Genomic DNA, 115343 nt, shown 5'->3' on the forward strand with positions numbered 1-115343 from the left:
CATATATCAATAAGGGTTGGGATTTGTATAAATCAAAATCTACTTATAATGAAAGTCTAGAGGATAATAATCCTTATGAAGGTAAATTATACAATAGCAAAGCTCCTGTTTTTCCTTATGACTTGAAAGATATGTATGAGAAGAATGATGCAGGTGTTTTGCGTTCTACTCCTTATGGGAATGATTTGTTGGCAGAATTTGCTACAAAAGCTATAGAAAAAGAATCGCTAGGTAAAGATGATATTACTGATTTTTTGACGGTTAGTTTTTCTTCTACTGATTATGTTGGTCATTTATTAGGGCCAAGATCTATGGAGTTGCAAGATACTTATTTGCGACTTGATCAAACTATTGCTGACTTTTTGAAATACTTGGATAAAAACGTAGGTAAGGATAATTACTTATTATTTTTAACGGCAGACCATGCTGGTGCTGAAAATGTTAGTTATTTGAAAGATAATAAATATAACGTAGATGCAATTAGTCCTTCAACTATTAGAAAGAATCTAAAGGATTTTTCTCTTAAAACATTTGGAGCTGATTTGATTCTGAACTACTCTAGTTTTAATTTGTATTTTAACAAAGAAGTGGTTAAAGCTAAAAATTTGGATTTAGATGCTGTAAAAAGTGCCTTTAAATCTTATTTGATGACTCAGGATTATGTTAAAAGGGTGTACACTGAAGAGGAAATCTTACATGCTACTGGTAATGACTACTATCTTAATTTTATAGCAAAGGGATACGATGTGACACAAAATGGGGATTTGGTAATCTTGGATAAACCTGGTTATATCGAATACCAAGGAACGGGAACTTCTCATGGTACAACTTATACATATGATACTCATGTTCCAGCCATTTTTTACGGTTGGCATATAAAAAAGGGCGAATCTTACAGTAAAAAGGCAATAACACAGATTGCTCCAACTATTGCGCAAAAACTTAAAGTTTCTTTTCCGAACGGTACAGAAGCTCAAGTTCTAGAAGAAGTGTTTGAATAATACTTTGTCTTTATATAAAAAAAATAGGCTGTCTTAGAAAGACAGCCTATTTTTTTTTATACTAAACTTTAGCTTTAACAGGTAAAGGAATCTGATTTTTTAACAAATCTTCAAATGTTTCATGAGCACGTATTAAATGTCCTTGACCATTCATCCATAGTACTTCTGCTGGTTTGTATCTTGAGTTATAGTTTGAAGCCATAGAGTAGCAATAAGCTCCTGCATTTTTAAAACTTAGAATGTCTCCCTCTTTCAATTCGGCTATGCGTCTGTTATTTGCAAAAGTATCTGTTTCACAAATGTATCCTACTACAGAATAAAAACGTTCTTTTCCTTTTGGATTAGAAATGTTTTCTATTACATGTTGTGATCCGTAAAACATAGGGCGAATTAAATGATTAAACCCACTATCAATACCAGCAAAAACGGTTGATGTAGTTTGTTTAATTACATTCACTTTAGCTAAAAACTGTCCTGCTTCACTTACCAAGAATTTACCTGGTTCAAAAATTAAGGTTAAGTTTTTACCATATTCTGTACAAAACTCATTGAATCTTTTTGATAATTTTTTACCAAGTTCTTCAATATCTGTTTCGATATCATCTTTTTTGTAAGGAACTTTGAAACCACTTCCAAAATCTAAAAACTCTAGATTTTTGAAATTTCGAGCTGCATCAAATAATATTTCGGCAGCATATAAGAATACTTCAATATCTAATATATCAGATCCTGTATGCATGTGGATACCGATAATGTTCATCTTTGTATTTTCTACAATTCGAACTAAATGTGGTAATTGGTGAACAGATATTCCAAACTTACTATCAATATGTCCTACTGAAATATTTTCATTTCCTCCCGCCATTACATGTGGGTTGATACGAATGCATACTGGTACATTTGGATGCTTAGCACCAAATTGCTCCAAAATAGATAGATTATCAATGTTGATTTGAACACCAAGTGCATTTACCTCTTCTATTTCTTCTAATGAAACTCCATTTGGGGTGTAGAAAATACGTTCTGGAGCATATCCAGCATGAAGTCCTAGTTGTACTTCTTGGATAGAAACAGTGTCTAGTCCTGACCCCATTTCTTCTAATAACTGAAGAATTGCGATATTTGACAAAGCTTTCATCGCATAATTAATACGTAATTTTTCTACCTTAGAAAAAGCTTTGGTTAAACGATTGTATTGTGATTTTATTTTATCTGCGTCATAAACATAAATTGGAGATCCAAATTGTTCTGATAGTTGTAGTAAGTCTTTCGGTTGCATCTTAATATTTTTAAGCAAATTTATTATTCTTTATTGGTTTTACAATGAAAATAAGTTATTCTAACAAAATATAACAAAATGTTTGTTTTGTAAATCTTAGAAATTTTATTTATATTTATTGTGTTGGTAATATATTGTTTATGAGGTGTTTGTTTGATATGATGTTTCAGTGGTATTGCTGCAGAGAATGATCGTTGAAGTTGATTTAAACGATTTTTATATCATATTTGTCCAATAAACCTGTAATTCCTTGGGTAGCAAATCGTGCTTTTTTCATTGGATTAAACTCGGGATCGATATTATAATGGAATGCGGTTTTGAAATTTACTCCTTTTAATTGTGTTTCATTAAAGATTGCACCTGATAAGTCTGAGTTATCAAACGTTGCTTGGGTAAGATCACAACTCATAAAAGCAACTTCTTTTAGAGAACAATTTTTAAAAACTATTTTAGGCATTTTTTTATTCGTAAATGAACTGTAATCTAAAACGCAATCTGAAAACGAAACCTGAAATAAAAAATCATTACAGGTATGGAAAGTAATTCCCATCATTTTACAGTTGCTATAGTGTACGGTTTTTAAACTTGTTCCGATTAATTGCATCATTGATAAGTTACAATCAATAAATTCACAATCCATAAAACTGTTGTTGGAGAAATCACTATTTGAAAAATCGCAGTTCTTGAAAATGCAATCTTCAAATTGGCGGTTATTAACTTTTTTACCAGTAAAAATTACTTTTTCGAATGTTTTTTGTACGTGTAGTAATCCTTCCATTAGTCGTTAAATATACTTTTCATTACAAATTGAAGTCCTTTGAACATTAAAAACACGGACGAGATGCACGCAATGATACCAACAGCCAAAACTAAATAATGCCAATCATTTTTTTGATTCATAAAAGCATTGTAAATTACAGTTGGGCCTAAAAATAAAAGGGGTAAAGCACCTGAAAGGTATTTCAATCCACGAGAAAGTGTATTTTTATCTGTTGCCATAATTGTTATAATTTACTGTTTTTCCAGTTGTCTACTGCTTTTCGAACACTTCCATTTTCGGTAAGTAATTCAGCTCCTTTTTCGTATGTTACAGGTATTTCGCTCATGATCATTTTGATTCCTCGATCGACCAATTTACTATTACTAAGCTGCATATCTACCATTTTGTTTCCCTTTACTTTTCCGAGCTGAATCATCGTTGCTGTAGAAATCATGTTGAGAACGAGTTTTTGTGCTGTTCCAGCTTTCATTCGAGAGCTCCCTGTTACAAATTCAGGTCCTACAACTACGTCGATAGGAAATTTTGCAGTTAAAGAGATGGGACTTCCAGCGTTACAAGAAATACTTCCGGTGCTAATATTATTTTCGTTACACGTTTTTAGACCTCCAATAACATATGGAGTTGTACCTGAGGCAGCGATTCCAACAACTACATCATTTTGAGTGATGTTGAATTCTTGTAAATCTTTCCAAGCTTGTGTATCGTTATCTTCTGCATTTTCGACTGCTTTCCTGATAGCAGCATCACCACCAGCAATAATTCCTACTACCATATCAAAGGGTACACCAAATGTTGGAGGACATTCTGAGGCATCAACTACTCCTAAACGGCCAGATGTTCCAGCTCCGATATAAAATATGCGCCCTCCAAGTTTCATCTTGGATACAATCTCGGTTACTAGATCCTTAATTTGTGGCAAAGCTTTTTCAACTGCTACGGGTACTGTATGATCTTCTTGATTTATATTTGCCAATAATTCATTTACTGACATTTTTTCAAGATGCTCGTATTTTGACGTTTGTTCCGTTGTTTTTGTAAAGGTCATTTTCTATTTATTTTCAGGTAAGTGGTCAAACTTTGCCTATTTCAATGTACTACAAATTTAAGTATTTATAAAAAGAGAAACGATTACTTTATAGAAAATGTATTTTAGAATTTAAAAAAATATTCTATCCATAATAAAGAGCTGTATTGAAAGGATTTCTATTCGATAAATTGCCACCTTCTTTTTAGAATAAGAGAAAAATATAGAATAGCTCTTAATATATTTACTTTTGAAAATTAATCCACTTTAATTTTAGGTACAGCAGCGGAGTTTACTAAGTTGGTTATTTTGGAATTGTTGGCTTTTACGTATTCTAAAAACTTTACAATATCTTCTTTTTTAGTAAAATAATTGCGGTAGGAGTATGCATATAAAACTAGAAAAGTTCCTCTGTCATTTTTTTGTTGTTGGTAGCGGTATATATTCCACTCAAGGACATTGTGACCACCGCTCAACATGAACGAAATAACTTTTTCGTCTTGATTATTAGCTTTTTCAATGTTAGTTTGTACCAGCGGATTATCTTTTTTTAGTTTTTCAAGCTCATTCAGTTTCATGTTACTTGCCTGTTCTACTAATATATCAGACTGAACGGCCTCTACAATTAACATTTTTTGATAGGTTTCAAATTTATTATCAGATGTTCTAAGGTACTCTTGTTTGTAATAGGTAGTGTTTGGATGTGAACTCCAAGCGAGATGAAAATTGTGATCTTCAAATTTCAAAATTGTTCCCGTATGTAAGAAATCGACAATAGTGTCTTGCTGAAAAGAAAGCAGTGCAAAGCTGGACGTGAATAGTAAAAAAAGGGCTATTTTTTTCATTTTCGAAAGGGGGTGAATTACTAACTATATTTGAGCCAAATATACATATATCAACTAAATAACAATCTTTTTTCAGTAATTAAACCAAAACTAGTACTGACTGATATGAGAATTTGAACTGGCAATTTTTTTTTCGAAAATAATCACAGTCAAACGTACTTTATTAAAGTAAATAGGCTAAAATGATTCCGAGGACTATCATAGATACTTTAGCAATATTAAACTTGTGTCCTTCGCTACTTTCGAAAATTATTGTAGAAGAGATATGAAAGAGAATTCCAATAACTACCGCAGTAATTTCGGTATTGTAATCGCTTAGCATCGGCACATAAGCAGAAACAAAAGTTCCTAAAGGTGTCATTACAGCAAAAGTCATCATGAAAACAAAAATTGCTTTTTTATTTAAATGAGAATTTATAAAAAAAGTAGTTAGAATAATTGCGATTGGTAGGTGATGAATTGCAATTCCTATAGCAAGATTATCTTTGTGATGTCCTACAGGGAAACCTTCTAAAAACGCATGAATACAAAGACTGATAAAAAGTAACCACGGAATATGAGTCATATTCGGGTGACCGTGTACATGTCCATGTTCTGCGCCTTTGGAAAAAAATTCTAAAATAATTTGAAACAAAATCCCCATCATAATGAAGATTCCGATGCTTTGATTTTTAGTTTCATAAACATCTGGAAGCAAATGCATTACTGTCAATGCAAGTAAAAATGAGCCACTAAAAGCTAGTAAAAGTTTTAGGTTACTTTTGTTTTTTGGCTTAATAACCAAGGCAATACTATAGCCAAGCAGTACCGAAAGTAAAGGTAAGATGTAATTCATGGCGATTTGTAAATCGGAGAAAAATATTAAAATAGGCTAGCTCGTAAACAGAGTTACATTTTTACTATAACGAAGGTTTATTTTGTGGTTTAAACCATTCGAATCGAATAAAAATAATAAAACGGTTTCGTTACTATTTGAAAATCATGATTAAGCGCTCGCTTTCAGTTTTATGAAATTTTTTGAGTTTGTAGTCACCAAAAATGTCCAATAAATAAATTCCGGCTTCGTCCATCATGCTTTGAAAATCTTGTAGCGTTAAAGCTTTAACTTTTTCGGTATAATGATATTTTTGACCATTATCTTCAAAATCAATGTCTTTGTATATGTGCCCATCTGAAACGTAGCGCTTAAGGTGAAATTCAATTCCGTCAACGATTTTAACTTCTTCGGGAACTAGCGTGTTAACAACCTGGTTTACATTCATGAAATCAATTACTGCAAATCCATATTCAGATAAACTTTCTTTAATAGCTTTTAATGTGGTTAGATTGTCTTCGTCTTTTTCGAAATACCCAAAACTTGTAAATAAGTTAAAGATAGCATCGTATTTTTCTTCGAAAGATTCTCTCATGTCGTGCACTTTAAAGTGCAGGCTGTCGTTGCTATTTTTGGAAGCTTCGAGAATACTATTTTCGGAAAGATCGGCTCCAAGAACGTCAAATCCTAATTGATTTAAATAGATGGAATGACGACCTTTCCCGCACGCTAAGTCCAATACTTTGGCTTTTTCTGGCAGATTGAGGTAGTGCGTTATATTGTCCATGAAAAGTTGTGCTTCACGGTAATTGCGCTCTTTGTATAATATGTGATAGTATGGAGTATCGAACCAAGAGCTAAACCAAGTTGGTCTTGGTTGGTCTGGATTTGAGTTGGATGGTTGCTGTTCTTCGGACATTTATTCTTTTCTGTTTATTCTATCCCGCAAATTTAGTGTATTTTTGCTGAAAAATAACGCCTTTTGATCTTGAAATGGATTTGGGTTAATTGATAATTTGACGGCAGTTGGTGATTTCTTTTTGCTAAAGCTGTTTGATACAAAGAATGATGATAGAAAATAATTTTAAGATGATTGCCAAAACCTTTTTTGGTTTTGAAGAAATATTGGCCAAAGAGCTAACACAATTGGGTGCTCAAGAAGTAGAGCAAGGTGTACGAATGGTGAGTTTTGTGGGTGATAAAGGTTTTATGTACAAAGCGAATTTAGCATTGCGAACTGCCTTGAAAATTTTGAAACCTATTTATTCTTTTAGAGCAAATAATGATCAAGCATTATATAAAGGAGTGGCAAGTATTAATTGGTCACGTTATATCAATGCCAATCAAACTTTTGTGATTGATGCGACTGTGCACTCTCAAAACTTCAACCATACCGAGTTTGTTTCTCAAAAATGTAAAGATGCCATTGTGGATCAATTTAGAGAAAGAACAGGGCAACGACCAAGTATTGATAAAGCATTTCCTGATTTAAGGATTAATATTCACATTGATAGAGATCAAGTATCAGTTGCATTGGATACTTCAGGGAATTCGCTTCACCAACGTGGGTACAGAACGGCTACCAACTTAGCACCAATAAACGAAGTTTTAGCGGCAGGAGTGCTATTGCTTTCTGGATGGGATGGTCAAACAGATTTTCTAGATCCAATGTGTGGTTCGGGTACTTTTTTGGCAGAGGCAGCTATGATTGCATGTAATATTCCGGCAAACATCAACCGTAAAGAATTTGCTTTCGAAAAATGGAAAGATTGGGATAATGATTTATTTGATAAAATTACTGATAGTTTGTTGGGTAAAATTCGTGAATTTCACCATACTATAAAAGGTTATGACAAAGCTCCATCTGCAGTGAGTAAAGCCAAAGACAATATCAAAAATGCAAATCTAGAGGAATATATTACGATCAAAGAGGATAACTTTTTTGAAACAGAAAAAAACTCAGAAGGCAAGTTACACATTGTATTCAACCCGCCATATGATGAGCGTTTGGATATTCATATGGAAGAGTTTTATAAAAATATTGGCGATACGCTAAAAAAGAATTATCCTGGAACCAATGCCTGGTTTATCACGGGTAACCTTGAAGCATTGAAATATGTAGGTTTGAAACCTTCTCGTAAAATAAAATTATTTAACGCAAGCATTGAATCGCGTTTGGTAAAATACGAAATGTACGAAGGAAGTAAACGTACTAAGTTTCAAGAAGTACAGGAATAAAGATTTTTTTTAGAGATTTACTAAGTTTTAAATACAGTTTCATAGGAACCTAGAAGTCTAAATAACTAAAAAAAAAGATAATGTAAATTGGCTTGATTATCCAAGATACACAGTTTTTTTAAATAAATATTAAGCTTAGCAACTTAGTATATAAATCCCGAAGCTTTGGGATAATAACTTAAAATAAAACAATGACAAAATTACAAATAAGAGCTTTTTTATACCAATTAGGATGTTTTGCAATTCTTTTTATATCTGTGCGTTATTTGGTTGCCATGTACACGAATCTCACTGGCTTTTGGATTCCGATGGTAGCTTTCGTAGTTGGTACTTTGCTTTCACCAAAATTTAAAGCATTAAATACAAAAGATGGCGAAAAGCTATTTATGAAATGGATTTTCATGAAAGAAGTACGAGAAATAGAGTAGTTTCTTCTAGTCTCAGTTTTCAGTCTACAGTCTTCAGTCTACAGTCTTCAGTCTCAGTTTGCAGTCTTAGTCTAGAGTCTCAGTTTTAAATAATTGAGTGAAAAGAAATAGAGGGTCCTTTTATAAAATAAAAAAAAACGTTAGTAGAAAATTTTCTACTAACGTTTTTTTTATTGCTTGAAATTTTATGACTGAAGTTTATTGATCGTTTACAGTAATAAACTGATTACCGTAAACTGAAAACTACGTCTTCTTCACATATTGAGTGATAATCACAATGGTTTGACCATCTACTTTTCCTTCAATATACTCGGCATTTTCATGGTCTAGGCGTATGTTTCGAACTGCGGTTCCTTGTTTGGCTACCATGCTAGAACCTTTTACTTTTAAATCTTTGATAAGTACTACCGAGTCTCCGTGTTCTAGGATAACTCCATTGCTGTCTCTATGGATAATTTTATTTTCATCATCAGCACCTTCGCCTGTAGCTTGTGCCCATAGTAAAGTGTCTTCGTCAAGGTACATTTGCTCCAATAATTCTTGCGGCCATCCTGCAGCGCGCAAACGGCTCAACATTCTCCATGCCACAACTTGTACGGCAGTATGCTCACTCCACATACTATCGTTAAGGCATCTCCAATGATTTAAATCTTCGTTTCCTGGGTTTTCTATTTGATCAATACAAGTAGCACAAGCAAATATATTTTCATCCAAGCCCCCTCTTTGAGTTGGTAGAACGGTATATACTTTCAGGTTTTCGGTTGCGGTACAAAGTTCGCATTGTGACCCACTTCGTTTGTTTAATTCTCTTTCGATGCTCATTTTTTTGTTTTAAGAGGCTAAATTATTTTTAATTCGCCTTGTTTATTTTTGAATAGGATATTATTTTTTGGCTACAACAACCGCTTTTGGTACCAATTTTTGATATTCTCCTTTATTTCGAATAACATCACGTACGATACTTGAGCTTATGTAGGATGTACTTGCAGCAGTAAGTAGAAAAACAGTCTCGATTTTTGACAAATGTCTGTTGGTGTGTGCAATGGCTTTTTCGAATTCAAAATCTGCCGGATTACGCAAACCACGTAATATAAAATCAGCATTGAATTTTTGACAAAGTTCGATCGTTAAGCCTTCATAGGTAATAACAGAGATTTTTGGTTCATTTTTAAATGTTTCTTCTATAAAGCGTTTGCGCTCGTCTAGACTAAACATGTATTTTTTTTCTGCATTGACACCAATTGCGATGATTATTTCATCAAAAAGCGGAATAGCTCTTTTGATGATGTCTTCGTGACCAAGTGTAATTGGGTCAAAGGAACCGGGGAATATAGCTTTTCTCATTGTTTTCTTTTTAGTACTATTTATGATGGAAAAAATGCTCTTTTTAGGATCTTCTAATAGTTTTAATTGCGGGAACCCATTCTTTCTTGAGACAATTATCACAAGTTCCACCAGCAACGGTTAATTCTTGAATGTTACCGCAAAAGCTACAAGCATAAGTACCATTTTTTGGAATCACTTCTGATTTTTGACTGAAAATTTGTGGCAAAATAGGCAATCCATATTTTACATCCTCATCGGCATAATAAAAAGTGCTTATTTCGCCATTGGTCTCAATGTAAGCATTCTTAATCTGTCCTAAATGTTCAATAGATTTCAGGCGAAGTTCTAAAAAAAATTCGTCTTGTGCTAAGTTTTCCTTTTTAAAACGGTGAATTGAAAATTCTCCTTCATCAATAATGCATTGGGTTTTGCCTTCTACAAATTGTTCAAACTTTGGACTTTTGGCCGTAAGCCAAATAATTATCTTGTAATAGATTGTTATGACAATGATTACGGCAATTGCAGGTAATAGTCCAACATCATCATATAGCATAGGATCGCCTGCGGCAGAACCTAAGCTGATGATGATTACCATCTCAAATACAGACAGTTGTTTTACACCTCTTTTTCCTGTTAGCTTCAAGGCCAATAGTAAAATGGTAAACATTACTATGGTTCGAAATGAAACCTCAATTAAAAAATTGGGAGATAGATCATTTAATAATATTCTTTTCCATTCTATCATTTCTCTGAAGTCATTAATTACTGTAAAGCAATTTCAATCGCATTTCCGAACAAATCTTGTAATGAGATACCTGCTGCTGCAGCTTGCTGTGGCAGTAAACTTTCGTTGGTCATTCCCGGAATTGTGTTCATTTCGAGCATGAAGGGTTCGTCGTTTACGATGATAAATTCAGAACGAGAGAAACCTTTCATTTTTAAGACTTCGTAGGCGCGCTTGGCTATGGCTCCAACTTTTTCGGTCAATTCATCTGAAATTCTCGCAGGTGTAATTTCTTGTGATTTCCCTAAATATTTGGCTTCGTAATCAAAGAAATCATTTTCAGAAACGATTTCGGTCATTGGTAAAACAGTTACTTTTCCTTTATAGTTGATAACGCCCACAGAAACTTCGGTTCCGTCAAGGAAACTTTCGATAATGATTTCGTTATCTTCTTTGTATGCGGTTTCAATTGCAGTAGGCAAATCTTCAAGGGCATGTACTTTTGAAATTCCGAAGCTAGAACCTGCTTTGTTTGGTTTTACAAAACAAGGTAAACCCACTTTTGAGATAATTTCGTCAATATTGATTTCGTCACCCAAGTTCAGGTAGTAAGAAATCGCTGTTTGTATTCCGTAAGGTTTTAAAACAGATAATAAATCCCTTTTATTGAATGTCAGTGCTGCTTGGTAATAATCGCAAGCCGTTTGTGGCATGCCGATTAACTCAAAGTAGGCTTGCATCAATCCGTCTTCACCCGGCGTACCATGGATGGCATTGAATACGCAGTCAAAAGTGATTTTTTTTCCGTCTACAGTGCTCGAAAAATCGTTTTTGTCTATTGGGTATTCTCTATCATCTGCATCGACATAGACCCATTTGTCTTTAAATATATGAACGCAGAAAGGGTTGTATTTTTTATAATCTAAGTTTTGGTAGACTACGTTTCCGCTTATAAGTGAGATTTTGTATTCGCTAGAATAACCGCCCATGATGATGGCAATGTTTTTCATATATTGAAGTTTTTACTTTTGTAGAATGAAATTTGATTGTTCTCTATTAATAAAATGTTGATGAATGATATGTGTTTCTAACCCCGATAGCAGCAAAAATCCTTGTGAGGGAAGGCTTTATGCCCCATAAAATTGTAGCGTCCCGACGCTTCGGGAGGTGAATTAGCTCCTAAATAAAGCAATTACCTTTTTGATAAACAAAATTATCATTTTTTTTGGAACGAAATAGCTATATCTTTGCAGTATTATAAAAAATAATTTATGAGTTTACGTAAATACCTTGTTAGTCGTGTGTTTTTTGTTCAAGCTTTTTTGGCTGTTTTGACAATTGCAGTTTTGGGTTATCTGTTAATGCATTGGTTGACCTTTACTACGGATCACGGAAATGAAATTACAGTTCCGAATTTGAGCAAATTGACAGAGGAGCAAGTAGAAGAGAAGTTGGATGAGTTGGACTTGGCCTATGTGGTTTTGGACAGTGTAGATTTTAGAAGTGATTTTCCGAAATACAGTGTTGTACAACAAGATCCTTTGCCTGGAGCGAAAGTAAAGGTGGGGAGAAAGGTGTATATCAAGATTAATTCTTCAGGATTTTCATCGGTTAAAATTCCTGATTTAATTGAGAAAACATATCGTGAAGCTGTGCCTACACTAAGAGCTTTGGGTCTTGAGGAAGGAACCGTGACTTACATACCAAATTTAGGAAAAGATATGGTGCTGGAAATGCGTTGCAAAGGACGTAATATAAGCCCAGGAGATAAAGTTTTGAAGGGATCTAAAATTGATTTGGTTTTGGGCGACGGAAAAGCAAGTTACGAAGAAAGTATACCAACGGACACCATTGCGAGTCCAACAGATGAAATGCCAAATGAACAATAATACAGAGTCGGTTGACTTAGAAGAAGAATTATTCGAACACTTTAGATTTGAAGTGCCGAAGGGACAAACAATTTTGCGTGTCGATAAATATTTGATGGGATTGATCCAAAATGCAACTCGAAATAAAATTCAGAATGCAGCTACGGAAGGAAACATTTTTGCGAATGATATTCCGGTGAAATCAAATTATAAAGTAAAACCATTTGATGTGATAACTGTAATGTTAACGCATCCACCGTTTGAAAATCATGTTTTGCCAGAGAATATTCCGTTGAATATTGTCTATGAAGATGCAGCTTTGTTACTAGTAAACAAAGAACCAGGTTTGGTAGTGCATCCGGGTCATGGTAATTACACAGGTACGTTGGTGAACGCATTGGCGTATCATTTTGAGAATTTGCCAATGAATAGTAGCGAACGTCCAGGATTGGTACACCGTATTGATAAGGATACCTCAGGTTTGCTTGTAATTGCAAAAACAGAGGCGGCAATGACGCATTTGGCTAAGCAATTTGAGGCTAAAACAACCGAGAGAGAATATGTTGCCCTTGTTTGGGGGAATATTGACGAAGAAGGAGGTACTATCGAAGGGAATCTAGCTAGACATTTGAAAGACCGTATGCAAATGGCTGTTTTTGCAGATCCTGAAGTAGGAAAACCTGCGATTACGCACTACAAAGTGTTGGAGCGTTTTGGTTATGTTACTTTAGTGTCTTGTGTGTTAGAGACCGGACGTACGCACCAAATACGTGCTCATATGAAGCATATTGGTCATCCAATTTTTAATGATGAGCGTTATGGTGGTCACTTAATTTTAAAGGGAACTACATTTACTAAGTACAAACAGTTTATCGATAATTGTTTTAAAGTGTTACCAAGACAAGCATTACACGCTAAAACACTTGGCTTTGTGCATCCTACAACAAAGGAGAATATGCGATTTGATACTGAATTGCCACAAGATTTTCAAGATTGTATTGATAAATGGAGAGGATATTCTAAATCACATACTATAGAAGACGAGGAATAATTTTCGTTCTCTACCAATAAAAAAGGTTAATTGCTTATTTCAGTAAGCAGTTAACCTTTTTTTTTATCGTTTGAGACTGAAGTGACCTTTGGATATTCTGCCATCAGGGAGTTGCACAGTATACCAATAATCGGTAGCAGGTAGTGGTCGTTTAAGGTACAAGCCATCCCAACCTTGATCTAGTGGATTAAGTCTTTTTAAGTATTTACCATAGCGGTCGTATATTGTAATTTGTATGTTGGCATTGATGCTTGGATCGACGCCTTGAATGTTCCAGTAATCATTAAAACCGTCACCGTTGGGTGTGAAAAATTGTGGAGCGCCAAGAACATAAATGATTTGGCTATCAAAGCCACAATCATTACTGTCTTTTACAAAAACCTCATATTGCCCTGCTGGTACTGAACTAAAGGAACCAGAATCTTGAAACGGACCTTGACTACCATTGATACTAAATAGATTTTGTGGCGACTCATTTTGCAGCTTTATTGAGATCGAATTTGGCTCAGATAAATCTTTAATGATTATCGATTCGATTTTTATTTTAGGCGTTACAATTAGCGGAATCATACTTGTAACAAAGCAAGTTGGTGTAGCCGTGTTGGCTACTTTTACTGTTAGTGTTTGTGTGCTACTAGTAAAAGGATTTGGTAGCGAACTCGACAATGCATTTCCAGCAGCGTCTTGATAAGACACAGTGACATCAGTTTGACTGCCAATAAGTGTGCTCTCAAATGTACTAGTATCAAAAACAGCAGTTTCTTTTAATGTTGTAGCATCTGTTCCTGTAGCACACAAAGTCGTTAATTGAGCAGAAATAGGGTAGACCTTTGGTTCGATTTTTAAAATTTCATAGGGTAACGATAAGACTGTGCCGTTTAATAGTAGATCCAATCTGAATTTTTCTACACCCGACTTGGTCACTACGCTCAACTCTGCTTTGGTTTGCCCTGGCATACTCTCATAACTATTTGTTGCAGTATTTAATTGGTACCATTGCAGTCCACTTGTGGCAGCAAATTCAAAAATAGGGTACGAGTCTCTGTCGGTAGAACTGTTTGGAGCATCATTCCATTTTATACCTCGGTTTTGAAATTCAAACTGTCCGTAATCTTCATCGTTAATATAGCCGCCATCATCATATAATACATAGTTTGTACCTGCAAGCTGGTGGTAATCGTTAGGCTCATTGGTGCTCCAGTTGCTGTACGTAAGCGGTCGACCATCTATCCAGTACCAACCTTTTTGGTTTACTGAATCGTCAAAGTCACTAGCATCTTTATATTGTTTTAATCCCAACCAAAAAGCTATTCCATCATTTACAGTGCCGCTCGCTAGTCTGGTAGCAACTAGTCCATCATAGACTGTAGTTTCTTCTGTAGTACTATTGATCATGTACATCGAAGCTCCAGGAATGGCATTGATAAGGTTGTTTGCATCTTCCCAAGGCATTGTTTGCTGTTTTACATAATAGGTAGATTGATCATATTGAGCTACTTTGGTTAAGCCAAGACCTGCTCCATTGGTGTTTTCAACTTCAAATTGTTCGTTAGAGAGGATTCCAGTTGCGGTGATCTTTACTGTTTCGCCATTGCAAATATTGGTAGTTTTATCTGCGGTTAAAGTTGGATTGATTTCGTAGACAATCGTTTCAAGACGCTTACCGATGGCTGCTTTTGGTGATGTTTCAAGATAATAAATGGTACCACTCACTAATGGAGTGGTAGTTAGCAAAGCAGTACCTCCTGTGAGTGCATCAAACCAGGTATATGTAGCTCCCGTAGGAAGATCAATTACTCGTAAATCAGCAATGGTATAGGTTTTTAAAGTAGAATTTAAAAATGTAAACGTAGGTTCAACTTTTACATTCTGCGAATGAACACTTAGAAAAGTGAAAATTAATAGTGTAGTAAAAAGATTTATTTTCGAATAAAATAGAAACATTTGAATGATGTTATTGTCTGGAATAATTAGTTTAAAAGTAAGCAATAAAATGCCGTAATTATCTTAAAGTAAAAAACAAAGTTTTATTATGTTTGATCCACTTATTTTTTGATGATTAGATTGAATTTAACTTAAAACACCTTCGTAATGTGATGATTATGATTGTATTTGGTAAAATTAATCAATAAAAACTAAGTTGTAGAGTGAAATGGGAACTATTTTTTTGGGGTAAAATAGGCTTTAAAGTGACGATTGAAGTTTTTTTATTCCTTTTAACGACTTTAATTTTCTGAAAGTTCATTAAGTAGTAGTTTTGGCTGAAATTAATAGAAACTAATACTGCCACGGTATGGGAAATATATTTGACCCGGTTTACAGACAAGGTTATATGGAAGGTTATACAAAGGGATTCGACCCCTTGTCTCAAGAATACGTTCACGAGCAAAACTGTACTGCTTTTTATACGGGATTTGAATGCGGGAGATCTGATTACGAGCGTTTAAACGGAAAAATAAAGGATGGTATTCCGTGTCGCATTGTGACTAAGAAAATATTAGACGAATTTCAATTGGCAGGAATGCTAGGTATGAGTATTGACTCAGATGATTTTACCACGTATCAATTGAATGTTATCGAAGAATGGTATAAAAGCGGAATAGAAAACTACAATGTGCAAGAAAGTTTATCACTTCTGGCATTGTTGGAAGAAGAAGGAATTCAGATGATGTAACATTATATTGTTCCTATAAAAAATCCCCTTAATGATCTAGAAGATTGTTAAGGGGATTTTTAGTTTTATTTTTTAGCTGCCGCGGCAACTGGAGGTACTTTTAATTCTATTTTCTGATTAAAAAGAGCGATCTCGGGTTTAGATAATCGCTTTTGAAGCCAGCTAGTCAGTTGTGTAGCACTTTGAGTATCCAAAGGTTTTTTACTGTTGTAAACGAGTACTGGTACGGTTTTTAAGCTATCTGTTTGTTCATTAAAACTGTGATTGGCTACCGCAATGTTCTCAACGGTTGGAAAAAGTATTTTAATTTCAGACAAAAGTTCCTTGTTGTTGTAACGATCAGCTGCCAACTGCTTTTGTAAATTTAGAATCGTAACATCTTTTTGGCTTAAAACCATATTGTTAGAATTAATTTCATTCAAAATATCACTCTTTAGATCGGTGGTATCTTGCACTACAATTAGCTTTGTGTTATTAATGTCATAACTCTTAAGTTTAGCATTTAAATCTTTTATTTCGCTAACAGAAAATTTCTTGGTCAAAAAACCTAATTCTAGTTTTTTTGGACTGGTATTAAAAGCGGTTCTTTTGTATAGAATCGCAATTCCTTTGTTACTGAATTCATTTTCCATGAAGACATCAATAGCATGTTGGTATTTTTTTTGTTCAAAAAGCTGGTAAGCAAAATAGATACTCGGCAGAATCAAAATCGTAATCAAGGTGGTAATAATGTATTTTACCTTTGTTTGATTACGATCTGTCAATTGCTTTTTGGTGGGGTATTTTAAATACTTTACAATGAAGAAAGTAGAAATACAAATGAATACACAGTTGATAGCGTATAAGTAAATAGCTCCAAAGAAGAACATTAAATTACCTACAGCCAAACCATATCCAGCTGTACACAATGGTGGCATTAATGCTGTTGCAATAGCCACACCTGGAATAGGATTTCCTTTTTCGGCTCGTGTGATGGCAATAGCGCCTACAAGTCCACCTGAAAAGGCAATAATAATATCATAAAAGTTAGGAGCAGTTCGTGATAATAACTCTGGCTGCGTCTCTTTGAATGGACTGATATAAAAATAGAAAGTAGACACTAATAAACCTACGATGGTTGCCACCAATAAGTTCTTAAGTGACGTTTGTAGTAAATCAAAATCATAAATTCCAAGACCAAATCCGGCACCTACAATAGGTCCCATCAAGGGCGAGATAAGCATGGCGCCAATAATTACTGCTGTCGAGTTGACATTTAACCCTACAGAGGCCACCACAATAGCACATGCTAAAATCCATAAATTGGAGCCAGAAAAAGAGATGTTTGATTGTACGTTCTCTAATACTTTCGAACGTTCTTCTTCGCCTTGATTAAGGTTGATGAAATTTACAAAACGACTAACTAGCTTTTCCATTTGGGCTGCTTTTTAAAGTTTGTTTAAGCAAAAAGAAACCTATTACACCTGCAGTAAGCGAGGATAGTAAAATTACAAATTTGGCATTATTGATAATTTCATGATCATCAAAAGCAAGTAACGTGATAAAGATAGACATTGTAAACCCAATTCCGCCCAAGAATCCTACAGCAATAATCGTTTTCCAATTTAGATCATCTGGTAGTTTACAAAGACCAGCTGAAACAGCAAGAAAACTAAACAATGCAATACCAACCGGTTTACCAATTACAAGACCCATTGCGATCCCAAGGCTATAATGTTGCTCTAAGGTTTCACCAATGTTAGACCCTAAAACGATAGCAGTGTTTGCCAATGCGAATAATGGAAGGATAAAGAACCCTACTGGTTTATGCAAAAAGTGCTGTAACTTATATGAAATTGATTTTTTCTCTCCGTTTTCGAAAGGGATAACAAAGGCTAGTAAAACTCCCGTAATGGTAGCGTGAATACCTGAGTGAAGCATTAAGTACCACATGATTACACCACCAATTAGGTAAGGGAATAATTTGATTACTTTCATTCTGTTCATTACAAACATAGCCAATAGCACACCTAGTGCAGAAAATAAATACGTAAAAGATATTGTTTTGGTGTAGAATGCTGCAATTATTAAAATCGCACCCAAGTCATCAATAACAGCAAGCGCGGTTAAAAACACTTTGAGTGATAATGGAACACGGTTTCCTAACAAAGATAAAACTCCCAATGCAAACGCAATGTCTGTAGCCATAGGTATACCTGCTCCAGATTGGGTGGCTTCGCCAAAGTTATCCATTAAATATAGTCCTGCAGGAATTATCATTCCACCCAAAGCGGCGAAAATGGGTAATAAGGCATCTTTTATGTTTGAAAGTTCACCTAGATAAATTTCTCTCTCTAATTCTAAACCAATCAGTAAAAAGAAAATGGTCATCAAACCATCGTTAATCCAGTATTCTAAGGGTTGACCTCCTATGTTTGTAAGCCAAGTGTGATGGTATTGTGCTCCGAAAATAGAGTTTGCCAAAATTAAAGAGACAAGGGTACAGCCAATTAAAACTAGACCACTTGATTTTTCATTGTCAAAAAATTCTGTGAATAAGTCGGATTTATAAAGTTTCTTCAGTTGTTTTTTCATAAGAGTCTGCTTTCTTTTTGCTTTTTATAGCAGTTTGAACTGCTAATTAGTAATTTTTTTCAAAAATACCGATTTACTTATTAATTCCATAACAAAACTTGAGGTTATTACCATGCATAGCAATTGATTTTAAGTTTTGTTTACTGCATTATCGTATTTTATACAATTATTTTTTTCTAAACTCCCAAAATAGAAAAGCGACACTTTTTATTTTTATCGAAAGGGACACTGTTTTATTTCATTCTTAAGTGGTTTAGCTGATGGTATTTTTATAATTTATGGTGCTATTGTAGATTTCAATAGTCATGATGGAGTATTCTTATTTTCAAGTTGTATTTTTGACAGCATTAATTGATATCTTTTACTCTTAGCTGCTGGTTTTGAATGTGACTTTAAGTTGCAATGCAAGTAGCTAGAACCTTTATACTTTTATCCTATGAAAATTGTTATTTCTCCTGCGAAGTCTTTGAATTTTGATAAAGAATTACCAACAGAATTGTTTACCGAATCAAAATTTTTGAAAGAATCACGCGCTGTTCATAAAGTTTTAAAAACTAAAAACCCAGACGATTTGTCTAGTTTGATGAGTATTTCTCAAAAACTGTCTGATTTGAATTGGCAAAGAAACCAAGAATGGCATACGCCATTTACTACTGAAAATGCAAGACCAGCTGTTTATACTTTTGACGGTGATGTGTACACGGGATTGGATGCATTTACCATTCCGACCTCTAAACTGGATCAGTTGCAAGATAAATTGAGAATTCTATCTGGTTTGTATGGATTGCTAAAGCCGCTTGATTTAATGCAAGCCTATCGATTGGAAATGGGAACGAAAATGCCAATTGGTGAGCATAAAAATCTATATGAATTTTGGAAGCCAACTTTAACGAAAGCTTTAAACAACGAAATGGAAGCAGGGGGGTTGTTTGTTAATTTGGCGAGCAATGAATACTTTTCGGCAATAGATACAAAAAGTTTGAAAGTTCCGGTGATTACTCCCGATTTTAAAGAATATAAGGATGGGAAATTAAAAATCATTAGTTTTTTTGCCAAGAAGGCGAGGGGAATGATGGTGCGCTACATTATTGATACCAATGCAGAAACGATTGATGACTTAAAAGGATTTAATTATGATGGTTATCAATTTGATGCTAATCTGTCCAAGGGGAATCATTTGGTTTTTACTAGATAAAAAAAAAGCTGCATTTTTGAAAATGCAGCTTTTTTTTGTGGGTTTTGTTATTTGCGTGAAGGATCGTAGCGACATCCTTTTTTGGGGCTTTTTTTGCCCCAAAAAAGATATAGCGGAGAGCCTGGCCCGTAGTTTACGGAGGGACACGCCCAAAATATTCTATTAATGCATGGCATCAGCTGGGTTGATTTTTGATTTACCAGGTTTTACAAATAATATAATCGGGATGCATAATAAAAATAATATTCCCAGATACATAAATATATCCATGTACGCTAGGACGGTACTTTGCTTCATTACTGTATACTCCATCGCTTGGTAGGATTTCTTCAAAGCTTCGTTAACTGTGTAGCCTTTAGACATAAAACCTGCTTGCATTTGTTGAATGCGTTGTTGAATTTCGAATTTGCTTCCGTCAAGGTTGGCTACCAAATCAACGCGATGTTTTTGACTAAATCGAGTGATAAAAGTGGTGATAATTGCGATTCCGAATGACCCACCTAATTGTCTCATCATTCCGGTAAAAGCAGCTCCTTCACCAATACCTTTTCCAGATAGTGTAGAAAGCGACATGGTCGTGATAGGAACGAATAATAATCCTAGTCCAACTCCCCTTAAAATCAATGGCCAATATAGATGTTCGACACCTGTATCTGGCGTCATAACACCATGCATCATGTAGGTAAAGATGAAGAAAGTTAGAAATCCTACTGCAACCATATAGGTTTGCGGAATCCCATTTTGAATCATTCTCCCTACAATTGGCATCATAAACGCTGTTGTGATTGAACCTGGAATTAATAATAGTCCAGCGTCTAAGGCTGTCCATCCTAGAATAGATTGTGTGTAAATAGGTATAATTAAAGTAGAGCCATACAAACCAAAACCTAATATGAAACTCATCATTGTTCCGATACGTAAATTACCATCTTTTAAAACACTTAGGTTTACGATAGGGTACTTATAGGTCATTTCTCTCCAAATAAATAATACCAAACCAAATAGCGATACGACGCTTAAGGTAACAATCAATCTATTGTTGAACCAATCATCTTGTTGTCCATGCTCTAAAACAAATTGTAATGATCCGATGAAGGCAGCTAGAAGTATAATTCCGATCCAATCGACTTGATTAGATTTAAGTTTTTCGCCATATTTAGGACTACGTACAAAGCTTAGTGTTAATAGAGTAGCAATAATACCCAATGGAATATTAATGTAAAAAATGTAAGGCCATGAAAAATTATCAACCAGATAACCACCCAAAGGTGGCCCTAGTGTAGGCCCAACAATAACTCCCATACCGTAAATGGCTTGCGCCATACCACGTTTTGCTACAGGATAACTCTCTGTAATAATGGTTTGTGCGGTAACTAATAAAGCGCCTCCACCTAGTCCTTGTACAAACCTAAAGGCTACGAGCTCCCAAATATTGGTTGCGTTTCCGCATAAAAAAGAGGCCACAGTAAATACTACAATGGAAACCGCAAAATAGTTGCGGCGCCCAAATTGTTGTGACAACCAGCTCGTCATGGGAATAACGATTACGTTGGCAATGGCATAGGCAGTAATCACCCAAGCTACATCTGTTAAAGTAGCACCCAAACTCCCTCGCATGTTGGTTAATGCTACGTTTACAATGGTGGTATCTACAATCTCCAATAAGGCACAGAGTACTGCGGTTATCGTAATGATAACACGTCTGAATCCGTATTCTACTAAGTCATCTTGTCCTTGTTGTGTCATTTGTATTGATGATAAAATTTTATTTTATGTGTACATCTACATCCACATTCATTCCTGGACGTAGTTGTTTAATTTTTTCGGCATCATTATCTTTGTCGATGCTAATTTTTACGGGTAATCTCTGAATTGTTTTTACGAAATTTCCGGTAGCGTTGTCAGGAGGCAAGATTGAGAATCGAGATCCTGTTGCAGGAGAAAAAGAAGTAACAGTTGCTTTGAACTCATAATCTGGGTAAGCATCTACTTTTAAAGTCACCTTTTGTCCAGCAACCATTTTGTTTAATTGCGTTTCTTTGAAATTGGCAATTACCCAAGCTTCAGTGTTGTTGATGATATAGAAAAGAGATTGTCCTGGCTGAACCAATTGTCCTGGTTGAATATCAATTTTCGAAACCTGACCATCAATGGCAGCAGTAATTACAGTGTATGTTAAATTTAACTGAGCAGTCTCCAACATTGATTTAGCTCTTTTAATATTAGCAGCCGCTACCTCGGTTTGTTTACCAGAAACTTTAGATTTAGCTTGAGAAACCGATTTTTGAAAAGAAGAGGCTTTTTGCTGTTGTTCTAATATTTTGATTTGGTTCTCAGCTTCTTGTTTAGCTGCTAACGCTTGCTCATATTGTTGTTTTGTAATGGTGTGGCTTTTGTATAAGTTGCTATAACGATTAAAATCGTTGGTAGCTAGACCCAATTTAATTTTTGCAGATTGAATGTTTCCACCCGCAGATTGTACATTAGCATCTGATACAGATACACTTGCCATAACACTTCCGATATCTGCTTTTGAAACTTCAAAACTTCCTTCGGCACTTGCTAAATTTGCAGTAGCTTCATCAATTTTTAAACGGTACTCTTTGGAATCAATCGTGAATAATGTGTCTCCTTTTTTTACAAAATCATTGTCTTTGATGTACACTTTGTCAACATAACCAGAAACTCTTGGAATAATTGGGTTCATATTTTTCTCAATTTGAGCATCATCTGTTTCCTCATGAGCTAGAGAGTGCATATATTTGAATATTCCGTAAGCACCACCCAAAATCACAAGTGCAGAAACGATGATAATAAATTTAGTATTAGTTTTTTTCTTTTCCATTTTGATTATATTTTTGAAAGATTGAATGTTTGATTTAATTGTCCTGATGCCGATAATAAGGCATAGTATTTTTCAATACTATCTGCTTTAGACAGTGTTTTGTTTATTTTTGATGCCAATTGTTCTACATCTGCTTCGAGTAAATCGTTGGTGTCTGCTAATCCATTATCGTATTTATCTTTGATGATTCGATAATTTTCTGTTGCTTGCCCTACCGCTTCAGTATATACTTGCTCTTGTTTTAAGGACAACTCAAATGCTTCCGTGGCACGTTTTACTTCAATTTTTATGTAATCAGTCAGTACTGCTTCTTGATTTTTTACTTCTTCTGCTTTGCTTTTAGCCAATTTTACAGTAGTTCCATTTTTTAAAATACCACTTAAATCATAAGATAAACCTACCCCAAAGTTCATTGCATTTTGCACGTTGATCACATTTTTAAGGTCTAGGGTTGTGTAACCGCCCACAAGTGCAATCGAAGGATAGTAACCACTTTTTGCTATTGCAATATTATCAAGACTTGCTTTTTGTGCTAATTGAATAGCTTCTAAATCTTTTCTGTTTCCAAGAGCAGTTTCGTCACTAGTAGGGATTCCGCTCATATCAAAATTTGCAAAATCACTTTCAAGAACTTCTACAACTGTGCTTGGATCTAATTTTAAAAAGTTGGTTAATTCAAAGTTGAGTGTATTTAGGTCACTAGTCGATTTATCCAAAGACAACTGTAATTTTGACACTTGTAATTGTGCTTTAAGTAAATCATTGCGAGGTATTATTCCGTTTTTTTCTAACTGAATAAAATCATCTACACGTTGTTGAGCACTTTTTTTGTTTTCGGATAATAGGTCAATTGTTTTTTGCGCCTTGTATAATTGGGCATAATAATCAATTACTCGCATAGCAACTTCTTCTTTGGTTTGCAAAGCATTTGCAGTTTCGGCTTCGTACATATGGTCTGAAGCTTTAACGCTATTGCGAAGTTTAAAACCGCTAAATATAGGTAAGGAAGCGGTTACTTGACCCAATACTAATTGATTTACCACGGGGGTGCCACCTGTGCTAGACGAACTGCTGCCAGTTTGCAAATCTACTTTTGCATTAGTCAAACGTTGGTATTGACCTGAAATTTTCAAATCGGGATACATGCGATTTTTCACCGACTGTACTTCCAACGATTTGGATAAAACTTTGGAATCTGCTAGTGATACTTCACTGCTTTTTTGCCAAGCCAAATGAATAGCTTCTTCGAGTTTTAAACTCTCTTTGACCTGCGCCTGCAGGCTAGGCATTAGGAATAACGATACTCCTAATACTAGGTATGGATTAATTTTCATAGTTAAGAAGTCCTTTTATAGTTTGATGTATGTGTGCTGTAAGTGTGTTTTCTATATAATGCTCAAAATCGGATTCCTTTTCAAGCTGTAATAAATTTTGGAAATAAATTTTGTTCATATACACGTGAAAGAAGGTACCTAAGATTGTTGGAGTGATTAACTCAATAGTTACGTCTTTTTTAAATATTGATTTCGCCTGACCCTCTTCAATAATTCGTTTTAAAGCATTGAAGTTTTTTAGTCTAATATCATCAAGAATTTCAAGTTTGATATTTGACTTTCCACCAGCTAATTCAAAATGTAATATTCTGTAAATTCCTTTATTACAATTGAAGCGATTGATGTAAAGAGAAATCAAACGTTTCATTTTTTCTCTAGGATCTAAATCTTCAGTTGCTAAATTTTCAATTTCAAATCTTAAATCCTTTAAACGATAACTTGCTAAGGCTTGTAGTAGCTTCTCTTTCGATCCAAAATAGTATGACACCATAGCGATGTTTATTTTGGCCTCTTTTGCAATAGTCCTGATAGAAGTACCTTCAAACCCATTGTCTGCAAATAAAGATTCGGCTACTAATAGAATCTCAATTTGTTTTTCGTTAAAATCGGTATTCAAATTCATGATAGTTTCATTATTTGAGTACAAAGTTAAACAACCGTTTAGTTTAAACAGGTGTTTAGTTTTTATTTAACGAAATATTAACGGTAGCCAAAAAAAATGGACCTCTAAGTTAGAGGTAATAAAAAGTACCATATACAATTGGCTAGTCAGTGTAGTGATATGCGATTTTTCTCCAGGATAATTTGGCTCTTAGAAAAACATATTTAAAAGTTAGCTGATAATAACCATTTTTAAAACTATGAATGATACTGTGATGAACTCGTTTTTGTAGGGCTAAATCTTCTTCTATTTTGCTATTAAGTTGTAGTGTATTGGTTAGAATGGAATAGGTGGAGGCATACATTTGCCTTGCTAATCTATTATTCTTTTTCGAAAAATTTGAACTTAAAGAGGCTTGTACATTTCTTTTTTGCATGATAACGTCATCTAGAAAATCAAAACTATAGTTTCTTGAACATCGTATCCAAAAGTCCAAATCTTCATAAGCAAGTGATTCGTCGTAACCTTGCAATTGGTCAAACGCTGCTTTTTTTATCATAGCAGACACCGAGCATATGCTATCTCCACCAGTTAATACGGTAGTGTATATATCTCCTGTAACCCTTTTTTTTAATACTTTGTTGGAGGTGTTAACATCAAAATAATATGACTTAAAATCCCCATAATGGTCAACAAGTGCAGCATTACCATATACAATTCCGAGGTTGTTGTGTCTACTTTGATTGAATTTTTTGACTAATGACGAGGTAAAATGGGGTAGAAGTAGATCGTCTGCTGCTAAGTCAACTAAATACGTCCCAGTAGCATATCTTGCAGCATTATTAAATGATTTTGTAATACCTAAATTAGTCTCATTGGAGAGAAAACGAACAGTTAAATTTGATTTAATCCAATTTTCAATTACAAGTTTTGAGTCATCAGTGCTACAATCATCAACAATTATAATTTCAATATTAGAATAATCTTGCGATATAACAGAATCTAAACAAGCCGTAACGTATTCGTGTTGATTGTAGCAAGTACATATAATAGTTACAAGTGAATTGTGATGCATTATTTTTAAATGTTATATTTGGAACGAAAATAATAAATTGTTAATGACTGTTCCAAACAAAAAGTATAAAATTGCACTTATTGGCCATCGTTTGAGCGATGGAGGAGGAGAAAAAGTGATGGCAAATTTGTCTATTTTTTTTGATAAAGTAGGGATAGAAGTGCATAATATTATTGTTCTAGATGGTGTAACGTACAGCTATGGCGGTCAACTTGTTAATCTAGGATTGCTCAAAAACAAGAGAAATGATTGGTATAATAAGTTGTCTAGATTTATATTTTTAAAAAAATATTTGAAAAACCAAAAATTCGATTTTATAATAGATTTTCGTCCTAGAATGAAGCCTTTGCAGGAATTGATTTTAACTAAATTCATTTTCAAGACTAAAACCATTTTTACTGTTCATAGTTATTTGTTGCAGTATTACATGCCAAATAACAAGTGGTTTACAAGATTAATTTATATAGATGCTTTTGCCATGGTAACTTGTGTTGATGACATCAAAAATCTTGTGGCTGAAAAATATGCTCTAAAAAATCTTAAAACAATTTACAATCCAGTCAATTTTGATGAGATTAAAGATAAAATTGAGGAAAATGTTCTGGTTGATTTTACCTATATTGTTGCCGTGGGTCAATATAATGATGGTATCAAACAATTTGATAAATTAATTGCTTGTTATGCACAATCTATACTACCACAGAAGAATATTCATTTAATGATTTTGGGAAAAGGAAATTTCGATTTTTTAAATAGTGTTATAATTGCAAATGATGTACAAAACTTAGTACATTTGATGGGTTTTCAAGACAATCCATTCAAATACATTATTAAATCAAAATTTTTAGTGTTGTCAAGTCTAAATGAAGGTTTTGCAAATGTTATAGTCGAATCTCTTGCATGTGAGATTCCTGTAGTAGCTTTTGATTGTCTTTGTGGTCCTAGTACGATTTTAGAAGATAAATTTAATGGTCTTCTTATTGAAAATCAAAATTGCGAAAAGTTAACTGAAGCAATGAACTTATTTATTGAAGATGAAATACTTTACAATTACTGCAAAAAAAACACATTAAATAGTATTCAGCATTTTGCATTAGATAACATTGGTAAACAATGGTTGGATTTAATGAAAATTGATTTATAAACCTCGAATAAGTATGAAAGTTAAAATTATAGATATTCCTAAAGTAGAAAATGTATTAGGAAACATTGCCGTAATAGAAAATGATGTTATTCCGTTTGCTGTAAATAGAGTGTATTATTTATATGATATTCCAAGTACTTCAATTCGTGGTGGCCATTCGCACAAAAAATTGCAGCAAGTTTTAATCGCAATTTCAGGTAGTTTTGATGTTGTATTAAAAAACGGGAAATCAACAAAACGTATTACATTGAACAAACCCGACAAAGGATTGTTGATTAAGAATAATGTTTGGAGGGAGTTAGAAAACTTTTCTTCAGGAGCTGTTTGCTTGGTTTTAGCATCAGAAGTATATAGTGAAGAGGATTATATTCGTGATTTTGAAGAATTTTTATTAACTAGACAATAATTTGATTAGTATTAAATATTTTAAATTAAAAATAAAGCAGTTATAAACCACTTCTAAAACTTTTTGCATGAGAATACTCTACATCACTCCCGATAGTACAAATTCAGGTGGTATTGCTAGGGTTTTGTCGTTGAAATTGAATTATTTGACAGTTACACTCGGCTATCAAATTGAAGTAATTACTGTTTGCAAAACGGCTAAAAAACCTTTTTATCCCTTTAATAAGGCAATAAAATTTCATCACTTGGGTTCGGGAAAATCCATAATTACTTTCCCCTCGCATTTTCTAAATTATTGTAATAAAACCATAGCAGCATTTCAGCCTGATCTTGTGGTTGTGTGTGATGCAGCATTGTCTTCCATCATTCCCTATTTTATAAAAACAAGGGCTCCAATACTTTTCGAAACACATGTGTCTACTTCTTTAAAACAAGTTACGAAACAAAATCTCTTTGATAAGATTCGGTTTCGCGCAGTTTTTTTTACAAAAAAAATTGCCTTTGCAAAATATTCTAAAATTATTTTTGAGACCACAGCAGGTAGGGATGAGTGGCAGTTATCCAATGCGGTTGTAATACCAAATCCTTTAGCATTTATAAGTTCCAATTTAGCTCCCTTAAATCAAAAAAAAGTAATAGCAGTGAGTCGGCATAGTTACGAGAAAGGTATCGACCGTTTACTCTATATTTGGCAGAAGATCATTCAAACACATCCAGATTGGACATTAGAAATTTATGGAGAATGGGATAGTGATTTAAAGTATCAAAAGCTAGCAGCAGAATTGAAAATTGAGACTAATTGCAATTTTTTTGCTCCCAATTCGGCTATTCAAAAATGCTATGAAGAGGCCTCAATAATGCTTTTAACTTCACGGTCAGAAGCTTTTGGAATGGTACTTATTGAAGCAATGCAGTGCGGTTTGCCATGTGTTGCCTATGATTGTCCTTGTGGACCAAGAGATATAATCACTAATGGAACCAATGGGTTTTTAATCGAAAATGATAAGGAAAAAGAATTTGTTTCGAAAGTAAATCAACTTATTGATAACCAATCTCTGCGAAAAAAATTAGGAAAACAAGCAAAGGACGATTCGAAAAAATATGAAATAAGTACTATTATGAAACAATGGGTGCAATTGTTTGAAAATCAAATCAAAGGGTTGGAAGATTAATTCCTAAGGGTACATAAATAACTTATTCGATACATATCAAAAAATAACATAGAAGGATTTTGACTCGCCAAGTTCTTCATTAAAAAAGGTTTTGCGAACCTATGAAAAAGTTGTACAAGGGGAGTAAGTTGATATTTTTTTAGGGTGCTATACATTTGTCCCATTCGAATATAATCTGCAGCAATTAGATTTTTCTCAATCAAATATTTCAGGGCATACAAAGACTCATTTTCTTTTTTAATTGCCTTGTCAAAAGTATCCAAGCCAAAGTGAAATACAGGATTGTGGATATGTAGCACTGGGATTTTTTTTTCTTTTAGATTAAATGAAAATAATGTGTCTTCATGGCGTAGGTTAGGGATCGACTCGTTAAATTTAACCTGATTCAAGATGGATTTATGAACCAGAAAATTCAAAGACAAACAGGAGAGATAAGGATTTTGTTGCCTACTTTTAACGGATAGTGCTTCTCGGCTTCTTCCATAAATCCAGCGTAATATTTTTTCTTTTTCGGGTTTTTCGTCAGGATACAATATACCGCCATTTACAAGCTTAACTTCGTTGTCTATCTGACCAATATAACTGGATATAAAGTTTGTCTGTGTAGGCATCACATCTGAATCCAGAAAAAGTAACCAATTGTACTGTGCTTTCTTTGCAAGTAGATTTCGCACAGCGCTTCTTCCGCAATTATTTTCTAAAACAATAAACGAGCAATTGGGTACTGCGTTTATTTTGGTGTTTTCAGGAACAATATCAGTGGAATGATCATCAATAACGAGAACTTCAAACGGGATGTTAGCAGTTTGACATTGCGCACTCAATTCACACACAAGCGGATATACATTATAGTTGTATGTAGGAATGAGTATCGAAAGCATTAAACAGTCCTTTGCACCACTTCAAAAATGGTAGCATCTTCACATTTCAAAGTTTTTGCTGGGTATTTCATTAACAAGGCATAATCATGAGTTGCCATGATGATGGTTTTTCCGTTTTCGTTAATTTTTCTCAATACTTCTAGGACCTCTGTACTAGTTTGAGGGTCTAGGTTTCCTGTTGGTTCATCGGCAAGGATTAAGTCTGGATCGTTTAACAATGCTCTTGCAATCGCAACACGTTGTTGTTCACCACCTGAGATCTGATGTGGCATTTTATCTGCATAACTTTTCATTCCAACTTTATCCAACACCTCGTCAATTTTATGATCCATATCACCTTTTACGGTCCATCCTGTAGCTTTTAACACAAAAAGCATGTTTTCGCGAATGCTTCTATCGGGTAACAATTTAAAATCTTGGAAAACGATACCGATTTTTCTTCTCAAAAACGGAATATCATTATCCTTTAATCCGACCAAATTAAATTCTACAATTTGACCTTCACCTTGTTTTAAGGGTAGATCGGCGTAAAGCGTTTTCATCAAACTACTTTTCCCAGAACCCGTTTTTCCGATGACGTAGATAAACTCACCACGGTTTACCTCTAAGTTGATGTTGGATAAAATGATTTTATCTTCTTGCGAGATCGTAACGTTTTTAAGGGAAAGAATAGGTAGTGACATAATTAAATATTATTTATTGGGTAAAAGTAAGAAGTTAACGCTTGGATTCAAAATATATTTTGTCATTATATTAAGGACTATAAGGTGAAAAGCCAAAATCAACTTTTCTTTTCTTAATTTTAAGATAAAAAAGGCATCATTGTTGCTATAGCCAATCGCGGTAAATGACATAAATTATAGTACAATATGCAGAGACTTATCAAGTTTTTGTAATAAAAGTATAAATCAATTCGTTATAACCACAGAATATAATACTTTTGAATAGATAAAAAAAAACACACACAATGCGTAAATTTTCTAGGCTCTACATTTTGTTGGCTCTTGCAAATGCAATGGCACTTTCTGCACAAAAATCAGCTGTATATACTCACGAATTAAAGGATTTTGACAGAGCGGTTTTATTATACCGTGATGGTCAATTTGCTTCTGCTCAAACCCTTTTCGAAAAAGTTTACTTAGAAAACAAAAACCAAGAAGTACTTTCAGACTGTTCATATTACAACGCTAGTTGCGCTATACGTTTGAATAGAGGCAATGCAGAGGATTTGATAAACCGCTTTCTAACAGACTATCCAACTAGTGCAAAAAGCAATCTTGCAAACATCGAAATTGCTCACTATTATTTTGAACAAAAAAATTATGCTGACGCCTTGAAAGCTTTTGCTGAGGTGGATGAAAAACAGTTAAGTATCGAAGGAAGGGACAAATACAATTTCCAAAAAGGGTACTCTCTGTTTGAATCGAAGGATAAAAAAGAGGCAACTACTTATTTTAACAAAGTAGTACAATCGCCTGTGTATGGTTCACAAGCCAAGTATTACTTAGGTTTTATGGCGTATGAGGGGAACGATTATACGCAAGCCAATAAATATTTTGACGAAGTATCTGGTGACGAAAAATACAAAGAGAAACTGTCATATTATCAGGCTGACATGAATTTCAAACAAGGAAATTTTGAAAAAGCAATCGAACTAGGAGAGAAAGCGATGTCAAAATCTACGGCAATTGAAAAATCAGAATTGAATAAAATAATTGGTGAGAGTTATTTCAATCTAAAAAAATACGATAAAGCGATTCCGTACCTAACCTTATACAACGGAAAACGTGGAAAATGGAACAATACCGACTACTACCAATTGGGGTATGCGTATTACAAACAGAATGATTTTGAAAAAGCGATCACACAATTCAACAAGATTATAGATGGTAAAGATGCCGTATCTCAAAACGCATATTACCATTTGGGAGAAAGTTACTTGAATTTAAATAAGAAACAAGAAGCGCTTAATGCTTTCAAAAATGCTTCAGAGATGGCATTTGATTTGGCTATTCAAGAAGATGCTAGTCTTAATTATGCCAAATTGAGTTATGAAATCGGAAATTCATACCAAAGTACTCCTGAAGTGTTGTTGGGGTTTATCAACAAATATCCGAATAATAGTAATAGAGCAGTAGTTGAGAAATTATTGATTGATTCTTATATATCTTCAAAAAATTATACGGAAGCGCTAGTTTTATTAGAGAAAAATAAAAGAGCAGAGAATAAAGGTGCTTACCAGAAAGTAACCTTCTACAGAGGATTAGAGCTATATACCAATAGAGGTTATTTGGGTGCAGCTGGAATGTTCAAGAAATCATTAGAAAATCAAGTTGATCCTGAATTTACAGCTCGTGCTACTTTTTGGAAAGGAGAAACAGAAAATATTTTAGATGATTACAATAATGCCTTGCTTAGTTTCAAGCAATTTGCAGGTATGACCACAGCGGCAAAAACTCCGGAGTTCAAAAATATAAATTACAATATTGCTTACGGATATTTTAAGCTAAAAGAATATGACCAAGCGGCGGTTTATTTTCAAAATCAAATTGATAAAAACAAAACGGATACTGACCGTTTAAATGATTCGTACTTACGTTTAGGAGATTGTCGTTTTGTGAATTCCAAGTATTATCCAGCCATGGAAGCTTACAATAAAGTGATCGAGAAAAATGATGCAGATGCAGACTATGCCAATTATCAAAAAGCATTATGCTATGGTTTTGTAGGTAAGAATGACAAAAAAATAGAGGAGCTAAATTCGTTTATTAAGCTGTATACAAAATCAAATTATAGAGACGATGCAATGTATGAATTGGCCAACACTTATGTAGCCAACAACAAACAAGATTTGGCTCTTAAGAGTTATGAAACATTGATTCAAGAATACAAAAATAGTTCGTACATACCCAAAGCGATTTTGAAACAAGGATTGGTTTATTACAACTCAGACAGGGACGATTTGGCATTAACTAAATTGAAAAAAGTTGCCGCAGCTTTTCCAAAAACGCCAGAAGCACTTGAAGCAGTTTCTACCGCTAGATTAATTTATGTAGACAATGGTCGCGTAGATGAGTACGCTACATGGGTACGCACATTAGACTTTGTAGCAGTAACAGATGCCGAGTTGGATAACGATAGTTTTGAATCGGCTAACAAACAATACAGTCAAAAGAATTATAGTCAGGCAATCTCTGGATTCAATGCCTATATTGCTAGTTTTCCAAGAGGGTTACACAGTTTACAAGCGAATTTTTACCTAGCGCAAACCTATTTTTCTGAAGGGCAAGAAGCTAAATCTGTTGCTAATTACGAATATGTTGTAAGCCAAGCTCGTAGCGAATTCACAGAACAATCGTTAACACGATTAGGTCAGATTTATTTAAAAAGCACCGATAAGACTAAAGCTATCGCCATTTTGCAACGCTTGGAAAATGAGGCTGAGTTAGGCCAAAATAAGATATTTGCTCAGTCAAATTTAATGAAATGTTACTATGACAAAAAAGATTACGTCAACTCAGTAACGTATGCAGATAAGGTGTTGAATGCATCAAAAATAGATGATAACGTTAAAAGTGATGCGCAAATAATCATTGCTCGTTCTGCTATGCAAACCGGAGATGAGGCAAAAGCTAGAGCGGGATATGCGAAGCTTGCCACAATTGCAAAAGGAGAGTTGGCTGCTGAATCTTTATATTATGACGCTTATTTCAAAAACAAAGACGGAAAATTTGAAGCTTCGAATGTTACCGTTCAAAAAATCGCAAAAAGTTATTCAAGTTACCGTTACTATGGTGCAAAAGGCTTGGTTGTTATGGCCAAAAACTTTTACGGACTGAAAGACAGTTTTCAGGCCACTTATATTTTAGACAACGTGATTCAGAATTTTACAGATTATCCAGAGGTGGTTGCAGAGGCCAAAAAAGAATTGGCGATGATCAAATCGCAAGAGGCTAAAACTAATTCATCGATTCAAAACTAATTTTTAAAATTTCAAGAAAACATAAATTTAGGTTCGAAAGAAACTAGACTGATTTCAAAAAAATATAAAATATGAAATTCAATTTCCAAAATAATATAGCCTTAGCAATTGTAGTAATGACTGCGCAGGTAACATTGGCTCAAAAAAGAGATGCAAACATAGGGTCAGAAGAGGTTACGGTAACCAAATCGTACAGTCCAACCATATCAGATGCAAATAAAATTAAAGAGGTTCCGTCACTAGATGATGATGGAAATGCAAAGAAAGAAACCATTAAATATGCCATTTTTTCTTTTCCAGTAGCCTCTACTTTTGCACCTTTAAAAGGAAAAGCTGAAGGAGTCGATAAAACAGAACAAGCAAAACTATATGATAATTATGCAACATTAGGCTTGGGTAATTTTGGTACGCTTAATGCAGAACTGTTTGTCAATAAAGAATTGAATAGCAACGATTATATTGGAGGAATGTTCCGTCACTTGTCTTCTCAAGGCGGAATCAAAAATGCCGATTTAAATACTAGTTTTTACGATACTGCTATTGATTTAAATTACGGAGCTAATTATGACGAAATGACGATGAACTTTGATCTTGGATACAAAAACCAAAGTTACAATTGGTATGGTCTCCCAACGGATCTCGGAAACACCCTAACATCCAATGATCGTGCAAACTTGATCAATAGTATCGAGCCTCAACATTCGTTTAACACGATATCTTTGGGTGGTAGATTTGCATTTGATGACAGTTTATTGAACAAAGCTGATTTGAAATTCATTCACTTTTCGGATAGTTTCAGTTCAAACGAAAATAGATTTGTTGCAGAGCCTACTTTCCAGTTTGATGTAAAAGACGAGTTGGTCAAAACCAAAGTTGTGGTTGATTATGTTGGAGGATCTTTCGAAAATAATTATTTAAAAACAAATACAGAAACCATAAAATACGGATATACAAATATCGGAATCCAACCAAGTTTTGTGATGCTAAAAGATGATTGGACTTTAAATTTAGGAGCCGGACTTTTTTACAGCATGGATTCTCAAAACAATAAAGGAACAGTTTATGTATACCCACAAGTAACTGCATCTTTGAAAGTAGTTGGTGACTTGATGATCTTTTATGCGGGAGCAGAAGGGAGTTTAGATCAAAATTCGTATCAGCAATTCGTTGGCGGAAATCCATTTTTGTCTCCAACAATGGGTGATAAAACTAGTGCAGGCTACATCAAACCTACCGACAAGCAGTATGATATATCGGCAGGGTTAAAAGGTAAATTGGCAAACAATGTGAGCTACAATCTTAGAGCGTCTTATTTAAACGAAAAAAACAAGGCATTATACAAAAGCCAAGATTATAACGAAACCATTGCTAGTGAAGCTTACGCTCACGGAAACTCTTTTCAGGTAGTATATGATGATGTAAAAACACTTAGTTTCTCAGGAAACGTAAAGGCAAATTTTTCAGAAAACGTCACTTTCGGACTTACAGGAACTTTTAATAGTTTCGCTACTGACACACAGCAAGAAGCTTGGAATTTGCCAACCGTAAAAATCGAATCAAATTTAGATGTAGCAATTACACAAAAGTGGTTTGCAGGTACACAATTGTTTTACGTAGGCAAACGTATGGATATCCAGCAAAACACAGCCTTGTTCTTACCAAATCCAACGGTAGAATTAGGAAGTTATTTTGATTTAAATGCTCACGTAGGGTACAAACATAGCGATCGATTGACAGGATTCTTAAAAGGAAATAACATTACCAATAATGGGTACCAAAAATGGTTGAATTATCCTGTACAAGGATTTCAAATTGTATTAGGAGCCAATTATAAATTCGAATTCTAGTATTTTAAATTCAAAGTTTACAAGAAAGCACAAGGTTCACAAAGTTTTATTACGCTTTGTTCTTGTGCTTTTTTTACTTTATGGTTATGATTTCTTAGGGCGTGTCCCTTCGTAAAAACTACGGGTCAGGCTGTGCGCTATATCTTTTTTGGGGCAGAAAAAGCCCCAAAAAAGGATACCTCCCGACACTTCGGGACCATCCTTCACGCGAAAATAACGACAAATTTTAAAGTAGAATTAAATATAAAAGTAGTCGAGGAATTTTAAGTTTCAAAAAAAACTTAGAAACTTAGTATCTTAGCAACTTAGACACTTACATAAAAAAATGACTTTCAAACAAAAAATACATTCGCATTATTCCCTTCAAGTACAAGACCGAATCGATGTTTTTAGAGACATGATTTCTGGTTTGACAGAAGATGCCAAGAACGACGCCAAAGGTTCAGCAGGAGACAAGCATGAGACCGCTTTGTCTATGATGCATCTGGAGCAAGAAAAACTCAATACCAAATTGAGCGAAGTAATCACTCAAAAATCAGTGTTAGAAAAAATTAATCCCGAGATTGTTGCCGAAACGATTTCGTTAGGAAGCCTCGTCAAAGCAAATGGAATCTACCTTTATCTTTCTTTGGCTTTACCAAAAATCAATATCGACGGAATAAATGTAATAGCCCTTTCGCCACAAGCGCCACTAGGAAATAAGTTGATGGGAAATAGAGTAGGCTTCACTTTCGAAATAAATGGCACTAAATATATGATTGAGAGTGTGGAGTAGTTGCTTTCATTTGGAAAATAAAGTAAAATCGGTATTTTGTACGTCTAAAAATCAATAAGTTTGTACGTTTAAGTAATTAGCCATGAACACCAAACTCACTTTAAAGCTTGATCAGGAGATAATTGAAAAGGCCAAGCAATACGCTTCGGATAAGAAAGTAAGTTTATCTCGTCTGATAGAAAATTATCTTAATGCTTTAACTTCAGATAAACCCAATGATGATTTACAGATCTCTCCTTTTGTAAAAAGTCTGTCTTCCGGAATTTCTATTCCATTGGATTACGATTATAAAAAAAGTAAAGCAGATTATTTAAACCAAAAAAACAAATGATTAGGCTGCTTGTAGGCACCAATGTAATTTTGGATTTGTTGGCCGAAAGAATACCTTTTTATTATTCAATTGTCAAGCTGCCACTTTGCCTGATTAAAAGATAATTACTTTGGTTGCTTCGCCACTTTCTTTCACAACAGTAGATTATATTTTAAATAAATTTGAATCATCTGAGTCTGTTTTGAGTAAACTTCGAAAGTTTAAAATAATCTGCGAAGTTTGTGAAGTGGATGAACAAACGATTGAAAAAGGACTTAATTCGGGTTTTAAAGATTTTGAAGATGCTGTTCAATATTTTACAGCGTTGCATTCCAGTTGTTCGATTATCATCACTAGAAACGGAAAAGACTTTAATACTGCTACAATTCCAATTATGACTGCCGAGGAATATTTGAGTAGTGTTTTGTAAAACTTATTCCTCAAATTAGTTATTACTTTCGAAATAAAGGAAACTAGATACTAGATTGAAAATTTAGAATAGTGTTTTTTTCTGTAGTCTTTTATTTTTTTTGTGAAATAGTATATAAAAATTATTAAAGTCCTCTCTTTTTGATACTCTATTTGGCGTTTAAGTTGCCGAAATCATTAAAAAAAGGTGTATCCCAAACAAATCTTTCGTAATTTCGCGACCGTAAAAGTTTGACTTTAAAACTAAATTAAATTATGAGCAAAATAATGACAGTCGACGTCTTGTCGAGTATTAAAGGAGCACAGCCTTCAGAGAGTGTGAATAAATTGTTTGATGTAATCAAGAATGCAAATGCATCAAATAATAATGCTACCAATAATGTCAATTATAATTGCGTGTCTGTAAGTGATTTAAGAGATGATGTGGTAATTGAAAGCTCGGCGATTGAGAAAGAACTCATCATGGAAAATTTCCCAAACAAGAAAAATGGATTTTTAGTAGTTGCTAAAGTTATAGAAGGATAATGATGGAATCTCAAATAAGAAATATACACCAACAATTGGTGTCAAAAGAAATAACTTGTACTGCTTTGGTGCAAGAAAGACTCGATTTGCTAAAGCAAAACACCTATAATTCGGTAAATGCTTTGCTTGATACTATGGCGCTTGATTTGGCGGCAAAGGTAGATGCAAAAATTGCAAATGGAGAAACAATCGGTTTGTTGGAAGGTATTCCGTTTGGAATAAAAGATGTGTACATGGTGCAAGGAACCTACACAACAGCAAGTTCTGATTTGTTGAAAAACTATAAATCACCTTATACAGCAACTGCCATTCAAAAATTATTGGATGCTGGTGCAATTCCGTTGGTGAAAGAAAACTGTGATAGTTTTGGTCACGGTTCTTCTAGTGAAAACACCATTTTTGGAGCGGTAAAAAATGCCATTAAGCCAGAATTGGTTGCAGGTGGTTCAAGCGGAGGTTCTGCTGTGAATGTGGCCAAGGACTACACTGTTTTTTCTATCGGTGGAGACACAGGAGGTTCGATTCGTCAACCTGCAGGATACAATAATATCTACGGGTTGAAACCAACTTACGGACGTGTTTCTAGATTTGGTTTAATGGCGTATGCGTCTTCTACAGATTGCGTGGGCCCATTGGCAAAATCAATCGAAGACATTCGTATTGTGATGAATGTCATGAGCGGAAAAGATCCAAAAGACCAGACTTCGATTGCATCAAACGAAATTTCAGAAGAAGATATTGCTCATTCGACAGTGAAAACAATCGGTTATTTTAAAAATTTTATCGAAAGTGATGCTATTGATGCGCAAATAAAAGCAGATTTTTTAGCAGCTATCGAAAAAATAAAAGCCAAAGGAATTGCAGTTAAAGAACTAGATTTCTTTAAATCAGATATCTTAGTTTCGACTTATTATACTTTGGCAATGGCAGAGACGGCTTCCAATTTATCACGTTTAGACGGGACAAACTACGGAAACCGAATTGAGTCTGAAAACTTAATTGAAACTTACGCAGTAACGCGTTCTGAGAATTTTTCGGAAGAAACAAAACGCAGAATCGTAGGAGGGAACCAAGTATTGTCTCAAGGTTTCTCGGATGCGATTTATTTGAAAGGTTTGGCTTTAAGAGACCAAATTTCGGAAAACTTCCGTAAGGATTTTGAAGAAGTCGATATCATTTTATCTCCAGTAACCCCAAGTACACCTCCAAAAATCGGAGACAGTTTGAAAGACCCTTTGGCGATGTATTTGTCAGATGCTTATACAGTAGGTTTTAGTTTGGGACAATTACCAACAATGACAGCGCCACAAGGAACAAGTACAGGACTGCAAATTACGGCAGCAAAAAATAATGACGAATTAGTGATGCAATTTGCTAACTTCTTAAAAGATACACTATAATGGAATTGGAACAATTAAATGCGGCGATCATTGCCCACGATTTAGAATTGGTAATCGGAATTGAAACTCACGTTCGATTAAATACCAAAACCAAGTTGTTTTGTTCTTGTCCAAATCAAGAAATTGAAACACCTAATCAAAATATATGTTCGGTTTGTACGGGGCAAATGGGCGTTTTGCCTGCTCTAAATAAAGAAGCGATTACTAAAGCGATTTATTTTGGAAAAGCGGTAGAATCAACCTTTAGTAACGAAGTGATTTCTTGGGATAGAAAGCACTACGAATATCCAGACAACCCAAAGAACATTCAAATTACACAATATCATAATCCTGTAATTCCTGATGGTCACGTTTCTTGTTATAGAAATGATGGTTCTCAGTTTACAGTAAACTTGACTCAGGTTCATATCGAAGAGGACGCTGCAAAATTGATGCACGAAAAGAAAATTTCGTTAGTCGATTTCAACAAAGCAGGTGTGCCATTAATCGAAATTGTTACAGAGCCATGTCTTCGAAATATCGAAGATGCTTCAACTTATGCGCAGTACATTCAGCGTATCGTTCAAAATTTAGGAATCTCTGAAGCGAACCTTGAAAAAGGAGAATTCAAATCGGATGTTTCGGTTTCGTTACGTAAAAAAGACAGTGCCGAATTAAACCCAAGAACTGAAATCAAAAACTTGAACTCGTTTAAGTTTATGGTCGAAGCTTTGAAAGAAGAAGTAGAGAAGCAATTCAATTATTTTATCGAAAATAAAGCGTTTAGACCCGATCAAACCACGGTTTTATGGGATGCCGATTTGAAGCAAACCAAAGTGATGCGTAAAAAGGAATTCGAAGCAGATTACCGTTTTATTTCGGAGCCAGATTTACCTTTTGTAAACATCAAAAAAGAAATTGAAGCGATTTCTGTAGATACTGCATCTTTGCCTTTCGCAGTAGAATCAATTTTGATAAAAGGTAGCGTATTGCCGCAAGATGCTAAGTTTTTTACAGCAGATGCTTTGCGTTCTAGAACCTTTGTAACCTTAAATAATTCGATAAATGACCCTTCGTTTGTGGCTAAAACTTTAGCAAACAATGTGAAAGCAGAGGATTATGTCAAAATTAATAACATAGCGCATCTAATCACCATTTTTGTATTATTCAAAGCCGAAAAAATTACGGCAGTTTTAGTTCAAAATGCGATTGCAGGCTATTTGAAAGATCATAATTTTGATTATAACAAGTATTTCGAAGAAAACACCATTTCTGAAGAGAAAATCCAAGAAGTGATTACAACAGTACTTGCTGAAAACGAAGCAGTAGCCAATGACATCAAAGCCGGAAACCAAGGAAAAGCCGGTATTTTGGTTGGTAAAGTTTTAGGCGTAGTTGGAAAAGGTGCTGATGGAAAAGTAATTCGTCAAATTATCCTAGACCAATTGGGAGCTGCAGCCATTTTAGAAAAGAAAGAAGCCGCTCAAAATGATTCGAAAGAAATAGAAGTAGAGAGCAAAGGGCATCAAGAAGAAACACTTCCTGAAGTGCCAATCATAATTAAAGACAATTACAGAACACACAAAATCTCACAACTGTCTGAGGAAAATATCAATCAAGAAGTAGAATTATCTGGTTGGGTAGCGTCTGTGCGTGACCACGGTGAATTGATGTTTATCGATTTACGTGATTCTAGTTACGAGATTTTCCAGGTTCGAATTAGTAGAGAATCGTTCCCAAATATTGATGATTTGGTGAAATTAAAACCAGAATCGGTAATTTCTGTAAAAGGAATTGTTGTTGGGCGTAATGAAGATGATTTCAATGCAGGTTTGCGTACGGGTAAAATCGAAATGGAAACGTCTGTTTTAGAAATTTTGAATTTATCGAAGACCTTGCCTTTTGAAATAAAAAGAGCTGCCAAAACAAATGAAGCAACTCGTTTTCAATACAAATTCTTAGACCATAGAAATGATGAGGTTCGTAGAGCCATTGTCAACCGTCATAAAGTGATTAAATTATTGCGTGACATATTAGATGAAGAAGAGTTTTTAGAAATTGAAACTCCAATTCTAAGTGCCGGAACAGATGAAGGAGCACGCGAATTTATCGTTCCAACACGTAAAGGAGCAGGTATGTTTTATACGCTTCCACAAGCGCCACAGCAGTTCAAACAAATGTTGATGGTAAGTGGTTATGAGAAGTATTTCCAAATTGCACGTTGTTTTAGAGATGAGGATTCTCGTGGAGATCGTCAACCGGAATTCACACAGTTGGATATCGAAATGGCATACGCAAGCATGCAGCAAATTATCGATTTGAACACCAAAATGTTCAATAACATCGTTACTAAAATCTACGGTAAAAAATGGATTTTGCATCCGTTTGAAGTCATCACCTATAAAGATGCTATGGATTTCTACGGTTGTGATAGACCAGATTTGCGTTACGGATTAAAAATGCAAGACATTACCGAAATCGTAAAAGAAACTACTTTCCAAGTATTCAGCAAGCCAATTGATGAAGGCGGAATTGTAAAATGTATCAAAGTTTCGGCTCAAGAGCAAGGAAACAAACGTATGTCCAAAGGGCAAATTGAAACATTGACTGCCGTTGCACAACAACACGGTTTAGGTGGCTTGGCTTATATTATCGTAAATGAAACCGAATTGCAATCGCCAATTATTAAATTCTTAGGCGAAGAAATTGCAGCTGGAATTATCAAAGCAACTGATGCACAAGTGGGAGATATTGTATTCTTTTCGGCAGCAGATTATGCTACGGCAAACAAAGCTTTGGATGCTGTTCGTCAAGAAATGGGTCGAATGTTGAATTTGATTAACCCAAAGGAATTGCGTCCGGCTTGGGTAATTGATTTCCCAATGTTCGAAAAAACAGACGAAGGAAGATGGACGTTTACACACAACCCGTTCTCGATGCCAGCAATCTACGATCTGAAAAAGCACATGGATGGTAATGAAGACGAAATTGGAACGATCATCGCACAACAATACGACATTATCTTAAACGGTTACGAAATAGGAGGTGGTTCTGTACGTGCACACAAATCGGAAATTCTAGAAGCGACGTATAGAAATATGGGGTACAACAAAGAAGAGATGATGAAGAGCGTAGGAACAATGTACAAAGCCTTCCAATACGGTGCACCACCACACGGAGGAATCGCTTGGGGAATTGACCGACTAATGATGATTTTGGAGAAAAAAGCTTCGATTAGAGAAGTAATGGCTTTCCCAAAAACAGGATCTAGTGAAGATTTATTATTCGGAGCACCATCGCTTTTATCTGATAGAAAAGTAGAGGAGATGAATGTTAGGATTTTGAGGAAGTAGAGGTTTTAAAATTAATAGCATTTTAATGGTGTTGTTAATTTCATTGAGAAATTGAAAAAAATAAAATAATTAAAACTAGCAAATTCCCAAAACAGCATTTTAAAAATGTAAGTTTTGGGAATTTTGTTTTGAATTTTTGAAATTTTATAATTATTGTACTACTTTTATTAAGAAATAAAATGGTTGTAAATGAAGAAAATATTTAATAATCTAAAAATTGTATTCCTATTTTTTCTGAGTGTTAATTTATATGCAAATGTGCAAAACCGCAACACTACAGAATCTCCATTTTCCATTGAGAATAAAGATACAATAGTGATTAAAGGAAAGATTAATTATTTCTTTAATGGTGGGAAGGCTTCTGGAGCTCAAGTAGCTTTTATAACTTTAGATAAAGTATATTTTTCAAATAGGACCACTAAAAATGGTAGATATCAGATAAAAGTTCCTTCAGAAAAAGTATTTAAAAAGAATGTAATATTTATTAACTATTCCTCTAACTTTTATTTGTTTAAATTTGATTATCATATTATTGGATCACGCTTTTCCAAGACTAAAAGATTAGAAGTTGGTGTTGATAACGTATCCAAATTTTCACGAGTAAATCCTAACGAAGATGATCTTGTATATGTAGAAGGAAAACAAAAAAACATTAGTTCGCTATATCAATTTGATCTCGAAAATAAACATATGCAATACGTAATTGAGGATCGTGAAATTATAAAAAATCTTTGTGGAGAAACTTCAAAAAAAAGACTCATATTGTATTTTTTATGGGACAAATATGACTTATAACTGGTTTTCAGAACGATCTAGATTTATCTGTAGCAAAAGAGCAGAATTGTATGCTGTGCTAGCTCCAGTTGTCCTTATCTAGTTTATTTTTAATATAAAAGGGAATTCCTATCGACCGATTGATTGTGAAATTCAATTATGAACTGCAATAGGCATTCATTCGATTTGTTGTAACCCACGTTGATATGTTAAAATAAATGCAGACACAATTTAAGATCTAGAATTATGGAAATAGCTCATATAAAAACTGAAAACTATTACGATAAAGCACTAGAAAGATTGGAAGTGATTTTTGATGTAACTCCAAATTCTATATGGGGTAATGAAGCTTAAATTTTGTAAATTAATCGAAAATTACGAAAACCATTTTTTTCCTATTTAAACTCCTGATCCAATTTAAGCAATCAAGATAAGAATGGAAGAAATGATAATCCGGAAACATTAGTCATAACTAGATTCATTAACCTGTAGCTGCAATAAAAAATAAATCTTATTAAATGTATAAGTCAGTATTTATGAAGTTATTTTACATACTTGTTCTGTTCTTATTTGTCCGTGCCAATGCGCAAACTCAGGAACAGGTTTACGATATTTCAGTTAATGGTATTACAGTCGGAGAATTATCGGTTTCAAAAGTTATTGAAGGTTCCAAAACTGTTTATAAACTCAATAGTAAATCTGTAATTTCTCTTTTTACAAAAACTACTATAACGACCTCATTGATTTGTGAATTTAAAGATAATGTTTTAGAATGGAGCACTTATGTTTCAAAAAAGAATGGAAAACCCTATGACAATAGTACAATCACCAAAAGTGATGGTTTGTATACAGTAACTAGGAAGGAAAAAACAACAACGATTAGCAAGCCTATCAAATATCTTACTTGTATGTTGTATTTTGAAAAACCAATTACAAATGAATCTTATTTTGATGTTTTAGAAGGAGTTTTTAGTCCAGTGAAAATCGTAGATCAAAATAATTATCTATATGTTGATTCGAGTAATAATGAAAAAACAACATATAATTATTTGAATAGAACTTTGCAACAAGGTAGTACTAAACATGCGCTATATGATTTTACATTTACTTTGAGGAGATAGAAATGATTATCATCATCAGCTGCCGCGAACAGAAATTAGCTCAAAAGCTAGCGCGAGCATCTTGCTCGTGCCCACAAAGCAAATTAACAAAACTACAACCCTAAAAAAGTTGTAGTTTTTTTTTTTAGAAATAAATGATACTATCCAACTTTTTTAGTGATTGGCTTGATATTGTTATTAAACGCAATAAAGTTTTTTTGTATCTTTGATAAAAGCTACTTAAATCATAATCAGTATGGATGTTCAATATATATCAGACAAATTAGGCAATAAAACAGCTGTTGTAATTCCAATAGAGCAGTGGAAGAAAATACTCCAAAAATATAAAGGTGTTGAAGAAGAAGTAGAAGAGTCATTTGCAGAAATGTCGCAAGAAGAATTTGTACAGTGGATTGCCGATGCAGAAAATTCCTCAGTAATGTCTCTAGAAACTTTTAATGAAAAATGGGAGCAAGAAATACAGAACATAAAAAGTCTTATACGTTAGAGATAACAGATAATTATCATTTTACGTTAAGGCAAATTGTCTATTACATTGCATTTGAGCAAAAGCAACCATTAAATGCTTTAAAAGTTGGAGAAGGAATCAATAAAGCAATGATTAAAATTGTTAAGAATCCTTTGCTTTATGCGGAGTGCGAAAATATCCCTACCAAAACAAAAATGTATCGTGAAGCTGGGTATAAATCTTGGCTAAATATTTTTAAAGTTAAAAGTAATGAAGTAACCATTTTAGGAGTTATAAGCGGTAAACAAAAGCCAAATCGCTTTAAGAAGATGACAAAATAAAAATGTAAGTAGGTAGAAAATATTGCTTCAATAAGTTTAAAAAATATAATTTTAATAACAATCTAAGTTGATTGAATTACAAATTTTCAAAGTGGGCATTTCGGTGTTTGTTTTGAAAATTTGTGTTTTGTGATGGTTTAGTTTTACACTGATTTTTAAAATTTGCTATTGAAATTGACATTGATTTTTGATTAAGACCTCGGTTTACCAATTCCTCTATCATAAAGCACAATACTCCCAGCAACTGATACATTCAAACTTTTTTCGGATTTAAATTTTACTAAAAAATGACATTTCTCAATAGCTTGCTTGGTAAGACCATTGTCTTCTGCGCCTAACAAGTATACACAACGCCTTGGGTGTTCGAAAGTTTCTAAATCTTCGGCTCTTTCATCTAGTTCGACGCCGACTATGCGAGCGCCTTTGGGTAGATTTTTGAAGAAATCATCAAAATTATCGTAATGAAAATATGGCATTGATTTTACAGCATTGTGCGTGTCACTTGCTTGCTTTGCATATCGATTTCCGATAGTAAAAATATAGCTTGCTCCTAGGTTTTGCGCGGATCGCCACAGTACCCCAAGATTTTCGGGAGTTTTACCATTTAGTATTCCGATACCGAAGTATTCTGTTGTGAAATTATCGTTCATGCTGCAAAAGTACAAACTAGATGTAGGATTATCAATTTTTTATTGCACCTGAAAGTAAAATTCAATGTAATCGTCTTTGATTAAGAAATAGAACATTTTATCGATAGCAAAGTAGTAATTATCTAAGACAAGAAAAGGACCGTCAAAATAAAATTTTTGCTTTTTTACTAAGGTTGAATTGTCTAAAATTTGTCGATCGTTGAACATGGTTAATGACCTGTAATTTATAGTTGCTACGGTGATGTTTTTACTTTTTGCAATAGAGTCAATTTTACTGATAGTCAAGTTATTAGTGTTGGTAGTTTGCGCATAGCTAGTTAAGGTGATGATCATTAGTATAGAGAGCGATATAATTGTTGTTTTTAATGTCATTCTGAATTTTATTTAGTTAGGAAAATCTCATAATTTATTCAAAAATTAAGCCGAAAATTAACTTCTTAAACTTTCTTGCTGTGCTGGGTTTGCGTGAGGGATAGGAATAGGCTACCGAAGTAGCATGGATAGCCCGACAGTAGCAAGCAAAGGGGCTATTTACTCGCATGCTTGGGTAAGCCCCTTTGCTTGGTGGTGGCACGCCCAAAAGTGAATTGAAACGCATATGTTTTGACTGAATTTAGTATTGTGGAATGTTTATCGTTTTTGATGCTGAAGTAATCTTCAAAAGGATACTTATTGTTAATAACTTACCATGTAAAATGCGGATTTTGGCTGTGTTCTAATTTGAGTTTTTATATATTTGTTCGTTAGACAAAAAATAATACATTTTTAGAATAAAAAAACATGAGCGAAGAAATCAAGAAAGAAAATAATTATTCAGCAGATAGTATTCAGGCATTAGAAGGAATGGAGCACGTAAGGATGCGTCCTTCCATGTATATTGGAGATGTAGGTGTTCGAGGTCTTCATCATTTAGTTTATGAAGTTGTTGATAACTCGATTGATGAGGCAATGGGTGGCCATTGTGATACAATTAGAGTGGATATAAATGAAGATGGTTCTATCACTGTAGAAGATAATGGTCGTGGTATTCCGGTTGGAATGCACAAAAAAGAAGGTGTTTCGGCACTGGAGGTGGTTATGACCAAAATTGGAGCAGGGGGTAAATTTGATAAAGATTCGTATAAAGTTTCTGGAGGTCTGCACGGTGTGGGGGTTTCTTGTGTGAATGCTTTGTCTCAGCACTTGACTGCTACTGTACATAGTAGTGACGGAAAAGTGTACGAACAAGAATATGAAAAGGGGAAAGCAATGTACCCTGTGAAACAAATTGGTGAAACGACAAAAAGAGGTACAATTGTAACTTTTTATCCAGATCCAACGATTTTTACACAAACTACAGAGTATTCATATGATACTTTGTCTGCTCGTATGCGTGAGTTGGCGTACTTGAACAAAGGTATCACGATTACGTTTACAGATAAAAGAGAAAAAGATAAAGACGGAAACTTTATTGGAGAGGTTTTTCACTCTACTGAAGGTCTTAAAGAATATATTCGTTACCTAGACGGAAACCGTGAGCCAATTATTGCTCATGTAATCTCAATGGATCATGATAAAGGTGATATTCCGGTTGAGGTAGCTTTGATTTATAACACAAGTTATAGCGAAAATATTTTCTCGTATGTGAATAACATCAACACGCATGAGGGTGGAACGCACTTGCAAGGTTTTAGAACGGGTCTTACAAGATCATTGAAGAAATATGCAGATGCATCTGGAATGTTGGATAAATTGAAGTTTGATATCTCAGGGGATGACTTCCGTGAGGGATTGACAGCAATTATATCTGTAAAGGTAGCAGAACCACAATTTGAAGGGCAAACAAAAACCAAACTTGGTAACAGAGAGGTAGTTTCGCCAGTGAGTCAAGCGGTGGGGGATATGATTGAAGCGTATTTGGAAGAGAATCCAAACGATGCAAGAATCATTGTTCAGAAAGTGATTTTGGCAGCTCAGGCGCGTCATGCTGCTAAGAAGGCACGTGAGATGGTACAACGCAAAACCGTAATGGGTGGTGGTGGATTGCCAGGGAAATTATCTGACTGTTCAGAACAAGACCCTGCAAAATGTGAAGTTTACCTTGTCGAGGGAGATTCGGCAGGTGGAACAGCAAAGCAAGGTCGTGACCGTGCTTTTCAAGCGATTTTACCTTTGCGTGGTAAGATTTTGAATGTTGAAAAAGCGATGCACCATAAAGTGTTCGAAAATGAAGAGATTCGAAATATATTTACTGCTCTTGGAGTAACAGTTGGAACAGACGAAGATAGTAAGGCATTGAATATTTCAAAATTGCGTTACCATAAAGTAATTATTATGTGTGATGCCGATGTCGATGGTAGTCATATCTCTACCTTAATATTAACGTTCTTCTTTAGATTCATGAAAGAATTAATTGAAGAAGGTCATATTTACATTGCTGCACCACCTTTGTACTTAGTTAAAAAAGGAAACAAAAAAGAATACGCATGGAATGATGTACAGCGTGATCAAGCCAATGAAAGAATGGGTGGAAGTGCAGGTATTCAACGTTATAAAGGTCTTGGGGAGATGAATGCAGAACAATTGTGGGAAACTACAATGGATCCTAGTTTTAGAACTTTGCGTCAAGTGAACATTGATAGTTTGGCTGAGGCTGATAGAGTGTTTTCGATGTTAATGGGTGACGAGGTACCACCTCGTAGAGAGTTTATCGAAAAAAATGCAGTTTATGCTAATATTGACGCTTAATTTAGTAAATTGTACCAGTCGATTGAAGGTTTAATCGACGTCATAAAAAATAACTAATTAACCCGTTAACACAATTAAGTATGAAAGTTTCAATTATAGGTGCTGGTAATGTTGGTGCCACTTGTGCAGATGTTATTTCGTATAGAGGAATTGCAAGTGAGGTAGTTTTACTTGATATTAAAGAAGGTTTTGCTGAAGGTAAAGCACTTGATATTATGCAATGCGCAACAAATACTGGTTTTAATACCAATGTTTCTGGTGTTACAAATGATTATTCAAAAACTGCTAACAGTAATGTAGTAGTGGTAACATCTGGAATTCCTAGAAAACCAGGTATGACTCGTGAAGAGTTGATAGGTATTAATGCAGGAATTGTAAAATCGGTTGTTCAAAATGTTTTGGAATTTTCACCAAATGCAATATTTGTGATTGTTTCAAATCCTATGGATACAATGACGTATCTAACATTAAAAGCTACGGGGTTACCAAAAAATCGAGTGATAGGTATGGGTGGAGCACTTGATAGTTCTCGATTTAGAACTTATTTGAGTTTAGCGCTTGCAAAACCAGTAAATGATGTTTCTGCGATGGTTATTGGAGGTCATGGTGATACAACTATGATTCCGTTGACACGCTTAGCATCTTACAATGGTATTCCTGTAACGCAATTTTTATCTGATGATGTATTGACGAAAGTTGCTGCAGACACTATGGTAGGAGGAGCAACTTTGACAGGTTTACTTGGAACTTCAGCTTGGTATGCACCAGGTGCTTCGGTAGCCTTTTTGGTGGACAGTATCTTGAATAACCAACGTAAAATGATTGCTTGTTCTGTTTATGTGGAAGGAGAATACGGTCAGTCTGATATTTGTATTGGCGTACCTTGTATTATAGGTGAGAACGGGGTAGAAGAAATCTTGGATATTAAATTAAACGACACTGAAAAAGCTTTGTTTGCGAAGAGTGCAGATGCTGTAAGGCAGATGAATGACGCTTTAAAAGACATTTTGAGTTAGTAAATACATTATATTTTAGAAAAGACTGCAGTTTTGCGGTCTTTTTTTTGATATTAATTAATAAATAAATTGGTTAGTCTTAACCATAATTATATATTTGCTCGGTTTATGAAAATAAGTGGCATCTATATTTTTGTTTTTTAACATAAAAGGCAAGGTAGGGGAACGCTTATCGGAGCTAAATACAAGAATAAATAAACATAAAATAATTAATTTTTAGTAATAATGCAGAATAAAGGACTTATTAAATTTTTCGCAATTCTATTTGCATTGGTAAGTATTTACCAACTCTCGTTCACTTTCATTTCGAGTAAGATTAAAAATGATGCTAAAGCTTTTGCAGGTAACAATCCTGAGAAAGAATTAAAGTATCTAGATTCAATTGGTAAAGAAAAAGTGTTTAACTTAGGATTTGCTGATTTTACTTTTGACGAAGTAAAAGACAAACAAATTAATAAAGGTCTTGACTTAGAAGGTGGTATCAATGTGATATTGCAAATCTCTGTAAAAGATATCTTGAAAGGATTGTCAAACAATTCAAAAAACCCAATTTTCAATAAATCTTTGGCTGATGCTACTGCTAACTTAAAAGGTAATCAAACTTATATTGATGCATTTTTTGAAGCTTTTGCAGCAAATTCAAAAGGATCTGTAAAATTGGCTAGTCCTGATATTTTTGCAAACAGAACTTTATCTGGTGAAGGTGGAATTAATTTCCAAATGTCAGATTCAGAAGTGCAAAAAATCATCAAAAGAAAAGTTGACGAATCTGTAGAAAGTGCTTTTGGAGTACTTAGAAAACGTATTGACAAATTTGGTGTAACACAACCAAACATTCAAAAATTAGGAGAGTCTGGTAGAATTCTTGTTGAGCTTCCAGGAGCTAAGGATGTAGATAGAATCAAGAAATTATTGCAAAGTACTGCTCAATTGGAGTTCTGGGAAACGTATAAGATTGACGAAATGGGTCCTTTCTTAATGGCTGCAAATGATGCCTTGAAGAAAACGGAAGCTACAACAGTTGAACCTAAAAAAGTTGTTAAAGATTCTTTAAGCGCTTTATTGACAGATTCAAAAGATTCTTCAGCTACTGCTAAGGGAAATAATCCATTATTTGACAAAATGTTGTCACAAGGTGGTGGTCCAGTTTTAGGACTTTATGCTCCAAAAGATACAGCAACTATTAATGCTTACTTTAAAAGACCAGACATCAAAATCTTATTGGCAGCTGACCAACGTTACGCTAAATTTGTTTGGGGTATTGCAGAAACGTTGAAAGACAAAGACGGAAAACAAATTGAAGCAGTTTCTTTATATGCTTTAAAAGGAAATAGAGATAATGCAGCTGCAATGAGCGGTGGAGTGGTTACTGGTGCAAATGCATCGTTTGACCAATTAGGAAAACCATCTGTTTCTATTGAGATGAGTGGTCAAGGTGCAAAAACTTGGGAAGAATTAACAGGTAGAGCTTACTCTCAAAAAAGTAACATTGCTATCGTATTAGATGATATTGTTTATTCTGCTCCAGGAGTAACAACTGGTCCAATTTCAGGTGGAAGATCTGAAATTTCTGGAAGTTTTACACTTGACGAATCTACAGATTTAGCAAACGTTTTAAGAGCTGGTAAATTACCTGCAGCAGCAGATATTGTTCAGTCAGAAGTAGTAGGACCATCCTTAGGGCAAGAAGCTATTGACAATGGTACTACATCAGCATTAGTTGGTTTATTATTAGTGTCTTTATGGATGATGGTATATTATGGTAAAGCAGGTTGGTATGCAAATATCGCTTTAGCAGTAAATTTACTTTTCCTTTTCGGAATCTTGGCTAGCTTAGGTGCTGTACTAACATTGCCTGGTATTGCTGGTATCGTTTTAACAATGGGTACTGCGGTAGATGCGAACATCATTATATACGAACGTGCGAAAGAAGAATTGAGAGAAGGGAAGTCACTTTCTGAGGCTGTTCAAATTTCATACAGTTGGACTGGAGCAATGCGTTCTATTGTTGATGCAAACGTTACCCACATTTTAATTGGTGCAGTATTGTTCATTTTTGGATCAGGACCAATTAAAGGTTTTGCTACAACATTGTTGATCGGTATTATTACATCGTTATTTACTTCTATCTTTATCGCTAGAATCTTTATTGATAAAAATATCCAAGGGAAAAATGATTTGTCATTTGTAACTAATTTTTCTAAAAACTTCTTTACAAATTTCCACTTTGATTTCTTGAAAGTTAAAAAGTACACTTATATTTTCTCTGCAATAGTAATTGTAGTTAGTGTATTCTCACTTGCAACTAATGGATTGGATCAAGGAGTTGATTTTGTTGGAGGAAGAACTTTTCAAGTTCGTTTTGAGAAGCCTATTGACTCTGAAGCTGTAAAAGCTGATTTGACAAAAGTATTTGGTAGTGCAGAAGCAAAAGTTTTTGGTAACGACAACCAATTAAAAATTACAACTAAATATAAAGTTAAGGAGCACGGTACTGAAGCTGACGAAGAAGTAAATAAATTGATGTTTGAAACATTGAGTAAATATTATTCTGCTGGATTGACTTACGATAAATTTGTAAATGCTTATGATGGAAAACAATTTGGTATCCTTCAAGCTTCAAAAGTAGGTCCTACAGTTGCAGAAGATATTAAAACGAATGCTTACTGGGCAGTTTTAGGATCATTGCTAATTGTTTTCTTGTACTTATTAGTTAGTTTTAGAAAATGGCAATATGGATTAGGGGCTATTGCAGCTGTAGCGCATGACGTTATCTTTGTATTAGGAATCTATTCTTTATGTTATAAATTCATGCCTTTTGGAATGGAGATTGACCAGCACTTTATTGCAGCGATCTTAACTGTAATTGGTTACTCTATGAATGATACTGTAATTGTATTTGATAGAGTTCGTGAATTCTTAGATGGTAAAGTAAAAGGTAACTTTGGCGAAATCGTAAACAAATCGATTAACTCTACAATGAGTAGAACAATCAATACTTCACTTACTATGATCGGTGTATTATTGATTATGTTCTTATTCGGTGGAGAATCAATTAGAGGATTTATATTTGCGATGCTTGTTGGTATCGTAGTAGGAACTTACTCTTCTTTGTTTATCGCAACACCAGTATTGGTTGATACTATATCAGCTGCCGATAAAAATGAAATAGAAAAACACCACGAAGAAGCTTAATCTTTCTTCCTTAAGTAACATATTTAAGACCCAGCTTTTAGCTGGGTCTTTTTTTTGGATTATATTTTAAACCTCTTTTAAAAGCGTTTATTTTGTTTTTTACTCCATTTTGGTATGAAGATTGTTGACTTTTTTATACTATAAATGGTGTTAAAGTTTTTTAACATTTGTCATTGTTATATCTTTACATTAAAGTAGTTTCACACCTTACCCAAGCCTCGAATTAAATTAGAAGTCATGAATAAGAATTTTTATCAAGTAGTCATCTTTTCGGTTGTATTGTTTTGCGTGAGTTTTTCCGTGGTTGGCTTACCTATAAAGGGAGTAAGTGCAAAGAGTATTGGGAACACGGTAAAAGAATCCGTTGATGATTTGTTACCGCCTTTGGCACCTGTTGCTAATACACCTGTTTATTACTGTCAGAATGCTACAGCAGTAGCACTTACTGCTACCCCTGATACGGGTAATACGTTAATTTGGTACGGAACCTCTGCTACAGGAGGAACACCTTCTGCAACCGCTCCAACACCATCGACAACAACTGTAGGCTCTTTTTTTTATTATGTAAGTCAGACCGATGGCGCTACTGAAAGCCCTAGAACACAAATAACAGTAAATGTAGTTGCTGATAACGGTGCAATTATCTTAGGTCTTACATGTGATGCAAGCCAAATTGCTGCCGCTGATAAAGCTTCCTCGGTCTTTTTTGATTGGGAAAATAATTCATTAATTTCAAATACCTATAACTATACTTATTCTATTCAAGGCGGAAGTCCCGTGTCAGGCTCTATTATTGTATCACATTTACAAGTATTTGGAATGTTACCCGGGCAAAGTGCTACGATGACATTGACTTCGGCAACGCATCCATGTGTACCAGCGCAAACTTTGACATGTAGTGTACCATGCGGTGCAATATTGATTGCTCCAGATTTTGCGTCAATAGCGGCACTTTGTAGTGGTGATGTAGCTCCTGCTTTGGGTACAACTTCCCCAAACGGAATTGTGGGTACATGGTCGCCGGCTGTTGTGAGTAATACACAGTCTGGTACTTATGTTTTTACACCAAATGCCAACCAATGTGCTAGTTCTCAAAGTTTGAATGTAGCCGTAAATCCAGCTAGCCCAGGGTTTAGTTCTTTTGCAATTTGTCAAGGGGATGTAGCGCCTACATTAGCTACAACATCTCCAAATGGTGTAATAGGAAGTTGGTTACCAATGACTGTAGATAATCAAAATACTGCAGATTATACTTTTACTCCAGATGCTGGTCAGTGTGCTTCACCAGAAACCATTACCGTTACAGTGAAGTCGGCTGGTTCACTAATTGATTTTGATTGGGCGGTAACGGAAGCTTTTTCAGATAATCAAGTAATTACGGTCACTCCTTTAACAGTGGCTACTACTCGTTATTTATATCAGTTAGATTTTGGCCCATTTCAGGATAGCCCTGTCTTTGAGGAAGTATCTTATGGTTTGCATTCGATCACTGTAAAAGATGAAGATGGATGCAGCGCGCCAGTAAGAAGAACGGGACTTTTAGTTGTTAATTATCCTAGAGTTTTCACTCCCAATGGTGATGGTTTTTATGATACGTGGAATGTAAGTACCTTGCGAACAGATCTTACTTCTACTATTAAGATATTTGATCGCTACGGAAAGTTTTTGATCGAAATAGCTCCAAAAGGTAATGGTTGGGATGGGAACTATAACGGTAGGCTAATGCCGTCAACAGATTATTGGTTTGTAATCAATTATGAAGAAAATGGTGTTCAAAAAATATACAGATCTCATTTTGCTTTAAAGCGTTAGTATATTACACATAAAAAAAGCGGTTCGTTCCTGAGTAGGAGCGAACCGCTTTTTTTAGTTCAAGAAGTTATTCTTATATCTCTCTTGTCTTTTTAGCTGTGAAAACAAAGTACAAACCGATTAAAATGAAAGGAATACTCAACCATTGTCCGGTGGATAAAATATTGCCTAAATCGCTTTCAAAACCACCTTGACTTTCCTTCACCGATTCTACGACCATACGTACTGTGAATAAAAGGACTAAAAACAAACCAAACAAGTAACCTGATTTTAATCTAGCTTCAGTCTTCCAGTACAAGAAAAATAAAGTTGCAAATACAAATACATAACAAAAAGCTTCGTAAAGCTGTGTTGGATGTTTTACCGGAACCTCGTGTAGCAAAACTTTGAATTGAGGATTGGTAGCAATGGCGTTATAGGCTTCTGTTGGATTTGGAATATTGGTTCGCGCTACAGCATCGTTTGGAGAGAAATAATCACGAACAAATTTAATTCCGAAAGCTGAATCTGTTGCTTTTCCAACAATCTCAGAATTAAAAAAGTTACCTAGTCTAACAAATATAGCACCACTAGCAACAGCTATTACGATACGATCTAGCATCCATAACAATGGACGTTTGATGATTTTTTTGCAAAAGTAATACATCGCAACAATTATCGAAATTGCAGCTCCGTGACTTGCTAGACCTTGAAATCCTGTAAATTGAAAAGGATTGAAACGGAAAGGTAAAAATATTTCAGCCAAATGATTTCGGAAATACTCCCAGTCATAGAATAAGACGTGCCCTAATCGAGCTCCGATTAAAGTAGCTAGAACGGTCCAAACGAATAGAGAATCTAATTTCTCGATGGATTCGCCTTCGCGTTCAAAAATATTTTTCATGATGTACCACCCCAATCCAAAAGCAATTACAAACATTAAGCTGTAAAAACGAATTACAAAAAAGCCTAAATCTATTCCTTCTGAGGGATTCCATACGATATTCAAAGCGTGTGTCATTATCTATAATTTTGGGGTAAAAATACTGTTTTTGTTGCTAGAATCCATATTAATTTGTCATTATACCGACCAATTAAGAACAGTTTAACAAAGTGATTTAACAATTAATGGTCACATTTTTTCTTAGGTACGGGGTCATAACCTGTGCGTCCCCACGGATGACAGCTCAAGATTCTTTTGATTCCGAGGTAGCCACCGCGCAATAAACCATGTACTTGCAGTGCTTCAATCATGTAAGAGGAACAGGTGGGTTCAAACCTACAGGTAGCAGGCGTGAAGGGAGAAATGGCGGTTTGATAGATGCGAACTAAAAATATAAATGGACTGGTTATTTTCATTTTATTTAGATTGTGCCAGAAATTGAAAAAGGTTCAACTACATCTGCAATTGAACCTTTTTGTATATTATAAAGAGAAACTAGTTCCTTCTTTGCCGTCTTTTAACTGAATTCCAATTGCGAGTAACTGATCTCGAATTTGATCCGATAGAGCAAAGTTCTTGTCGGCACGCGCTTGTTTTCGCATCTCGATCAAGAGGTTTACTGTTCCTTCCAATTTATCATTTTGGCTGTTGGTAGCTTTTTCATTTTCTAATCCTAAAACATCAAATACAAAAGCATTCATTGCAATAGTGAAATCGTTTAGATCATCAGCAGTCAACGTTTCTTTTCCTTCTTTCAAAAGATTGCAAAAACGTACTCCTTCAAACAATTGCGCTATTAAGATTGGAGTATTAAAATCGTCATTCATGGCATCATAACACAATTGTTTCCATGATGCGATGTCAAGCGTACTAGTATTGCTGGCTGTTATTTGCGTTAGGTTTTCTAAAGCTTCCATCAATCGCTTGTATCCTTTTTCAGCAGCAACAATAGCATCATCAGAGAAATCCAATATACTTCTGTAATGCGCTTGCAACATGAAAAAACGTGCTACAGAAGCCGAAAATGCTTTACTTAAAATCGTATTGTCACCAGAAAGTATTTCGCCAGGCAAAATATTATTTCCAGTAGATTTTGCCATTTTTTTACCGTTCAAGGTCAGCATATTTGCATGCAACCAGTAATTTACGGGTGTTTGACCTGTACAGGCTTCGTTTTGAGCAATTTCGCATTCATGATGCGGAAATTTTAAATCCATTCCACCACCGTGAATATCAAAATGATTACCCAAATATTTGGTACTCATTGCAGTACATTCCAAATGCCAACCAGGGAAACCTTCTCCCCAAGGAGAGGGCCAACGCATGATGTGTTGTGGTTCGGCTTTTTTCCACAAAGCAAAGTCCTGTGGGTTTTTCTTGTCCGATTGTCCATCAAGATCTCTAGTATTTGCTAGCATATCTTCAATGTTACGACCACTCAAAATCCCGTAATTGTGATTTTTATTGTATTTTACTACATCAAAATAGATCGATCCATTGGCTTCATAACCAATACCCGAGGCTACAATTTTTTTGATAATCTCAATTTGTTCTATAATGTGTCCAGTCGCTGTTGGTTCAATGCTTGGAGGTAAAAAGTTAAATGCTTTCAAGATTTGATGAAAATCAATCGTGTAGCGTTGTACCACTTCCATTGGTTCCAGCTGTTCCAAGCGTGCTTTTTTGGCAATTTTATCTTCGCCTTCATCCACATCGTCCACCATATGGCCCACATCAGTAATGTTACGCACATAGCGCACCTTGTAACCCAAGTGGGTGAAATAACGAAAAATAATATCAAATGACATAAAAGTTCGCACATTTCCCAAATGCACATTGCTGTACACTGTTGGTCCACAAACATACATTCCTACATTTCCTTCGTGAATCGGCGTAAAAATTTCTTTTTCTCCAGAAAGAGAATTGTATAATTTGATCTTTTGAGTACTATATAATGGCATTTTTTTATTTATTTGAAGCTTAATCCTGCTGTCCGCTGTATCTTTTTATGGCAGAAAAAGCCATAAAAAGGATGCCGCTTCCATCAGGGCTAGGGTATTAGGGTAATCAGGAGACAGTAAGTAAATTAATTCGTTCTGTTTTTTAATTTTAAACTAGCCGAATTAAAATTTAGTTTCCATTTTAATGTAATCTAAAAATTCGCGTCTTGTAGACTCTTCTTTAAATTTCCCACCAAATTCAGACGTTACCGTACTGCTTTCAATATCTTGAATTCCGCGTGAGTTTACACAAAGGTGTTTTGCATCAATAACACAAGCCACATCTTCAGTACCCAAGGCAATTTGAAGCTCTTGAACGATTTGCATCGTTAAACGCTCTTGTACTTGTGGTCTTTTTGCATAGTGTTCCACAATTCGGTTCATTTTTGATAAACCAATTACGCTACCTTTCGAGATGTAAGCAACATGTGCTCTTCCTATGATTGGTAACAAGTGGTGCTCACAAGTAGAGTAAAGTGTGATGTTTTTTTCGACCAACATTTCACCATATTTGTAATTGTTGTCAAAAGTAGAAGCCTTTGGTTTTTTATTCGGATTCAATCCTCCAAAAATTTCTTTAACAAACATCTTAGCAACACGATTTGGTGTGCCTTTAATGCTATCATCAGTCAAATCCATTCCTAAAGTTCTTAGAATGTTCTCAACGTCTTTTTTTATCAATTCAATTTTGTCATCGTCGCTTACATCAAAAGCATCGTCGCGTACTGGGTTTTGTGCAGAGGTAGCAATATGATTTTCTCCTATTTCATCCTGCAATTCGTTATTTTGTATCATTAAAATCTTCTATTATAAACGGGGTTATTTTTAAGGAAGCAAAGTTAATTAATAAATTTTAAACTATGTAATTCGACAAAAGTTAAATAAAACTTTTTCTCTAAACAAAAATAACGGTAATGGCCTATAAATTGGCACTTACCGTTATTTTTATGTTGTAAAGCGACTTGAGTTGAACAAGATTGCTCTTCTATTACAATGCTTTTGTATTAAAAAGAGGTCTTATGAACTTACTTTTATAAAAAGTTAGTCCGTTAATTCAGTCTTTTTTAGTCGATTAACATTGGTTTTTTGTACTTGATTGCTTTGTATACTTTTAGTGCCTCTTTCAAGATATGAACAGAGCGTACTAGTTCTTCTTTCTTGAGTACATAAGCCATACGTACTTGATTTTTCCCCATTCCTGGAGTAGAGTAGAAGCCTGCTGCTGGAGCAATCATTACTGTTTCACCTTCTAATTCATAATTTTTAAGTAGCCATTTTGCAAAATGGTCTGTATCTTTTACCGGAAGTTGTACAATGCAATAAAATGCTGCCTTTGGCAAGGTAACTTCAATACCTTCAATTTTTAGCAATTCAGATATTAAGGTATCTCTTCTTATTTTGTACTCCTTAATTGTTTTTGTAAAATAACTTTTAGGAGTGTCTATTGCTGCTTCACATGCAATTTGTTCAATGGTAGGAGGGCATAATCTTGCTTGAGCAAATTTCATTGCCGTTGCAATTACCTCTTTGTTTTTAGTTACCATACAACCAATACGTGCACCACACATACTATATCTTTTGGATACAGAGTCAATCATGATTACGTTTTGTTCTAGACCAACAAGGTTCATAACAGAGTAATGAATGTCTTCTGGATTATAAATAAATTCACGATACACTTCATCAGCGATCAAAAACAAGTCATGTCTTTTAGCCAATTCTCCCAATTGTGAAATCTCTTGTTCAGAGTATAAATTCCCCGTTGGGTTACTTGGATTACAAATTAAGATGGCTTTGGTTCTTGGCGTGATTAAGTTTTCAAACATTTCGATTGAAGGCAAAGCAAACCCATCTTCAAAGCTAGAAGTAACAGGTACTACTTTGGCACCCGACTCTTCAGAGAAGGCACTATAATTTGCATAAAACGGTTCTGGAATAATAACTTCATCTCCTGGATCCATGATACTTCCCATCGCAAATAACAAAGCTTCAGATCCACCAGTGGTAATCATAATATCTTTGGTATCTACATTAACATGCTGTCTTCTAAAAAAGGAAGCTAATTTTTTTCTATAACTTTTATTTCCTTCAGAAGGACCGTAGGCTATTACATCAAGGTTGATATTTTTAATGGCTTCGATGGCTTTTTCGGGACTTTTAATATCCGGTTGACCAATGTTTAGATGGTAAACTTTAAGTCCTTTTCTAATTGCAATTTCAGCAAATGGAGCAAGTTTACGTATTGGAGATTGAGGCATCTTTTTTCCTCTAATAGAAATATTAGGCATGTTACTAATGGTTTGGTACAAAATTGCGAATTTTTTTTTAACTCGCACATTATTTTACCGTTTAAAAAATTGTTTTCATATCGAATTAAATATTCTTTTAAAAAAGGAATATTTCAAAACGAATTTCAGCCTACAATGGCTGTTTTAAGGGGCTAAGTTTGCTTAATCAGCAAGAACTACGTCTCCTTTTATCTTAAGTGGAATTCGACCTCCATCAAAATTAATGGCGTTGGTTTCGACTGTAATTGTTTTTCGAATCGGACCAGGCGTCATTGTGTATTTAATTTCAATTGTTCCCGAGTTTCCTGGTGCTATTGTGCTTGGTGTCTTTGAAATAATGGTACAACTAGGAGTGGACTGAACCGAATAGACAATTAAAGGACTCGTACCTGTATTGGTAAATTCAAATACGCGAATTCCGTTATCGTTATTTTTGTTTATTGTTCCGTAATCAATAGTATTATTATTGGCTTTGAAATCAATTTTAGCTCCATTTTGTGCATATCCAATACTACTTATGAGCATGAATGTGATAAAAGCGACTATTTTTTTCATGGTTTTTTGTTTTGGATTAGTAAAGATACTTGCTTTTAATTAGGACACAAATTTTTATTTCCCTTTTTATAGTGTACTTTATTATTTACTTTTGTTCCCAAAGTGAAATACAACAATTAGACCAATGTCTGAAAATTAACTTGTAGACGTTTTTATTTTATAATAGAAATCAGCAAATTAGCAACCTTAATGATTAATCATAGCAACGATAAAATGACAATTCCAGCACAATTTGACGCCGAAACGATAGAGAATAAGTGGTATGACTACTGGATGAAAAACAACTATTTTCATTCTGAACCAGATCATAGAACACCATATACCATTGTGATTCCTCCACCCAATGTAACAGGAGTCTTGCATATGGGGCATATGTTGAACAACACAATTCAGGATGTTTTGATTCGTCGTGCTCGTTTAAAAGGGTTTAATGCCTGCTGGGTACCTGGTACAGATCACGCCTCTATTGCTACAGAAGCAAAGGTGGTGGCTAAATTAAAGTCGGAAGGAATAAACAAAAACGATCTTACACGTCAAGAATTTTTGAAGCATGCGTGGGATTGGACAGAGAAATACGGTGGAACAATTCTTGAACAATTGAAACAATTGGGTTGTTCATGTGACTGGGAGCGTACCAAATTTACTATGGATCCAGATATGTCGGCCTCTGTTATCAAATCGTTTGTTGATTTGTACAACAAAGGATTAATATATCGTGGGTACCGAATGGTGAACTGGGACCCAGAAGCAAAAACTACTTTATCTGATGAGGAAGTTATTTTTGAAGAAAGACAAGGGAAACTATATTTTCTACAATATAAAATTGAAGGTTCAAATGACTTTTTGACGGTTGCTACTACACGTCCGGAAACTATTTTTGGAGATTCGGCAATTTGTATCAATCCAAATGATGAACGATTTACACATTTGCGTGGTAAAAAAGCAATCGTTCCTATATGTGGGCGCGTGATTCCAATTATTGAAGATGACTATGTAGATATCGAGTTTGGAACAGGATGCTTGAAGGTAACGCCTGCACATGATATGAATGATAAAACATTGGGCGAGAAGCACAATCTTGAAATCATTGATATTTTTAACGAAGATGCTACCTTAAATAGTTTTGGTATGCAATACCAAGGACAAGACCGTTTTGTAGTTCGTGAAGCAATCGCTAAAGAATTAGAAGAAAAAGGTGATTTGTCTAAAACAGAAATCCACTTGAACAAAGTTGGAACCTCTGAAAGAACCAAAGCGGTAATCGAACCAAGATTATCAGATCAATGGTTTCTTAAAATGGAAGATTTGGTAAAACCTGCAATTCAATCCGTATTGGTTGACGGCGATATCAAATTGCACCCAAAACGTTTTGAAAACACCTACGCACATTGGTTAAACAATATTCGTGATTGGAATATCTCTCGCCAATTATGGTGGGGACAACAAATTCCGGCCTTTTACTACGGTGACGGAAAAGAAGATTTTGTAGTTGCAGAAAATATAGAAGATGCGCTAAAATTGGCACAAGAAAAAACGGCTAACTTGCAACTTCAAGCCACAGACCTGAGACAAGATGTTGATGCCTTAGATACTTGGTTTTCGTCTTGGTTATGGCCAATGTCTGTTTTTGGCGGTATTATGGATCCAGAAAGTGCCGATTTTAAATATTATTACCCAACAAATGACTTGGTTACCGGTCCAGATATTTTATTCTTCTGGGTGGCGCGTATGATCATTGCAGGTTACGAATATGCTGGTGAAAAACCATTTACAAATGTATATCTAACAGGATTAGTTCGTGACAAACAAAGAAGAAAAATGTCTAAGTCTCTTGGTAATTCACCAGAGCCATTGGAATTGATCAAAAAATTTGGTGCTGATGGAGTGCGTGTAGGTTTGCTATTGAGTGCATCTGCAGGAAACGACATCATGTTTGATGAAGAATTATGTAACCAAGGAAAAGGATTTTCGAATAAAATTTGGAATGCCTTTAAGTTGATTAAAGGATGGGAAGTTTCTACTTCAATCGAACAACCAGAATCATCAAAAGTAGCTATCGAATGGTACGAAGGTAAGTTCCAACACGTATTGGCAGAGATCGAAGATAATTTTGATAAATACAGAATCTCTGAGGCATTGATGGCTATTTACAAATTGGTTTGGGATGATTTCTGTTCTTGGTTTTTAGAAATGATCAAACCAGGATACCAACAGCCTATTGACAGCGTTACTTTAGCCAAAGCGATAGAAATGCTTGAAAATAATTTGAAATTGTTGCACCCGTTCATGCCATTCTTGACCGAAGAAATTTGGCAATTAATTGCTGAAAGAAGCACAGAAGAGGCATTAATTGTTTCTACTTGGCCAGAGGGTAAACCGTTTAACGCTAGTTTAATCACCGATTTTGATATCACCATGGAAGTGATCTCCGGAATTAGAACTATCCGTAAAGACAAAAACATTCCGTTCAAGGATACTATCGAGTTGAAAGCGATCAATAATGATGCGATTTCGACTTATTTTGATACTATTGTAACCAAATTGGGGAACATTTCTTCATTTGAATACGTAGCCGAAAAAGTAGATGGAGCATTGTCTTATCGTGTGAACTCTAACGAATATTTTATTCCTGTTGCTGGAACTATTGATGTGGAAGCTGAAATTGAAAAATTGACAGCAGAATTGGTTTACACAAAAGGTTTCTTGAAATCAGTACAAGGAAAGTTATCCAATGAGAAATTTGTAGCTGGTGCACCTGAAAAAGTAATAGCAAACGAAAGACAAAAAGAAGCTGATGCTTTGGCAAAAATCGAAACGATTGAGCAAAGTATTGCCGGTTTGAAATAATACTATAATTGATTTATATCTAAAAGGCTGTCCACAAGACAGCCTTTTTTTGCAAAGTACAGTCCAAAGTAGAATTTTCGGGTGCAGAAAGAATCTTTTTCATATTTTAGCTTTGCCTTTCTAGCTGAAATTCAGATTGATGAGGGCTGTTAAAACAACTGTGTTTTTATTTTCGAAAATATAATTCGCATTTATAAAACCAAATACTGTAGTTTGCCGTATATAAATTAGAATTACAAAGCTACCAAGGGTTTAAAATCCTTCGTGGGTGCGTTGATCTACAAAAATTTTTAAAATATAAATGAATTAATGTCAGGGATGTACTTTTGATGCGTCTATAAAAATATGAATGCCGAAACCAATTTAAATTCGACCACTGCAATTTTGCTTTTTGCTCAAACCGAGCAAGCAGAAGCGGCAACAAAAAAAATAAGTTCTTACACTAAGAACAATATTTTGCTGTGGAAAAAACTGAATAGTAAAGCCATTCAAACCGTTAAAAAAACAAACCTACCTTATTTTATCTCAGATGAGACCACGCAGGTAGGATCAAATTTTGGAGATAAGATTACAGCTGCGGTTAAAAATGTTTTTGATCAAGGATTTGAAAATGTTATTGTAATTGGTAATGACTCCTTAGCATTAACAACTTCTTTATTATTGAATGCAGCTCAAAATTTGCAAAATAAAGATATTGTTTTGGGAGCCGATTGGCATGGCGGCGTTTACTTGATGGGATTGTCTAAGCGAAATTTCAATGCTAGCGTTTTTGAGAAGATTGAGTGGCAAACAAATTCGGTTTTCAAAAATTTAACCCACATTTTTCAGCAGCAAACCATCTTTTATCTACCAAGGTTACAAGATTGTAATGATAAAGATACCTTTCAAGATTCTATTTCTAGTTTAGGGTATGCTTCAAAACTGAGAGCCTATTTAATGGCCTTGGTACAAGAGCGCTTATTTTATTTTTTATTCGAAAAAGTATCTTATTTTTCGTCTTATACCACCACTTTCTATAACAAAGGATCACCGGTTGCTATTTAATTTTTAGAATACAAATTAAAATTAAATAGTCACTTTTAATACCATCCATGAAACAATTTTTCATCTGGGCTATGCTTTGCGTTTCGACCTTAGCCATGGCGCAACAAGATTTAACGGTCGAAATTATCGATAACGACGACCAGAAACCAGTAGCAAATATCACCATTAAATTGGCCAATAGCGCCAGAAATACAACCAATTTACAAACTACAAATGCGCAGGGAAAAGTCATTTTTAAAGGAATTGCAGCACTAGATGACTACCAAGTTGTTTTTGCGGGTAACCTTATGTATGCACCTACAAGCTCGCAAATGATTAGCGTGCGCTCGAACGAGAGCCCAACTATAAATTTTATTTTGCAAAAAACTAGTGGTCAACAATTGAACGAAATTGTAATCGCTACGGGATCAGGATCAAAAATAAACCGAAGAGATGCCGAAGTATCTTTCGAATTGAAAGCGGCAGAACTGCAGGAAATTCCAGTAGAAGGAAGAGATGTTACCAGAGTACTCTACCGTTTGCCAAATGTATCTCAAGCAACAGGATTTTATGCTGAAGCAGCAAATGTGAGTATTAACGGCGCAAGTTCGGGATTCACATCTTATTTGATTGATGGTTTGGATAATAACGAACGCTTTTTGGGTGGTCAAAAATTTGCTATTCCGTCAGGATTTGTAAAAGATATTACTGTTTTGACCAACAACTTTTCTGCAGAGTACGGTTTGACCGGGAGTGGTATTGTGAATATTACACCAAAATCAGGTTCTAATAAAAGTACAGGAGAAGTTTTTTACATTACTAGGCCCGGACCAAGCATCGACGGAAAATCTAGCTTTGCCCAAAGAGATTTATCAGGTAATCAAGTTAAAAATGGTTTTGCACGGTATCAATGGGGAGCAGGAGCAGGAGGTGCTATCGTCAAAGACAAAACGTTTTATTATATCAATTTTGAACACACAACAGATGTAAAAGACAATTTGTTGAATGTACCCGCTTTGGGCGTAGCAGAATCGGTGCGTGGTACCAATCAATTTAATTATTTTTCGACCAAAATTGATCAAATTTGGAACTCAAATTTCAACTCGTCTTTACGTGCGAATGTAGGTGTTGTGGATATTGAGCGCCAAGGAGGTGGTTTGGACGGAGGTTCTACATTTGCTTCTGCAGGAAATTCACAGCAACGTAATAGTATTTTATTGGCTTTGAAGAACAGTTACAAATTAGGTGACTTTTCTGGAGAGACCAATGTGCAGTACAGCCGCTTTAGATGGAATTATGCTAAGCCATTCAATCCAAATACATCGCAGGTTACTGTTTTGGGAATAAATGATGAAACGCTAGGTGTAATTGGGAATCCAGGTTATGTTTTTGATGCCATCGAAAACACAGTGCAGTTACAACAAAAAGTAAAATATTACACAGAGAAACACACTATCAAATCGGGATTAAACTTTATACGAGGGAGTCATGTTTTGTTTGGTGGAGGAAATCCAGTAGGGAATTACAGAGTGAAGTTGACTCAGACGCAAATTGATCAAATAAAAAACAGTGGAGTAGGTGGTGCTTTGAATGTAAACGATATCCCGGCAGATGCACAGGTATTAAATTATAATGTAGAATTGAGACCTACGTCATTTGGTAAAAACCAAGATATATATTCGGCCTATATTGAAGATTTATGGTCTGTAACCGATCGATTAAACTTGACCGTAGGTTTGCGTTATGACTATGATAATTTGTCAAAAGGAGGAAGCGATAGAGGAGATTTTAATAACCTTGCGCCACGATTTAATTTTAACTACAAACTGAATAATAATAGTAGTTTGCGTGGAGGTTATGGTATCTCTTATGACAAAATTAATTATGCTGTTTACAGTGATGCATTACAGCAAAACTCGACCTCGGCAAGCTATAAGGTAGAGTTGCAAGAACTTAAGCGTTTGGGGATTTTACCTGCTAATACCAATATTGATGCGATTACCTTCAACGGTAATTTGAATGCGACCGTAAATAATGTAACGTATTTAAATGGTCCATTGGCTACAGATTTGCAAGGGCAAAGAGAAACTGTTTTTTCGAATGAAAGACGTATTTTGAATCCGAATGGGTATAAGAATTCCTATTCGAATGAATTTGCATTGGGGTACCAATTACAATTATCAGATGATCGATTGTTTTATGTGGATCTAGTACACAACAGAGGAGAGAATTTAACCCGTTTGCGTAATCTAAATGCTGCAGCAGAATATCCTATTGACCCAAATAATGTAGTCATTCGAACTGTAGCGCAAGCAGATGCGAGTCGCCCAATTCCGATTGTGAATGGATCAGCGACTATCAACGGGCAAACGTATACAGGTATTGTGAGAAGTGTGATTGTGAGTGAAAACGAAGGGAAATCTCGCTACTATGCGATGAGTTTGAATTATCAAAAAAAGAGAGGTACAGATGATTATTCGTATCGCTTGAACTACACCTTATCATCAAGTAAAAATGACACAGACGGAATCAATTTTAGAGCTTCGGATGGTAATAATTATGCCAACGAATGGGGACCATCTGTAAATGATCGAACGCACAATATTAACGGAATCTACAATTATTATCCGTTCAAAGGGACTACGGTTACTTTTGCTGGATTATTGCAAAGTGGACAACCGATAAACCGCATTCCGCTAGGTTTTGGAACAACTGATTTAAATGGTGATGGCGCCAGTTTTGCAGATGCCTACACCGGGAACAGTGACCGTTTTCCGGGAGAAAGTAGGAATAGCGACCGCTTGCCTTGGAACACTACTTTTGACTTGGGACTACAACATCAATTTGCGGTGGGTGGTGATCGAAAAATAGAAGTGCGAGCTGATATTTTTAATTTACTAAACGCAGAAAATTTAAGTGGGTACAGCAATAACGCTACTCAAAGTAACCAGATTCAAGGTGGTTCAAGTGCTAGTGGTTTGTTTACGCAACGTAATGCTTCACCACCAAGACAGTTTCAGTTTGGGGTACGTTATTTGTTTTAGGGAATAGAAATGGGTAGCAGGGTTTGCGTTAGGGATAGGAGCGGTATCCTTTTGTGAAGCGGTAGCGGAACAAAAGATATAGCGGATAGCCCGACCGCCTTTTTCTGGCGGGAACGCCCAAGTAATGAGATTTATAATTTTAAAGAAAAATATATGTTTGTATTGGATGCAAATAATCCAGCGGATTTGACAGTTTGTTTGACAAATTTAGGATGGTTAGGAACGGATGAAGAGATTACTAGTTTGACCATTCCGGGTGCGGGGAATATGAATTATGTTTTGCGAGTAAAAACAAACCAACGTAGTTTTATTCTCAAGCAGGCGCGTGGGTATGTAGAGAAGTATCCGCAGGTGGCTGCTCCGGCAGAGCGCGTACTAACAGAGGCTGCTTTTTATGATAAAATAAAAGAAAATGACTTTTTGCAACACTTTATGCCCGAGAAATTGGGCGTAGATGTTGCCAATAAACTGGTTGCTATCGAAGATTTGGGACCGGCGAATGATTGTACGGTTTTGTATCAAGATGGCGAAGAATTGTCTGTTGCTTCCTTGGAAAAACTAGTATCGTATTTGAGTACTTTGCATCAAGCTTTTTCCAAAGCTAGGGTGGATGACGAATTGGCAAATGAAGAAATGAGGGTACTGAACCACGAACATATATTTAAGTATCCGTTTATGGAAGAGAACGGTTTTGACTTGAATACAATACAAGATGGTTTGCAGGATTTGGCAGTAGTCTACAAAAAAAGTAATGCTTTAAGACAAAGGGTCGAAGTATTGGGTGGCTTATATTTATCGAAAGGGAAGTATTTGTTGCATGGTGATTTTTATCCTGGGAGTTGGTTGCAAACTGAAAAAGGAATCAAAGTAATCGATCCTGAATTTTGCTTTTTTGGACCAAGAGAGTTTGATTTGGCTGTTTTTATAGCACATTTACATTTGTCGGGGCAAAGCCAGACATTAATTGCTAAGGTGGCTGAGAATTATGAAGGTTTTGACCAATTGAACATTGCCATTTTGAATGGTTTTGTTGGAACTGAAATTATGCGACGATTGATTGGGTTGGCACAATTGCCACTTGAAATGTCCTTGAGTAAAAAGAAAATGTTGTTGGATATGGCTTACGAATTAATTTTAAACGAATAAGATGAAGTATATATTTTATGTAGGATTGTTGGTGTGGGGAAGTCTAGCGCAAGCACAAACAAAGGTGTGGTTTGATACTGATTTGATGATTGGGATGCCCGATGCATCAGGACCTCGAGAAGTTGATGATGCTTTCACATTGATTATGGCGTTGAAACAACCACAAATCGAAATAGTCGGAATCAGTTCTATCACTTATGTGGACTATAGCTACGATGTAATTTATAAATTGTTGCAGTGGCACAACAAAGGAAAGGCGATTCCAGTTTACAAAGGATCACCAAAAGCAGATGATTTGGGTGTTGAAAATGATGGAACTCGTGCCTTGTACGAAGCATTGAAGAAAGAAAAATTGACCATTTTGGCTTTGGGACCAATGACCAACATTGCAACATTGATAAAAAATCATCCGGATATTATTCCGCAAATCGAAAAAATTAGTATTTGCGCAGCTCGTACTCCTGATTTGCCTTTCAATCCAGGTCATGGTAAATTGAATGTATTTGATTATAATTATGAGCTCGATTACAAATCTATGGATGTGGTTTTAGAATCATCTATTCCGCTAGTTTTTGCAGGCTATGAACCCAGTTCGTACACTTTTATTGGGAATATAGATTTGGCTAGTTTGGATCAAAAGGAAGAAGCTGATAAATGGTTGTTTGATATTGTACAACCATGGATGGAGAAGAACGAGAAGTTTTTTGGAATACGAGGATTTATTCCGTTTGACTGCTCTACATTGGGCGTGATCACACACCCGGAATATTTTACGTACTACAAAGACATTCCGATTAAGGTCACTTATAAAAAGAATGATGCATTGAAAGTACAACCGAAGGTTCCTTTTAAAAACTTCTTAGAAGTTTCGTATGAATTCAAAACAAAAAAGAAAGTAGACTATGCACGACGTGCCTTACTTGGTTTTGAAGAGAAAATTCTAGAGACATTAAGCGTTAAGAAATAAAAAGAAAAAATCCCATTTGCGCATTTGCAAATGGGATTTTTTCTTTTTGTGTAAAATACAATGTTATAAACTATATTTTAGACTAGCCATTACTTGTCTAGGAGCAATTGGGTTTGCGCTATAATTTTCATGAACGGTATAATTGAGTTCGTTCGTGATGTTCGATAATTTGCACAGAAGAGAAAGTTTACTCCAAGAGTAACCAATTGAAAAGTCTACGGTTGCATAACCATCGACAGGAACTTCTCTATCTTGAATAAGTAACGTTCCAGGATTTGCGGTGTCCTCAATATAACGGTTGTTCCAACCAGCAATGCGATTCCCGATATAATTACCAATAGCACCAACAGATATTCCTTTTAATGCTCCAGAAGGTATTTTGTAGAAAAAGCTTAGGTTGGCCGTATTGGCAGGAGTTCTAGCAACGCGATCTCCTTCGATTGAATTACCAACAGCAACTGGTGTTTTTACAAAGCGCATATCGTTGTAACTGTATCCTGCATTGATATTGAAACCTTCAAAAGGTCTGGCGGTGATGTCAATTTCAATTCCTTTACTTTTTGTTTGTCCGCTTAAAACTTTTAAAGATGTATCGGTGTTGGCAGACCCATCAGCTTTGAATTGAGCAGTTTGAACTAAATTATTGTTCGAAATTTGATAAACGGTAACATTAGTACTTAGAATTCCTCTCCAGAAATCTGTTTTGATTCCGGCCTCATATTGATCAATGATCGAAGGTTTTACAGGTTGTAAATCTACTGTTGTACCCGACGTATTTGGTGTAAAAGAGTTGGAGTAGCTTGAGAAGATAGTGATATCTCTTGTTGGTTGGTATACAAGCCCAACTTTTGGTGAGAAAGCATTATCCAAACGTTTTGGAGCAACAGTTGGAGTATTATTTTCTGGTGCTACCGTTTGAAACTTGTTGACAAGCGTTTCCTTGTAAGTAGATGCTTCTGACTCAATCCATGACCAACGAATACCTGCTAGTACTTTGAATTTATCGGTAAGCGATATCAGATCTTGAAAGTAGGCACCAAAACGTTGTGAGTCAGTATTTACTATTTGAGTAGCTCTGGAGTCAAATGGAGCCACAGTACTTTCTGCACTTAGATCATAATTGAACAAATTGATTGCTGTATCTTCAGTCGATTTTGTATTTCCTGCAGCATCAAAGAAAGCATAGGTGTAGGCAATAGCCAAGGATTTTTCGTAATCGATTCCGGTGAAAATTTGATGTTTAATAGTACCCGTGTTGAAGGTACCCTGAAGACTCAATTGATCACCAAAAATGCGTTCTTTGTTGTTACTTTGTGTTAACGGTCTGTTCCAATCACCTCTATTGGCATAGGTTTCAAGACCATACATTTGTGCGGTAGATTTAGAGCGGCGGTCATAATTTTGATACGAAGTATTAAAATTAAGTTTCCAGTTTTTATTAAAATCATGATTTACCAAAGCAGAAATGCTAGACGATTTTGTATTTCCTGTAGACCATAATGCACCGTAATAATTAGATCTAGGTAGATCCAAAATTTCTTTACCAATAATTCCTGTTCCAAAATCGGGAGTCCAGTCAGCGCTTAGATAATCACCTTGAACCGTAATTTGAGTTTGATCACTAATATTGAATAAAAGTGAAGGGTTGTAATAGATGCGTTCATTTTTAACAACATCTCTGAAACTAGCTGATTTCTCATAAGATCCTGTAAAACGGTAGGCAATAGATTTATTCAAAGGACCATAAAAATCAACAGTGGGTTTGTAAAAGTCATAACTCCCAGCTTGGAAGTTGATTTCGCCTCCTTTTGTAAACTGCGGTGTTTTGGTAACCATGTTCAGTATTCCGCCGGGAGCTACATTTCCAAAAAGTAGTGCAGCGCTCCCTTTTAAAAATTCAACACGTTCAAGTGAAGATACTTCGGGAATTGATCCTGCATTGTATCTAAAACCGTTTTTCAACATATTATTGGCAGACATATCATAACCTCTAGACCACAGTGATTCTTGTGCACCCCCTCGAGCAGATCCAACATATACACCATTTGCGTTTTTGATAACATCGCTTAACCTGATAGCTTGTTGTTGTGCTATGATTTCGCTACCAATTACCTGCACACTTTGCGGAAGATCCATGATTTTGATTCCTGAACGTGCTGCAGATACTGGTTTTGGTGTTTTGTTGGTTGTTACGGTAACTTCACGCAATATCTCTCCTTTTTTGTTTCTTATGGTATCATGATCAATAGTATAATAATCATATTTTGCAGTGGGTGCGCTATGGTATGCCACCTCTTGTGCTTGCAATTTTAGGCTAATAAGTGTTAAGGTCGAAAGTAAAAATAAGCTCTTCATTTTATTTAGATTAATTAAAAATAACGATTTTTGTGCAAATATATAATGGTATTATTGATTGCGCAACCTTTATTTAGAATAAATAAAAATAAGTTAATAATTATTTTTTATGAATATGATAATCAGAGTTTTATTATATATTTTTATTTTCAAATTTTCGAATAATTTGTACCAAATATTGTCAATAGCTTGTAGATAGCCACATTTATAAGATGAAATAGGGTCTAAAAAACAGGTCGAAATATGTTTTTACGCATTTTAACAATTTTTAACATCACAAATATCAGATTGAAACATTAGAATGTGTAATTTCGGCCCCATGAAAAAGAAAGTTACTTTTCGAATTTTGCTACCCCTTCTTATTTTGCTCATGGGCGGATATGGAACGGGACTATTGGCTAATTTCGATAAAAGTAATAATGACTTCTCTGTTGATGCTTCTTTAACCATCAACGAAAATCATTTTTTTCAAGCTAACCTTTTAGATGCTTTGTTTTTTAGAACTGAACTTCCAGCATCAAAAAGAACTTATATCAAAGTAAGAGTTACGGATAATGAAGTTGATGAAGACGAAGTACAATCTTCAAACAATCAACTTATTCCAAATAAGTATTTTGCAAACTTCTATCAATCGCTATCATCTTCTGATCGATTGATTAATTTTAAGGAAATCTCAAATTTCCAAACGGTATTTTACTACCTGACAACTTATAAAAAGTTTGTCTTGTTTCAAGTTTTTCGAATTTGATTTAGCACCTTCTTTCCCGGCAAAGTCTATTTGCCATCGTAGTACTATTTAAAAATTTACCACCAAACGCTTCGTGGCTTTCGCTAATAAGTTTGGGTTTTACTTGTACTATTTATTTTCGATTACATTTTCACAAACAAAACATTTACTTTAATAAGCTAACTTATTATGAAGAAATTATCTATGATCGTAAGCGCATGCGCTTTGATGGGTCTCATCAGTTGTAAAGAACAAAAAGAAGAGAAAAAAGAAGAAGTTAAGTTCCTGGTTACCAATCCAGTAAAAAAAGACACTACAATTACCAAAGAGTATGTTTGTAATATCAACTCGATTCAGCATATCGAATTGAGAGCTCTAGAAAAAGGATATTTACAAGAAATTTTGGTAGGAGAAGGGCAAGCGGTTAAAAAAGGACAATTGTTGTTCAGAATCATGCCAAATATCTACAAAGCAGAACTTGGCAAATCAAAAGCAGAAGCAGATTTTGCTGCTATTGAATACCAAAACACAAAAAAATTAGCAGACGGAAACGTAGTGTCTAAAAATGAATTGGCAATGGCAAAAGCTAAATTAGATAAGGCCAAAGCTGAAATGCAACTGAATCAAGTGCATTTGAACTTCACAGAAATTAGAGCACCGTTTGACGGAATCATTGACCGCTTTCACGTGAGAGTGGGTAGTTTGCTAGATGAAGGTGATTTACTTACAGAACTATCTGATAACAGCAAAATGTGGGTTTATTACAATGTACCAGAGGCTGAGTACCTTGATTATATGGACAAAGCACACAGCAGTAAAACTAACGTTAACTTATTGATGGCCAACAATCAAATTTTTGACCAAACGGGAGTGGTAGAAACTATTGAAGCTAACTTTAATAATGAAACTGGTAACATTCCATTTAGAGCCACTTTTCCTAATCCAAAACGTTTATTAAGACATGGAGAAACAGGAACAATCGAAATGAGTATGCCTTTCAAAAATGCTATTTTGATTCCGCAAAAAGCCACTTTTGAGGTTTTGGAGAAAAAATATGTGTACATAATCGATAAAGAAAATAAAATTAGATCTAGAGAAATCACACTTGCAGGTGAATTACAACATGTATTCATTGTAAAAAGTGGATTGGCTACTACAGATAAAATTTTGTTAGAAGGAATTCGTTTGGTTAAAGAAAACGAAAAAATCGAATACAAATTAGAAAAAGGAACGTCTGTTTTATCTCATTTAGAGCTTTACGCAGAATAATCGAAATCACTTAAAAAGATAAAAACATGTTTAGTAAATTTATACAAAGACCCGTTTTTGCGATAGTAATTTCGATTGTTATTGTATTCATGGGATTGTTGGCAATGATGAAATTGCCGACATCACAGTTTCCAGATATTGCACCTACGACAGTAAATATTTTTATTGCGTATCCAGGAGCAAGTGCTGATGTATTGGTTAAATCTACGCTTATTACCTTAGAGAACGCCATCAATGGTGTTCAAGACATGAGGTATATGGCTACAGATGCAACTAGTGCAGGTGAGGCAACCTTGAGAATTATTTTTGAACCAGGTACCGATCCCAATCAGGCGGTTATTAGGGTAAAAACTAGGGTCGATCAAGTAATGCCATTGTTACCAGAATTGGTACAACGTGAAGGGGTTGTAATTACTCCAATCCAACCATCGATGTTGATGTACATCAACTTGTATGCAAAGGATAAAAACATGGACGAAAAGTTCTTGTACAATTATGCCAACGTAAAAATGCTTCCCGAAATTAACAGGGTAAAAGGGGTTGCGAGATCACAAATCTTAGGAAGTAGAACCTATGCAATGCGTATTTGGTTGAATCCAGATCGTATGCGTGCGTACAATGTTTCTACTGAGGAAGTAATGAAAGCGCTTGAAGAGCAATCTGTAGTGGGTCGTCCTGGACGTATCGGACAAAGTTCTGGTATCAAGGCACAATCTTTAGAATATGTATTGACTTATAAAGGTCGTTTTAGTGAACCTGCAGAATATGATAATGTAATTGTACGTGCCAATCCTAACGGTGAAGCCATTAGATTAAAAGACATTGGTAGAGCAGAATTAGGAAGTGAATTTTTTGATATCTATTCCAACCTAGATGGTCATCCTTCGGCTTCTATTGTATTAAAGCAAAACTATGGTAGTAATGCCAACGAGGTTATTGGTCGCGTAAAAGCAAAAATGGAGGAGATGAAAGAAACTTTTCCTCCAGGATTGGATTACAAAATCAGTTATGACGTTTCCAAATTCTTAGATGCTTCGATTGAACAAGTTATTGATACACTTCGTGATGCCTTTATTTTGGTAGCAATTGTAGTATTTATTTTCTTAGGAGACTGGCGTTCTACATTGATTCCAATTTTAGCTGTGCCCGTTTCGTTGGTAGGAGCTTTTTTCGTAATTCAGTTTTTCGGAATCACAATCAACTTAGTAACCTTATTTGCACTTGTACTTGCAATTGGTATTGTGGTCGATGATGCAATCGTCGTCGTCGAGGCCGTGCATGCCAAGTTTGCCGAGTTCCCCCATATCTCACCTTATATGGCGGTAAAAAAAGTATTAGGTGAAATTAGTGGAGCGATTATCGCGATTACTGCGGTAATGGTTGCAGTATTTGTACCAATCTCATTCATGACGGGGCCAGTAGGAACCTTTTATAGACAATTCTCTATTACCATGGCGAGTGCAATTGTAATTTCTGCAATTATCGCCTTAACATTGACTCCTGTATTATGTGCGATGTTGTTAAAAAACACACACGGACAAGAGGTTAAAAAGAATTTGTTGACTAAGGCATTAGATAAATTCAATCTTGTTTTTGATAAACTGACAGGTAAATATGTAAGTCTTCTTAAACTAATTGTGAGTAGAAAAGTAGTGACTTTTGGTATTTTAATTGCTTTCTGTATTGGTACATTCTTTGTCAATCAAATACTTCCTTCTGGATTTATACCAAGTGAGGATCAAGGAACAATTTATGCGATTATTCAGACACCTCCGGGTTCAACCTTAGAAACTACAAACGCAGTTTCTCAAAGACTTCAAAAAGTTTGTGAGGATGTTGATGGAGTAGAATCTGTATCATCACTTGCGGGTTATGAAATCATGACCGAGGGTCGTGGGTCAAATGCGGGTACTTGTTTGATTAACTTGAAACCATGGGACGAAAGGGAGCATAAAGTGACCGAAATCATGGAAGAGCTAGAAGGTAAGTCAAGAGACTTAGGAGCTAAAATTGAATTCTTTGAGCCGCCAGCAATTCCTGGATTTGGTTCATCAGGAGGTTTCTCTATGCGTTTGTTAGATAAAAACACTACTACAGATTATGCTGATTTTGATAAAATCAACAAAACCTTCATGGAGAATCTAGAAAAGCGTAAAGAATTGTCTGGTTTGTTTACCTTCTTTGCAGCCAACTACCCTCAATATGAGTTAGAAGTAGATAACAATCTAGCGATGCAAAAAGGAGTTTCTATTGGTAAAGCAATGGAGAATCTAGACATCTTGATTGGTAGTACTTACGAGCAAGGGTTTATTAAATTCAACCGTTTCTTTAAAGTGTATGTACAAGCAGATCCAAAATACAGAAGATTGCCTTCTGATATCTTGAATTTGTATATCAAAAATGACAGAGATGAAATGGTTCCTTATTCTGCTTTCATGAAATTGAAAAAAGGACAAGGACCAAATGAAATCACACGTTACAACATGTATAACTCTGCTGCTATTCAAGGTCTTCCGGCCAAAGGGTACACAACTGCAGATGCTATTCAAGCCGTAAAAGAAGTAGCCGCTGAGACATTACCAAGAGGGTATGATATTGCTTGGGAAGGTTTGTCTTATGATGAAGCAAGTAGAGGTAATGAGTCTATGTACATTTTCATGATTGTATTGGCCTTTGTTTACTTGGTTCTTGCAGCGCAATATGAAAGTTTTATTATTCCATTTGCAGTTGTATTGTCTTTACCAGTTGGTATTTTTGGATCTTTCTTATTATTAAAATTAATGGGATTACAAAATGATATTTATGCTCAAATTGGATTAATCATGCTGGTCGGTCTGCTTGGTAAAAATGCCGTGTTGATAGTCGAGTTTGCTGTTCTCAAGCACCATGAAGGAATGACGGTACTCGAGGCTGCTATTGAAGGTGCCAAAGTACGTTTCCGTCCTATTTTGATGACATCTTTTGCGTTTATCGCTGGATTGATTCCGTTAATGACGGCTTCAGGCGCAGGTGCGATTGGTAATAGAACTTTAGGTTCTGCTGCCTTAGGTGGAATGCTATTTGGTACTGTATTCGGAGTAATAATAGTTCCTGGATTGTACTATATTTTTGGTTCACTTGCAGCAGGAAGAAAATTAATTAAAGGGGAAGAAGATCACTCATTGACAGATGGTTTTGTACATGCAATAGATACTTTCTCAACAACTGAAGAACATGACTAAGATGAATAAACTAAATAAATTAAAATACGCAGGTCTAACCTGCGTATTAATAAGTCTAGCGGGATGTAAAATACCTTCTGTTGTTCAAAAAGCAGAAAATAAGACAACTCCAGAAGTTTTTGCAAATTCGAGTAACGATACTTTGAACTCGGCTAAGAAACAATGGAAAAGTTACTTTACAGATGCTAATTTGAATAGCTTGATCGAAACGGCCCTTCAAAACAATCAGGAGTTGAATATTACCATGCAAGAATTGGTAATTGCACAAAGTGAAGTACGTGCCCGTAAAGGGGAGTACCTACCTTTTGTAAACGTAGGTGCAAGTGTAGGAGTAGATAAGTTGGGACGCTATACCAATATAGGTGCAAGTGAAGCGAATACTGAAATTAAACCAGGAACAGAAACTCCAGATCCTTTACAGGATTATAAAATTGGAGCGTTTGCTACTTGGGAAGCCGATATTTGGGGAAAATTACACAATGCCAAAAAAGCGGCTGTTAGTCGTTATTTAGCAAGTGTAGATGGTCGTAATTTTGTTCAAACAAATTTAATTGCTGAAATCTCAAATTCGTATTACGAGTTATTAGCTTTAGACAATCAATTGGATATCGTTAAACAAAACATTGACATACAAACCAATGCTTTGGCAATTGTAAAATTACAAAAAGAAGCAGCTCGTGTTACCGAATTGGCAGTACGTCGTTTTGAAGCTCAAGTTTTAAAAACACGTGGTATGCAGTTTTCAATCCAACAGCAAATTACAGAGACAGAGAACAAAATTAATTTCATGGTAGGTCGTTTTCCACAGCCTATTGCAAGAGATCATAAAATGTTTGAGAACTTAACACCTGCTACTGTGAGTGCTGGTATCCCTTCTCAATTGTTAGAGAATCGTCCTGATATCAAAAAAGCAGAGATGGAGTTAATGGCAGCAAATTTGGATATCAAAGTAGCTAAAGCTCGTTTTTATCCTTCTGTTGGTATTTCTGCTGGGATTGGTTTTCAGGCTTTCAATGCAAAATATTTGTTGAGTACACCAGAATCTCTTTTGTATAATTTTGCAGGAGATTTGGTAGCGCCTTTAATCAATAGAAATGCAATCAAAGCAAGTTATATTAGTGCAAATGCAAAACAAATTCAAGCTGTGTATAATTACGAGAGAACTATTGTAAATGCTTATGTTGAGGTAGCTAATCAGTTGGCTAAAATCAATAACATGAAACAAAGTTTTGATCTAAAAGCACAAGAAGTACAAGCTTTGAATCAATCGGTTGGAATATCAAACGATTTGTTTAAATCAGCTCGTGCAGATTATATGGAGGTATTGTTAACGCAACGCGATGCATTAGAATCTAAATTTGAACTTATCGAAACTAAGAAGTCACAAATGAATGCATTTGTAGACATTTATAGAGCCCTTGGAGGCGGATGGAACTAGCTGGTAAAGTTAGATTATTTGGTTTTATGTTTTACTTGTGAAGAAAGGTTGCCTGCAAAGGCAGCCTTTTTTGCGTTTACGTGCATTCGCCTATACATACATACATTGTGTGTACAGAAATGATAGCTTTTTTTTTGCTTGGGCGTTTCTCTGGCAACCCAGATAGTTATCGGGGACGGGCTGGGCTATTTGTTCCTGCTTTTTTATTTTGCAAAAAAGCAAGATAAAAAAGAGTTACACTACAAATGAAAATCACTGAATACCAATGAAAATAAATGCTCGGTGAAGTAATCCTTCACGCAAAAAGAAGATAAAGTAACGTTCGTATTAATGAGATTCAAAATGATTTTCTATTAAGCGAATGACTTTGTTTTTACAAATAGTATCGGTTCCAAATAAGTAAGGAAATCTACCTTTTGAGGTGCCAATATTTCGAACATTGACAAACAGTACTTCCTCTGTCAAAATCACGGTTAACTTGTGCGATGGTTGTCCAAAAACAAACGGAATGTAATATTCACCAACAAATAAATCTTGAAATTTTACGGTCCACTGCTCCCTTTCTGCAATTTTTGTTATTTCAAGTAAGGCCACTGCATTAGTATTTTGGAACGGGATAGCGATTAAATCTCTTTCGTGAATCTTGCAATAAAAGGTATAGAAAATGAGAATTAAAACAATAAGCAAGGCAGGAATGTTATCTTTCGCTACAAGCAAAAGTAGTAGTAATGGAAGGTATCCCATTACATTATCGCCTAAATTATCTAATTCGTCCTTAGGTAGTTTTTTGTTTTCAATAATCGTTCTTAATTCATTTTCGGTCATTGATATGTTAATTGGACTTATTTTATTCCCTTTGTTGTTTTCAGTTATTTATACTGTTGTTCAAATATGATTTATTTGCTTTTTATCATACTGTAGCGTTCTGTGCTTGGCTTCCCATTTTGCATGCCTGAAATTTCAGTAGTCATCTGGCTTGCATTAGATTTTGTATAAATAATCTTTTGTGGGTAATCATTATTGAAATTTTCGAAAATTATCTCATTCTCCTTAGCTTCTTTACCCAAAAATAAAATAGGCCCATCGTCATTTTGTCCTTGAATGACTGTTTTGTAGGTCAAATTTTCTCCCTTTTGCTGGAGAACTATTTTTTCTTGGTGTAATGTATCTTTTCCTTTTGTGAAAAATGATGTACCCGTGTAGGTGCTATCGTTTAATTTTACCCATGTTTCTGTGATTATGCCTTCAGTATTTTTTTGTTCCCATTTTCCAATGATCCATTCTGATGACTGCATCAATTCATATGTTGGCTTCGAATTTTTGTCGCATGACAAAAGCATAAGCAATACAGATAGAAGTGTAATTTTTTGAATCATAACGTTTATTTTTAAATCATTGTTTTAAAATGCTAAAGTAGCAAAAATAGCTTGTTTTTTAAAATCAATTGGTTGTACGGTTGAGGTTAATCTGAATGATGTTGAAGCTTTTGTTCATGCGATTAAGCGCCAAACTGTTTGAATCAAAAGCAGCAGGTATTAAAATAAGATTTTGCTATAGCTACGGACTCTTTTAGTACATTTGGTAATTGTACTTATGCTTTATTTTATACTTAATGAGTTGGATCAAATAGTAACTTTAATAGAAGGCTACGCAACCTTTTATTGATTTTATTCTCTAGTATAAACAAAACCTTTATATCATGAAAAAAAAAATACTGATTATTTTTTCCTTTATATTATTCGTAGCTTGTAGTAAAGAGGATGAAAACCCTTCAAAAGCTGTAGTAATAGGAACCTATCAATTGATAGAAAAGGAAGGTAGTATTCCCAATTCTGTACAAACAGGAATAGATATGGAATGGCAAGAAAAGTACGTTTTAAGGGGAGATAATACTTTTACCAAAACAAGAATCCGTGATGGGGTAGTGCTAGAGGCTTCCGGTAGCTATGAGACTAACATTAGTTCAGCAAATGAGAACTTAATTATTTTCTACTATGCAACACCAAATGTTCTTGTGGGATCCTGCGGGTCAGACAAACAAGAAGGAGCACTTTTTCAAACTGAAAGTATTTTTGTTAGTAGTTGGCACGCTTGTGATGGACCTCGATTGACTTATGAAAAAATGGATTAAGTTTTACTTTTTATGTGATACCTAAATCAAGAAGAACAATTAGTTTCCAATTTTTTCTAGTTTGGGACTAATTGTTAGAAACGGGATTTTAGTTTTTATCGAAAGAAAGTCTAACTTTTACTTCTTTTAAAAAGAAACTTTACTCATATTACTTTTCGATAAAGACTAACGCAAATTGATACAACCGTTTGGATTAGTACCCCATGTACCTGAAAGCTTAGAATTGCTCGCGAAGCTTTGGCACCGTGTTCACTCCAATTTTCAAACAGTAACAAAACCAAGACAACTTTCCTGGTTGAAACAAAAGTAGCTACACTTTTTTAAAGAATATAGCTTTTTGATTTATATGCTCAAGTTTGTGGGTACGGAATGCAATTCCGCGCTATCAATAACGTGAAAATTAGTGCAAATCCGAGCGATAAAGTTTATTTGTTTTAAAACCAAACTTTCTTAAAACCACAATTCTGTCAGGCTGAGCTTGTCGAAGCCCCGTTGCAATAGGCAAATCGGCTTAATAAAGTCTTCGACAAGCTCAGACGGACAATAGTGGGATTGCTTGATTTATAACCAGATAACTTTACAACCACAAGTCTGTCAGGCAGAGGGTGTCGAAGTCCCGTTGCAATAGGCAAATCTGCTTAATAAAGTCTTCGACAAGCTCAGACGGACAATAGTGGGATTACTTGTTTTATAACCAAATCTCCTTAAAACCGCAAGTCTGTCAGGCTGAGCTTGTCGAAGCCACGTTCCAATAGGCAAATCTGCTTAATACAGTCTTTGACAAGCTCAGACGGACAATAGTGGGATTGCTTGATTTATAACCAGATATCTTTACAACCACAAGTCTGTCAGGCAGAGGGTGTCGAAGTCCCGTTGCAATAGGCAAATCTGCTTAATAAAGTCTTCGACAAGCTCAGACGGACAATAGTGGGATTACTTGATTTATAACCAGATATCTTTACAACCACAAGTCTGTCAGGCAGAGGGTGTCGAAGTCCCGTTGCAATAGGCAAATCTGCTTAATAAAGTCTTCGACAAGCTCAGACGGACAATAGTGGGATTACTTGTTTTATAACCAAATCTCCTTAAAACCGCAAGTCTGTCAGGCTGAGCTTGTCGAAGCCACGTTCCAATAGGCAAATCTGCTTAATACAGTCTTTGACAAGCTCAGACGGACAATAGTGGGATTGCTTGTTTTGCAACAAATCTTTTTAACCACAATTCTGTCAGGCAGAGGGTGTCGAAGCCCTGTTGTAACAGGTAAATTTGCTTAGTAAAGTCTTCGACAAGCTCAAAGATATTCGGATAGCATCCGCACTATTTTAGAACAATTTGAATAGCGGGGTATATTCTTTAAAAACCAAGTGTATCAGTAGGTTGATTGTAAAATAATTTTTAAATTAGAATGTTTTTGTTGTTATTCAGGAACCACACGAAAGGATTCGTGCGGCAGCGGGGGCCTCGGGAGAAAAGCCCAGAAACAAGTGAGGCGGTAATGGAACTTGTTGAGGAGAGTAATGTCCCGAAGCTCTAAGAGCCGACCCGCTCCCGACTTTTCGGGATTCTGCGGGGCACGCCCAAATGGTTTTACTAGATTTACTCCATTTGTTAGTGCTTTATAACAAAAAAGGCTGTCTAAAAATAGACAGCCTTTTTGATACTATGTTTGTAATGTATTAATGTACACCTGGTAAATCACCACCTTCTTTTGTTGGAAGGTTTGTATGTCCCATTAGGTACAAATCTACCTCTCTTGCAGCCTCACGACCTTCAGAGATTGCCCAAACGATCAAAGATTGACCTCTTCTCATATCTCCCGCGGTAAACACGTTCGGTACATTTGTTTGGTAATTAGTAGCTTGATAGTTACTTCTGAAATCAGTTTTCAATCCCAATTGCTCTGCCAAAGTTTTCTCTGGACCAGTAAAACCAAGTGCTAATAAAGCAAGGTCACAAGGCCAAGTTTTTTCTGAACCGGCAACTTCAATTAATTCAGGACGTTGTCCTGGTACGATTTTCCACTCTACATCAACCGTTTTCAATGCGATTAATTTACCATTGGTATCTTTTACGAATTCTTTAGTATTAATCAACCAATTTCTACCAGCTCCTTCTTTGTGAGAAGATGAGGTTTTCAATTGTAACGGCCAGTAAGGCCATGGAGTTGTTTCGCTTCTTCCTACCGGAGGTTTTGGCATGATCTCAAAGTTGGTTACTGATTTCGCACCATGACGGTTTGAAGTTCCCACGCAGTCAGATCCTGTATCTCCACCACCAATTACGATTACATCTTTACCTGTAGCCATAACTTGGTTTTCGATAGTCTCACCAAAAACAACTTTTGTTTGTTGCGTCAAGAAATCCATTGCTTGTACTACACCATCTGCATCTGCACCTGGAGTAGGTAAGCCTCTTCGTTCTGTAGCACCACCACAAAGTACAATAGAATCAAATGCTTTTAAGTCATTGATATCATAGTTCACACCAACATTTGTGTTTACTTTGAAGATGATTCCTTCTGCTTCTAGGATCGCTACACGTCTGTCGATAATTCCTTTTTCCATTTTGAAATTCGGAATCCCATAACGTAATAAACCACCAATTGCATTGTCTCTTTCAAAAACAGTAACAGTATGACCTGCTCTGTTCAATTGTTGTGCCGCAGCCAATCCTGCAGGTCCAGATCCAATAACGGCAACAGTTTTACCTGTTCTTGTTTTTGGAGGTTGTGGTTTGATCCATCCTTCTTTAAAGGCGCGTTCAACAATATTTTTTTCTATATTCTCAATAGATACTGGCTCTTCGATAATTCCTAATACACATGCTTTTTCGCAAGGTGCAGGACACAAACGTCCTGTAAATTCAGGAAAGTTGTTTGTAGAGTGCAATATCCAAGATGCTTTTTGCCATTCTCCTTGGTGAACCATGTGGTTGAAATCCGGAATTAAATTCCCTAACGGACATCCACTATGACAAAACGGAATACCGCAGTCCATACAGCGTGATCCTTGTTCTGTAATTTCAGCTTCACTCAAAGGAACTGTAAATTCTTTATAATGTCCTACACGTTCTTCAACTGCTGTGTATGATTCATCTTTTCTTTCGAATTCTTTAAAACCTGTTACTTTTCCCATTGTACTATGCTGTTAATTCTTCTACCATTTGTTCTTCAGTCTCTAAACGTTTAAGCGCTTTTTTGTATTCAGTAGGCATTACTTTTACAAAATTTTCTAAGCTTACGTTCCAATCGCTCAATAATTCAGTTCCTCTTGCACTGTTAGTGTACAGAACGTGTTTCTCGATTAATTGTTTCAATTCATCTGCTTCGTCTCCTTCGATTGCTTCAAATTCAATAGTTTCTGTATTACAAAGACCATTTTTAAATTTATTTTCAGGATCATAGATATAAGCGATACCACCACTCATACCAGCTGCAAAGTTTCTTCCTGTTTTACCAAGGACAACTACTTTACCACCTGTCATGTACTCACAACCGTGATCACCCACACCCTCAACTACCGCAGTAGCTCCGGAGTTACGAACTGCAAAACGTTCTCCTGCAATACCGTTGATGAAAGCTTGACCTTCAACCGCTCCAAACAAACAAACGTTTCCAACGATGATGTTATCAGCAGCAACAAACGTAGCTGTAGCTGGTTTTTTGATGATTAATTTAGCTCCAGATAAACCTTTACCTAAATAATCATTTGTATTTCCTTCAACAGTAAAAGTCAATCCATGAGCACTAAACGCTCCTAAACTTTGACCTGCAGATCCTGTGAAGTTAATGTTTAAAGTATCCTCAGGTAAACCTAAGTGACCGTATATTTTTGAAATTTCGTTACTTACAATAGCTCCAACAGATCTGTTGATATTGCTGATTGGGTAATCCAAAGTCATTTTTTCTTTTCTGTATAAAGCACGGTGTGAATCTTTCAGGATTTGGAAATCCAAAACATTCTCTAAGTTATGATCTTGTTTCTCTGTGTTTCTTACCGTTAGATACTTATAAGAATCTGGTCTGTGTAAGATAGAAGATAAATCTAAACCTCTTGCTTTGTAATGTGTAATCGCTTTGTTAGAATTGATTTTATGCGTTTGCCCAATCATTTCTTCCATAGTTCTGAAACCTAATGAAGCCATGATACCTCTTAATTCTTCTGCAACATAGTAGAAGAAGTTAATAACGTGCTCAGGAGTTCCTTTAAAGTTTTTACGCAACGTTTTATCTTGAGTTGCAATACCTACAGGGCAAGTGTTCAAGTGACATTTACGCATCATGATACATCCAGAAGCTACAAGTGGGGCAGTTGCAAAACCAAATTCTTCAGCACCTAATAGACAAGCAATAGCTACGTCACGTCCAGTTTTCAATTGGCCATCACATTCTACAACAATACGACTTCTTAAATTGTTTAATACTAATGTTTGTTGCGCTTCTGCCAATCCAAGTTCCCAAGGAAGACCTGCGTGTTTTAACGATGTTAATGGAGATGCTCCAGTTCCACCATCATAACCAGCAATAAGTACAACATCTGCTTTTGCTTTTGCAACACCCGCAGCAATAGTACCAACACCAACTTCAGAAACCAATTTCACATTGATACGAGCTTCTCTGTTAGCATTTTTCAAGTCAAAGATTAATTGTGCTAAATCTTCAATTGAGTAAATATCGTGGTGTGGTGGAGGCGAAATCAATCCAACAAATGGAGTTGAGTTACGTGCTTCTGCTATCCAAGGCAATACTTTTTCACCTGGTAATTGTCCACCTTCTCCAGGTTTTGCACCTTGAGCCATTTTAATTTGAATCTCTTTTGCACTAGACAAGTAGTGAGAAGTTACTCCAAAACGTCCTGACGCTACTTGTTTGATAGCCGAGTTACGACTGTCACCATTTACATCTGGTTGGAAACGTTTTCTATCTTCTCCACCTTCACCAGAATTGGATTTTCCTCCAATACGGTTCATTGCGATAGCTAAGTTTTCGTGTGCTTCTCTAGAGATAGATCCGTATGACATTGCTCCCGTTTTAAAACGTTTTACGATGTCTGTCCATGGTTCTACTTCGTCCAACGGAATAGGGTCTAAGTTATCAAATTCGAATAATCCACGAATCGTCATTAAACTTGTAGCTTGATCATTTACCGTTTTAGCATACACATCATAACTATCTTGGTCACTCAAACGTACTGCTTGTTGCAATTTGGCAACAGTAACAGGGTTAAACATGTGACGTTCTCCATTACGTCTCCATCTGTATTCACCACCAATGTTTAATCCTAAACGGTTTGGTACTAAAACATCTGGGTAGGCGTATTGGTATCTTTCGTTGATTTCTTTTTCAATTTCGTACAATCCAATACCTTCAATTCTTGAAGCTGTGTAAGGGAAATATTTTTCAACAAATTTAGAGTTGAAACCTACGATTTCGAAAATTTGAGAACCTCTATACGAATGTAAAGTCGAGATTCCGATTTTGTTCATGATTTTCAAAATACCAGAACCAATTGCTTTGTTGAAGTTGTCAACTGCTTTTTGTTCGCTGATATTTGTAATGAAACCTTCTTGTACTTGTACACGAATAATTTCGTTCACCATATAAGGATTGATCGCAGATGCTCCGTATCCAAATAAAGTTGCAAAATGATGTGGTTCACGTGGTTCAGCCGATTCGATAATGATATCAAAATACGAACGCTTGCGCAAACGGTTCATTTGGTGGTTTACATAAGAACAAGCTAACAAGGCAGGAATAGGAGCGAACTCCTTATTTACACCTCTATCAGATAAGATAATTAAGTTAGTTCCTCTTTCTAATGCTTTTGTAATTTGGATGATAATGTTGTCCAAAGCATTTTCTAAACCATTCAATCCTTTATCTTTTGCATAAAGAATTTCAACTGTTTCTGCTTTGAAATTATCGATATCAATATTTCTAATTTTCTCTAAATCGTCATTAGAGATCACTGGATTCTGAATTCTTAATTTTCTACATTGCTTGCTAGAAATGTCAAAGATGTTTCTGTCTTGACCCAATGCCAAACTAATATCGGTAACAATTTCTTCACGAATACCATCCAAAGGAGGATTGGTAACTTGAGCAAATAATTGTTTGAAGTAGTTAGGAATTAATTGTGGTCTATCAGATAAAACAGCAAGCGGTGTATCAATACCCATAGAACCCAAAGCTTCTTTTCCTGCTTGCGCCATAGGAACGATCATCTCTTGGATATCTTCTAGAGTATAGTTGAATAAACGTTCTCTTGTTTTTAAATCTATAGTTTCAATTGGACATGCAATAGTCGTTGTTGGAACATCTTTCAGGTTCAAACGGTACTGTTTCAACCATTCTTGGTATGGTCTTTCAGAAACGATTTTACTTTTGATCTCCATATCATTAATGATACGACCTTCGTTCATGTCTACCAAGAACATTTTTCCTGGTTCCAATCTACCATGGCTTTCAACATCAGCAGGATCTACTTCAACAACACCAATTTCAGATGCCATGATTAATTTTCCGCTTTTTGTAACCGTGTAACGAGAAGGACGTAAACCATTACGGTCAAGTAATGCTCCAATATAATCACCATCTGAGAAAGGTACAGACGCTGGTCCATCCCATGGCTCCATGATACAAGCATTGTACTCATAGAATGCTTTTCTTTCGTCAGACATGGTTTTGTGTTTCTCCCATGCTTCAGGGATCATCATCATCATAACCTCTGGCAAAGATCTTCCGGTATGTGTTAGTAATTCCACCACCATATCCATAGAAGCAGAATCTGATTTCCCAGGAAGGATGATAGGGAATAATTTTTCGATTTGTGGTCCAAAGACATCACTTTTCATGATTTCTTCACGTACACGCATTCTACTCACGTTACCACGCAAAGTATTGATCTCACCATTTTGACACATAAAGCGAAACGGTTGAGCCAATTCCCATGTTGGCATTGTATTAGTAGAGAAACGTTGGTGTACCAACGCCAAACGAGTTACTAAATCCGTTTGTTGTAAGTCGGTATAATAAGGTCCAATATCTTCGGGCATGATAATACCCTTGTATATTAAGGTTGTAGTCGATAAACTTGGAACGTAGAAATAATCACTTTGTGAAATTTTCGAATTTAAAACTGTATGCTCAGCAATTTTACGTGCAGCATATAATTTAGCTTTAAAACTAGCTTCATCAATAGTTTCCGTTTTTCCAATAAACAGTTGCTCAATCGCAGGCTCAGATGCCAATGCAATTTCACCTAATTGAGTAGAATCAACAGGCACTTCTCTCCAACCTAAAACGGTAAGTCCTTGTGCTTTGATTTCTTTTTCAAATATGTCTTTACAAAAAACGTATTGGTTTTTGATTTTAGGTAAAAATACCATTCCAACAGCATACTCACGTGCAGCAGGTAGGCTAAAGTCACAAACTCTATTGAAGTACTCATGCGGTATGTCAATTAATAGTCCAGCTCCATCTCCTGTTTTTCCGTCAGCACTAACACCACCACGGTGCTCTAGTTTTACTAGAATTTCTAATGCGTCATGTATAATTTGATTTGTTTTCTCCCCCTTTAGGTTACAAATAAAACCAGCTCCACAATTTTCATGCTCAAATTCTGGCAAATAAAGGCCTTGTTTTTTAAGTTTCATGCTTGATAATTTTTTTTTACAAAAATAAAGATTTCATTGTATATAATAAGCTAAAATCAGGCTTTAAGCTATATTTTTATAGTAAAATCATAAAAGAAGGTGATATTTGTCAATATGCGGTATTTTTATGCTTTGAATTGGTAAAATGATAATTAGTCTCGAATTTAAAAGGGACTTTTGAACATTTTATGACAAATTTGTGATTTTTGACTCAAATTTAAGAAGCGTAATGAGGGCAAAAACAAAGAATTTTTTTATCATTTTCGAATATAAAAAGGCCAATCATTTATTTTAACATTTGTTCAAAAATAAATGATTTTTAAAGTATAAAAATATTTCTCTCTTAAGTTGTATTTTGTTACTTTTGTGGCACTTATTTATTCTGAAACAAATTCAGAGTCCAGATAAAATCTATATTATGAACATACACGAATATCAAGGTAAAGAAATTCTTGCTAGTTACGGAGTTCGCATTCAACGCGGAATAGTAGCTAATAACGCGGCTGAAGCTGTTGCTGCTGCAAAACAATTAACTGCTGAGACCGGTACAGGATGGCACGTTATTAAAGCTCAAGTTCACGCAGGTGGACGTGGAAAAGGTGGAGGAGTGAAGCTTGCTAAAAACTTAGCAGAAGTAGAAAAAATTGCAGGTGAAATCATCGGAATGCAATTGGTAACACCTCAAACATCTGCTGAAGGTAAAAAAGTACACAAAATTTTAGTAGCTGAGGATGTATACTATCCAGGTGAAAGTGAAGTTTCTGAATTTTATGTTTCTGTATTATTAAATAGAGGTACAGGTCGTAATATGATCATGTATTCTACTGAAGGTGGTATGGACATTGAAGAAGTTGCAGAACACACACCACATTTAATCTTCACAGAAGAAATTGACCCTACTGTTGGATTGCAAGGTTTTCAAGCTAGAAAAATTGCTTTCAACTTAGGTCTTTCTGGGAATGCATTGAAAGAAATGGTGAAATTCATCGACGCTTTATACAAAGCATATATCGGTTCTGATGCATCTATGTTCGAAATCAACCCTGTATTAAAAACGTCTGATGATAAAATCTTAGCAGTTGATGCAAAAGTTGATATCGATGATAACGCTTTGTACAGACAAGTAAAAATCGCTGAAATGCGTGACGTACGTGAAGAGAACCCAATCGAAGTAGAAGCTAAAGAAGTAGGATTGAACTACGTAGATCTTGACGGTACTGTTGGATGTATGGTAAACGGTGCAGGTCTTGCAATGGCAACTATGGATTTAATTAAATATGCTGGTTTTGAGCCTGCTAACTTCTTAGACGTAGGTGGAACTGCTGATGCTAAACGTGTTGAAACGGCTTTCCGTATCATCTTAAAAGATCCAAACGTAAAAGCAATTTTGATTAACATTTTTGGTGGTATCGTTCGTTGTGACCGTGTTGCTCAAGGTGTTGTTGATGCTTACAAAAACATGGGAGATGCTATTAGAGTGCCAATCATCGTACGTTTGCAAGGAACTAACGCTGGAATTGCAAAAGAATTAATTGATAATTCTGGTATGCCAATTCTTTCTGCGGTAGAATTCCAAGAAGCTGCTGACCAAGTAAAAGCTGCTCTTTCTTAATTGAAAAATTATCGAAATTAGTTATCTAATTTCAACCCAATATAAATCCCGAGTAGTTGCTCGGGATTTTTTTTTGTCTTAAATTAAGCTAAAAGGTGATTTGATGTTTGGCCTATTTTTGATTTTGTGATCTGAATGGTTTGAGATGTATACCAAATAACAATCATTTTCTTTTTTAAATCAACTGTCGTTTTGCTGCAGCGTTTGATTTTCGATTGCATCCAGTGGGTAATAGGACAATGTTATCAATGTTATTGCTTTTAGTTTTTATTGGACTACTTAATAATCCGTAAGTTTGCTTTTTTATTTTTAGAAAAACTCATTCTGATACTAACATATGATTACGATTAACCAAGATTTTTCTTTTTCGATAGATAATGTGCTGTTTGTTTTTGCACTAGAGATGGAGGCCGCAAAGGTTTTTGACAACATGAATACTTTGTTTACGGGAATAGGGAAGGTGAATGCGAGCTACGAACTGACCAAAAGAATAACAACTCAAAAACCAGATTTGATTGTGAACTTGGGTTCGGCAGGAAGCAATTATTTTGCTAAGGGTGATGTGGTTTGCTGCACGCAATTTGTGCAACGCGACATGGATGTGCGCGGTCTTGGATACGCACTATACGAAACACCTTTTGCCGAAGGACCCGTGGTATTGCCGTATGGTATGCAAAAAGAGGGTTTGCCAAACGGAATTTGTGGTACGGGTGATAATTTTGAAATGAGCCACGCCGCCTCGTTGTACAATCTAGTAGACATGGAGGCGTATGCCTTAGCAATGATTGCCAAAAAAGAAGGTATTCCGTTTTTGTGTCTCAAATATATCTCAGACGGTGCCGATGATAATGCTGCTGAAGATTGGCCTGTTTTGGTACACAAAGCGGCGGTTGCATTTGGTGCTATTTTTGATTTAGGAGCACAGTAGTCTCTTTATCTTAATTATAGAAAAGTTATTTTTTTCGAATGAAATAAAAAGGACGCAACCGCACAAACCGCTAGTCTTGGTTTTGCAATACCAATAATTTACTCGGGTATTTTTGGGCAAAGGCAGCGATAACTTGTACCGTATAATAACTTGATGGATAACGTGTGAGTTGTTCTTTCATTTCATCTGCTTCAGTGATCGGAATATCATTGGTTAAATATCCCATACCATAAAAGTGACCTTTTTCAACCCAAACGCAACTGTATTCTTCTTCAGTACGACCTTTGTCGATAAGGGCAAAAGTAGCTCTGTTGTTAAGATAAAAGTCCAAGGCTTCGGTAATTTTTTGGTTGTGCTGGGTCATCTCGGGTAAGTCTGTGGTGGAGGTAGCAAACGGACTTTCGCCCATTCCATACTTGCAGAATCGGTGATCGATTTCAAATTTCTCTGCCAGTTCTCGCAATTTGGTAATGCCGTCATGTAGGGAATTGAAAGTCTCCAAACAATTTTGATTTTTACTAAGTTTCCCAACGGCTAAGTAACGGTAACCATTTCTTGCTTCATATTCCAACAAACCATATTTGGCTTCAAATCGTTTTAAGGCTTTGTTGTGTATCGGCCATAATTTTTTGATTTCGCTAGCCTCCAATAACAATGCAATCAATTCGGTAGCGCAAATTTCAAACGAAATGGCGTGTATGTCTCTTAAAAAATTTTGTCTTTGGGGTGTTATTTTATGACCGGTAAAGTGCGAAGCTACTCTTTTTTTGAGATTTACTGCTTTTCCAACATAGACTACTTTACGTAATTTATTGTAAAAATAATAGATACCTGGCTTTTCGGGTAATTGCTCAAAATCTTCAGGCGGAAGGTTTGGAGGTAAACGCTGATCGGGTGCCGTTTTTTTTATCATTTTCGAAATTTCGCCTTCAGTATCCCATTCAAGTAATCGAGAAAATAAAATAGCAGTGGCATCGGCATCTCCTCCTGCACGGTGGCGATTGTCAAGATTGATGTCTAATGAATCACAAAGGCGACCTAAACTATAAGAAAGAAGCCCTGGTCTTATTTTTCTAGACGCTCGTACGGTACACAGTTTTTTGGCAGTCCATTTTAGTCCTGATTTTTCTAACTCATGGCGCACGAACGAATAATCAAAGTTGACATTGTGTGCCACAAAAACGCGATCGGTCAGCATGTCCAACACTTTATTCGAAATAAAATCAAATACAGGTGCCTTCGCGACCATTTCGTTTGTGATTCCGGTTAAGGCAAATATGGCGGGCGGAATTTCTTTTTCGGGATTTACTAAGGATTCCCATCGGTCGATAACTTTTTCACCATCGTGTATGATAATAGCGATCTCGGTAATGCGACTGTGTGTAGCATTTCCTCCAGTGGTCTCAATATCTACAATGGCGTATTCTTGCTTTTTCATTGGAATTTAAATAGTGTTGAGGCGAGATAGTGTATAGTATTTCGCTTCTGTTTTTTTACCAGAGATAATTCAGATTAGAAGAATTTTATCTATGGAAATTAATTTGATCAATGGTCATTTTGATTTTTGACTATCGGTTTTTGGTCTTGTAATCAGGAGGCACATGCACCTCAAGCAGTGTTATCCAGCATAGCATAAATTGATTTGCCGAAATCCTCTACTATATTTTTGAAGTATGCAAAGTGGACATTTTATGGTTTATTATGCTTAATTGGGGTGTAACAACTTGATTTAAATAAATTCACGAGGCTATATAAAAAGCTATGTTGATAATCCAATGTTCTTTTTTACCTCTAAAATATCCTTTTTGAGTTCGACAAACATGTTCTTGATGGTGGTACTTTCTAGCTCTTCTGTTTTTTTGTCAGAACGTGCGATGCTACATTGGTACTCCCAAATTTCCAAAATATCAGATGCTTTGACCTCATACGGTGGATAGAAATAATTGTCTGAGGAAACCGTCAATGTATTTTGTTTGTTTGTGTTCAATCGCTTGTACACCATTCCTTCTGTTCGGGTGATGATGATGTAGGTTCTTCCACCTAATATTTCGCCCAATTGCTCTACATAGCGGCCCACAATGATATCGCCATTTTGGTGCGGTGGCATTGAATCACCTTCCACCGGAAAACCACGGTATTTACCCACGCCCAAAAACGGTAGCGAGATTTGCTGCAATTGCTCAATGTATTCGGGATCGGCATAGCCGTTAAGGTAACCCGCTTTTACTTTTTGTGTAACGACTTCGATACAGTTTTCGCCCATTTGATCCACTTGAATGGGTAGGACCAAGCGGTTGTTTTCGAGTTTAAGCAATTCATTGACATCAATTTTCCGAATATCAACAGACAGTAATAAGTCGATACTCATTTGATAATACTGAGCGATTTTCTTCAGAATTTCATACGGAGCTTCTGAGGTTCCATCTTCGTATTTTACATAGCGCCCCCTTGTAATCATAAGGCTTGTAGCTACTTTTTCTTGCGAGATATTGTGTCTCACTCGCAAGGCTCTAATATTATCTGAAAATAAGGACATAACGGCTTTGTTATAATTTGTAACAACAAATATAGTAAAAAATGTTCTAATCTGTGTTAAAATTTTTAATGGATATTATTTTTAGCATGAAGATACAGAGAGGTTTACAATTGGAGCCAAAGTTAATTTAGCACAACCGCTCAAAGATGCTAGGTTTTTGGGGTGGTGGCTAGGTTTTGCGTTACGCTAGAAAATGTTTCATCGCAAATCAATTCAAAATGATCATTGAAGTTATCGGATGGTTAAGTAGGGTAGAAGTATTTTTTATGATTGATTCTCATACTTCTGCCAAATTTGTTGCTTAATAATTGGCCTTTCGAAAATAAAAGTAGGGCCTATATATTTTTAAAAACAGATCGTTACGAAGTTTGTTTTTTTTCGAAAAGGAAACTGTTTTACGATTGCGTTAAGGTCGGTTGCAAATGATTTTTGGAACGGGTAATCACTGTACTTTTGACCCGAAAAAATAAAAGAAAGTAACACGTAAAGAATTAAATTATGAAAAAAGTAACCTTATCTCTTGTAGTTGTTTTATTGATGTGTACGGCATTTGTATCTGCAAGTTCAATGAAGCCGAAAAAAACGTACAGCAAAATATATAGCGAGTTAGCAACGCTATTGCAACCAAAATCGTATTACAACCAACTCGATGAAGCGACAGTGGTCAAAGTACGGTTTAGAATCAATGCAAGCAATGAAATTGTAGTGCTAGAAACCAATACAGACAATGACGAACTGAATGCTTTTATTATGGAAAGTTTGAATTATAAACGATTAAGCACAAATGAATTATCAAATGATACAGATTATATATTTGATATCAGCTTTCAGTCGTAAACTGAAATTTGTCCTTTAATCAAAAAAAATCCTAAGCTGTAGTAGTACTGCTTAGGATTTTTTGGTTTCTAAATAAATTTTATGTCGTTTAGATTTGCAACTATAGTCGTGGGTTGTATTTCCCACGGATCAAAAATACTTCCGTCTGTGCGTTGAACCCAAATGGTATTCAATCCGAAATAAGAGGCCCCAGTGATATCAAATGGATTGCTCGAAATCAACCAAGTATTTTCTATTTTTGATGCTGCCTCGGTGAGCAGGTGTGCATACACGACCGGACTAGGTTTGAACGATTGAACATCTTCAACGCTAACTACTTTGTCAAAAAGCTGTAGAATGTTTGCATTGGTTAGCAACTCAGTCAGCGCCCCTTTCGAACCATTTGAAAAAGCGATCAATTGACAATTTTCTTGTTTCAATCTTTGCAAAGTGGTTACTACGTCGCTAAAAACGGGTAGCTTTTTATACTCTTCAAGCAAAGTCTTCTTTTGATCTGCAGTTAATGGTGTTTTGTGTTTTAAACAAGCGTAGTCCAAAGCATTTGATGTGCAAACTGAAAAATCAACGTACGAATTCATTAAGCCACGCCTAAACGAGTACTCCAATTGCTTGTTTCGCCAAGTTTCCATCACAACATTTGCCTGTTCTTTTAGGTATGTTTGCAAGGTGGTCAAGACGTCTTCGGTATCGATCAAGGTGCCATAAATATCAAACGCGATTGTTTTTTGCATCGTTCTTATTTTTAGATTAAAAAAGACAAGATGCCGTAGTATCTTGCCTTTTCAGGGTATATGATTATTTTTTCCAAGCAAATTGTGCAAATGCAGGATCAACTGGAGTAGCTGCTACGTGGTTTACATAGTTACTAATTACTTTTTGAGACAATCCCAAAATTACTTCCAAAACATGTTTTTGCTCGTATCCTGCAGCATAAAATGCGTCAAGATCTGCTGTAGATACATAGCCACGGTCTCTTACCATTGCAAGTGTAAATACGTGTAATGCTTGTAATTTATCATTTGGCATAGCTGTTCTGTTACGCAATGCGTCAGTGATGGCAGCGTCTACCTTCATGCTGTGTGCAATCCCTGTATGTGCAGGTACGCAATAGTGACATTCGTGCTCAACATTGATCGTTTGCCATACAACCGTTAATTCGTCATTATTGAAAGATGAATTTACAAATAATTCGTGTAAAACTTGGTATCCTTCTAATATACTAGGTGATTCAGCCAAAACTCCGTGTAGGTTAGGAACCATTCCGTATGCTTTTAATGATTTTTCTAGTAATGCTTTACTTTTTTCTGGTGCAGACTCGATCGTGTGAATTTTTAATGTACTCATAATTATTGTTTTAATATTAATTTATTTATATAGCTAAGCATTCGCTTAGTTTTAGATTAAAAAAAAGGTTACAGATTCGTAAAAATCGTTTCAATGTAATCTTCTAATTGTTTTTCGTTCATCATTTTGCTAGACATTGACAAGCCCAACATGCAGCCGCCAAGATAGTTTGCTTGTTTCTCAATCATTTCAGGACTTTTATTAGCCTCTTGTGCTAAGTTTTTCTGAAATAAATCAATCACAAAACCAAAAAATAATAGTAATTCTTTTCGAATAACATCCTCTGGTTTATCAGCAATTTCATTGACTGTGTTGGTTACCAAACAGCCTTTGCGTAGTGTTCCTTCTTTCGAAAAAGGTAGAAAAGCATAAAAATAATCCTTTATACCTTGAATACCGTTGTTAGATTGTTCCAGAACATCAGTAATGGTTCTAATTTGCTTTTTGTAGGCTTTCAGACTTTCTAAAAAAACACCTTCTTTGTTTCCAAAACTAGCGTAAATTGAGAACTGATTGATACCCATTTCTTGCTCCAACATACGCACAGAAGTATTTTCGTAGCCATTGCGCCAAAATAGCGACATTGCTTTTTCGATTACTTCTTCTTCAATATATTGTTTCTTTCTAGCCATCTATTTCTTAACTACGGTACAAAGCTAAGCAAGTGCTTTGAAATAGAAAAATATTTTGGATAAGATTAACATTTTTCTTTTTGGTATCGAATGCATTGCTGCAGACAATATTCTTTCTAGTCTTTTATCGAAGGCTCGTTTTTCTTAGCTAGCATAAGAGTAGCATCTTTAAATATAACTTTAAAATAAAATTGTATAACTATAAGTTGAAGTGTCGAAATACCTTTATTTTTTTTAAACCAAACCATTATGACACTAGCCATAGCCATCGTTATAGGTGTTTTGCTAATTGCATTCGCCTTGTTTATTACCGAAAAGTTTACCGTTGATAAAACAGCATTTTTTATCTTGACGAGTTTGCTGGTGTTCGGAATCGTGACTCCCGAAGAAGCCGTTTCTGGATTTTCAGACAATGCGGTATTGACCATTCTATGTTTGATGATTATTGCCATCGGACTCGAAAAAAATGGCGTAGTCTCCTGGATGGTCCAAAAAATTATTCCGATTGTAAAATTACCTGTTTGGGTTTTTCTACCGCTTTTAATGATTACCGTTGGGTTTTTATCCTCATTTGTAGCCACAACTGCTGTTGTAATTGTATTTATTAAATTGGTAAACGAATTGGACAAATTGGGCAAGATTGATCGAGCTAGGGTATTGCTTCCTATTTCGTTTGCCGGAATTTTGGGTGGTAGTTGTACTTTGATGGGAACAAGTACCAACTTAATCGTTTCGGATATTTCGAGAAAAAGCGGCCTCGGAAGGTTTGGTTTTTTCGAATTCTCTGGCGCTGGAATTATTTTCTTACTCATATCTATTCCGATTATTTATTTTCTAGCGCAGTACTTTTTGCCAAAAACAGCCGCTGTGGAAGAGGATGGTCTTCACAATAAATTTGGCTATATCACCAGTGTGAAGATCAAAGAAGGTTCCAAATTAATTGGTAAAAAGCCGTATGAAACAGAGATTTGGCACGAAAATGATATGCGATTGATCAAAATTCAACGAGGAAAACGTCATTTGAAAGGGGATTTAAAGTCCGAAATTTTAGAAGAGAATGATATTTTGTGGCTCGACTTGACGATTGAGGACTTGACGGCACAAACAGAAAGTCTAGGATTGAATATTCTTGGGGTAGATCAAGATTTGATTGAGGAGCATTTTACCAATGAATATCATGAGGTTATCATTTTACCAAATTCGAGATTTATTAATATGTCTATCGAAAAGTTTAATGCGACCTTGCCCAATAATGTGTATGTGAAAGGGGTGAGTAGTACGGCCTATGATCGCCATCGTGGGAATTATTTGAATAAGTTCTTTTCGAAAAAATTCATAATTCCTGGTAATCGTGTATTATTGACAGGAAGTTTGAGCGAAATAAGAAAAATAGCCAACAATGATAATTTACTATTCGCTAATACAGTGATCACCAATCCGCACATTCCAAAATACAAGAAAATTATCTCTTTCTTGGCCATTGTTTTGGTAATAGTACTATCGGCAACCAATACTTTTTCGATATTAAAAAGTTGTTTGTTGGGTGTTGCGCTTTGCTTGTTTACGGGTTGTATTCAGCTCAAGGATGCGTATGCCGATATCAACTGGCAAGTAATATTTTTGCTTGCGGGCATGATACCGCTCGGAATTGCCATGAAAAACACGGGTACTGATATTTTTATGGCCAATCAGTTGTATTACGTTTTAAAGTCAGTACCGGCTTCGGTCACTATTTCGATCATTTTTGCCTTCACGATGTTAATGAGTGGTTTTGTATCCAACAATGCTACGGCGATAATTATTGTACCCATTGTTATTGCGGTGGCAGCCAAATTGGGACTCAATCCCAAACCGCTTTTGTATGCCGTAATGTTTGGTGCCAATTTTAGTTTTTATACGCCAATGGGCTACCAAACCAATGCAATTATTTACGGATTAGGAATTTACAAATTCAAACACTTTTTAATAATCGGTGGGGTTTTGTCACTAGTCTTGTTGGTTTTGGCTTCCTTTTTATTGCCTTACTTATATTTGTAGAGAATGACACAATTAGTACAACCAAAAATCCGGAAATCAATTGATTGTCCAGATTTTCTATTTTCATTATTCGATAAAAATAATAGATTCAATTAGTATACAAACTCCATCAAGCCAAAGCGATTGGGTTGGTGTACATCTTTTGAAATATCATAAATAGGAAATAGAGTAGAGGTGATACGGCGTTCGCCCTCGACTTCATTTCGATCTTGACGAATGGCCAAGAAAGCCCATTTGTTACCTTTTTGTACCGGCACAATTTCGCCCAAAAATCCAAAAGTAGCTAGTGGGATTTTTATTTCGAGTTGCCAACCCTTATCAATATCAGTATTGTTATTTACTGTTCCGTTGTAGTTCACGGCGGTCTCGTAGTCAGGATTAAACGTTTTTAGTGCAAGTTGTTTTTCTTGGTAATAATTATTGAAATATATAAAATCGTTAGCTGCTTTGTTGATGTTCAGCTCAATACCAAAATGAGTATTCAAACTATCCGGAACGGGAATGATAAATATTTCGCCACAGTCGTCAAGAAAAGGTTTTCCATCTCTTTTCGTTTCACGTGCAGTTAGGTATTTATCTTCAAAATCATAGAAGAGGTACAAATTCTCTTTGTCCCAAAGCATTCTAAAAGTCGTTTTTTGTTTGTCAGTTGGTTTTTCTACCTTATAAATGTAGTCAAATGTCCTGCTTTCGGTTTTTGACCAAATCTCTTCATCCATTTTTCCATCAATGGTGATGGCTTCAGAAGTATTTGAAACCTTAAAAATGGGTTGTTCGCCTAAAACTAATTTTTTTTCAGAGTCAGGAGTAGTTTCAGCATCCTTTTTTTTGTCACATGAAAATGTTACTAGAGCCAAGGAGGCGAGTATGCAAATTGCTATTTTGTTCATTTGGAGTAGTTATTGGTTTTTGTAGCTAATATAGTAAATTATCTTCTTACTTTAGTTGGAGTGTGCGCTATTTATGTGTACAAGCGAGACGCTATTATGGGTGGGTAAAAGTAAATTAACGAAATAGGATTTTTACTTTATCTCCAGATCAGCAATTATATTTCGAATACCTTCTTGATAAGTAGTCACCTTAAAATCGGGAAATTTGTTCTTAAATTTAGAAGATTCAAAAAGATTATCAATTGCATATCGAGGAAGCAATTCTTGCGTTTCTTGGATGTATTCATTAAAAAACGAACCCATCTTTAATGTAAACGAACTCAATATATCATACTTAATTTCTCTATTCAATTGATTTGAAATTTTAGCAATTATTCCTTTGTAGGTTAGTCGGTGATCATCGCAAGGTAGGTGCCAAGTCTGCCCATAAGTTTCTGGGTGATTGCCAATCAGCGCCATCGCCTTACTTGCATCGGGTGTGTAAATCAAAGTTCTCAAAACGCTGTCGTTCAAAAAGACTTTCGGTTTTTTATGCTGTTTTATTTTTTCAAAAATGAGCGAATTGGTAATACTTTTTGTTTTACCAGGACCGTAAAATTCAGGTGCTCTGCATATAACCGCCTCAATTTGTTTTTCTTTAATTGCTTGTAGTAAAAGTTCGGCAGCCATTTTTTTACCTTGTCCTTTTTTCCCTTCGGATGCTAATCTTGTATTTTCATTTTGAATTTTGCTGTCCTGAGCATAGGCATACGAATTGTCAAAATAAACCAGTTTGCACGTATTGATTTTACATGCATTAATCACATTTTGCATTATTATGAACCAATCCCGTAACCAAACATCAGATTTAAACGGAAGTCCGACAGTCAAATAGGCAATATCAGCATTAACCAAAGCCTCAATAACTTGATCAGCATTCAGTAAGTCACAGGTAAACAAAAGATCGTCTGGATTAACTTTTTTAGGATTTCGTCCGACTAACTTTATTTCATGTGTGTAATTGGCTCTCAATTCCTTTGCTAACTCTTCTCCAATGATTCCATTGGCTCCTAAAATTACCTGCATATTGTTTTATTTTTTAAATGAAATACTTTTAATTATGTTTGGTTATTAGGTTTTTGGGTATAAGTGGGAGGTTTGTGTTAAAAGGAGGTTTCATTACTTCGTCCGTTCGCTATCGCTCGGGTGTTGGCTTTTCAAGTCCAACGAAACCTTTGCTGTTGTAGGCAGTTTTTATTTTTTTTCAAGAACACTTGGACTTAAAACATCTTCTAAATTTCCAGTCTTTAGTAAATCTGTTATAGTTTTTTCAATACATTCTCTTGTAAGTTCTTTCACAAATAAATCTGGTGCAATTTGATATAAACCATTTAAATTTTCTCCACTTTTTTCATCAGTTTCTTTTACCGTTTCTAAAAACTTATAAGTCCATACATTTATTCCGTATTGTTTACCATTTGGCAAATCAACGCTAATATTGCAGAATTCATTTTTCATATCAGAATCTGTTAAATCTGCGTGTTCAAATTCAAGCCAAAGTTTAAAGTTAGTCATTAGATTTGATTAATTTGATATTCGGTTTATCGGTTCCAAAATTGCCTACAACATTTTCCGGCTTTGTTTCAGTGGCTTTGATTGAACACTGACCAAAGCAGATGTAGAATAAATTTCCGACTCATAGAGGTTTTTCCGAAGGAAAAACCAAGCCTAAGCCATTGAACAAAACCGGAGTTAGTAACTGGCTTTACTTCTTTTAATTCCTTATTTGATAAATTGCCTCTAGGAATTTTTCCTTTATACCTTTTTCATTTTTTTCAAGTTCTTTCAACACTCCTGCAATAATTATTTTTTCATTTGGTAATTTTTCAGAAGTTTTTGAATGAGCAATTATAAATGTTTCAGAAGTTTTTTCATCTCTCAATTCGTAAACGTCATAATTGTCAATCATTGGAATTAAAGTCAAAGTTGTTACTTTTCCAGTCATAATAGGAATTATAATAAAACCGTTAAAATCCGATTTTGAATCTATTAATTCAGGAACTCCAGTTAAAACCATATTTGAGGATAAAATTCCTTTTTCATTCACTTCAGAAGGAAGTAAATTTTGTGGTTTATACTTTAAATAATCTTTCTTTAAATTTTCGTCTAATTTTGAAATAATTATTTCTTTTTCGTTTTCTTTTAATTTTGAAATAGACAATTCTAAAAACAGTATCATTTTCTGTTTATCATTGAAAATTCCACCTAATTTTCCTAATTCTGCTTGACTAATTATTCCGTCTTCTGCTTTGGTGAGTAGGTTATAAAATCTTCCTCCATTGTCAAGGGAAATTATAGCTTTATCAATTTCATTATAAGGTTTTACTGTTTCCATTATTTTTTCTTTCGTGAGTTGGTTGTAGCTTGTTGCTAACGTCAGTCTGTGAAAAAACCTCCGTTTATTTCTCCAAATATAAGTAAATAATGAATGTAATAGAAAGAAAAGTTGTATATTTAAGTATGCAGCATATCACAGGAATACCGCGCAATCAACTGTTTTTTTCTAGTTTAGAGGAAACTATTTTGCCTAAGGGATTTGTAAAAATAAGGCATTATGGTTTTTTTGAGTAGCATCCCGAAAAAGCGGGACAGGATTTGGAAACGAGAGAAACTAAATATTTTACAAGAAAAACTAAAAGTCAAACCCCAAATAAAGGTAGCCAAGGAATCGAAAATCAGAAAGAGTCAATGCTGTAAAACAGGCAATTTGCACACCATTCTACTGTTTGACCAGCGAGGTCCGCCTGTTTGGTATCTTGGCAGTAGCCACAAATTACCTGTCTGTAAAAACTAGTTTTATGGGTAGGGCAACGTGTGCGATAATGTGAAGGAAAACACAATGAAACCAGCTTAATGTACACCTCAAAAAAAAAGAGGACGCTTTGTCCTCTTAAATAACCTAAACTTGTTTATCGATATCCCCATAGTGGCGGAAGTAGAGCGGTGAGCCTGTCCTGAGCGATAGCCGAAGGGTTCAACCGCGGTTTCATTGTTGGCTTTTCAAGCCCAACGAAACCTTAGCTGTTATATGCTGTTTCTTCTTCGACTTTTAGCAACTTTATTTTATTTTTTTCAAGTAAAAACTTTTATTTTTGAAGCTTCCTTTTTCCACAATATACATTCTATTTCCAATAATTTTCAAATTCATAGTATCTGCAGGAAAACCTGTTTCTGTTTGATAAAAGTAACAAATTATTTTTTCACCTTCTTGTTTCCAGCTTCCTTTAGAGTCAATTCGGATTGTATGAATTTCATTTTTCTCAACAGTATGGTTTGAGTCGATTTTTATTTGAAGTAACGCACTTTTGTCAGTTGAATATCCAGTATTATATATTCCATAAATGCTTCTATTGCATGAAACGAAAAAGAGTAAAGAAGTAATAATAATAGGAATTTTAAATTTCATTTTTCTTTTGAATGTTTAGGTTTTCAGAAATGGCATATAACGTCAGTCTGTGAAAAAACTTCCGTTTACTTCTCCCAAATATACTTAAATAATTAAAGTACTCGACAGAAAAGTTGTATAGATAACTATGCAACACATTACTGGGCTTCCACCCAATCAGCTATTTTATTCTAGTTTGGAGGGAACTATTTTGCCTAAGAGTTTTGTAAAAATAAGGCATTATGGCTTTTTGAGTAGCAATTGGAAGCGAGAGAAATTAAAGGTTTTACAAGAAAAACTAAAAGTTAAACCCCAAATAAAGGTAGCCAAGGAATCTAAAATCAGAAAGTGTCAATGCTGTAAAACGGGCAATTTGCACACAATTCTAATGTTCGACCAGCGAGGTCCGCCTGTTTGGTATCTTGGCGGTAGCCACAAATTACCTGCCTGCAAAAACTAGTTTGTGGGTTGGGCAACGTATGTGATGATGTGAAGGAAAATACAATGAAACCAGTCTATTTACGGCTCAAAAAAAAAGAGGGCGCTTTGTTCTCTTAAATTACCTAAACTTGTTTATCGATATCCCCATAGTGTCGGAAGTAGAGCGGTTCCGTTCAACCGCGGTTTCATTGTTGGCTTTTCAAGCCCAACGAAACCTTTGCTGTTACCAGAAGTACATTTATTCGCCAAGTAATTCTTCCACTTCTTTTTGCAAAACAGGTAAATTTCTAATTACAATTCCCCAAATTACATCATCAGAAACTGAGTCATATCCGTGAATAATTCTATTTCTAACATCTACAATCTTTCTTGAGTTCGAAATTACAATTTCGTTATCAAGTTTCAGAATTCGGTTCACTGCTTCACCAATTATTTCAATATTTCTTTCAACAGCTCTTTTTGTTCTTAAATCATTTTGGTAAACCTCAAATAATTTTGGAGTATCAATATAATAGCTTTCAATTTCATTGATAGAACTTAAAATATCATAAAGCCAAGTTTTAATATTATTGTCCATAAATCAACTGTTTTTTTTGATTTATAGTTTTTCTAAAAAAAGGATTTTTTATTGCTTTTTCCTCAAGTAAATCGACACTTCGTTTGAAAATATTTTCTAAAGAAAATTTTAAATCATAATAATTATCTCCATAATCTAGAACATCTAATTGTTGGAAATCTACAATCAGATCAATATCACTTTCGGCATTAAATTTATCATTTAAAACTGAACCAAAAGCATATAGTGATTTAACTTTATGTGATTTACATAAGTTTAAAATGTCTTTTATATGACTCTCAATTAAATTCATTTTTATCTATTTTTTTTATAAAAGTAATGAAAAGAAATTTAGTTGTATAATTTATTGTGAACTTCCGCAATTTTGGGCGTATTTCTGGTAACTCTCTAATATACGCAACTCTATTAATTGAAATATGATTAAAGTATTGATTTTTTGTTATTTAATCCTGATAACATAAAAAAACACATTGCGTTTTTTCATGTTGTCATTTGTTGTTTTTTTTAGTATCCTTCAAAAATAAGAAAAATTGTAATATAAGTTAACCAAAGAAGTAATTGTTTTTAAATACTTTTCGTATAAAATCGAGAATCAATTTTGGAAATTATCAATTTTAATTTTTACCAATAAAAAAAGCATTTAACCTCTTTTTAAATAGAGATTAAACGCTTTCTAAATTATATAAAAAAGCAATCTATCGAATCGCTTTCACAAATTCGGAAATTTTACCAGTTCCTTCTTCGGTTAAATGTTTGATGAAGGCACTACCTATGATTGCACCTTTTGCGTATTGTGTGGCTTGGTTGAAGGTTGCTGCATTGTTGATTCCGAAACCTACAATTTGTTGGTTTTTGAGGTTCATGTCGGCGATGCGTTTGAAATAGTCTTCTTGTGTGCTACCAAATCCAGATTGCGATCCTGTTACACTTGCTGAACTTACCATATAGATAAAACCATTGGATACACTATCGATAAAGCGAATACGCTCATCGGACGTTTGTGGCGTAATCAAGAATACGTTTCGTAAACCGTGTTTTTCAAAAATGGCTTGGTATTCATCAGCGTATACATCTACGGGAAGATCGGGAATGATAAGACCATCTATGCCAACTTCGGCACATTTGGTACAAAATTCTTCTATACCATATTGCAACATAGGGTTAAAATACCCCATGATGATCAACGGAATGCTTACTGTTTTGCGAATGTCTTTTAACTGCTCAAAAAGTACTTCGGTGGTCATACCGTTGTGCAAAGCAACAGACGAACTTTCTTGAATCGTAGGTCCATCGGCCAAAGGATCGCTAAAGGGTAAACCGATTTCGATTAGGTCAACACCATTTTTCTCTAGATCTTCAATGATCGAAACGGTATCGGTTAGGTTGGGGTATCCAGCTGAAAAATAGATGGATAGTATTTTTTTGTCTTCTTGTAATTTTTGTTCTATTCTGTTCATGGTGTTCTTTTTGTCAAATAAGGATGGGAAGCAAGTCGTTTAATTGGTTGCGGTAAAGGCCCACGCAATTTGATTAGACTCTAGCAAGACTTCCATACGTTTGTAATGTACTCCTTCATAGGTGTCAGCCATCAATAATTCTTCGTCGGTGATTTCATAAAGCAACCCTTTGATTACGTCTTCACGTTTTTCTGTTGAGGTAATGATAGGGTAGGACGCCATACCAAATTCTTCTTCGATTTCAATTTTGGTAACGGTGTAGCCAATCAAAGAATCGGGAGTTCCTTTTAGAGAGCGTCCGAATATATTTTGTTGAATATCTGTTTCTTGTAAGGATCCGTATGCGAATAATTTTGCCATTGTAATGTTTTTTTAGTTCAAGTTCATTGTTGTTGCTTCCGCGTTTGTTATGCTCCCGAACGAGCGGGAAGCATCCTTTTTTAGGACTTATTTTGCCCCAAAAAAGATATAGCGAACAGCCCACGCACTCCAAATAAATCGGAATTATGCGGGAAAGCTCAACTACAATTTAAAATAATCGATATAAGTTTCTAAGTCTTTGTCTCCACGACCAGAAAGGCAAATAATGACAATATCTTCGGGTTTAAATTTTTTCTCTTTTAGTACAGCCAAAGCGTGTGAGGTTTCGATTGCCGGAATAATTCCTTCCATTTGTGCCAGTTCATACCCGGCTTTCATAGCGTCGTCATCTGTAATCGAATAAAACTCGCCACGTCCTGAGGTAGCCAAATGAGAGTGCATAGGACCAACTCCTGGATAATCAAGACCTGCAGAAATAGAATACGGCTCAGTGATTTGACCGTCTGGCGATTGCATCAATAAGGTTTTACATCCATGAATGACACCCACTTTTCCGAGTTTACTGGTTGCAGCACTATGACCGCTGTTGACGCCTTTTCCGGCTGCTTCTACAGCTATAATTCCAACTTCTGGCTCGTGCAAAAAGTGGTAGTAAGTTCCGGCAGCGTTGCTTCCGCCACCAATACAAGCAACTACATAATCAGGATTTTCGCGTCCTTCATGTTCTTTTAACTGCCATTTTATTTCTTCGGATATGATGCTTTGAAAACGAGTTACCATATCGGGATAAGGGTGTGGCCCAATCGCCGAACCGATGATGTAATGTGTGTCTACAGGATTATTGATCCAGTCACGAATGGCCTCATTGGTAGCATCTTTCAAAGTACGAGAACCCGATAAAGCGGGACGAACCTCTGCACCCAACATTTTCATACGTGCCACGTTTGGCGCTTGACGTTTGATGTCAATTTCGCCCATGTACACAATACACTCCATGCCCATAAGCGCGCATACGGTAGCGGTTGCCACCCCGTGTTGACCCGCACCAGTCTCAGCAATAATACGGCTTTTGCCTAGTTTTTTAGCCACTAGAATCTGCCCAATCGTGTTGTTGATTTTGTGTGCTCCGGTATGATTTAAATCTTCTCTTTTCAGGTAGATTTTGGTGTTGTACTTCTCAGACAAGCGCTTAGCGAAGTACAGTGGGCTAGGGCGCCCAACATAATCTTTTAGTAATTGGTCAAACTCTGCTTTGAACCCCGGTTCTGCCGTAATTTTAAGGTAGTTTTGACGTAATTCTTCTACGTTTGGATATAGCATTTCGGGGATGTAAGCACCACCAAATTCGCCATAATACCCTCTTTCGTCTACGTTATATGATGCCATTTTCTTGTTTGTGTTATGAGATGCGATAGATCGCCTCTTTATTTTAATGTGAAGAGACTTTGTAAGGCCTCTATATTTTTTAATCCTGGTTCTATTTCAAATTTACTATTCAGGTCAATGGCATGAATGGGTAAATTAGTTTTCATTATTTCACTTACATCCTCCATTTCGTCCAATCCAATGCCGCCACTTAAGAAGAAAGGCTTGGTAGAAGGGTAGTTTTTGAGTACTGTCCAATCAAATGTGCTTCCGTTTCCGCCAGGGAGCTTCCCTTTTGTGTCAAAAAGGAAGTAGTCACACACTGATTCATAAGGGTTTAATACCTCAAAGTTAAAGTCGTCTAAGATAGAAAAAACTTTAATAATTTCTATCCTGTTTTTTAATTTGCTTCGTAATTCGCTACAAAATGCTACAGATTCTTTTCCGTGCAATTGTACGGCTTGCAAATCGTGTTGGCTTACTTTCGCTAGAATACCTTCAACGGTTTCGTTAACAAAGACCCCTGTTTTCTTGATACTCTCAGGCAACTTTGGAATCACACCATCAAAATACCGAGCAGAACGTTCCCAAAATATAAATCCCATGTAATCGGGTAGGAGTGTCGCTAACTCAAGTATGTTGTCAGGGTATTTCATGCCGCAGACTTTTATCTTCATAATTTATGGCTTTTAGCGGTTGGCTTTTAGCTTTTGGCAATTTGCCCTTTGCTAAAAATATTTTTATTGTATTCAGATGGGAGGCTAAAAGCTATGAGCCAATAGCCAATAGCTCATCTACAAATTCTTTCATGGCATTTAGCTTTTAGCAATTTGCCCTTTGCTAAAAATATTTCTATTCTATTCAGATGGAAGGCTAATAGCCAATAGCCAACAGCCAATAGCCAATAGCTAATAGCCAATAGCCAACAGCTCATCTATAAACTCCGTTGCTGCCTTCCCCGCATTGTCCGTTTTCATGAAGTTTTCACCAATCAAGAATCCTTTGTAGCCGTACGGTTTTAATTCGGTAATGGCTTCGATGCTAGAGATACCGCTTTCAGATACTTTGACAAAGTCATTCGGAATCTTATCTGCCAATTGCTTGCTGAAGTCTAGGCTTACTTCAAAAGTTTTTAGGTTTCTGTTGTTTACCCCGATCATGTTTAGAGTCGGCATAATTGATTTTTCTAATTCTTCGAGGTTGTGTACTTCGAGTAAAACTTCGAGACCAAGACTTTGAGCAAATTCAGATAACGATTTGATTTCGTCACGAGTCAAAACCGCCGCGATGAGCAGAATCAAATCGGCTCCGTGTGCTTTGGCTTCTAAAATTTGGTATTCGTCTACAATAAACTCTTTTCGCAATAACGGAATATTCACCGATGCTCTCGCTAGTAATAAATCGTCTAATGAGCCACCGAAGTATTTTCCGTCGGTTAGAACAGAGATGCCACAAGCACCGGCTGCTTCGTATCCTTTTACGACTTCTTCCACCGTGAAATCATGATTAATCACCGATTTGGATGGAGAACGACGTTTGTGTTCAGCAATGATTCCTGAGTTGCTGTTCTTTAAATTTTGACTAAGCGAAATCGTTTCTTTCGAAAAAAATACAGAAGCTTCCAATTGTGATACCGGAATGATTGATTTTTTGAGAACTACTTCTCTTTTTTTATCGAAAATAATTTTATCTAGAATATTCATTTTGTATTTTATTTGAAGTTATTTCTGTTTGCCGTTTGAAGTTGATCAAACAACTTTAAACCTTAAACGTTGAACTATTCTTTGTTATTTGTTTTTTAGCAAATTTACGAATTTACCAATTGTTAGTCCTTGAATTAGAATAGAAAAACACACAATAACGTAGGTAATTGTTACCCAAATATCTTTTCCTAATTCAGTCGGAATGGATAGTGCCAAAGCAATAGAAATTCCACCTCTTAAACCACCCCAAGTCAATATTAATACTGTTTTGGGACTAATTTCTTCTTTTAAGCGAATAAAAAGAGAAGGGATTAAAACGGATATATAACGGGTTATCAATACTATAAAAATAAGGATTATACCAATTATCAAAATAGTTTTATCAGTATTAATCACTAGCAATTCAAGACCAATTAAAACAAATAATAAGGCATTTAAAATTTCGTCTGCCAACTCCCAAAATTTATCTACATATTCTGCAGTGATGTCAGACATTCCTAATGTTTTTCCATGGTTTCCGGTTATAAGACCTGCGATTACCATAGCCAAAGGTCCAGATACATGTGTGTAATGTGCCAAAGAATAACCACCCATAACAATAGCAAGCGTGATCAAAACCTCAACATTATAACTGTCAATACTGGCAATTAATTTATAACCAATCCAACCCACGATACCACCAAGTATGATTCCGCCAATAGCTTCTTGACCAAAAACAGTTGCAATGCTTAGAAAAGACACATCTGCGTTGGGCTTTGCCAATTGTAGAATGGTAATAAAAACTACTACAGCTACACCATCGTTAAACAGTGACTCTCCTGCAATTTTGGTTTCTAGTGATTTTGTTACTCCCGCGGTTTTCAAAATACTCAAGACTGCAATTGGGTCTGTGGGTGATATTAATGCTCCAAAAAGTAAACACTGGATAAGGTTCACGTCTAAATTAAAAGCATTCAATAACCAAAAACTACTATAACCAACAATAAAGGTACTGATGATCACACTAAGCGTTGAAAAGAGCATGATACTTAATTTCTCAGCTTTTAAATCCTTGAATTTAATATGAATTGCTCCTGCGAAAAGCATAAAACTTAGCATCACCTCCAGTAATAATTCGCTAAAATTAATTCCGTTAAGTATTTCGGCTACATTTTCTTTTAAAGTAGGGAAGATGAAGCTAACTCCAATAATTCCAAGAGAAAATAATAAAGAAACGAGCATCAATCCAATGGCATTAGGTAGTTTTAAGTATCTAAAATTGATGTACGCAAAACTTGCCGATAAAACGATAAGTAGAGATATAAGGGGGAATAATTCCATGTGTATTATTGTTGATTAAAACGTTTTTTGTCAATGAGTTACTTACTCAATTCTTGTAATTTTTGTAAAGAAGCTAATGCTTTCCCAGATAGTAAACTTTCTATGGCCGTACCAAAACCTTCAAGCGGCGTGCAGCCCGTAACCGTTGCAATTGCCATTGCAGCATTGGCACAAACAACATTATTTTGTGCATCATTCCCTTTTCCAGCTATGATATCGGTAAACATTTGTGCCGATTCATCAATTGTTTTTCCGCCTTCAATCTCAGACTGTTTTAACAGTGAAACGCCAAAATCAGCAGGATTTAAAACACCTTCTTTGGTATGCGTGATGTATTTTGCAGGGCAAGTCAACGAAATCTCATCATAACCATCTAGAGCATGCAAAATAGTGAAATTTGCCTTCGTGTTTTGATAGAGGTACCCATACATTCTGGCTAGTTCTAAATTAAAAACACCTACCAATTGATTTTGTGGAAACGATGGATTGACCATTGGTCCCAACATATTGAAAAATGTTTTTACTGCTAATTCTTTTCGAATAGGACCCACGTTTTTCATTGCAGGGTGAAAAAGAGGAGCGTGTAAAATACATATTCCTGCTTGGTCTACGGCAGTTTTTAAAAAATCGGGATCGTTACTGAATTTTATTCCTAGCTTCTCCATCACATTGCTAGAACCCGAAATAGAGGAAACACCATAATTACCATGTTTTGCCACTTTTATTCCCGCACCCGCAGTAACAAAAGAAGCTAAAGTCGATATATTAAAGGTGTCTTTTCCGTCTCCACCTGTTCCACACAAATCGATCGTGTTGAATTCGGATAAATCAACTCGCAAACAAAGTTCAAGCAAAGCTTCTCTAAAACCTTCAAGCTCATCAATTGTTACCGATCGCATCATATAAACGGTTAAAAAAGCGGCTATTTGACTGGAGTTGTAACTTCCGCTAGAGATGTTGACCAAGACATTTTTGGCTTCTTCTCTAGTTAATATTTCGTGATTGATTAATCGATTTAATATATTTTTCATTTTTTTTTAAGTTGCTATCCCGAAGCTTCGGGACTGAGTTGCTAAGTTTTTATCTTTAAGTGCAACTGATTACTATTCGCTTTTTTTATGCTTTGACATGTATTTTAAGTAATTGACAATTTCTTGCGAATCACTAGTTGTCAATCCCAAGGTCGGCATTTTTACTTTATGGCGATAGGCAGATGGATCAACGATATACTGCACTAATTCTTTTTCGATCCAATATTCGGTTACGCTCTTCGGATAATTCAATTCGGGTCCCATGCTGCCACCTGCACCATTGAGCGCATGACAGGTAATGCATTGTTTCTGAAACAAATCGTAACCCTTTACTGCTTGTGCATCCTCTTTTGGATATAAAGCAGCAGTGTTGGTGTTACTAGCTTCCAATTTTATTTTTACCAAATTATAAGGCCATTTGTACTGACTGTCTTTTGGAGAAACGGCTGGATAGACCAAGTAAAAAGGCGCTGCATCCATCTCATTTCCGTTTTTATTAATGGTTTCCCATTTTTTACCTTCTGGAGCGTCTACGTCCTGATAGGCGATAAACGGTTTTGCTTTCAAAAATAAATCCAAAGGCATTTCAGGTTGGTAGCCGTCTTTGCACTCGAAAACAATTTTTGTATTCTTGCTGTCTATTTTCGAAAGTTCCAATTCATTTTGCAATAGGTGCAAGGCATTAACAGCTTTGTATCTTTTAGTTTTATGATAAACAGGATCTTCGACTATGGTGATAACAGTGTCCTTGCCTTCTCTATTTTTTTCGAATAAAGCGACTAAATCAATCACAGTCTCTTTTTGAGAAACGATGGTACTTTCTGCTTTTTGTTCCTTTTTCTGTTGACAAGAAAAGATGCTAAAAACAACTGCACTCACTACTACAAATCGAACTATTGAAATTTTCATTTAATTGATTTTTTCTGCAAAAGAATTAGACTCAAAGTTAAAATGACAACTACTAAAAAACGGAATATAGCGACTGATTACTAGCCATTAACCCAATTTTCAAGCATTTTTTTTCCGGTAGGAGTCAACACGCTCTCAGGGTGAAATTGTACACCTCGTACATCATAGGTCTTGTGACGCAACGACATAACCTGACCATTCTCGTCAAATGATGTAGCTTCTAGCACATCAGGCAAAGTAGGATCGACTACCCATGAGTGGTAACGTCCAACTTCAATTTCTTTATCCAAACCTTGAAATAATATTTCGTCATCCACTACCGTTTTGATGTTGGTAGCAACGCCATGATACACTTTGTCGAGGTTAGATAGCGTTCCGCCATAGACTTCGCCAATCGCTTGTTGACCAAGGCAAACACCAAAAATGCTTTTTGTAGGTCCGTATTTTTCGATCACTGCTTTCAATAGTCCCGCTTCTTCTGGAATTCCAGGACCAGGTGAAAGTACTATTTTGTCAAAATGGGCAATTTCATCAATATCAAATTCGTCGTTACGATACACGGTAACCTCACAATTCAAATCTTCTAGATAATGCACTAAGTTGTAAGTGAAACTATCGTAATTATCTATAACTAGTATTTTCCCCCTAGCCCCCGAAGGGGGAACTGATGTAGAGGATGTATTTGCTTTTGTCATTTTTTGTCTTAATTAAAATTTTTAATTCCCCCTTCGGGGGTTAGGGGGATTATATTGTTTCTGCCAAATCCAAAGCCGTATTCAAGGCTCTTAATTTGTTATATACTTCTTGCATTTCACTTTCTTCATCTGAGCTAGCTACGATTCCGGCACCTGCTTGTGAGTGTAGTTCGTGATTTTTACTTAAAAAAGTACGAATCATAATCGCATGATTAAAGTTGCCTTCAAAATCCATGAAACCAATAGCACCACCGTAAAAGTTACGATTTGTTTTTTCGTACTCTTCAATCAGTTGCATCGCTCGGTGTTTTGGAGCACCACTCAAAGTTCCGGCAGGGAAGGTGTCTGCAACCACTTGCATGGTTGTAGCATTATCGTGTAAATGCCCAGTAACTTTGGAAACCAAATGGATCACATGCGAAAAGAACTGTACTTCTCTATAGCGATCAACTTGTACACCATGTCCGTGACGGCTAAGGTCATTTCGAGCCAAATCGACTAACATTACGTGCTCGCTATTTTCTTTTTTGTCTTCAGATAATTGTTTTGCCAATACTGCATCTTTCTCATCGTCACCAGTACGCTTGAAAGTTCCTGCGATTGGATGAATTTCGGCTTTTCGATCTTTTACGATAATTTGAGCTTCGGGAGAAGAACCAAATATTTTAAAATCTCCATAATCAAAAAAGAAGAGGTAAGGCGAAGGGTTGATGCTTCTTAAAGCTCTATAAACATTAAACTCGTCTCCTTTGAATCCTTGTGTAAAACGGCGGGACAAAACCAACTGAAATACATCGCCACGGAAGCAATGCTTTTTGGCAAGGGCTACATTTTGTTTGAACTCGGCATCTGTCAAATTTGAATATCCTTCACCTTCTCTAGTAAAACTGTAAGTAGCTAGGTTTCGTGTTTGCAGCAATTGCTCCAATTCTGGAATATTATTACGTCCGTCCAAACTATGACAGAAGATATAAGCTTGATTCTTGAAATGGTTAATCGCAATGATGTTTTGATAAACCGCATAATACACATCAGGAATGGTATTGCTGTTTTCTTTTTTGGAGATGTTTACTTTTTCAAAATAACGTACAGCGTCATAAGAAAGGTAACCAAACAATCCGTTGTTGATGAATTTAAAATCATTTTTTTCTGATTTGAATTGTCCCGAAAATTCCTGAATGATTTGTGGTATATCCGTTGTTGCATCAATAGAAATCGTTTCGGAGGTACCGTCAGGATAATTTTTATAAATCGTTTCGTTTTCAATTTTGAACGAAGCAATTGGATTGCAACAGATGTAGGAGAAGCTATTATCATTACCATGGTAGTCACTACTTTCGAGTAAAAGACTATTTGGGAATTTATCTCTAATTTTTAAGTACACGCTTACAGGGGTGATCGTGTCTGCTAGAATTTGTTTATAATGAGTTTTGAGTATAAAAGGTTCCAAATGAAAAATATTTTAAGGATTAATAATGAAAAAAACAATAATGACTTTAACGTAAAAAAGGCTTGTCGTGATGACAAGCCTTTGTATATTTATAGTTAACTACATACTATAGGAGCTTTGTTCACGACGACTGACGTAAATTGTTCCACCACCAAGTATTGTTTGTAATTGTTATCATAATTGTTTTGTTGTCACAAATATATAAATGAATTTTGATTTTTCAAATTATAAAGTGTGAAAATTTTACGAATATTTTTGATTTTTATCGAATAGGACCATCAGGCCCTTTATTTTATTCGAAAGTTAAAAAACCAAAGCCACTTTGAGTTCGAATTCATCGTATATGGTTTTGTCGCCTAGATCGTCAAAGAAGCTTCCGGATCCATATCGAATATCATATTTAGTACGATCTACCTTCAAAGTGGCCGTTGCGGTATTTCCTTTCACCACCAAATCAAAGATAATTGGGTGTGTTTGGCCTTTGATGGTTAAGTTGGCAATGACAGTGTAGGTATTATTGCCTTTGTCTGTAACGGTTTTGAAATTCAAAAGTGCAGTATCGAAGTTGTATACTCCAAAAAAATCATCCGATTTTAAATGGCCTTCAAGTTTGGCTTTTCCGCTTCCGGTTTGATCGGTGTTAGCGAGGCTTTTCATATCGGCGGTAAAATTTCCGTCGGTAACTTTGTTGTCTTTAAAAGTCAGCGATCCTTCTTTAAATTTTATTGTTCCTTCATGTTGTCCAGTGATTTTTTTTCCGATCCAATTAATGTTGCTTTTCGAAACATCAATTTTCTTTGTCTGTGCGGCCATGGTGGCGAAAGAAAAAATACAAATAACGGACCATACAAGTAGCTTTAAATTTTTCATAGTGGTTAATTTTAGTTAGTATTGGTTATGAATGCTTTTATAGGTAGGCTGCAATGAATAGTAAATTGCAACCATTTCGTTTCGAATGGTAATCGCTAAGTATATTCTAGTTAATAAACTGTTTGTTAGCAGTACTCTCAAAGTTACAAAAAAGAAGCGAAAATAGTTCTCTTTATTCAAAAGAAATCATTGCAGTACGATTCTTAATCCTTTTATAATGAGTAAGATGTGTTTTTGTAAAAACAAATAACCCCCAACAAAAAATGTTGAGGGTTATCGTCAAATTAAATTTTAAAAGGGAGAACTGTATCTCTATTGCTATCAAACTGCTATTGCAAAGCTATTTGATTCTATAAAAGACAGTTGGTAATCAAGATGATTAGAATTTCAAATCTACAGCAAGTTCAAACTCATCATTGATAGCTTTGTCTCCTAAGTTACTGAAGAAACTACCTGAACCGTATTTGATATCATATTTAGTTCTGTCTACATTAAATTTTGTAGTTGCTGAGTTTCCTTTTACCGCTAGGTCAAAAGTAACAGGGCTAGTTTTTCCTTTGATCACTAAGTCAGCAGTTACAGTATATAGGTCTTTTGCTTTTACAGCGATTTTTTTGAAAACTAAAGTTGCAGTTGCAAATTTATCAGTTCCAAAGAAATCATCTGCTTTCAAATGTCCGTTTAATTTTTCTTGGTATTCTCCGCTAAGGTCTGTAGCAGTCATAGAGGTCATGTCTACGGTAAATTTACCACCAACAACTTTGTTTGATTTAAAAATGATCAAACCGTCTTTAAAGTTTACGGTTCCGTTATGCTGACCTGTTACTTTTTTCCCTACCCAAGCAATAGAACTTTTTGCTGTGTCGATTTTTTTAGTTTGTGCAGTGATTGTTACAGTTGAAAGTAACACTACTAGTGATAATGCGATTGTTTTAAGATTTTTCATTTTGTGTGATTTGTTGTTTAGATTAAATTTGTTGTTTGTTATTATAGTGTGATAAATAATTCTTCGTTAGATTTTCTAACTTTTTTGTAATGCTGTGTAGCATCTTCTGTATGTCTGTAACCAACGGTAGCGATCAATGTTGTATTAAGGCCAAGAGCATCAAAGCCTAATATTTCATTTACTTTTTCAGGTAAAAAACCTTCCATCGGTGTTACATCAATTTGCTTTTCTGCTGCAGCGTTTAATAGGTTACCCATAGCTAAATATACTTGTTTTGCAGACCAAATATTTTTTGCGTCAGCAGGTAATCCAAGTAAGTTTGCCTTCATTAAATTCCCATAACCAGTGACAGCATCTAGAGGTAAATCTCTTGTTGCAGCAATGTTTTCGACATAACCATCAATATCTTCATCAGATAAACTTGTAACGTTTGCAAAAACAAGTAGGTGGGATGCTTCTACAATTTGAC

The 115343-nt window shown here is 35.4% G+C and carries 99 protein-coding genes and 2 pseudogenes (2 of these 101 only partly in view); 42 read left to right on the forward strand and 59 right to left on the reverse strand.

The genetic code is table 11. The annotated features are described in order from the left end of the window. A protein-coding gene (gene pafA / locus FFWV33_RS11330; protein WP_108740996.1) for an alkaline phosphatase PafA crosses the window boundary here: on the forward strand, window positions 1-1001 show its 3' portion. Its footprint begins 610 nt before the window's first position; the window shows 1001 of its 1611 coding nt (coding positions 611-1611); its start codon lies off the left edge, out of view; its stop codon occupies window positions 999-1001. A gap of 61 nt (window positions 1002-1062) precedes the next feature. On the opposite strand, the gene lysA is transcribed toward pafA, so the two are convergent. From lysA to FFWV33_RS11365, 7 genes are all read right to left on the reverse strand, one after another. Beyond that, window positions 1063-2280 carry a diaminopimelate decarboxylase gene (lysA, locus tag FFWV33_RS11335; protein ID WP_108740997.1) on the reverse strand — a complete coding sequence of 406 codons (1218 nt, stop codon included), beginning with the start codon at window positions 2278-2280 and terminating at the stop codon, window positions 1063-1065. Between the two features lie 205 nt (window positions 2281-2485). Then, the gene (locus FFWV33_RS11340) at window positions 2486-3058 is read right to left on the reverse strand and encodes a pentapeptide repeat-containing protein (protein WP_108740998.1); all 573 of its coding nucleotides are present in this window, start codon (window positions 3056-3058) and stop codon (window positions 2486-2488) included. After that, window positions 3058-3279: a DUF6095 family protein gene (locus tag FFWV33_RS11345; RefSeq protein WP_108740999.1), complete on the reverse strand. Its 222-nt coding sequence runs from the start codon at window positions 3277-3279 to the stop codon at window positions 3058-3060. The genes FFWV33_RS11340 and FFWV33_RS11345 overlap by 1 nt, the downstream gene beginning before the upstream one ends. Window positions 3280-3284: 5 nt before the next feature. Further along, window positions 3285-4106 carry an N-acetylmuramic acid 6-phosphate etherase gene (murQ, locus tag FFWV33_RS11350; RefSeq protein WP_108741000.1) on the reverse strand — a complete coding sequence of 274 codons (822 nt, stop codon included), beginning with the start codon at window positions 4104-4106 and terminating at the stop codon, window positions 3285-3287. 236 nt (window positions 4107-4342) lie between these two features. Next, window positions 4343-4930, reverse strand: a complete 588-nt coding sequence (locus FFWV33_RS11355) for a hypothetical protein (RefSeq protein ID WP_108741001.1) — start codon at window positions 4928-4930, stop codon at window positions 4343-4345. A 163-nt stretch (window positions 4931-5093) separates the two neighbouring features. Beyond that, window positions 5094-5765 carry a ZIP family metal transporter gene (locus FFWV33_RS11360; RefSeq protein WP_108741002.1) on the reverse strand — a complete coding sequence of 224 codons (672 nt, stop codon included), beginning with the start codon at window positions 5763-5765 and terminating at the stop codon, window positions 5094-5096. Between the two features lie 133 nt (window positions 5766-5898). Then, entirely contained in the window at window positions 5899-6663 is a 765-nt protein-coding gene (locus FFWV33_RS11365; RefSeq protein ID WP_108741003.1) for a class I SAM-dependent DNA methyltransferase, read from the reverse strand. Between the two features lie 152 nt (window positions 6664-6815). Between FFWV33_RS11365 and FFWV33_RS11370 the strand changes: the two genes are divergently transcribed. Then, the gene (locus FFWV33_RS11370; RefSeq protein WP_170111563.1) at window positions 6816-7982 is read left to right on the forward strand and encodes a THUMP domain-containing class I SAM-dependent RNA methyltransferase; all 1167 of its coding nucleotides are present in this window, start codon (window positions 6816-6818) and stop codon (window positions 7980-7982) included. Between the two features lie 191 nt (window positions 7983-8173). Then, complete coding sequence (locus FFWV33_RS11375; protein WP_108741004.1) at window positions 8174-8410, forward strand: hypothetical protein; 237 nt, start codon at window positions 8174-8176, stop codon at window positions 8408-8410. 243 nt (window positions 8411-8653) lie between these two features. Here the strand turns inward: FFWV33_RS11375 and FFWV33_RS11380 are convergent, their stop codons facing one another. From FFWV33_RS11380 to FFWV33_RS11395, 4 genes are read right to left on the reverse strand one after another with little or no spacing between them, the layout of a single operon-like run. After that, window positions 8654-9232 (reverse strand): PhnA domain-containing protein, encoded by a 579-nt coding sequence (locus tag FFWV33_RS11380; RefSeq protein ID WP_108741005.1) that lies wholly within the window; start codon window positions 9230-9232, stop codon window positions 8654-8656. Between the two features lie 60 nt (window positions 9233-9292). Beyond that, entirely contained in the window at window positions 9293-9754 is a 462-nt protein-coding gene (gene coaD / locus FFWV33_RS11385) for a pantetheine-phosphate adenylyltransferase (RefSeq protein ID WP_108741006.1), read from the reverse strand. 43 nt (window positions 9755-9797) lie between these two features. Then, on the reverse strand, window positions 9798-10481 hold the full coding sequence (locus FFWV33_RS11390; RefSeq protein ID WP_108741007.1) for a DUF421 domain-containing protein: 684 nt from the start codon (window positions 10479-10481) through the stop codon (window positions 9798-9800). Window positions 10482-10498: 17 nt separating this feature from the next. After that, window positions 10499-11470 (reverse strand): D-alanine--D-alanine ligase, encoded by a 972-nt coding sequence (locus tag FFWV33_RS11395; RefSeq protein ID WP_108741008.1) that lies wholly within the window; start codon window positions 11468-11470, stop codon window positions 10499-10501. A gap of 261 nt (window positions 11471-11731) precedes the next feature. Here FFWV33_RS11395 and FFWV33_RS11400 point away from each other — a divergent pair, with 261 nt between their 5' ends. Together FFWV33_RS11400 and FFWV33_RS11405 are read left to right on the forward strand one after the other, a co-directional pair. Continuing rightward, entirely contained in the window at window positions 11732-12349 is a 618-nt protein-coding gene (locus tag FFWV33_RS11400; RefSeq protein ID WP_108741009.1) for a PASTA domain-containing protein, read from the forward strand. Next, on the forward strand, window positions 12339-13379 hold the full coding sequence (locus FFWV33_RS11405; protein WP_108741010.1) for an RluA family pseudouridine synthase: 1041 nt from the start codon (window positions 12339-12341) through the stop codon (window positions 13377-13379). The genes FFWV33_RS11400 and FFWV33_RS11405 overlap by 11 nt, the downstream gene beginning before the upstream one ends. 63 nt (window positions 13380-13442) lie before the next feature. Here FFWV33_RS11405 and FFWV33_RS11410 read toward each other — a convergent pair whose 3' ends face one another. Beyond that, entirely contained in the window at window positions 13443-15323 is a 1881-nt protein-coding gene (locus tag FFWV33_RS11410; RefSeq protein WP_159086009.1) for a T9SS type B sorting domain-containing protein, read from the reverse strand. A 349-nt stretch (window positions 15324-15672) separates the two neighbouring features. Between FFWV33_RS11410 and FFWV33_RS11415 the strand changes: the two genes are divergently transcribed. Then, window positions 15673-16053 (forward strand): hypothetical protein, encoded by a 381-nt coding sequence (locus tag FFWV33_RS11415; protein WP_108741012.1) that lies wholly within the window; start codon window positions 15673-15675, stop codon window positions 16051-16053. Between the two features lie 65 nt (window positions 16054-16118). Here the strand turns inward: FFWV33_RS11415 and FFWV33_RS11420 are convergent, their stop codons facing one another. Together FFWV33_RS11420 and nhaA are read right to left on the reverse strand one after the other, a co-directional pair. Continuing rightward, window positions 16119-17468, reverse strand: a complete 1350-nt coding sequence (locus tag FFWV33_RS11420; protein ID WP_108741013.1) for a TIGR00341 family protein — start codon at window positions 17466-17468, stop codon at window positions 16119-16121. Further along, on the reverse strand, window positions 17452-18627 hold the full coding sequence (gene nhaA / locus FFWV33_RS11425; RefSeq protein ID WP_108741014.1) for a Na+/H+ antiporter NhaA: 1176 nt from the start codon (window positions 18625-18627) through the stop codon (window positions 17452-17454). Before nhaA ends, FFWV33_RS11420 begins: the two co-directional genes overlap by 17 nt. 436 nt (window positions 18628-19063) lie before the next feature. On the opposite strand from nhaA, the gene yaaA reads away from it, so the two are divergent. Continuing rightward, complete coding sequence (gene yaaA, locus FFWV33_RS11430; RefSeq protein WP_108741015.1) at window positions 19064-19822, forward strand: peroxide stress protein YaaA; 759 nt, start codon at window positions 19064-19066, stop codon at window positions 19820-19822. Window positions 19823-19984: 162 nt separating this feature from the next. Here yaaA and FFWV33_RS11435 read toward each other — a convergent pair whose 3' ends face one another. The 5 genes from FFWV33_RS11435 to FFWV33_RS11455 form a co-directional block, all read right to left on the reverse strand. After that, the gene (locus FFWV33_RS11435; RefSeq protein WP_108741016.1) at window positions 19985-21568 is read right to left on the reverse strand and encodes an MDR family MFS transporter; all 1584 of its coding nucleotides are present in this window, start codon (window positions 21566-21568) and stop codon (window positions 19985-19987) included. A gap of 19 nt (window positions 21569-21587) precedes the next feature. Continuing rightward, complete coding sequence (locus tag FFWV33_RS11440) at window positions 21588-22667, reverse strand: HlyD family secretion protein (protein WP_108741017.1); 1080 nt, start codon at window positions 22665-22667, stop codon at window positions 21588-21590. A 5-nt stretch (window positions 22668-22672) separates the two neighbouring features. Then, window positions 22673-24001 (reverse strand): TolC family protein, encoded by a 1329-nt coding sequence (locus FFWV33_RS11445; protein WP_108741018.1) that lies wholly within the window; start codon window positions 23999-24001, stop codon window positions 22673-22675. Next, a complete protein-coding gene (locus tag FFWV33_RS11450; protein WP_108741019.1) occupies window positions 23991-24623 on the reverse strand; it encodes a TetR/AcrR family transcriptional regulator in 633 nt (210 codons plus the stop codon). Before FFWV33_RS11450 ends, FFWV33_RS11445 begins: the two co-directional genes overlap by 11 nt. A 142-nt stretch (window positions 24624-24765) precedes the next feature. After that, the gene (locus FFWV33_RS11455) at window positions 24766-25677 is read right to left on the reverse strand and encodes a glycosyltransferase (protein WP_108741020.1); all 912 of its coding nucleotides are present in this window, start codon (window positions 25675-25677) and stop codon (window positions 24766-24768) included. Between the two features lie 43 nt (window positions 25678-25720). On the opposite strand from FFWV33_RS11455, the gene FFWV33_RS11460 reads away from it, so the two are divergent. The 3 genes from FFWV33_RS11460 to FFWV33_RS11470 all read left to right on the forward strand — a co-directional run bounded on the left by FFWV33_RS11460 (window position 25721) and on the right by FFWV33_RS11470 (window position 28398). Beyond that, window positions 25721-26821: a glycosyltransferase gene (locus tag FFWV33_RS11460; protein WP_108741021.1), complete on the forward strand. Its 1101-nt coding sequence runs from the start codon at window positions 25721-25723 to the stop codon at window positions 26819-26821. 13 nt (window positions 26822-26834) lie between these two features. Then, window positions 26835-27227, forward strand: a complete 393-nt coding sequence (locus tag FFWV33_RS11465) for a sugar 3,4-ketoisomerase (RefSeq protein ID WP_108741022.1) — start codon at window positions 26835-26837, stop codon at window positions 27225-27227. Window positions 27228-27294: 67 nt separating this feature from the next. Next, a complete protein-coding gene (locus tag FFWV33_RS11470) occupies window positions 27295-28398 on the forward strand; it encodes a glycosyltransferase family 4 protein (protein ID WP_108741023.1) in 1104 nt (367 codons plus the stop codon). Here FFWV33_RS11470 and FFWV33_RS11475 read toward each other — a convergent pair. Next, complete coding sequence (locus FFWV33_RS11475) at window positions 28395-29279, reverse strand: glycosyltransferase family 2 protein (protein WP_108741024.1); 885 nt, start codon at window positions 29277-29279, stop codon at window positions 28395-28397. The two genes, FFWV33_RS11470 and FFWV33_RS11475, sit on opposite strands and share 4 nt — an antisense overlap. Then, window positions 29279-29962, reverse strand: coding sequence for a cell division ATP-binding protein FtsE (locus FFWV33_RS11480; protein ID WP_108741025.1), 684 nt, complete (start codon window positions 29960-29962; stop codon window positions 29279-29281). Before FFWV33_RS11480 ends, FFWV33_RS11475 begins: the two co-directional genes overlap by 1 nt. 284 nt (window positions 29963-30246) lie before the next feature. Between FFWV33_RS11480 and FFWV33_RS11485 the strand changes: the two genes are divergently transcribed. The 12 genes from FFWV33_RS11485 (at window position 30247) to FFWV33_RS11545 (ending at window position 44563) form a co-directional block, all read left to right on the forward strand. After that, the gene (locus tag FFWV33_RS11485) at window positions 30247-33261 is read left to right on the forward strand and encodes a tetratricopeptide repeat protein (protein ID WP_108741026.1); all 3015 of its coding nucleotides are present in this window, start codon (window positions 30247-30249) and stop codon (window positions 33259-33261) included. A 71-nt stretch (window positions 33262-33332) separates the two neighbouring features. Then, on the forward strand, window positions 33333-35108 hold the full coding sequence (locus FFWV33_RS11490) for a TonB-dependent receptor (RefSeq protein ID WP_108741027.1): 1776 nt from the start codon (window positions 33333-33335) through the stop codon (window positions 35106-35108). 325 nt (window positions 35109-35433) lie between these two features. Continuing rightward, window positions 35434-35883, forward strand: coding sequence for a hypothetical protein (locus FFWV33_RS11495; RefSeq protein ID WP_108741028.1), 450 nt, complete (start codon window positions 35434-35436; stop codon window positions 35881-35883). A gap of 82 nt (window positions 35884-35965) precedes the next feature. Further along, window positions 35966-36214 carry a DUF6364 family protein gene (locus tag FFWV33_RS11500; protein ID WP_108741029.1) on the forward strand — a complete coding sequence of 83 codons (249 nt, stop codon included), beginning with the start codon at window positions 35966-35968 and terminating at the stop codon, window positions 36212-36214. A 109-nt stretch (window positions 36215-36323) separates the two neighbouring features. Beyond that, a complete protein-coding gene (locus FFWV33_RS11505) occupies window positions 36324-36623 on the forward strand; it encodes a PIN domain-containing protein (RefSeq protein WP_245891492.1) in 300 nt (99 codons plus the stop codon). A gap of 254 nt (window positions 36624-36877) precedes the next feature. Further along, complete coding sequence (locus FFWV33_RS11510) at window positions 36878-37147, forward strand: Asp-tRNA(Asn)/Glu-tRNA(Gln) amidotransferase subunit GatC (RefSeq protein WP_211316255.1); 270 nt, start codon at window positions 36878-36880, stop codon at window positions 37145-37147. 2 nt (window positions 37148-37149) lie between these two features. Further along, the gene (locus FFWV33_RS11515; protein ID WP_108742535.1) at window positions 37150-38547 is read left to right on the forward strand and encodes an amidase; all 1398 of its coding nucleotides are present in this window, start codon (window positions 37150-37152) and stop codon (window positions 38545-38547) included. Further along, entirely contained in the window at window positions 38547-41879 is a 3333-nt protein-coding gene (gene gatB/aspS, locus FFWV33_RS11520) for a bifunctional amidotransferase subunit GatB/aspartate--tRNA ligase AspS (protein ID WP_108741030.1), read from the forward strand. Before FFWV33_RS11515 ends, gatB/aspS begins: the two co-directional genes overlap by 1 nt. 189 nt (window positions 41880-42068) lie before the next feature. After that, on the forward strand, window positions 42069-42674 hold the full coding sequence (locus FFWV33_RS11525) for a hypothetical protein (RefSeq protein WP_108741031.1): 606 nt from the start codon (window positions 42069-42071) through the stop codon (window positions 42672-42674). Between the two features lie 497 nt (window positions 42675-43171). Continuing rightward, complete coding sequence (locus FFWV33_RS11535) at window positions 43172-43774, forward strand: DUF6134 family protein (protein WP_211316256.1); 603 nt, start codon at window positions 43172-43174, stop codon at window positions 43772-43774. A gap of 235 nt (window positions 43775-44009) precedes the next feature. Further along, complete coding sequence (locus FFWV33_RS11540) at window positions 44010-44261, forward strand: hypothetical protein (protein WP_108741033.1); 252 nt, start codon at window positions 44010-44012, stop codon at window positions 44259-44261. Next, window positions 44219-44563 carry a type II toxin-antitoxin system RelE/ParE family toxin gene (locus tag FFWV33_RS11545; protein WP_108741034.1) on the forward strand — a complete coding sequence of 115 codons (345 nt, stop codon included), beginning with the start codon at window positions 44219-44221 and terminating at the stop codon, window positions 44561-44563. The genes FFWV33_RS11540 and FFWV33_RS11545 overlap by 43 nt, the downstream gene beginning before the upstream one ends. Before the next feature lie 191 nt (window positions 44564-44754). Here FFWV33_RS11545 and FFWV33_RS11550 read toward each other — a convergent pair whose 3' ends face one another. After that, window positions 44755-45213, reverse strand: coding sequence for an RNA methyltransferase (locus FFWV33_RS11550; RefSeq protein WP_108741035.1), 459 nt, complete (start codon window positions 45211-45213; stop codon window positions 44755-44757). A gap of 39 nt (window positions 45214-45252) precedes the next feature. Beyond that, a complete protein-coding gene (locus FFWV33_RS11555; RefSeq protein WP_159086010.1) occupies window positions 45253-45585 on the reverse strand; it encodes a hypothetical protein in 333 nt (110 codons plus the stop codon). A 408-nt stretch (window positions 45586-45993) separates the two neighbouring features. On the opposite strand from FFWV33_RS11555, the gene gyrB reads away from it, so the two are divergent. The 4 genes from gyrB (at window position 45994) to FFWV33_RS11575 (ending at window position 53963) form a co-directional block, all read left to right on the forward strand. Continuing rightward, complete coding sequence (gyrB, locus tag FFWV33_RS11560; protein WP_108741037.1) at window positions 45994-47940, forward strand: DNA topoisomerase (ATP-hydrolyzing) subunit B; 1947 nt, start codon at window positions 45994-45996, stop codon at window positions 47938-47940. A gap of 80 nt (window positions 47941-48020) precedes the next feature. Next, complete coding sequence (gene mdh, locus FFWV33_RS11565) at window positions 48021-48956, forward strand: malate dehydrogenase (protein WP_108741038.1); 936 nt, start codon at window positions 48021-48023, stop codon at window positions 48954-48956. 225 nt (window positions 48957-49181) lie between these two features. Continuing rightward, window positions 49182-52151 carry a protein translocase subunit SecDF gene (gene secDF / locus FFWV33_RS11570; RefSeq protein WP_108741039.1) on the forward strand — a complete coding sequence of 990 codons (2970 nt, stop codon included), beginning with the start codon at window positions 49182-49184 and terminating at the stop codon, window positions 52149-52151. Window positions 52152-52388: 237 nt separating this feature from the next. Next, window positions 52389-53963, forward strand: a complete 1575-nt coding sequence (locus tag FFWV33_RS11575; RefSeq protein ID WP_108741040.1) for a T9SS type B sorting domain-containing protein — start codon at window positions 52389-52391, stop codon at window positions 53961-53963. A gap of 73 nt (window positions 53964-54036) precedes the next feature. Here the strand turns inward: FFWV33_RS11575 and lgt are convergent, their stop codons facing one another. The 6 genes from lgt to FFWV33_RS11605 form a co-directional block, all read right to left on the reverse strand. Further along, window positions 54037-54963: a prolipoprotein diacylglyceryl transferase gene (gene lgt / locus FFWV33_RS11580; RefSeq protein ID WP_108741041.1), complete on the reverse strand. Its 927-nt coding sequence runs from the start codon at window positions 54961-54963 to the stop codon at window positions 54037-54039. A 104-nt stretch (window positions 54964-55067) separates the two neighbouring features. Further along, the gene (gene yidD / locus FFWV33_RS11585; RefSeq protein ID WP_108741042.1) at window positions 55068-55301 is read right to left on the reverse strand and encodes a membrane protein insertion efficiency factor YidD; all 234 of its coding nucleotides are present in this window, start codon (window positions 55299-55301) and stop codon (window positions 55068-55070) included. Between the two features lie 66 nt (window positions 55302-55367). After that, window positions 55368-56846, reverse strand: a complete 1479-nt coding sequence (gene cysS, locus FFWV33_RS11590) for a cysteine--tRNA ligase (protein ID WP_108741043.1) — start codon at window positions 56844-56846, stop codon at window positions 55368-55370. 162 nt (window positions 56847-57008) lie between these two features. Further along, window positions 57009-57680: a GTP cyclohydrolase I FolE gene (folE, locus tag FFWV33_RS11595; RefSeq protein WP_108741044.1), complete on the reverse strand. Its 672-nt coding sequence runs from the start codon at window positions 57678-57680 to the stop codon at window positions 57009-57011. Window positions 57681-57949: 269 nt separating this feature from the next. Then, on the reverse strand, window positions 57950-59173 hold the full coding sequence (locus tag FFWV33_RS11600; RefSeq protein ID WP_108741045.1) for a pyridoxal phosphate-dependent aminotransferase: 1224 nt from the start codon (window positions 59171-59173) through the stop codon (window positions 57950-57952). Between the two features lie 162 nt (window positions 59174-59335). After that, window positions 59336-59728 carry a DUF1573 domain-containing protein gene (locus tag FFWV33_RS11605; protein ID WP_108741046.1) on the reverse strand — a complete coding sequence of 131 codons (393 nt, stop codon included), beginning with the start codon at window positions 59726-59728 and terminating at the stop codon, window positions 59336-59338. Between the two features lie 213 nt (window positions 59729-59941). On the opposite strand from FFWV33_RS11605, the gene FFWV33_RS11610 reads away from it, so the two are divergent. The 5 genes from FFWV33_RS11610 (at window position 59942) to FFWV33_RS11630 (ending at window position 68755) form a co-directional block, all read left to right on the forward strand. After that, complete coding sequence (locus tag FFWV33_RS11610; RefSeq protein WP_108742536.1) at window positions 59942-62575, forward strand: valine--tRNA ligase; 2634 nt, start codon at window positions 59942-59944, stop codon at window positions 62573-62575. 345 nt (window positions 62576-62920) lie between these two features. Further along, window positions 62921-63619, forward strand: a complete 699-nt coding sequence (locus FFWV33_RS11615) for a DUF2064 domain-containing protein (protein ID WP_108741047.1) — start codon at window positions 62921-62923, stop codon at window positions 63617-63619. A gap of 47 nt (window positions 63620-63666) precedes the next feature. Beyond that, complete coding sequence (locus FFWV33_RS11620; RefSeq protein WP_108741048.1) at window positions 63667-66642, forward strand: TonB-dependent receptor; 2976 nt, start codon at window positions 63667-63669, stop codon at window positions 66640-66642. Between the two features lie 153 nt (window positions 66643-66795). Next, window positions 66796-67788, forward strand: a complete 993-nt coding sequence (locus FFWV33_RS11625; RefSeq protein WP_108741049.1) for a phosphotransferase — start codon at window positions 66796-66798, stop codon at window positions 67786-67788. Between the two features lies 1 nt (window position 67789). Continuing rightward, window positions 67790-68755, forward strand: a complete 966-nt coding sequence (locus FFWV33_RS11630; protein WP_108741050.1) for a nucleoside hydrolase — start codon at window positions 67790-67792, stop codon at window positions 68753-68755. Between the two features lie 63 nt (window positions 68756-68818). On the opposite strand, the gene FFWV33_RS11635 is transcribed toward FFWV33_RS11630, so the two are convergent. Next, window positions 68819-71110 carry a TonB-dependent siderophore receptor gene (locus FFWV33_RS11635; RefSeq protein ID WP_108741051.1) on the reverse strand — a complete coding sequence of 764 codons (2292 nt, stop codon included), beginning with the start codon at window positions 71108-71110 and terminating at the stop codon, window positions 68819-68821. Between the two features lie 319 nt (window positions 71111-71429). On the opposite strand from FFWV33_RS11635, the gene FFWV33_RS11640 reads away from it, so the two are divergent. The 4 genes from FFWV33_RS11640 to FFWV33_RS11655 all read left to right on the forward strand — a co-directional run bounded on the left by FFWV33_RS11640 (window position 71430) and on the right by FFWV33_RS11655 (window position 77765). After that, window positions 71430-71858, forward strand: coding sequence for a hypothetical protein (locus FFWV33_RS11640; protein ID WP_159086011.1), 429 nt, complete (start codon window positions 71430-71432; stop codon window positions 71856-71858). Window positions 71859-72026: 168 nt separating this feature from the next. After that, window positions 72027-73106: an efflux RND transporter periplasmic adaptor subunit gene (locus tag FFWV33_RS11645; RefSeq protein WP_108741053.1), complete on the forward strand. Its 1080-nt coding sequence runs from the start codon at window positions 72027-72029 to the stop codon at window positions 73104-73106. Window positions 73107-73132: 26 nt separating this feature from the next. After that, a complete protein-coding gene (locus FFWV33_RS11650) occupies window positions 73133-76327 on the forward strand; it encodes an efflux RND transporter permease subunit (protein ID WP_108741054.1) in 3195 nt (1064 codons plus the stop codon). A 1-nt stretch (window position 76328) separates the two neighbouring features. Continuing rightward, complete coding sequence (locus tag FFWV33_RS11655; protein ID WP_108742537.1) at window positions 76329-77765, forward strand: TolC family protein; 1437 nt, start codon at window positions 76329-76331, stop codon at window positions 77763-77765. Between the two features lie 327 nt (window positions 77766-78092). Here the strand turns inward: FFWV33_RS11655 and FFWV33_RS11660 are convergent, their stop codons facing one another. Beyond that, window positions 78093-78590: a hypothetical protein gene (locus tag FFWV33_RS11660; RefSeq protein ID WP_108741055.1), complete on the reverse strand. Its 498-nt coding sequence runs from the start codon at window positions 78588-78590 to the stop codon at window positions 78093-78095. A gap of 71 nt (window positions 78591-78661) precedes the next feature. Then, window positions 78662-79141 carry a DUF6265 family protein gene (locus FFWV33_RS11665; protein ID WP_108741056.1) on the reverse strand — a complete coding sequence of 160 codons (480 nt, stop codon included), beginning with the start codon at window positions 79139-79141 and terminating at the stop codon, window positions 78662-78664. 323 nt (window positions 79142-79464) lie between these two features. On the opposite strand from FFWV33_RS11665, the gene FFWV33_RS11670 reads away from it, so the two are divergent. Then, window positions 79465-79896 (forward strand): hypothetical protein, encoded by a 432-nt coding sequence (locus tag FFWV33_RS11670; protein ID WP_108741057.1) that lies wholly within the window; start codon window positions 79465-79467, stop codon window positions 79894-79896. 1676 nt (window positions 79897-81572) lie between these two features. On the opposite strand, the gene FFWV33_RS11675 is transcribed toward FFWV33_RS11670, so the two are convergent. Together FFWV33_RS11675 and gltB are read right to left on the reverse strand one after the other, a co-directional pair. Further along, window positions 81573-83030 (reverse strand): glutamate synthase subunit beta, encoded by a 1458-nt coding sequence (locus FFWV33_RS11675; RefSeq protein ID WP_108741058.1) that lies wholly within the window; start codon window positions 83028-83030, stop codon window positions 81573-81575. Window positions 83031-83034: 4 nt separating this feature from the next. Continuing rightward, complete coding sequence (gene gltB / locus FFWV33_RS11680; RefSeq protein WP_108741059.1) at window positions 83035-87549, reverse strand: glutamate synthase large subunit; 4515 nt, start codon at window positions 87547-87549, stop codon at window positions 83035-83037. 418 nt (window positions 87550-87967) lie between these two features. Between gltB and sucC the strand changes: the two genes are divergently transcribed. Continuing rightward, the gene (sucC, locus tag FFWV33_RS11685; RefSeq protein WP_108742538.1) at window positions 87968-89161 is read left to right on the forward strand and encodes an ADP-forming succinate--CoA ligase subunit beta; all 1194 of its coding nucleotides are present in this window, start codon (window positions 87968-87970) and stop codon (window positions 89159-89161) included. A 337-nt stretch (window positions 89162-89498) separates the two neighbouring features. Next, on the forward strand, window positions 89499-90089 hold the full coding sequence (locus FFWV33_RS11690; RefSeq protein ID WP_108741060.1) for a 5'-methylthioadenosine/S-adenosylhomocysteine nucleosidase family protein: 591 nt from the start codon (window positions 89499-89501) through the stop codon (window positions 90087-90089). 70 nt (window positions 90090-90159) lie between these two features. On the opposite strand, the gene FFWV33_RS11695 is transcribed toward FFWV33_RS11690, so the two are convergent. After that, window positions 90160-91527: an exonuclease domain-containing protein gene (locus FFWV33_RS11695; RefSeq protein ID WP_108741061.1), complete on the reverse strand. Its 1368-nt coding sequence runs from the start codon at window positions 91525-91527 to the stop codon at window positions 90160-90162. Between the two features lie 321 nt (window positions 91528-91848). Next, window positions 91849-92625, reverse strand: coding sequence for an XRE family transcriptional regulator (locus FFWV33_RS11700; protein ID WP_108741062.1), 777 nt, complete (start codon window positions 92623-92625; stop codon window positions 91849-91851). A gap of 498 nt (window positions 92626-93123) precedes the next feature. Between FFWV33_RS11700 and FFWV33_RS11705 the strand changes: the two genes are divergently transcribed. Then, the gene (locus FFWV33_RS11705; protein WP_159086012.1) at window positions 93124-93462 is read left to right on the forward strand and encodes a hypothetical protein; all 339 of its coding nucleotides are present in this window, start codon (window positions 93124-93126) and stop codon (window positions 93460-93462) included. 68 nt (window positions 93463-93530) lie between these two features. On the opposite strand, the gene FFWV33_RS11710 is transcribed toward FFWV33_RS11705, so the two are convergent. The 3 genes from FFWV33_RS11710 to FFWV33_RS11720 form a co-directional block, all read right to left on the reverse strand. After that, on the reverse strand, window positions 93531-94193 hold the full coding sequence (locus tag FFWV33_RS11710; protein ID WP_108741064.1) for a haloacid dehalogenase type II: 663 nt from the start codon (window positions 94191-94193) through the stop codon (window positions 93531-93533). Between the two features lie 64 nt (window positions 94194-94257). Continuing rightward, the gene (locus tag FFWV33_RS11715) at window positions 94258-94806 is read right to left on the reverse strand and encodes a carboxymuconolactone decarboxylase family protein (RefSeq protein ID WP_108741065.1); all 549 of its coding nucleotides are present in this window, start codon (window positions 94804-94806) and stop codon (window positions 94258-94260) included. A gap of 68 nt (window positions 94807-94874) precedes the next feature. Then, complete coding sequence (locus FFWV33_RS11720; protein WP_108741066.1) at window positions 94875-95438, reverse strand: TetR/AcrR family transcriptional regulator; 564 nt, start codon at window positions 95436-95438, stop codon at window positions 94875-94877. A gap of 249 nt (window positions 95439-95687) precedes the next feature. On the opposite strand from FFWV33_RS11720, the gene FFWV33_RS11725 reads away from it, so the two are divergent. After that, window positions 95688-97475, forward strand: coding sequence for an SLC13 family permease (locus FFWV33_RS11725; RefSeq protein ID WP_108741067.1), 1788 nt, complete (start codon window positions 95688-95690; stop codon window positions 97473-97475). A gap of 92 nt (window positions 97476-97567) precedes the next feature. On the opposite strand, the gene FFWV33_RS11730 is transcribed toward FFWV33_RS11725, so the two are convergent. The 4 genes from FFWV33_RS11730 to FFWV33_RS11745 all read right to left on the reverse strand — a co-directional run bounded on the left by FFWV33_RS11730 (window position 97568) and on the right by FFWV33_RS11745 (window position 100739). Continuing rightward, a complete protein-coding gene (locus FFWV33_RS11730) occupies window positions 97568-98365 on the reverse strand; it encodes a carbohydrate-binding family 9-like protein (RefSeq protein WP_108741068.1) in 798 nt (265 codons plus the stop codon). A 132-nt stretch (window positions 98366-98497) separates the two neighbouring features. Further along, window positions 98498-99430: an NAD-dependent epimerase/dehydratase family protein gene (locus FFWV33_RS11735; protein WP_108741069.1), complete on the reverse strand. Its 933-nt coding sequence runs from the start codon at window positions 99428-99430 to the stop codon at window positions 98498-98500. Window positions 99431-99598: 168 nt separating this feature from the next. After that, window positions 99599-99862 carry a hypothetical protein gene (locus FFWV33_RS11740; protein ID WP_245891495.1) on the reverse strand — a complete coding sequence of 88 codons (264 nt, stop codon included), beginning with the start codon at window positions 99860-99862 and terminating at the stop codon, window positions 99599-99601. Between the two features lie 256 nt (window positions 99863-100118). Then, window positions 100119-100739 (reverse strand): hypothetical protein, encoded by a 621-nt coding sequence (locus FFWV33_RS11745; protein WP_108741071.1) that lies wholly within the window; start codon window positions 100737-100739, stop codon window positions 100119-100121. Between the two features lie 185 nt (window positions 100740-100924). Between FFWV33_RS11745 and FFWV33_RS19525 the strand changes: the two are divergent. Then, window positions 100925-101198, forward strand: a pseudogene (locus tag FFWV33_RS19525) (IS91 family transposase); the annotation flags it as partial. A gap of 264 nt (window positions 101199-101462) precedes the next feature. Here the strand turns inward: FFWV33_RS19525 and FFWV33_RS11755 are convergent. Further along, window positions 101463-101810 (reverse strand): hypothetical protein, encoded by a 348-nt coding sequence (locus FFWV33_RS11755; protein WP_108741072.1) that lies wholly within the window; start codon window positions 101808-101810, stop codon window positions 101463-101465. Between the two features lie 187 nt (window positions 101811-101997). Here FFWV33_RS11755 and FFWV33_RS19530 point away from each other — a divergent pair. Next, a pseudogene (locus FFWV33_RS19530) lies at window positions 101998-102249 on the forward strand (IS91 family transposase); the annotation flags it as partial. 219 nt (window positions 102250-102468) lie between these two features. On the opposite strand, the gene FFWV33_RS11770 reads toward FFWV33_RS19530, so the two are convergent. From FFWV33_RS11770 to FFWV33_RS11840, 15 genes are all read right to left on the reverse strand, one after another. Next, window positions 102469-102807, reverse strand: coding sequence for a HepT-like ribonuclease domain-containing protein (locus tag FFWV33_RS11770; RefSeq protein WP_108741074.1), 339 nt, complete (start codon window positions 102805-102807; stop codon window positions 102469-102471). Then, window positions 102797-103099 (reverse strand): nucleotidyltransferase family protein, encoded by a 303-nt coding sequence (locus FFWV33_RS11775; RefSeq protein ID WP_073022160.1) that lies wholly within the window; start codon window positions 103097-103099, stop codon window positions 102797-102799. The genes FFWV33_RS11770 and FFWV33_RS11775 overlap by 11 nt, the downstream gene beginning before the upstream one ends. Before the next feature lie 403 nt (window positions 103100-103502). After that, the gene (gene trpA, locus FFWV33_RS11780; RefSeq protein ID WP_108741075.1) at window positions 103503-104264 is read right to left on the reverse strand and encodes a tryptophan synthase subunit alpha; all 762 of its coding nucleotides are present in this window, start codon (window positions 104262-104264) and stop codon (window positions 103503-103505) included. A 39-nt stretch (window positions 104265-104303) separates the two neighbouring features. Next, on the reverse strand, window positions 104304-104624 hold the full coding sequence (locus tag FFWV33_RS11785) for a gamma-glutamylcyclotransferase family protein (RefSeq protein ID WP_108741076.1): 321 nt from the start codon (window positions 104622-104624) through the stop codon (window positions 104304-104306). Window positions 104625-104786: 162 nt separating this feature from the next. Beyond that, complete coding sequence (gene trpB, locus FFWV33_RS11790) at window positions 104787-105971, reverse strand: tryptophan synthase subunit beta (RefSeq protein ID WP_108741077.1); 1185 nt, start codon at window positions 105969-105971, stop codon at window positions 104787-104789. Window positions 105972-106009: 38 nt separating this feature from the next. After that, complete coding sequence (locus FFWV33_RS11795) at window positions 106010-106627, reverse strand: phosphoribosylanthranilate isomerase (protein ID WP_108741078.1); 618 nt, start codon at window positions 106625-106627, stop codon at window positions 106010-106012. A 231-nt stretch (window positions 106628-106858) separates the two neighbouring features. Continuing rightward, entirely contained in the window at window positions 106859-107653 is a 795-nt protein-coding gene (gene trpC, locus FFWV33_RS11800) for an indole-3-glycerol phosphate synthase TrpC (RefSeq protein WP_108741079.1), read from the reverse strand. 84 nt (window positions 107654-107737) lie between these two features. After that, window positions 107738-108973 (reverse strand): cation:proton antiporter, encoded by a 1236-nt coding sequence (locus FFWV33_RS11805; protein WP_108741080.1) that lies wholly within the window; start codon window positions 108971-108973, stop codon window positions 107738-107740. A gap of 38 nt (window positions 108974-109011) precedes the next feature. Continuing rightward, entirely contained in the window at window positions 109012-110004 is a 993-nt protein-coding gene (gene trpD / locus FFWV33_RS11810) for an anthranilate phosphoribosyltransferase (protein WP_108741081.1), read from the reverse strand. 72 nt (window positions 110005-110076) lie between these two features. Then, window positions 110077-110913, reverse strand: a complete 837-nt coding sequence (locus FFWV33_RS11815) for a c-type cytochrome (RefSeq protein ID WP_108741082.1) — start codon at window positions 110911-110913, stop codon at window positions 110077-110079. Between the two features lie 80 nt (window positions 110914-110993). Next, entirely contained in the window at window positions 110994-111608 is a 615-nt protein-coding gene (locus FFWV33_RS11820; RefSeq protein WP_108741083.1) for an anthranilate synthase component II, read from the reverse strand. 49 nt (window positions 111609-111657) lie between these two features. Next, window positions 111658-113058 (reverse strand): anthranilate synthase component I family protein, encoded by a 1401-nt coding sequence (locus tag FFWV33_RS11825; RefSeq protein ID WP_108741084.1) that lies wholly within the window; start codon window positions 113056-113058, stop codon window positions 111658-111660. 303 nt (window positions 113059-113361) lie between these two features. After that, window positions 113362-113928, reverse strand: coding sequence for a YceI family protein (locus tag FFWV33_RS11830; protein ID WP_108741085.1), 567 nt, complete (start codon window positions 113926-113928; stop codon window positions 113362-113364). A gap of 379 nt (window positions 113929-114307) precedes the next feature. Further along, window positions 114308-114874 (reverse strand): YceI family protein, encoded by a 567-nt coding sequence (locus tag FFWV33_RS11835; RefSeq protein WP_108741086.1) that lies wholly within the window; start codon window positions 114872-114874, stop codon window positions 114308-114310. Between the two features lie 41 nt (window positions 114875-114915). Continuing rightward, window positions 114916-115343: the 3' portion of an NAD(P)H-dependent oxidoreductase gene (locus FFWV33_RS11840; RefSeq protein ID WP_108741087.1), read on the reverse strand. 205 nt of this gene lie beyond the right edge of the window; only the last 428 of its 633 coding nucleotides appear in the window; its start codon lies off the right edge, out of view — the gene reads right to left on this strand; its stop codon occupies window positions 114916-114918.

The organism is Flavobacterium faecale, assembly GCF_003076455.1.
In the GTDB taxonomy this organism is placed as follows: Bacteria; Bacteroidota; Bacteroidia; order Flavobacteriales; family Flavobacteriaceae; genus Flavobacterium; species Flavobacterium faecale.

Coding starts and splice junctions, on each gene's coding strand:
- lysA (WP_108740997.1), bottom strand. CDS start 2,280: ATGCAACCGAAAGACTTACTACAACTATCAGAACAATTTGGATCTCCA.
- FFWV33_RS11340 (WP_108740998.1), bottom strand. CDS start 3,058: ATGGAAGGATTACTACACGTACAAAAAACATTCGAAAAAGTAATTTTT.
- FFWV33_RS11345 (WP_108740999.1), bottom strand. CDS start 3,279: ATGGCAACAGATAAAAATACACTTTCTCGTGGATTGAAATACCTTTCA.
- murQ (WP_108741000.1), bottom strand. CDS start 4,106: ATGACCTTTACAAAAACAACGGAACAAACGTCAAAATACGAGCATCTT.
- FFWV33_RS11355 (WP_108741001.1), bottom strand. CDS start 4,930: ATGAAAAAAATAGCCCTTTTTTTACTATTCACGTCCAGCTTTGCACTG.
- FFWV33_RS11360 (WP_108741002.1), bottom strand. CDS start 5,765: ATGAATTACATCTTACCTTTACTTTCGGTACTGCTTGGCTATAGTATT.
- FFWV33_RS11365 (WP_108741003.1), bottom strand. CDS start 6,663: ATGTCCGAAGAACAGCAACCATCCAACTCAAATCCAGACCAACCAAGA.
- FFWV33_RS11375 (WP_108741004.1), top strand. CDS start 8,174: ATGACAAAATTACAAATAAGAGCTTTTTTATACCAATTAGGATGTTTT.
- FFWV33_RS11380 (WP_108741005.1), bottom strand. CDS start 9,232: ATGAGCATCGAAAGAGAATTAAACAAACGAAGTGGGTCACAATGCGAA.
- coaD (WP_108741006.1), bottom strand. CDS start 9,754: ATGAGAAAAGCTATATTCCCCGGTTCCTTTGACCCAATTACACTTGGT.
- FFWV33_RS11390 (WP_108741007.1), bottom strand. CDS start 10,481: ATGATAGAATGGAAAAGAATATTATTAAATGATCTATCTCCCAATTTT.
- FFWV33_RS11395 (WP_108741008.1), bottom strand. CDS start 11,470: ATGAAAAACATTGCCATCATCATGGGCGGTTATTCTAGCGAATACAAA.
- FFWV33_RS11400 (WP_108741009.1), top strand. CDS start 11,732: ATGAGTTTACGTAAATACCTTGTTAGTCGTGTGTTTTTTGTTCAAGCT.
- FFWV33_RS11405 (WP_108741010.1), top strand. CDS start 12,339: ATGAACAATAATACAGAGTCGGTTGACTTAGAAGAAGAATTATTCGAA.
- FFWV33_RS11410 (WP_159086009.1), bottom strand. CDS start 15,323: ATGTTTCTATTTTATTCGAAAATAAATCTTTTTACTACACTATTAATT.
- FFWV33_RS11415 (WP_108741012.1), top strand. CDS start 15,673: ATGGGAAATATATTTGACCCGGTTTACAGACAAGGTTATATGGAAGGT.
- FFWV33_RS11420 (WP_108741013.1), bottom strand. CDS start 17,468: ATGGAAAAGCTAGTTAGTCGTTTTGTAAATTTCATCAACCTTAATCAA.
- nhaA (WP_108741014.1), bottom strand. CDS start 18,627: ATGAAAAAACAACTGAAGAAACTTTATAAATCCGACTTATTCACAGAA.
- yaaA (WP_108741015.1), top strand. CDS start 19,064: ATGAAAATTGTTATTTCTCCTGCGAAGTCTTTGAATTTTGATAAAGAA.
- FFWV33_RS11435 (WP_108741016.1), bottom strand. CDS start 21,568: ATGACACAACAAGGACAAGATGACTTAGTAGAATACGGATTCAGACGT.
- FFWV33_RS11440 (WP_108741017.1), bottom strand. CDS start 22,667: ATGGAAAAGAAAAAAACTAATACTAAATTTATTATCATCGTTTCTGCA.
- FFWV33_RS11445 (WP_108741018.1), bottom strand. CDS start 24,001: ATGAAAATTAATCCATACCTAGTATTAGGAGTATCGTTATTCCTAATG.
- FFWV33_RS11450 (WP_108741019.1), bottom strand. CDS start 24,623: ATGAATTTGAATACCGATTTTAACGAAAAACAAATTGAGATTCTATTA.
- FFWV33_RS11455 (WP_108741020.1), bottom strand. CDS start 25,677: ATGCATCACAATTCACTTGTAACTATTATATGTACTTGCTACAATCAA.
- FFWV33_RS11460 (WP_108741021.1), top strand. CDS start 25,721: ATGACTGTTCCAAACAAAAAGTATAAAATTGCACTTATTGGCCATCGT.
- FFWV33_RS11465 (WP_108741022.1), top strand. CDS start 26,835: ATGAAAGTTAAAATTATAGATATTCCTAAAGTAGAAAATGTATTAGGA.
- FFWV33_RS11470 (WP_108741023.1), top strand. CDS start 27,295: ATGAGAATACTCTACATCACTCCCGATAGTACAAATTCAGGTGGTATT.
- FFWV33_RS11475 (WP_108741024.1), bottom strand. CDS start 29,279: ATGCTTTCGATACTCATTCCTACATACAACTATAATGTATATCCGCTT.
- FFWV33_RS11480 (WP_108741025.1), bottom strand. CDS start 29,962: ATGTCACTACCTATTCTTTCCCTTAAAAACGTTACGATCTCGCAAGAA.
- FFWV33_RS11485 (WP_108741026.1), top strand. CDS start 30,247: ATGCGTAAATTTTCTAGGCTCTACATTTTGTTGGCTCTTGCAAATGCA.
- FFWV33_RS11490 (WP_108741027.1), top strand. CDS start 33,333: ATGAAATTCAATTTCCAAAATAATATAGCCTTAGCAATTGTAGTAATG.
- FFWV33_RS11495 (WP_108741028.1), top strand. CDS start 35,434: ATGACTTTCAAACAAAAAATACATTCGCATTATTCCCTTCAAGTACAA.
- FFWV33_RS11500 (WP_108741029.1), top strand. CDS start 35,966: ATGAACACCAAACTCACTTTAAAGCTTGATCAGGAGATAATTGAAAAG.
- FFWV33_RS11510 (WP_211316255.1), top strand. CDS start 36,878: ATGAGCAAAATAATGACAGTCGACGTCTTGTCGAGTATTAAAGGAGCA.
- FFWV33_RS11515 (WP_108742535.1), top strand. CDS start 37,150: ATGGAATCTCAAATAAGAAATATACACCAACAATTGGTGTCAAAAGAA.
- gatB/aspS (WP_108741030.1), top strand. CDS start 38,547: ATGGAATTGGAACAATTAAATGCGGCGATCATTGCCCACGATTTAGAA.
- FFWV33_RS11525 (WP_108741031.1), top strand. CDS start 42,069: ATGAAGAAAATATTTAATAATCTAAAAATTGTATTCCTATTTTTTCTG.
- FFWV33_RS11535 (WP_211316256.1), top strand. CDS start 43,172: ATGTATAAGTCAGTATTTATGAAGTTATTTTACATACTTGTTCTGTTC.
- FFWV33_RS11540 (WP_108741033.1), top strand. CDS start 44,010: ATGGATGTTCAATATATATCAGACAAATTAGGCAATAAAACAGCTGTT.
- FFWV33_RS11545 (WP_108741034.1), top strand. CDS start 44,219: ATGGGAGCAAGAAATACAGAACATAAAAAGTCTTATACGTTAGAGATA.
- FFWV33_RS11550 (WP_108741035.1), bottom strand. CDS start 45,213: ATGAACGATAATTTCACAACAGAATACTTCGGTATCGGAATACTAAAT.
- FFWV33_RS11555 (WP_159086010.1), bottom strand. CDS start 45,585: ATGACATTAAAAACAACAATTATATCGCTCTCTATACTAATGATCATC.
- gyrB (WP_108741037.1), top strand. CDS start 45,994: ATGAGCGAAGAAATCAAGAAAGAAAATAATTATTCAGCAGATAGTATT.
- mdh (WP_108741038.1), top strand. CDS start 48,021: ATGAAAGTTTCAATTATAGGTGCTGGTAATGTTGGTGCCACTTGTGCA.
- secDF (WP_108741039.1), top strand. CDS start 49,182: ATGCAGAATAAAGGACTTATTAAATTTTTCGCAATTCTATTTGCATTG.
- FFWV33_RS11575 (WP_108741040.1), top strand. CDS start 52,389: ATGAATAAGAATTTTTATCAAGTAGTCATCTTTTCGGTTGTATTGTTT.
- lgt (WP_108741041.1), bottom strand. CDS start 54,963: ATGACACACGCTTTGAATATCGTATGGAATCCCTCAGAAGGAATAGAT.
- yidD (WP_108741042.1), bottom strand. CDS start 55,301: ATGAAAATAACCAGTCCATTTATATTTTTAGTTCGCATCTATCAAACC.
- cysS (WP_108741043.1), bottom strand. CDS start 56,846: ATGCCATTATATAGTACTCAAAAGATCAAATTATACAATTCTCTTTCT.
- folE (WP_108741044.1), bottom strand. CDS start 57,680: ATGATACAAAATAACGAATTGCAGGATGAAATAGGAGAAAATCATATT.
- FFWV33_RS11600 (WP_108741045.1), bottom strand. CDS start 59,173: ATGCCTAATATTTCTATTAGAGGAAAAAAGATGCCTCAATCTCCAATA.
- FFWV33_RS11605 (WP_108741046.1), bottom strand. CDS start 59,728: ATGAAAAAAATAGTCGCTTTTATCACATTCATGCTCATAAGTAGTATT.
- FFWV33_RS11610 (WP_108742536.1), top strand. CDS start 59,942: ATGACAATTCCAGCACAATTTGACGCCGAAACGATAGAGAATAAGTGG.
- FFWV33_RS11615 (WP_108741047.1), top strand. CDS start 62,921: ATGAATGCCGAAACCAATTTAAATTCGACCACTGCAATTTTGCTTTTT.
- FFWV33_RS11620 (WP_108741048.1), top strand. CDS start 63,667: ATGAAACAATTTTTCATCTGGGCTATGCTTTGCGTTTCGACCTTAGCC.
- FFWV33_RS11625 (WP_108741049.1), top strand. CDS start 66,796: ATGTTTGTATTGGATGCAAATAATCCAGCGGATTTGACAGTTTGTTTG.
- FFWV33_RS11630 (WP_108741050.1), top strand. CDS start 67,790: ATGAAGTATATATTTTATGTAGGATTGTTGGTGTGGGGAAGTCTAGCG.
- FFWV33_RS11635 (WP_108741051.1), bottom strand. CDS start 71,110: ATGAAGAGCTTATTTTTACTTTCGACCTTAACACTTATTAGCCTAAAA.
- FFWV33_RS11640 (WP_159086011.1), top strand. CDS start 71,430: ATGAAAAAGAAAGTTACTTTTCGAATTTTGCTACCCCTTCTTATTTTG.
- FFWV33_RS11645 (WP_108741053.1), top strand. CDS start 72,027: ATGAAGAAATTATCTATGATCGTAAGCGCATGCGCTTTGATGGGTCTC.
- FFWV33_RS11650 (WP_108741054.1), top strand. CDS start 73,133: ATGTTTAGTAAATTTATACAAAGACCCGTTTTTGCGATAGTAATTTCG.
- FFWV33_RS11655 (WP_108742537.1), top strand. CDS start 76,329: ATGAATAAACTAAATAAATTAAAATACGCAGGTCTAACCTGCGTATTA.
- FFWV33_RS11660 (WP_108741055.1), bottom strand. CDS start 78,590: ATGACCGAAAATGAATTAAGAACGATTATTGAAAACAAAAAACTACCT.
- FFWV33_RS11665 (WP_108741056.1), bottom strand. CDS start 79,141: ATGATTCAAAAAATTACACTTCTATCTGTATTGCTTATGCTTTTGTCA.
- FFWV33_RS11670 (WP_108741057.1), top strand. CDS start 79,465: ATGAAAAAAAAAATACTGATTATTTTTTCCTTTATATTATTCGTAGCT.
- FFWV33_RS11675 (WP_108741058.1), bottom strand. CDS start 83,030: ATGGGAAAAGTAACAGGTTTTAAAGAATTCGAAAGAAAAGATGAATCA.
- gltB (WP_108741059.1), bottom strand. CDS start 87,549: ATGAAACTTAAAAAACAAGGCCTTTATTTGCCAGAATTTGAGCATGAA.
- sucC (WP_108742538.1), top strand. CDS start 87,968: ATGAACATACACGAATATCAAGGTAAAGAAATTCTTGCTAGTTACGGA.
- FFWV33_RS11690 (WP_108741060.1), top strand. CDS start 89,499: ATGATTACGATTAACCAAGATTTTTCTTTTTCGATAGATAATGTGCTG.
- FFWV33_RS11695 (WP_108741061.1), bottom strand. CDS start 91,527: ATGAAAAAGCAAGAATACGCCATTGTAGATATTGAGACCACTGGAGGA.
- FFWV33_RS11700 (WP_108741062.1), bottom strand. CDS start 92,625: ATGTCCTTATTTTCAGATAATATTAGAGCCTTGCGAGTGAGACACAAT.
- FFWV33_RS11705 (WP_159086012.1), top strand. CDS start 93,124: ATGAAAAAAGTAACCTTATCTCTTGTAGTTGTTTTATTGATGTGTACG.
- FFWV33_RS11710 (WP_108741064.1), bottom strand. CDS start 94,193: ATGCAAAAAACAATCGCGTTTGATATTTATGGCACCTTGATCGATACC.
- FFWV33_RS11715 (WP_108741065.1), bottom strand. CDS start 94,806: ATGAGTACATTAAAAATTCACACGATCGAGTCTGCACCAGAAAAAAGT.
- FFWV33_RS11720 (WP_108741066.1), bottom strand. CDS start 95,438: ATGGCTAGAAAGAAACAATATATTGAAGAAGAAGTAATCGAAAAAGCA.
- FFWV33_RS11725 (WP_108741067.1), top strand. CDS start 95,688: ATGACACTAGCCATAGCCATCGTTATAGGTGTTTTGCTAATTGCATTC.
- FFWV33_RS11730 (WP_108741068.1), bottom strand. CDS start 98,365: ATGAACAAAATAGCAATTTGCATACTCGCCTCCTTGGCTCTAGTAACA.
- FFWV33_RS11735 (WP_108741069.1), bottom strand. CDS start 99,430: ATGCAGGTAATTTTAGGAGCCAATGGAATCATTGGAGAAGAGTTAGCA.
- FFWV33_RS11740 (WP_245891495.1), bottom strand. CDS start 99,862: ATGAAAAATGAATTCTGCAATATTAGCGTTGATTTGCCAAATGGTAAA.
- FFWV33_RS11745 (WP_108741071.1), bottom strand. CDS start 100,739: ATGGAAACAGTAAAACCTTATAATGAAATTGATAAAGCTATAATTTCC.
- FFWV33_RS11755 (WP_108741072.1), bottom strand. CDS start 101,810: ATGAAATTTAAAATTCCTATTATTATTACTTCTTTACTCTTTTTCGTT.
- FFWV33_RS11770 (WP_108741074.1), bottom strand. CDS start 102,807: ATGGACAATAATATTAAAACTTGGCTTTATGATATTTTAAGTTCTATC.
- FFWV33_RS11775 (WP_073022160.1), bottom strand. CDS start 103,099: ATGAATTTAATTGAGAGTCATATAAAAGACATTTTAAACTTATGTAAA.
- trpA (WP_108741075.1), bottom strand. CDS start 104,264: ATGAACAGAATAGAACAAAAATTACAAGAAGACAAAAAAATACTATCC.
- FFWV33_RS11785 (WP_108741076.1), bottom strand. CDS start 104,624: ATGGCAAAATTATTCGCATACGGATCCTTACAAGAAACAGATATTCAA.
- trpB (WP_108741077.1), bottom strand. CDS start 105,971: ATGGCATCATATAACGTAGACGAAAGAGGGTATTATGGCGAATTTGGT.
- FFWV33_RS11795 (WP_108741078.1), bottom strand. CDS start 106,627: ATGAAGATAAAAGTCTGCGGCATGAAATACCCTGACAACATACTTGAG.
- trpC (WP_108741079.1), bottom strand. CDS start 107,653: ATGAATATTCTAGATAAAATTATTTTCGATAAAAAAAGAGAAGTAGTT.
- FFWV33_RS11805 (WP_108741080.1), bottom strand. CDS start 108,973: ATGGAATTATTCCCCCTTATATCTCTACTTATCGTTTTATCGGCAAGT.
- trpD (WP_108741081.1), bottom strand. CDS start 110,004: ATGAAAAATATATTAAATCGATTAATCAATCACGAAATATTAACTAGA.
- FFWV33_RS11815 (WP_108741082.1), bottom strand. CDS start 110,913: ATGAAAATTTCAATAGTTCGATTTGTAGTAGTGAGTGCAGTTGTTTTT.
- FFWV33_RS11820 (WP_108741083.1), bottom strand. CDS start 111,608: ATGACAAAAGCAAATACATCCTCTACATCAGTTCCCCCTTCGGGGGCT.
- FFWV33_RS11830 (WP_108741085.1), bottom strand. CDS start 113,928: ATGAAAAATTTAAAGCTACTTGTATGGTCCGTTATTTGTATTTTTTCT.
- FFWV33_RS11835 (WP_108741086.1), bottom strand. CDS start 114,874: ATGAAAAATCTTAAAACAATCGCATTATCACTAGTAGTGTTACTTTCA.